This is a genomic window from Candidatus Pantoea soli (assembly GCF_007833795.1).
In the GTDB taxonomy this organism is placed as follows: Bacteria; Pseudomonadota; Gammaproteobacteria; order Enterobacterales; family Enterobacteriaceae; genus Pantoea; species Pantoea soli.
Genome location: NZ_CP032704.1, coordinates 115,343 through 230,685 on the forward strand (window position 1 = coordinate 115,343; position 115,343 = coordinate 230,685).

The following is a 115,343-nucleotide window of genomic DNA, read 5'->3' on the forward strand; positions in this document are numbered from 1 at the left end:
CCACATTGGTGCGAACCGGATAGTTATAGAGCACCAGGTTGATATCGCTGAAGGCGTCCAGAATCGCCTGGTAATGGCCAATCAGCTCTTCCTGCGACGGCAAGGCATAATAGGGCGGCGCGATCAGCAGGTTGTGGTAACCGGCGTCAACCGTCTGCTTAACCTGTTCCAGCACTTCGCGGGTGCAGGATCCATTGGCGCCGGCAATCAGCGTGCCGCGATCCCCTACCACCGTTTTCACCGTCTTCAGCACCTGACGGCGCTCTTCATTTGTCAGGGCATAATATTCGCCGGTTGAGCCGAGCGGGACGAAGCCGCTCACGCCCGCTTTCAGCTGATACTCCAGAATATTGGCCAGCTGATCGTGGTCGACATCGCCTTGCGCGTTAAACGGCGTTACCAGCGCCGGTAGAATGCCTTTCATCTTCATTGTTACCTCTCCTGCAGGTCAGTTATTAAAGGGCGTAACGCCGTAACAAACGCGACTCGACGACGCCGACCAGGCGCGTTAAGGGGAATGCTACAACGAAATAGATCACTGCAACCGCAGTCAGAAATTCGACCGGGCGCGCCGTACTGTTGGAAATGTTCTGGCCGACAAACATCAGGTCGGCGACGCCGACGGACGAGATCAGCGCGCTCTCTTTAAACAGGCTGACCACGTTCGACAGCAGCGTGGGGATGGCACGCAGCAGCGCCTGCGGAAAAATAACATAGAGCACCCTGGCGGCCGGCGTAAGGCTGAGCGCCACGCAGGCGTCGTGCTGTTCGCCGGCAATCGATTTCAGCGCGCCGCGAAAGGTTTCGCTGGTCATCGCCGCCATGTACATCACCAGCGAGAGGGTGACGCATACCCAGGGCGAAATATTGAGCTGAAAGACCACCGGGAAGCAGAAAAACACCCAGAACAGCTGGATCAGCAGCGGCGTGCCGCGAAAGAACTCCACGTAGAGCGTCAGCAGCCAGCGTAGCGGCGCCAGAGGCGACAGCCGCAGCAGGCTGATAACAAAGCCCGCCAGACTGCCCAGCAGCGCGCAGCTCAGGGTAAAGGCGAGCGTGATGCCCAGTCCCTGCAACAGCACCTGCCAGTAGGAGAAAACTTGCGTAAAGTCGAGTGTCATCAAAGCCCCCTTAGCGCGCTGTTGCCGCGTCCTGGCGACGCTCGATGTAGGAAATCAGCTGGGAAATCGGCAACGACAGCGCGAAATAGATCAGCGCAATCAGCGAATAGGTCTCCAGTGGACGGTAGCTCTCGGTGGCGATGTTCTTTCCAACGTACATCAGGTCGGAGATCGCCACGATCGCCACCAGCGCCGTCTGTTGCAGAATAGAGATGCCGTTGGTCATCAGTACCGGCAGCGCGCTGCGGATCGCCTGCGGCAACACTACATAGCGCGTTTGCTGCAGGCCATTGAGTCCCAGCGCGATGCTGGCGTCATAGTGTTCGCGCGGCACCGCCTGCACGCCGGCGCGGTACGCCTCGGCGTTGAAGGCCGCCAGATTCAACCCGAGCGCCAGAAAGCCCATATAGATCGGATCGATAAACAGGTTGAACATCATGGGCACGCAGTAATAGAACCAGACGATTTGCAGCAGTACCGGCGTGCAACGAAAAAACTCAATAAATAATTTCGTTGGCCAGCGAATAATGGCGAAGGGACTCATTGCCATCATGCATAAAATAAAGCCCAGCGTCAGGCCAAGCACATTCGCCATCAGCGACAGTTCCAGCGTGATTTTCAAGCCGTCCCACAGCGCATCGAAATTACCACTGAGAAAATGGAAGTTGAATTGATATTCCATTGCGCCCCCCTTTAATTGAGATGCAATACTTTTTCCAGAAATTCGCGCGTGCGCGTCTCTTTCGGGCAGGTAAATAACAGTTCAGGGTACCCCTGCTCGACAATTTTACCATTGGCGCAAAAAATCACGCGCGAAGCGATATTGCGGGCGAAATGCATATCGTGCGTGACGATGATCATCGCCATTTTTTGGTCAGCCAGCTGCAGCATGACATTCTGCACTTCCGTGACCATTTCCGGATCCAGCGCCGAGGTCACCTCGTCAAACAGCATCAGTTCCGGCTCCAGCATCAGCGCGCGCGCAATCGCGACGCGCTGCTTTTGCCCGCCAGAGAGCTGGCTTGGATAGGCGTGAAGCTTGCTCTCCAGACCGAAGCGGGCCAGCAGCGCGCGCGCCTTGTCGATGGCGGTTTTTTTGGCAATGTTATGCACCTTGACCGGAGACAGAATCAGATTCTGTAAAACGGAAAGATGAGGGAACAGGGTGTAATGTTGAAATACCATGCCAATCTTTTTCTGAATAGCAGGATCGAGAATTTTCGCCTGCTTATTTTTATCGCCCACGATGTAGTGTTGTTTCTGAAAATTAATCGTGCCGCGCTGAATGCCTTCCAGCCCCATTAATACGCGCAGCAGCGAACTTTTACCGCTTCCGCTTGGCCCGATAATCACCAAGCGATCGTCATTTTTCATACTGAGATGAAAATCATCCATCACCACTAAATCGCCATAGGCCTTGCAGACGTTGTCCAGCTGAATAAATTCGCCTTTGTTAAATTCATTAATAAATAAAGGACGAATATCCTGCGGTCGTGCGGGTGCCACCGCTAAATGAGATGAGGCATTCATAGAGTTTCCTCCGCTGTGTGCGGAATGCACATGCGTAAATAAGTAGAGTGCGTTATTTCGCCGCGTTGGCCTGAGCAGAAGCCTGATTGACCAGCCTGTCGATATCGCCTGTGGCGCGACGCTGCGTTAAATAGATGTTCAGCACCTCGACATCCGCCTCAGAGACGGCGCGCGGCAGGCCGAAGGAGACGCCCTGCTTCGCCAGCGCCGGGGCCGGCATAATTTCCTGTGCCCAGTCAGGGTTGGCCAGCGCGAAAAGGTGGTTGGTATCGCTGGCGTCCACCAGTACGTCCGCGCGGCGCGCCATCAGGGCAAGGCGGCTTTCATCGTTACCCGGTAAGCGCATAATTTTGCCCTTTTTAATGGAGGCGCTCAGCGCTTTGTCCTGCGCAGTGCCCGACATCACGGCAAAGGTCACCTCTGGCTTATCGTAGTCGGCGAGTTTCGTGCCGAGGCCCTTCACTTTCGGGTTCTGTTTATTGATCAGGAAAGAAATCTGGTAATCCTGTGCTGGCGTAGAGAAGCCGATGGCCAGCGCGCGTTCCGGCGTCTGATTAAGCGCCATCGCCAGATCCCACTTGTCGCTTTGCAGCCCCGCGACCAGCGTATCCCAGCTGGCATCGACAAACTGCACCTTCACCTTCAATACGTTCTCGCCAAAATCGCGGCAAAGTTCAGCGAAATAACCGCTGTACTGCTGCGTTTTCGGATCGCGCATCACATAGGGTGCTGCTGGCGCCGCGCCGCAGCGCAATACCCCTTTTTGCTGGATAGCCTGCCAAAAGTTGTCAGCAGCCTGAGCGGATGTCGCCGCAGCGAACAGCGCGCTGCCCAGCGCCAGCGCGCAGCTGATTTTTTTTACAGCGGATAAACGAACACTGACCATAACGACCTCGTCCAAACGTTGATGTTGCGAACAGGAACAGTTGGGTGTGTCACCGAGCTTGTGTGCAGCTTTGTATGCATTAACAGCGAGGAGAATAGAAGCACGAAATTAACAAAGTCAACCAATATGGTTTACTTATGATCAAACTTTGAGGTCGATCGCCCGCTGCATGTGATCGACATCATAAAGAGGCGGCGGGGATATCAGAGGTCGAGCGACTGGATGAATTTCTCAAGGATGGCATTGGCCCGACGGCTGCTCCGGATAGCGATGCCGATCTTACTGTTGAAGTAAAGACGCGCCGGCGCCACCGGACGCATCAGCTTTTTTTCCACCCACTGGGCGGCGTAGTGATCGGGCAAAAAACCGATAAAGCGCCCGGTCAGGATGAGAAACGCGATGCCCTCGCGGTCGGATGCGGTAGCGGTGCAGTGCAGCATCTGATGCATGCCAATCGCCTCCGCCGTCATGCGGAAGCTGGGCGCTATGGCGTCATACTGCAGCAGCTGCTCATCGTCCGGCTCCGCGTCTGACGCAAAAAGCGGGTGCTGACTGCTACAGTAAAGGTTTGATTTTTCGTCATAAAGCTGCATGTAATCGAGTCCGGACACCGGCGACGTCAGCGGTAGCGCGCCGACATGCAGCCGGCCATCCATCAGCCCTCGCTCAATTTCCGCCGCCGTCATCATGCTGATATTGATGCGGATCTCCGTGCCGCTGGCGCGCAATGCATCAAGCGCGTGCGTGATCTTCATGCGCGGCTGCGTCACCAGATTATTGATGATGCCGATAGTAAATTCGCCGCGCAGCTGCTTGTGCATCTGGTTGACCTGCTGACGGAAGTTCTCAATCGCCGCCATCATGCTGTCGCTGTGCCGCAGTATCTCGCGCCCCTCGTCAGTCAGGGCAAACCCCGCTCGCCCACGCTGACACAGCCGCATGCCCAGCCGTTTTTCCAGATCGCTCATATTCAGGCTGATGGCCGAGCGGGTGATGCCGAGCAAACTCTCCGCGGCGGTAAAGCTGCCGCACTCGCTGACCGTTTTAAAAATGCGCAACAGCTTGAGGTCGAAATCTGTTACCTGCGCCAGAGATTTGCTTTTCATTTAGGTGAGTTTTTCCATAAGTGAAGTTGAGTTTATATGCATTTAACTTAATCAAGAGTTAATTGCAAACTCTTCCTACACCTGTCTGGAGGAAACGATATGTCTGCGTCTGACCACACTGCATCACTAAATTTACAGGCGCACTGGATGCCGTTCAGTGCCAATCGCAATTTTCAGCGCGACCCGCGCTTTATCGTTGCTGCAGAAGGCCGCTGGCTCACCGACGATAAGGGACGCCAGATTTTTGACAGCCTGTCGGGCCTGTGGACCTGCGGCGCGGGCCATACGCGCCGCGAAATCCAGCAGGCGGTAGCGCAACAGCTCCGCACGCTCGACTATTCGCCCGGCTTTCAGTTCGGCCATGCGCTCTCTTTTCAGCTGGCGGACAAGATCGCCAGCCATATGCCCGGCGACCTCAATCACGTTTTCTTTACCGGATCGGGTTCGGAATCGGCGGATACGGCCGTGAAAATGGCGCGCGCCTACTGGCGGCTGAAAGGCCAGCCTGCGAAAAACAAACTGATTGGCCGGGCGCGCGGCTATCACGGCGTGAATATCGCCGGCACCAGCCTTGGCGGCATCGGCGGCAACCGCAAGATGTTTGGCCAGTTTATGGACGTCGATCATCTGCCACACACCCTGCAAAGCCACTTGCCCTTCACTAAAGGCCAGGCGGAAACCGGCGGCGTGGCGCTGGCCGACGAGATGCTCAAGCTGATTGAGCTGCATGACGCCTCAAACATCGCGGCGCTGATTGTAGAGCCGCTTTCCGGCTCCGCAGGCGCCATTATTCCGCCGCAGGGCTATCTGCAGCGCCTGCGTGAGATCTGCACGCAACACAATATCCTGCTGATATTTGACGAGGTCATCTCCGGCTTCGGCAGAATGGGACGCTGGAGCGGCGCGGACTATTTTGGCGTAACGCCAGATATTCTGAACTTTGCCAAGCAGGTGACCAACGGCGCTATTCCGCTGGGCGGCGTGGTCGCCAGCCGCGAGATCTACCACACCTTTATGTCGCAGCCGTTGCCGGAGCACAGCGTCGAGTTTGCGCACGGCTACACCTACTCCGCGCATCCAGTGGCCTGTGCGGCGGGCCTCGCCACCCTCAATCTGCTGGAGAGCGAATCGCTGATCGCGCAGTCCGCCGAGCTGGCTCCCCACTTTGAGCGCACCCTGCACGCGCTGAGCCACTGTCCGAACGTGGTGGATATTCGCAACTGCGGTCTGGTGGGCGCCATTCAGCTGGCGCCGCGCGACGGCGACGCCACCGTCCGACCTTTCGACGCAGGCATGGCGCTGTGGAAGGCGGGTTTCTATGTCCGCTTCGGCGGCGACACGCTGCAGTTCGGTCCGATTTTTAACACGCAGCCGGCGGAGCTGGACCGCCTGTTCGACGCAGTGGGCGAAGCCCTGCACCATATTCGCTAAGGGAGGCGACATTATGACGATCATTACTCACTTAATTAACGGTGAAATGCGCCAGCCCGACGGCCGTACCGCCAGCGTCTTTAATCCCTCTACCGGCGAAGCGATCCGTCAGGTTGAACTGGCCAGCACCGCCACGGTGCAGGCGGCCATCGCCGTCGCTCAGGCCGCGCTGCCCGCCTGGCGCGATCTGCCGCCAGCAAAACGGGCGCAGATCCTGTTTCGCTTCAAGCAGCTGCTGGAGGCGCACGAAGAGGAGATTGTGCAGCTGATCAGCGAAGAGCATGGCAAAACGCGGGAAGACGCGGCGGGCGAGCTGAAGCGCGGCATCGAGAATGTGGAGTACGCCAGCGCCGCGCCCGAGCTGTTAAAAGGAGAGTACAGCCGCAATGCCGGACCCGGCATCGATTCCTGGAGCGACTTCCACGCGGTGGGCGTTGTGGCCGGCATCACGCCGTTTAACTTTCCGGCGATGGTGCCGCTGTGGATGTATCCGCTGGCGATCGCCTGCGGCAATACGTTTGTGCTTAAGCCTTCTGAGCGTGACCCGAGCTCGACGCTGCTGATCGCATCGTTGTTTCAGCAGGCGGGGTTACCGCCTGGCGTGCTGAATGTGGTCAACGGGGATAAAGAAGCGGTCGACGCGCTGATTGAAAGCGACGAGGTGAAGGCGATCAGTTTTGTCGGCTCAACGCCGGTGGCTGAACATATCTATCGCGAAGGCACCCGACGCGGTAAACGGGTGCAGGCGCTGGGCGGCGCGAAAAATCACGCGGTCGTGATGCCGGAGGCCGATCTCGATAATGCCGTCAATGCGCTGATGGGCGCCGCTTACGGCTCTTGCGGCGAGCGCTGCATGGCGATTTCAGTCGCGGTGTGCGTTGGTGACGCCGTGGCGGATGCGCTGATTGCCAGGCTCACCCCTAAAATCACCGCGCTGAAAGTGGGCGCCGGAACCGCCTGCGGACTGGATATGGGTCCGCTGGTTACCGCCGCCCATAAGGAAAAGGTCACCGGCTACATTGAGGATGGCGTCGCGTCGGGTGCCAGGCTGGTGGTCGACGGGCGCACGCTGCGCGTCGCTGGGCATGAAAACGGCTATTTTCTGGGCGGCTGCCTGTTCGATCGCGTCACCCCGGAGATGCGCATCTATCAGGAAGAGATCTTCGGCCCGGTGCTGTGCGTGGTGCGCGTCAGCACGCTCAGCGACGCCATCGCGCTGATCAACAGGCATGAATATGGCAACGGCAGCTGCATTTTCACGCGCGACGGCGAAGCGGCACGCCGCTTTGGCAACGAGATCGAAGCGGGCATGGTCGGGGTCAACGTGCCGCTGCCCGTGCCCGTCGCCTTTCACAGCTTTGGCGGCTGGAAGCGCTCGCTGTTCGGCGATCTGCACGCCTACGGTTCCGATGGCGTCCGCTTCTACACGCGGCGCAAAACCATTACCCAGCGCTGGCCAAAACAGCAATCTCAGGAAAGCGCGCAGTTCGCCTTCCCCAGCAACGGCTGATGTTCCGGCGGCTGTTCTACAGCCGCTACGCTTATGGAGTGTGCCAGGTGAAAGTATTGATTTTGGGAAGCGGCGTCGTGGGCGTAACCAGCGCCTGGTATCTCGCCAAAGCGGGACATGAGGTCACCGTGGTGGATCGCTGTGCCGCCGCCGCCGAGGAAACCAGCGCGGGCAATGCCGGTCAGATTTCGCCGGGCTACGCCACCCCGTGGGCGGCGCCGGGCGTTCCCCTCAAAGCGATCAAGTGGATGTTCCAGAAACATGCGCCGCTGGCGCTACGCCCCGACGGCACGTTGTTTCAGCTGCAGTGGATGTGGCAGATGCTGAAGAACTGCAACGAAGCGCAGTATGCCATCAACAAAGCGCGGATGGTGCGCATCGCCGAGTACAGCCGCGACTGTCTGCGCGCCCTGCGGCGCGAGACGGGCATCCATTATCATGAACGTCAGGGCGGCACCCTGCAGCTGTTTCGCAGCGAAGCGCAGTTCGCCCATGCGGCGCAGGACATTGCGGTTTTACAGGAGGCGGGCGTGCCCTATGAACTGCTGGAACCCCATCAGCTGATGCAGGCGGAGCCGGCGCTGGCCGCCGCCGCGCACAAGCTGACCGGCGGGCTGCGTCTGCCAAACGATGAAACCGGCGATTGTCAGATATTCACGAAAAAACTGGCGCAGCTGGCGGCGGATGCTGGCGTCACCTTTCTCTATGACCTGCAGGTTGAACGGTTGATTGAGGATAACGATCGCATTCTCGGCGTAAAGTGCGGCGAACGCATACTGACGGCCGATCGCTATATCGTGGCGTTTGGCGCCTACTCGACCCGCTTATTAGCCGGTCTGGTTTCCCTGCCAGTTTATCCTTTGAAAGGCTATTCGCTGACGATTCCCATCACCGATGCGGCTAAGGCGCCCGCTTCCACCATCCTGGATGAAACCTACAAGGTGGCGGTGACGCGCTTCGACGATCGCATTCGCGTCGGTGGCATGGCGGAAATTGTCGGTTTCAACACCCGCCTGAACAACAGGCGGCGGGAGACGCTGGAGAAGGTGGTCGAGGATCTCTATCCCGGCGCAGGCGACCTTGCCCGCGCCACCTTCTGGACAGGGCTGCGGCCGATGACGCCGGACGGCACCCCTGTGGTCGGGGCGACGCGCTTCAAAAACCTCTATCTCAATACCGGCCACGGCACGCTGGGCTGGACGATGGCGTGCGGTTCGGGGCAGCTGATTGCCGATTTGATCTCCGGCACCACACCGGCGATTCCGTTCAGTGACCTCTCCGTGATGCGCTATCACGGCAGCGTCAATTCACCTTTCAACGATCGGGTTGCCGCAGCCCGTTAACCGCAAACCCAGGGAGCGCCTGTGCCACGTCCTGTTCGCGCCGACATCTCGCTTGCCGCTCTGCGGCATAACCTGACGCTTATCCGTCAGCAAGCAGGGCAGGCAAAAATCTGGTCTGTCGTGAAAGCCAACGCTTACGGGCACGGCATCGATAACGTCCTGCCCGGGCTGCAGCAGAGCGACGGCTTCGCCCTACTCGACTTCAGTGAGGCGATCCGGCTGCGGGAACGGGGCTGGAACGGCCCCATTCTGCTGCTGGAAGGTTTTTTTGAGCAGGCGGATCTCCGGCTTATCGATCGCTATCAGCTGACGACGGCGGTGCACAGCTTCTGGCAGCTGGCTGCTATTGCCGACGCCCGCCTGCGACAACCGGTTAACATTTACCTGAAGGTCAACAGCGGCATGAACCGTCTCGGCTTCGCGCCCGATCGGCTGCATGCCGCCTGGCTTGAGGCGAGCGCCTGTCCGCATATTGGCGACATCACCCTGATGAGTCATTTCGCCAGCGCGGACAGCGACACCGGCGTGGCCGCGCCCATGGCGCTAATCCGCTCGCTGCCGCCGGAGATGGGCCTCCCGCACTGTCTGGCCAACTCGGCTGCCACGCTGTGGCATCCCGCCACTCACGCTGACTGGGTGCGGCCCGGCATCGTGCTCTACGGCGCCTCGCCCAGCGGCCGCTGGCAGGATATCGCCGCGACCGGCCTGAGGCCGGTCATGCGTCTGTCGAGCCAGATTATTGCGGTACAGTCGTTGCAGGCTGGCGATCGGGTCGGCTATGGCGGTCGCTTTCGTGCAGCCGGTGCGCAGCGTATTGGCATCGTCGCCTGCGGCTATGCGGATGGCTATCCCCGCCATGCGCCCGGCGGCACGCCGGTGCTGGTTGATGGCGTCAGAACGGGTATCGTCGGCACAGTTTCAATGGATATGCTCGCCGTCGATCTTTCTCCCTGTCCCGCCGCGGGTATCGGCAGCATGGTTGAACTCTGGGGGCCGGCGCTGCCGGTTGACGATGTGGCTCAGGCCGCTGGCACGCTGGGCTATGAGTTACTCAGCGCGCTCGCGCCGCGGGTGCCCGTAGTAACCGGTTAAGCAACGGAGAACCGTTATGCGTCAGACTGAGCTGGACGGTAAAGTGCATTTTTACTGTTGCGCCCTGCTGGCGCTCAGGTTCGCAGGAAAATATCAGGCCGTGCGCTCGCCTATGGCACAGACAATCTTCCTGACGCGCTGGCTCAGCAACGCCAGCAGCAAGCGGCTGTTTCCGCGCGACGTGGAGCAGGAGATCGTCTGGCTAAGGCAACGGTTGCGCCATGGCGGGCCGTTGATGAATAGCGAACAGCTGTTGCTCACCGTTTATGAGCAGGCGCGTCGCCTGCGCGTGACGCCTGCTCAGGCGTAGCGCTAGCCGATGGCGTCGGCGCACCGTTGCGGCAGTGCGCCGGGTCGTTACCAGACGCGATAGACCTTCCCATTATCGATACCTTCCAGGCTGCGGCGATAGGCCAGCGCCACGCGGTCGGCGGCGGCGCTCTCAAAGCCGGAGAAAAAGGAGCCGTATTTGTCGAGCGCTTCAGTCACGACCGTCGGGCTGACGGCGTTGATGCGCTGACCCTGCAGCTCATTGGCCGCGGCCAGCACAAAGCCCTCCAGTGCCGCGTTGACCGCAGTAGCGTTGACGCCGGTGCGGATGGGATGCTGCGTCAGAATACCGGTCGTCAGGGTAAACGAGCCACCGGGTTTCAGGTAATGCTGTCCGATCAGCACCAGCCGTACCTGCCCCATCAGCTTATCCTGCAATCCTTTATCAAACTGCGCGCTGCTCATCTCTGCGAGCGGGCCAAAATGCACGCTGCCCGTGGTCGCTATAATGGCGTCCACCTTGCCGCTCTGCGCAAAGAGCCGGGTCACGCTAGCCTCGTTGGTAAGATCCACCTGCAGATCGCCCTGCGTTTTGCCCACCCGGAGAATGTCGTGATCGCGTGACAGATTTTCTACCACCGCGCGCCCAATCGTACCGCTGGCGCCTACCACCATAACTTTCATGCTTCACTCCCGTTATCTGAAACCTGCTTGTAGAGTGACAGGTTGCAATCTGCAGAAAAATGGGCCAAGAATTTAATCATCTGAAACTAAAAGTTTGCAATCATGAATAAGCTGCGTGGAATGGAAGTGTTCGTTGCGGTGGTAGAAAGCGGCAGTTTTAGCGAGGCCGCCAGGCGACTGGATATCTCGTCGGTCAGGGTGGGAAAAACCATCGCACAGCTGGAAACGCACCTGCAGGCGCGTTTGCTGCAGCGCAATACCCGCCGTCAGACGCTGACGGAAGCCGGTAAAGCCTGGTATAACGAATCGCTGCAAGTGCTCGCGGCACTGCAGTCAGCCGAGAGCCGTATTGAGGGCCTGCGCCGTTTTCCCGCCGGTAGTTTGCGTATTAGCGCGGCCATCACGTTGGGTAGTACAGTTATAGCTGGCCTGTGTAGTGAATTTCAGCAGCAGTTCCCTGAGGTTCATATCGAACTGGAACTCAGCGACCGCTTTGTGGATGTTATTGCGGAAGGGTTTGACTTTGCTTTTCGCATCGGTGAGCTTCCAGCGGATATGCCACTTGTCGCTCATCGCATTGGCGAATATCGTATGGTCATTGCCGGAGCGCCGGGCTATCTTGCTCAGCATGGCACGCCACAAACGATGGAGGAACTTACCGCGCATCGTTGTCTTCGTTATAGTAACTGGAACCGGCTCAATGTCTGGCGAAATGGCGACAGCTTACTGTGGCCGAAAAATTCGACGTTCAGTTGTAATGACGGGCATGCATTACGAAATGCTGCGCTGGCCGGCGCAGGACTAATTTTGCAACCGCGGCTATTATTAGCAGAAGATATCGCAGCAGGAAGATTGATAGCGTTGCTTGAACATACGTTGCCAGCTCCCAGGCCTGTTAATTTACTTTGGTCGCAGGATATACATTCTGTAGCTAAACATTGTCGTTTTATTGAATGGATAATATCTAAGGCACCTGAAAAGCTCTGCTAATCCATGATTAATGCTTTTAGATCTGGTAGGTTCTGGGAGAAACCGTTCCGCCTTATCAAAACAACATGCTGAATAGTATTGTTTTAATTATCAGTGGATTTTTCTTTTTTGTTGGTTGTATTTAAAAAATCATTGAATTTAAACTATTTTTCGATAACTTACTCATCTCAATTATGATTATCAATTAAATATAATGAAGTTAAGAAGATGAATCGCCACGGGTTTAACAGACACCTCAGAGTCATTTAAGATGGCTTAAAGAGAGGTGCCCATGAGCGGTAAACGTTATCCCTAAGAGTTTAAAACTGAAGCAGTCAAACAGGTTGTTGATCGCGGTCATTCTGTTTCCAGCGTTGCAGCACGTCTCGATATCACCACCCACAGCCTTTACGCCTGGATAAAAAAGCACGGTCCGGACTCATCCACTCATAAAGAACAGTCAGATGCTCAGGCCGAGATCCGCCGACTCCAGAAGGAGCTGAAGCGGGTTACTGACGAACGGGACATATTAAAAAAAGCCGCGGCGTACTTCGCAAAGCTGTCCGATTGAGGTACGCCTTTATCCGTGACAACACCGGTTGCTGGCCTGTTCGTCTGCTCTGTCGGGTGCTTAATGTTCATCCCAGTGGCTTTTACGCCTGGCTTCAGCAGCCGCATTCTCAGCGCCACCAGACAGACCTGAGACTGACGGGACAGATCAAACAGTTCTGGCTGGAGTCCGGTTGCGTTTATGGTTATCGCAAGATCCATCTGGATCTGCGGGACAGCGGGCAACAGTGCGGAGTGAACAGAGTCTGGCGACTGATGAAGCATGTCGGGATAAAGGCTCAGGTCGGGTACCGGAGCCCGCGAGCACGTAAAGGCGAAGCCAGTATCGTGTCACCCAACAGGCTCCAGCGACAGTTCAATCCGGATGCTCCGGATGAGCGTTGGGTAACGGATATAACCTATATCAGGACCCACGAAGGGTGGCTATATCTGGCCGTGGTTGTTGACCTGTTCTCACGTAAGGTTATCGGCTGGTCCATGCAATCCCGGATGACAAAGGATATTGTCCTGAACGCACTGCTGATGGCTGTATGGCGGCGTAATCCCCAAAAACAGGTGCTGGTTCACTCGGACCAGGGCAGTCAGTACACAAGCCATGAGTGGCAGTCTTTCCTGAAATCACACGGCCTGGAGGGCAGCATGAGCCGCCGCGGTAACTGTCACGATAACGCGGTTGCAGAAAGCTTTTTCCAGTTGCTGAAACGCGAGCGGATAAAGAGAAAGATCTACGGAACGCGGGAAGAAGCCCGCAGCGATATTTTTGATTACATCGAAATGTTTTATAACAGTAAGCGTCGGCATGGTTCGAGCGATCAGATGTCACCGACAGAATATGAAAACCAGTATTATCAACGACTCGAAAGTGTCTAGATTATCCGTGGCGATTCAGCCTGAGAAATGACAAGAGCTTCAGCAACATCGCTAATCACATTGCTGAACCGAGGCTGTAAATATTTTCCGTCAGGGACAGAGATAAAACCGGTTTCATCAACAGCCATTTTTCTCAGCTTCATCAAGGAATATGCTTACATTATGAAGGACAGGCCAAGACAGTTCACTCGATCTGTAAACCCTGTGCAGGTAAAGAGTGCCAGATAGCACAACTTTCCCTGCGATGCTGGCACATATTCTGCCAGAGGATCCTTCCTGCAGCGTTAAGCTACATGTCACATCATAATGCGGTTGCATAAAACGCCATCATTTGCGAAAATTTCGAATAATAGATACAGGAGATGTTCATGACACAGCTTCAGAATAAGCTTCCTTCCCTCCAGGAAGCGGAACTTGCGCGCCTGTGCAGCCGGGAACTCTCCGCCGTGCTCGAAACACGCGCAGAGTCACAACAGGTTTCACTCACTGACAAACGTGGGCAGATCCATAATGTCAGCATTCCGGTTAGCGCGCTGCGTATGCTGGTAGATGTACTCACCGAGTTGGGTGAGGGAAATGCCGTGCGCCTTGTTCCGGTCGGTGCAGAGATGACAACGCAGGAAGTGGCCGATCTGCTTAACATTTCGCGTCCGACACTGATTCGTTTTCTGGATAATGGTGAACTGCCTTACCATCGTACAGGTAACCGTCGTAAAATCCGCTACGTGGACGCACTTGCATACCGCAACAAACTGGTAAATCAGCGGCATGATGCGCTTGATGAGCTCGGCGCGCTCGATCAGGAACTTGGGCTGGGTTACGAATGAGTTCAGGTTACACCGTAGTATTTGACGCTTGCGTTGTTTACCCTGCACCTCTGCGCAGTTTCCTGATGTACCTTGCTGCCGGCGGGCAATTTTGCGCGCGATGGAGTGAAGACATCCATGAAGAGTGGATCCGTAATGTATTGCTCAATCGCCCCGAGCTTAGCCGGACACAGCTGGAACGTGTTCGCGCATTAATGGATCGCCACGTACCGGATGCGCTGGTAACCGGATATCAGTCTCTGGTTGAATCCATCAGGGGACTGCCTGATGAAGACGACCGTCACGTCGTTGCCGCTGCGATTGTTACCCAGGCTGAAGGTATTGTGACCTTTAACCTCAGAGATTTTCCTGATGAGGTATTGTCGGTCTGGAACCTGCGTGCCATTCACCCTGACAGCTTTATCGCTGATCTAACTGATCTGGACATCACTACTGTGATTGACGCGGCCCGGCGCCAGCGCGCCAGTCTTTTGTCTCCGCCTTTCACGCCCGATGAGTTTCTCGATTGCCTGCTGCGACAGCAGCTTCCGGAAACCGTCTCCCGGTTACGACCTCTTGCCGCATTAATCTGAATACTCGCACGTTAATGGCGTTCGGAGCGGGCCTAATGGGTTGCCCCCTTTAATCAGGCCAGCTGTCCGCTTCCATCAGTGCGACCATGGCGCCTTTGTGAGCTTCCACCATACGTATGTACCTCATGACCGTCTGAGTCTGTGTCCAGGTGCCTTCCTGCATGATCTGTGCAATGGATATGCCCTTTCTGGCCATATCCTGCGCAGCGCCAACGCGAGCACTGTGGCCGCTCCAGCTGGAGTAGCGTCCCTTATTCGTTTTAAGGAGAGTTTTCGCTCCAGCGTGATGCCTTGCGCGGCGCCAGATATCTTCAAGGCAGGGGGCGCTCATGGGCACGGTCGAGACCTTGGTGATTTTATTTGATCGGTGCACCGGGCAGAATAGTACCGCGTCAGGTTCGCCAGCCAGACCAGCTGCGTTAATCCATTCCATCAGCCGTTCAGAAGAACGCGGGCTGAGCGCTTTAATAATCCCACCCGAATGCAGGATGGTCTTTGTCCAGCCCACATCGAGGATGATGCGGCCGTCGGCCGCCCGTGAAATATCCCGCACCCGCAGGCGGGACAACTCGCTCATACGTAGCAGGGTACCGTAAGCCACGTGCATAAAGGCAAGATCCCGCAGGTGCTGAAGCCGGGGTGAATGCTGCCAGGCAGCATCAAGACGATTAAGATCCTGCCGACAGAAGGGCACCGCCTGCCCGGTACGCTCGCCGGAAACGATGGCCGTACGATTAATTTTCTTCTTGGCACGCACCACGTCGGGCGATACCGTCGGAGGCACCAGTCCCGCGTTACGGTGTAACATTGAGATGAGTGCTGCATGCACCGATATGGTAGAAGTCGAACGACCAATGGCCTGCAGGTGAAATAGGTAGTCCTGCATGTCATCCGACGACATTGGCAGGAACGATCGCCGGTTCTCCTGCGCCCAGCGCCAGCTGATTCGCATCACACTGAGCAATTGGCGCCACGTGTTAGGCGAAAGCGCCTCGCGGTGCCGGACGAATTCTGCAAGCTTTGCGGTGAGATTGTCATCGGCGCTGCCGCTGAGGGCCACACCGGTAAAACCGGAAAGTTCGTTCATGTATGCTCAGTATTTACCCATTGTCTGACAGCAGCGCTACGTGAATTCTGAAGAAAATGCAGGGCAGATGCCCGCCAGATTTCACACAGCACTGCCGGAGTTTTAACCACCTGCGCCCATCCTTTATCAGCTCGGCGGCATTCAGGTCCCGCCTTATCGTGTAAATGGCCATAACGCGCAGGATCCGGCCCGGATCCGCATGATACAGGGGTTTTGCTCATTTGTCTGGTCTTATATAAACATAATTATATAAGGTTAAAAGAGTACGAACTCAAATGAACATTTTGTGAAGCTAGGACAGACGTATTATCAATGATAATAATCGCATGGCATTAGAATATGATTTATGTTCTAAAGTAATTTTTGAGGAAGGGAACAGACCGATAGAATTCTTCATTTATAAGACTAACCAAATAAGCTTTCCTAAACTCTTCCGTACAGAATGCGTAATAGAGCGAGCTTCGCGATTGACCTAAAAATTCTCGCGGAAATTCTGAAAGCCCCTTTAGTAATAGAGGCCACGAAGAAATATACAAATTTATATAGCTGAATTTTGATTTAACAAGCATAATTTTCCGGTGAAAATCGCACTTGAGTTATCGAACAAAATTCTTATACAGCATCATGATAACCAATGAACAATCAAAATACCGTTCTTCCTGGAGGCAAAATCGCACACCACTGCTGCTTATAACTCCAGACCTCATTATAAGCGCCTAATGAGAAGACAAATACAACATTGTATTGATGAATATCGCCACTAATCCATCCAGATAATTTGAGCTTAATATTAACCACGCAAATCCCAGAAAAATAAAACTCCTTCTTTAAGCAATCCATCAAAGAAGTAATGAAAAGCAAAAATTTTATATATTATCACCATATTAAAAAACATAGACAGAATGAAAATTATAGTGACTTATTAACTTTTACCCTCCACTCCACACATTCTACACTATTCATCAACACAACCTCCACATTAGACATGCAATTTAATAAGTAAATTATAAAACACGATTATTTCTTAAAAAAATTTAAAATGAGTTGATTTCAATATTTCAAGTAGATTAGGATACTTAACAAAATCAACTCATCGCAATGGTATAAAAATGACATCAAAACCAAAAGACAATAAAATTATAATTCAGGAAATTATCACCTTATTAATAAGCATCACAATAGCCGTAATATTTTTAATTACCTGGTTTAAGTAAGTATTATTCAAGTAACTCCAGCTTAAAATCTTCGGTATCGATCTCATAAATTATTTTATTGAATGAAGATATCGCTAAGCCAAACTGTATTTACTTATAAATGCAAAAACTATAGAACAGGTTAAATTATTTAACATCTCCTCTTACAAAAAAGGTTATTTTTTGTAAGGAGCTGAAAAAATTGCTAAAGCTGCCATTATAATCGCTACAACAGCTAAACCACTGGCAAGCCATAAGGTATCTTTTAGCGCGAATATATCTATGACCTGCTACCTCACCATCAAATCGTTATGTTTGCAATGTCCGCTCTGGCACAGAGCGGACTGTCTCATGAATGCTGATAAGCTATATCAGCATCGCTCCGGTGCTCACCTGATGAAACGGAGACCAGAGGACGGGGAGTTTCATAAAATGAATTTTATGCTGTTATTTTTCGTCAGCATGTGTCGCCCGCAGTATCAGCCCGGCCACAGCTTCGGGCTGAGAAATCAGAGACAGATGACTGGCTTTAAGTTCAATCGTATAGGCCTTCATGCGCTTAGCCATAAACCGTTCCAGGTCCGGACTGATGGTGCGGTCCTGTGTCGATACGGCATAGTAAACGGGTTTGTGCTGCCACGCGGCTTCCGTTGTCCGGCCAAGTGTCACTGCTCTGCCCATCGGTTGCTGTACTGCGTACAGTACCTGAGCCTGTTTTAATGGTAAATCTCCGGCAAAGTCGTGAACAAAGGCGTCTTCTGTCAGTTGTCCGTAATCGCCGGTCCATTTTATCCCGGCCGAAGCCGGTGCTGGCGTGAACTTTCTGGTCAGCGCTGTGTAATCCTCACCTGCAGCCGGTGCCCGCGCCGCAACGTAGACCAGGCCTCTGACTTTTGGATCATTTCCGGCCTCACTTATTACCATCCCCCCGTACGAGTGAGCGACCAGAATAACCGGTCCCTTCTGAAGGGCAATAGCACGCCTGACGGCAGCCACGTCATCCTGCAGTGATGTGGTGGGGTTCTGTACGGCCGTCACCTTCAGCCCTCTGGCCTGCAGAACCGGGATAACCCCTGACCAGCTTGAAGCATCCGCAAATAATCCGTGCACTAGTATGATGTTCTTTACTGGTGCTGCGGGTGCGGTGTCATTACCGGGTGATGACGCTGAAGCGTAACCACCGACACTGATACCGGCCAGCGCCAGAAAAATTAAGGAATGCAGCTTGCATGATTTCATTAAGACCTTCTCACAGTTAACAGGATGAACGGACCGGAATATCCGGGGACCAGCAGACAGTTTATAAATCTGACGGACAGTGAATTGTCTTTCCGGGCTGGCCCGGCTCACGCAGGCGGACAGCGTTAAAGCCTGACTCAGGACTTCTGTACATGAATACAGGATTGCGTCCGCATATCTGCGCACCAGGCTCAGGGCTGCTTACCCGCATGGCCATAAATGTCATTCAGAAACGCAAGCGTCAATGCTGCCACCTTTCCCGTCGCCTCATCGAGTGCAAAATGCCCTGCATCAAGAATGTGAATCTGAGCGTCGGGTAAATCCCGCCTGTAGGCTTCCGCGCCGGGCACGATGAACGACGGATCATACCGGCCCCAGAGAACCAGTGCCTTTGGTCTGTGCTCACGCATCCATTTCTGCCACAGTGGATAAGATTTCACGTTATTACGGTAGTCATAAAGCAGGCTGGCCTGAATGGCCTGCTGGCCCGGTCGTGACAGCATGTCATATTCCTGCAGCCACTCTTCCGGATTGTAATGTTCTGGTGAGGGACTGTTACCCAGATGGCGCTGGCGTGCGCCTTCGAGAGAAGTAAAAGCCCGGAGTTGCTCAGGATGAGAACTGCGGTCCTGCCAGTAACGGGCAATATCCGTCCACTTTTTACCGAGCCCCTCCTGGTAGGCGTTCGCATTCTGAATGATAATGGCCTGCACGTTTTCCGGCCTGCTCATGGCCATGCGGAAGCCGACCGGACCACCGTAATCCTGCATAAATAAAACGTATTTTTTCACGCCAATTTCCTTCAGAAACTGACTCATGGTGCCGGCGAGACTGTCAAACGTGTACGTATATTTCCCTGGTGGAGGCGCGTCGCTAAGGCCAAAACCCGGATAGTCGGGTGCGATAAAGTGATAGTGGACCGCCAGCAGCGGTATTAGCGGAGCATACATCCTGGAGGTGGAGGGATAGCCGTGCAGGAGGACCAGCGTGGGCGCCTCCGCCGGACCGGCTTCCCGGTAAAAGATGTTCACACCCTGTGTTTCATGGCGGTGGTAGGTCAGACTGGTATTTTCTGAAGGTAAAGCTTCGGTGGTAATCATACTGACTCCTGTCAGTGCCCGGTACAGGTCAGCCGTCCTGGGGGACGGCCGGTTTTGCCAGGCTGTTAGTAATAAAAGGTACTTTCTTAAACGGGCAGAGAGGCGTTAAAAAAAAGCGCAATTTCTCTCCAGACCTGCCGGCGGTTCTTTTCCAGAACCATCATGTGCGTGGCCTCACCAATCTCTGTCCAGCGTTTCCAGGGCGCCCGCGTTGCGCTGATGAACCAGTTCATGGCCAGTTCAACAGGCACGTCAGCATCCCATTCGCCGTGCAGCAGCAGCAGCGGTACACGGATATCAGCAGGCTGATAAACGGGAACGCCCGCCGTCCAGTATTTTCGGGTATCCTGCACCGGCCCATTATTTGCCCGGATCAGTCCTTTACGGCGCAGCACTTCATCCGGTTCTTCGGAAAGTGTCTTTTCGGCCCAAAGTGAAAATCCGCCTTCGGGAATAAGGTCGTGCTTTTTATGTTCAGGTACGCTACGCAGCCATCGGTTTTTAATGTCATCAATAATAATCTCCCGGCAAGTACCGAGTCGGCCACCGGGATCAAGGGCAGCCTGGCCCTGCAATAACCACTGAGGCGCAATCAGTGCCAGCCGGCGTACTTTTTCGTAGTTCTGAGTGGTATAGAGGCCGGATACGGTACCACCCCACGACATGCCAATGAGGTTGAGGCTTTTCAGCTGCTGACGTGCGAGTACATAATTCACGGCAGCAGACAGATCCCGGACAGCCACCTCTGCCTGCACCAGCTGCGGATTATCTTCGGTATAATCTGGCCGGGTTGAACCACCAAACCCCCTGACATCAACCGCCCAGACGTCAAAGCCTGCGGCAGCAAGGAAGTCCATGAAAGACTCACCCTCAAGCGGAATATCGAAAAGACTGCCTGAAGAGTAGGTTGCGCCATGCATCATAATCACTGTATGAGCGGCATCAAACGTTACCTGCTCTTCCTGACGGCGATGGTGCAGCCGGAGGATAATCCCATCAGTATCTGACGCGACAGAAAGCGCTTCCCGATAGAGTGCATGCCCGGAAATCATAATGGCTGCTCCTGTTCAGAATGCCAGGACAGACCGGTACTGCCGGCAACAACCCGCCCGGCGGAGGTGCCGGGAAAGTGTGAAGTAAATACCAGGGCGTTGGTTTCAAGCGCGAACCGAAGCATACTTTTTCTTGAGCGGGCGGCTTCGGCAGGAAACTCGCAGAATGACGTGTTCCACTCAGGATGCGCAACCTGAATCGGGCTGTGCAGTACGTCGCCCCAGAACAGTGCCGTCTCGCCGCCATGGCTGAAGCTAAAAGACAGATGATCGACGCTGTGGCCGGGAGTACGGTGGATTTTAAAACCTGACAGTATCTCATCTGTCAGGTTATCAATAAGTGATCCCAGGCCTGCTTTCACAACAGGAATGATACTGTCTTCAATCGCCCCCTTACTGGGGGGGCAGACATTTGCGGGTTCACTGTAAAATCTGAGTTCGCGCGCGGAAAAGTAGTAACAGGCACGGGGAAAAGCCGGAACCCAGCTGTTATCACGCATGACAGTACTCCATCCGACATGATCGACGTGGAGATGCGTCAGCACGACGGCGTCCACATCATCCGGTCGGACGCCTGTACTGCGCAGAGCCGACATCCACCCGCTCTGCATCAGGTGAAATTTAGGGTTATCCGGCCGGTTCTTGTCATTGCCTGAAGCCGCATCTATCAGTATGATTTTCCCGCCGGATTCAACCAGCCAGCTGTGTGTACTCAGGGCAAGACTGCCTTCACGGCAATTCAGGGCGGCAGCCTGGCATACTGCCTTGTCAGAGCGAAGCTTATCAACATCCCATGACGGGAACAGTCGCCGTGCAGAAACATTGGAGCTTTCCTGTTCCGGAATTTTAGTCACACGCAGACCCGCTACGCTCCAGCTTTTTAATGTATTCACAGTATCCTCCTTACAGGACTGGAATATATGATGTGCTCCTCTGCCGGGCTGAACAACCGCGCATTCTGGAAATTTAAGTTGCATTATTTGCAACGTTAACGGAGACGGAATGGATAAGCTGGCTGCTATGCGCGTGTTTGTTCAGGTTGTAGAATCAGGTTCTTTCACTGGCGCGGCAGAATCGCTTGCCCTTCCTAAATCTGCCGTGACCAGACAGATACAGGCGCTTGAAGCCTCTCTCAGAGTGAAGCTGCTGCACCGTACTTCGCGGAGCCTGAGCCTTACGGCGGCGGGCAATAAGTATTTTCAGGGGGCCCGTACCCTGCTGGACCAGGTAAAAATACTTGATGACGGGCTGACTCAGGGCGAATCAGAAAGCGGTCAGCTCAGGATAGAGCTTCCCACTGCATTAGCCTGTCATCTGGTGATCCCATGGTTACCGGAGTTTGTCGCCCTTCATCCTGATATTCAGACAGTGCTCAGCACTCAAAACCTGACTTCAGATTTGATTGAGAAACAGATTGACTGTGTGGTACGCATTGGTCCCCTGCGGAACGATGCGCTGGTAGCCCGGTCACTGGGAGAGATCACAATGTCAGCATATGCTTCTCCTGACTATCTGCGCGACAGAGGGACGCCCCTGCACCCCAGACAACTGCAGGGTCACTTTATGATCCGCGTGTGTTCGCCACAGACCGGAAGGGCTTTCGAACGCGCACTCATACGCGGAAGGGAATCTCTGTCGCTGGATGCAGCATGGCAGCTTTCAGTCAATGATTCCGCTGCAGCCCTGTCGGCTGCTGAGGCCGGCATGGGGATTGTCATGACATATGATTTCCTGACCGCACAGGCCGTAAGAGAGGGCCGTCTGCTGAAGATTTTCGATGGCTGGCAGTCAGAGCCCGTTCCGGTACACGCTGCATGGCCTGATAACCGGCATCTGGCCTCACGCGTCAGAGCATTCGTGGAATGGATACGCAGACGGTTTGCAGAGGGCATTTGACTGGCACTGAATTACAACGGACACCGCAGATTCTGGCCAAAGTTATCCGGCATCTTTTCCGGCTGATATGGTCGTCATTACTGCTCAAAGTTTACTCAGCTAATGTTGCATTCCACTTAACTTACTAAAGTGCGTAGTTAGAGCTGAAGACAATGACCCCACGCTCACGAAAATAGCGCTCATTTTTGAACAGAGGATCGCCCATTTTGATGCCCAGCGCTTTCGACTCTGCGCTGCGGGCGATCACACAGCCATCATTGTTCGAAACGACGACGATAGGCTTTCCGCGCAAATCAGGACGGAATACGGTTTCGCAAGATGCGTAAAAGTTGTTAGCGTCTGCCAGCGCGAACATAAAAAATTCTCTGATTAATTACTGTTTATGCATACAGTATACCTAAGAATATAAATGCGTCTTTACTCTTGATGTCCCATTATGGGGTTGTTATGCTAATCCCATATTGGGACTACAAGGAAAGCCAGTGCGGATTGTATCAATCGCCTCTCTCAAACAATTCTGGGAGACGCATAATCAGGCGGAGCAGCCCCTGAAGGCGTGGGTAGATGAAGTCAAAAAGGCACAGTGGAAAACGCCACAGGACATCAAGGACAAATACAGATCCGCAGATTTTCTGAGTAACAATCGGGTGGTATTCAATATCAAAGGCAATGATTACCGACTGATTGTTGCAGTGGCTTACAGGTTTCAGGCGGTCTACATCAAGTTTGTTGGAACGCACGCTGAATACGATAAAATTGAAGCAGATACGGTGGATATGTGATGACTTACAAAATCAAACCAATTCACAACGAAGCAGATTACGAGGCAGCTCTGGCCGCTGTCTACCCGCTCTTCGACAATGAACCGGAGCCGGGAACCGCAGCCGGAGATTTTCTGGAAGTAATGATCCTGCTTATTGAAAAATACGAGCAGGAACACTACCCGATAGAGGCGCCCGATCCAGTAGAAGCGATTAAATTCCGCATGGAGCAGATGGGGCTGACGGCGAAAGACCTGGTGCCTGCGATTGGACGCCCGAACCGGGTTTATGAAGTGCTGAATAATAAGCGTGCGCTGACGCTTCCTATGATCCGTAACCTGCATGAAATGTTCAATATACCGCTGTCATCGCTGGTAGGGGCAGCGGAACCCAAACGGATGCAAATGCAGTAACCGAAGCCCGCCGCATGCGGGCTTTTTTATTCCTGCGGCGTATGGTTGAAACCCAGCCTGGCCAAATCGGTAAGGGCATAGGACACTACGCCCCAGACAGAAAGGTCGAAATCTGCCATCAAGGGTACAAGCTCGCCGTTGCCAGACAGCTCCTGCAGCGCTGGAGAAGGGATCAAAAGCAGCCGGCGCAGGACAAGCTCGTCATTAACAGAAGTAATGATGATATTGCCGTGCTGAGGCGGGAGGCTGCGATCTACAGTCAGTAATGAACCTTTCACGATTCCGATATCCGGATAATCGCTGGCGCTGAGCATCAGCTAGGTTGAATGCGTGGAAAGGCTAACCAGGGGTTTGAGGGCCAACCGTACGAAAACGTACGGCAAGAGAAAATAATCGTCTGAAAAATCGATTAAAAAGACGCCATTTTCAGGGCATTTTCATATGTCCATTATGTTTTGATATATCAGACAGTTACTCCACTAACGTACGGCCTCGTTCCATTGGCCTTCAAACCCCGCAGACGCTTTCTTATCTTTCCGCCTACGCCCCATACCTCACTGATATTAATCAGAGCCATCAGCTTTCGCTGACGAACCGGGCTTGAAAGATCAACCTCGCCGTTAGTTTTTGACCACTTTTTGGCAGCATGGTTGGCCAGCGTCTTGGTAGGGCCGAACCCGACCCCGATCGTCAGCCCCGTTTCCTGCCTGACGCGATTCCTCATCTGATGGCCAAACTCTTCCAGAGGCATATAACTGGCAATACCTGAACCGCCACGGGTTTAACAGACACCTCGGAGTCATTTAAGATGACTTAAAGAGAGGTGCCCATGAGCGGTAAACGTTATCCCGAAGAGTTTAAAACTGAAGCAGTCAAACAGGTTATTGATCGCGGTCATTCTGTTTCCAGCGTTGCAACACGTCTCGATATCACCACCCACAGCCTTTACGCCTGGATAAAGAAGTACGGTCCGGACTCATCCACTCATAAAGAACAGTCAGATGCTCAGGCCGAGATCCGCCGACCCCACAAGGAGCTGAAGCGGGTTACTGACGAACGGGACATATTAAAAAAAAGCCGCGGCGTACTTCGCAAAGCTGTCCGACTGAGGTACGCCTTTATTCGTGACAACTCCCGTTGCTGGCCTGTTCGTCTGCTCTGCAGGGTGCTGGATGTTCATCCCAGTGGCTTTTACGCCTGGTTTAAGCAACCGTATTCTCAGCGCCATCAGGTAGATCTGAGACTGACGGGACAGATCAAACAGTTCTGGCTGGAGTCCGGTTGCGTTTATGGTTATCGCAAGATCCATCTGGACTTGCGGGACAGCGGGCAACAGTGCGGAGTGAACAGAGTCTGGCGACTGATGAATCGTGCCGGGATAAAGGCTCAGGTCGGTTACCGTAGCCCGCGGGCACGCAAAGGCGAGGCCAGTATCGTATCGCCCAACAGGCTCCAGCGACAGTTCAATCCGGATGCTCCGGATAAGCGTTGGGTAACGGACATAACATACGTCAGGACCCACGAAGGCTGGCTGTATCTTGCTGTGGTTGTTGATCTGTTCTCACGCAAAATTATCGGCTGGTCAATGCAATCACGGATGACAAAGGACATTGTCCTGAACGCACTGCTGATGGCTGTATGGCGGCGTAATCCCCAAAAACAGGTGCTGGTTCACTCGGACCAGGGCAGTCAGTACACAAGCCATGAGTGGCAGTCTTTCCTGAAAGCACACGGCCTGGAGGGGAGCATGAGCCGTCGCGGTAACTGTCACGATAATGCGGTTGCAGAAAGCTTTTTCCAGTTGCTGAAACGCGAACGGATAAAGAAAAAGATCTACGGAACGCGGGAAGAAGCCCGCAGCGATATTTTTGATTACATCGAAATGTTCTATAACAGTAAGCGTCGGCATGGTTCGAGCAATCAGATGTCACCGACAGAATATGAAAAGCAGTATTATCAACGGCTCGGAAGTGTCTAGATTATCCGTGGCGATTCATGGCGCTTACAGCGGCAGCGTTTTCATGTTTAACAGCGCCGGAGAAATGGATGCGGCATTAATCTTACGCTCTCTGTTTAAGCATACTGCAGGCGTGACCCTACAGGCTGGAGCTGGCATTATTGACCAGTCGAATCCGGAGCGAGAGCTTGAAGAAACTATCGAGAAGTTGCAATCGGTGAGCCGTTTTCTGGTAAGAAAACCACACTGATCATATGTAAAGGTAAAGCCGGTTATCCTCTTCCCCACTTTGCAGTCAGCAGAAGTGGGGAAAGGCACAGGTCTGGAGTTGATAAAACGGGCCTCACTATCAGGTGCTGCTTATGCCTGACTATTAACTAGCCAAATTGACGGAGATGTATGAGGTTTCCTAAAAAATCACATTTAAACACGTAACATAGTGCAGAACGGACAATTGCATCCCGTAACTGGTATCAGCTTTGTTACGCCATTAGCTACTGTCTCAGACGGGATGGCGTGGGCATTGCCGCTGCTATCTATGTTAACTTGCTGAGTTAGTGGTGCTGCAGAAGAAGATACAAAAGCCGCCGCGTGGAAAGATGTTGCCAGTAAAGAGACACCCACAATTGCTGTTATTTTCATTTCACCCTCTCATACTGTTCAAAAAAATCCACTCTATGCCTTATTGGTTAAAGATGCTACTAAGGCCCGTGTAGAAATCTTTATTCAGATGTTCCGACTTGCTCCTGAGCAGGAAAGGATCCCTGTGCCTGAATAGAATTTACCGCTGCGCTATAAAACTGCCACCTGATTACAATGCACCATATTAATCAGAAAAACGACAAGCCTTGACTGATTATTGCATTGTATTAATGGCTTATACATGCTTCCTGCCATCAGGCTGAACGAGCCTGCCGTTGGGTTTTCGGCATTGCAACAAGCCATTTTTTGGCGCGAAAAGAAACGCCAGCAGGAACAGAGCTGCCTGAACAAGCACAACGGTTGCCCCCGTCTCACCATTGAACCAGAAGCTGGCGAATGTCCCCACAACCGAGGCGATAATGGCTGACAATACGGAAACCAGTAACATAGGGTAAAAGCGTCGGGTGAGAAGAAACCCGATGCATCCTGGCGCAATCAGCATGGCGACAACGAGTACAATACCAGTAACCTGTAATGCCGTCACAGCCGTGCCTGCAACCAGCATAAGCAAAAGCAACTCAAGCCTCACCGGCGAAAGTCCAATGACACTGGCCTGACAGGGATCGAAACAAAAAAGGATAAGATCTTTGCGCATAACCAGAACCGTCAGGAGCGTCAGCGTTCCAATAATTAACGTCTGGATAAGAACGTTTGTTTCGATTCCCAGGAGATTCCCGAACAGGATGTGCATGAAATGGACATTTCCCGGCGTTGCCACCAGCAAAATCATCCCTACGCCAAGAAACCCCGTAAAGGAAATCCCCAAAAGGGCGTCCGGTTTTACCGTGGTCAGATTGCGTACCGCGCCGGCAATCATGACGCATGCTACACCGCTGACAATCGCGCCAACTGCCATCGGTACCCCGATGATATAGGCGAAAATAACGCCAGGTAGAATGGCGTGAGACATTGCATCGCCAATTAATGCCCACCCTTTTAGCACAATAAAACAGGAGAGAACCGCACAGACAGAACAGACAAAGGCACCTGTTGCCATCGCCTTTAACATAAAGCCGTACTGTAATGGCTGAAGCAGTGATGTCAGAATTACATCGAAACTCATTGAGTAGTTTCCCTTTTGAGCGCCCCACGGCGACGGCGGGTTGCCAGAATGCCTTTACCGGGCGCGAAGAATAACGCCAGAATAAAAATAGCGGTCTGAAGGACGACTATCGCTCCCCCCGTTGAGCCATCAAGGAAATAGCTGGCATAGGCTCCTCCCATGCAGGCCAACGCAGCCAGAGCAGGCGCAATGAACAGCATCCGTGAGAACTTTTGCGTCCAAAGCTGCGCTGTTGCCCCTGGCGTTATCAGCATAGCGACAACCAGTAAGGCCCCTACTGCCTGCAGAGCCGCTACCGCAGCCAGCGACAAAAGAATAAGTAACATCAGATGCAGAGCAGTGACGTTGAGACCGATTGCCCGCGCGTGACTCGGGTCAAAGCAGTAAATCAGCAGATCTTTCCATTTGGCAGCAAATGCGATGATACAGATGACGCCGATAACAGCCACCTGAAGGAGGTCAGCACTGGAAATACCCAGCAGGTTACCAAAGAGAATCGTCTGAATTCGAATATTGGCAGGAAAAACCGAAATGATGAAAAGCCCTGCCGCAAAAAAAGCGGTGAACACAACGCCAATCACAGCATCATTTTTCAGGGCTGAATTCCGCTCGATCACTCCTATCCCCAACACCGCCAGTAGTCCAGCAACAAAAGCGCCGAGAGCTAAAGGTCCGCCGAACAGCGCGGCAACGGCAACGCCCGGTACAACGGAATGCGAAAGCGCATCGCCCAGCAGCGACCATCCTTTGAGCGTCACAAAGCATGACAAAAGACCACATAATGCGCCAACTGCAGCGCCGCCAAACATGGCTTTTATCATAAAGGTATAGCTGAGAGGTTCAGCAAGCAGGGAGAGAAGGGAATGTCCTGTCATCCTGATGCTCCTTCCCCGCCAGACGCCCTGCCGCCGTCTTGCGACGCAGCAGCAGATACGCCGACTGGTAACTGATTAATCGCACCACCAAAGGTTTTACCCAAATTATCCGGAGTGTAAGCCTCACTCACCGAGCCGGAAGCAATCAGGGTAACGTTGATCATCATAATCTCGTCACAAAATCCTGGCACGCCTGCAAGGTTGTGCGTGGAAACAATGATGATACGCCCCTCTTCCCTTAACTCCCGTAAAATATCAATAATGGCGTGTTCAGTCTTTACATCGACACCGGTAAAAGGCTCATCAAGCAGCATAATAAGACTCTGCTGTGCGAGCGCACGCGCCAGGAAAACACGTTTTCGCTGGCCGCCGGACAGTTCACCAATCTGACGGTCAGCAAAGGCACCCATGCCAACACGATCCAGACTTTCCGCGACAATTTCCGCATCTTTTTTTGAAGGAATCCGCAAAAAGCCCATACGGCCCTGACGGCCCATCATCACTACGTCGCGTACCGATACGGGAAAAGTCCAGTCTACTTCTTCGGTCTGGGGGACGTAAGCAATCACGTTCTGCTTCTGCGCCCATTTGACGGGTTGATGGCAGATATTCACTTTACCTCGCGTGGGAGTAACGAATCCCATGATCGCCTTGAATAACGTCGATTTCCCTGCCCCGTTCATGCCGATGAGTCCACAAATAGTGGGCTTTCGGATTTCAAAGCTGACATCTGACAACCCGATATTGCCGCCACGGTAAGAGACGGTTAGTTCCTCTACGCTGACAGTCGGAGAGAGACTATTCATGCTGCTATCATCAATTGTTGACATTGAAAGCCTTCAGTATGGTTTTCGCGTTGTAGTCGAGAAGCTTAATGTAGGTTGGCGCTGGGCCTTCATCGCTGGTCAGGCTGTCAACAAAGAGCGTACCGCCAAATTTCGCTCCCGTTTCTGAAGCAACCTGCTTCATCGGTTTATCGTTAACCGTACTTTCGCAGAACACGGCCGGAACATGATTTTTTCGAACTTGATCGATGACGCGACGAATTTGTTGCGGCGTTCCCTCTTCGTCAGCATTTACACCCCATAAATACAGTTCATTGAGATTGTAGTTACGTGTCAGGTAGGAAAACGCACCTTCACAGGAAACCAGCGTACGCTCGTTTGCCGGAATTTTCGCAAGCATGCTGGAGATAGGGGCGTTCAGAGCCTCAAGCTTTTTTGTATAGTCTGCCGCGTTGCGATCATAGGTAGCAGAGTTAGCAGGGTCGATCTTATTAAGTGCTTTACGGATGTTCTCAACATAAACCACGGCATTGGCGGGAGACATCCAGGAGTGTGGATTGGGCTTACCTGAATACTCGCCGTCCTTAATCATCATGGGCTCAATGCCATCCGACACCACGACATTAGGCACGTCATGTACGCCCTGAAAAAACTTATCGAACCAGCGTTCCAGGCCAAAACCATTGCGCAAAACCAGGTCAGCTGACTGAGCTTTCACGATATCCAGCGGCGTAGGCTGATAGTCATGAATTTCCGCACCGGGTTTTGTAATGGATTCCACAATGGCTTTATCACCAGCCACATTTTGCGCGATATCCTGCAGGATCGTAAATGTGGTCAGGATTCTTTTGGGTTTTGTATCTTGTGCCGTTGCCGGGCTGACAATCAGTAAGGATGTCACTGCCATCACAGAGGCAACGAAAAGACGTCTGGCTTTTTTCAGCATTTGCATACCCTCAATTGATGAAAAAGAGAACAAACATAGCAATTGCTATAATACATAGCAATTGCTATCTAAATAAGAGAAGTAATGTCTTTCCCGATTGGTGTTTAACTGACTATTTATATTGAAAAAAATGCCATGGCAGACAATGATTTTGCTGGTTCTGGGTGGATGCAAAGTCAGTTTTGTTTGAAAACAATAAATTACTACATCAGACTATGCTCTTTTAAGGAGCCAGCATCATGTTTCAAAGATACCACTGAAAATTAAATAATAGTTAAATTCATATAGTTACCCCGAAACCTCTTCTTGGTGCATTTTTAACACATCAAAGAAAAATAGTTTTAAAAATATGCGTCAGGTGCGTTCAACATAACGAACCCGATAGTTCTTTACCGACGCGAGAGCCTGTGTTCCCAAACCCGTCGATAACCGCTTTAACATTGCCGATGGCCATGGAATCTCTTCCTTAGTCAAGACAGGCATCGCGACGTTAGTCCCTGTCAGGAGGCAATAATCCGACTTGCCACTGAATGCCTCCCTGGGCGACTGGATCAGATCAAGGGCGACGAAAAAGCAGGGAATGGTTTCAAAGCGCCCAGTATGCTGACATCCATTGTTACATTATAACATAACAAAGTATTCCAACTTTATGAACTACTGGTTTTTAATAGCATCTCAGTGGCGCGGGAGATTAAAAGCATTCATTTTTTGATACCTAAAGAGGCGGTTAATGTTTAGCTTAAACAATTACAGGCAATTTTTTTTGCCAATTTTTACAGGGTTGTATATTGGGGTTTTATTAAATGCCCCCATTTTTATTCGAAGGTTTCATCAGCTTCGCTTTGAAAATTTCCAATCTGTATTAGTTGAAATTATCTCTTCGTTTTTCTTTGTAACATTCTTGGCACTACTGTGCTCACTAACAGGGAAATATATTTCTCGATTTCTCCTGACGCTAATCTTTATTTTCTCTTCAGCTGCAAGCTACTATATGATATTTTTTAATGTTGACATAGGCTATGGTATTATTGCAGCTGCGTTAACAACAGATATAGGCCTTTCTAAAGAGTCAGTTGGCTGGCATTTTTTCTTATGGCTATTATTGATTAATATAATCCCTCTTTGGGTAATCTGGCGAAGAAAAAGCACCACTATCGGACTTGTTCAAAACAAAAAACGCCTTTGGTCTTTTAAAGCAATTGCAATAACTTTAACCGCGTTTGGTTGCTGGTTACCTTTAAATTTAATGGGCAAAGTGCAAGACGAGCAGGATAAAAAGGTAAATCGTATGATGGCCAGTTATGGTGGTATCGTAGCAGGTACTTATTCACCCTCAAACTGGTTGTTGAGCATAGGATTGCTTGCTTATAGTTCATATAGTCAGGCTGAAGATAACCGTAACCTTTACGATCCTGCTGAGCATTTTAAATACGCTCTACCCAAAAGTGCAGATAGCCTTTACATCGTGTTCATTATTGGAGAAAGTGCGCGACGGGATCATATGGGATTATATGGGTATCATCGCAACAATACTCCATATCTTGATCAGGAAAAAAATCTGGTTCATCTTCAGGGTTATTCATGTGATACATCAACAAAACTGTCCCTGCGCTGTATGTTTGTGAGAGAAGGTGGCGCATCTGAAGCCCCTCAAAGAACACTCAAAGAAATGAATGTTTTTTCAGTTATGAAAAAGCAGGGCTTTTCTTCAGAGCTATTTTCAATGCAGAGTGAGGCGTGGTTTTATAATAAAGTTATGGCTGACAGCTATGCCATTCGTGAAACCATTCAGTCGGAAAAAAGGCATGCTGGCGAACCAGTAGATGATATGTCGCTGGTTACTGAACTACAGGATTCTTTGATAAGGCATCCGAACGGAAAACATATTATTATCCTTCATACCAAAGGATCGCACTATATGTACACCGAACGCTACCCAAGAGCTTTTGCACTTTATAAGCCCGAATGCCAGGGTATTGATGACAGCTGCGGCACCCAAGAAATGATTAACTCTTATGATAACAGCCTTCTTTATACAGATTACTTTCTGAAGAAAACTTTCGACAGTTTAAGAAACAAAAATGCCATTGTTTTTTATGCCTCAGATCATGGTGAATCTATTTCTAATAACATGCATTTTCATGGCACTCCAAGAGATTATGCTCCTGTAGAACAACGCACTATTCCCATCATGGTTTGGGCTTCTGATAAGTTTCTTTCTAATGAAGAAAACCAAAAATCATTTGATAAGTTAAAAGGTCTCGAAGTTAACAAGACGCCAGTGTTTCATGAAAAGCTGTTTGACAGCATTTTGGGATGCTCTGGATTTACTTCTCCTGATGGTGGCATTAACCAGTACCGTAACTGGTGCGCTCACTAAAACATAGCGGTTGAAAAAGCCAGGCTGATATAAATAATTTATTAGCCTGGCTGGCTTCCGGATACATCAAGCGAAAACAGAAGAAAAACACATTCTACCCACGCTGATTTTATTAGGTATCATTCATAAGTGCCCTATTGTGCGGCTGGAAAATGCAACGTGGAAAAGGCCGGAAAATCTTGAGCAGATTTTCCCAGCAGCCGATCTGGCGAAAATTCACTCAATAATTCAGCACGTTGGCCTGTTAACATCTCATTCGCAACTAATCTTCCCAATAAGGGTCCCAGCGTCATGCCGCTATGCGTTACCATCAGGTAAGTCCGCTTATGTGGCGTTACATAGCCAATCCCCGGCAACCCATCTGCCGGACGGGAGCGCTGCCCCACCGCGATACGCTCAATTTTCGCAAATTCACAGTTATCGAACAGTCGGCGCAGTCTGTTAAGCATTTCTTGCCCTACATAGCCCTGTACGGCAGCTGGCGCAGCAGGATTAGCGCAATAATCGAGATCGGGTGCCTGAAGCAGTAATCTGCCGCCGCCGTCTGGCCTGACGTTAAGCTGTGGCGATATCAGATTAGCACTCAGCTGAGTAAATAATGGCGTTGTCACCGCGAGGAAGCCACAGGCTATTTTATTGGCCTGACTGGCATCGATTAATGCCAGTTTTAAGTCGAGGCACGCCATTAACTCCTGTGACCAGCGGCCGGTTGCTATGACGAGTTGATCGCCTTGCCAGCAAGAACTATCGGACAGCGCCAGGCTGACCTCTCTTTCATTTTCCTGAATATCGACTACGTCAGCAAAATTATTCAGCTTTGCACCACAGCGTCGTGCTTCAGACCAGAGCCAGGCCAGCAAAATGGCAGGATGAAGCAGGCATTCTTCAGGGAAATGCCAGAATGCATCAGCGCGGGGATCGAGACGAATTTCAGGCACGCGCTGCGTTATCTGTGCGCGCGTCAGCAGTAGCGTTCGGTAATTCAACGCCTGCAGCGAAGTGACGCGTTTTTCCAGACGTGTCTTTGCTTGCTCATCAGTAGCCCATTCGTAAGTACCAGAGCGAATCAGCCATTGCCCTTCCGTTTGTGCCTGTTCCTGCAAAGCAACATGTTCCTGCATTGCGGCCACATTCAATTGGTAATAGCTCTCTGGCTGCTTACCGTTAGCATTAACCCATGCAAAGGTCGTGCTGCTGGTCCCTGCTCCGATATGCTGACGCTCGAAAATGGTTACGTCAGCACCAGCGATTGCCAGCGCGCGTGCGACAGAAAGTCCCAGCACGCCCGCGCCAATCACGGCAATACGTTTTTTCTGCATTATTAAGCTCACCTTTTTAGTCATTAAACATGTAGGATAGCTTCAGGCGCTGATAGCACAGGTCAAGCTACCGCATGGGCAAAATAGCGCATAATGCCACCTGCAATCGCGTGTGCGATCTTCATACGGAATACCTGTGTGCCTAACAAAACCTCTTCGTTGGGGTTGGTAATAAATGATGTTTCAACTAATACAGACGGGACTGAGGGCGATTTTAGCACAACAAACGCGGCCTGTTCTGTGTGCTGGCTGTGCATCGGATGAACTGCTTTCACCTGCCGGATAATATGCTGCCCCAGCTTCAGACTGTCCTGAATGGTCCGGTGTTGAACAAGATCAAACAAAACTCTTTGCAGAGCAGTATCTCTGGTCTGTACATCAATGTCCGTAAAGTCATCTGCTGCATTTTCTTTACTGGCCATATAGCGAGCAAGCGTACTGCTGGCACCACGCGTCGAAAGAGCAAATACAGATGCCCCATGCGCTTCGGGACGCGTAAAACCATCAGCGTGAATGGAAAGGAAAATATCAGCATTGTGCTGGTGCGCAATTTCGATCCTTTTATAGAGCGGGATAAATTCATCCACTTCACGCGTCAGTTTTACGTCGTATCCTTTATGCTGTTTCAGCAACGTGCGAATATTTTGCGCGATCTCCAGCACCACATGTTTCTCCTCGGAGCCCCGGTGTCCAATGGCACCGGGATCCTTTCCTCCGTGGCCAGGATCAATCATGACGCGTTTGACAGACTCTCGCGAACCGCTCCGGGATGACTGATGATGTGATGGGGAGCGTTGCGCTACACGCGACGACTCAGCGGGAATAAAGTGGAGCGTGGCAAACTCCTCTTTTGCCAGGGCTGGCAGGCAGAGTGAAAGACCCGAAAAAAGGAGCCGTCGGCGCAGCAGTGATATTTTTTTGTCAGAATTGCTTGTACTCATTGATGACGTTCCGTTAACAACTATCGTCATCTGCAAGCCAGGCTGCCGCCTGTTTAGCAAAATAGGTCAATATTCCATCGGCGCCTGCCCGCCGGAAACAGAGCAGTGATTCCATTACAGTCTGCCTTTCATCCAGCCATCCCTGCTGAAAGGCAGCCATGTGCATCGCATATTCACCCGATACCTGATAGGCAAAAACCGGTACGCCAAACTGGTTTTTTACCTCTCTGATAATGTCGAGGTAGGGCATGCCGGGCTTGACCATTACCATGTCCGCGCCCTCCTGCAGATCCTGAGCAACCTCATGCAGTGCCTCCAGTCGGTTAGCCGGATCCATTTGATAGCTGCGCTTGTCACCTCCGCGCAGAGCTGACGCCGAACCGACCGCATCACGGAATGGGCCGTAATAGCCAGAAGCATATTTAGCTGAGTAAGCCATAATCTGTACGTTGTGACAGAGGCTGGCCTCCAGCTGCTGCCGGATGATGCCGATACGGCCGTCCATCATGTCGCTGGGAGCAAGAATATCGGCACCGGCGTCAGCATGCGTCATCGCCTGGCGCACCAGCAGATCAACAGTAGCATCGTTCAGGACATACCCCTTTTCATCCACAATGCCATCCTGTCCGTGAGACGAATAGGGATCGAGCGCGACATCGGTGATAATGCCCAGCTGGGGAAAATGTCTTTTAAGCGCTCGAATGGCTCGAGGAATAAGCCCGTGTTCATTAAACGCCTCTTCTGCGCAAGGCGTTTTTACCCCACTGTCAATACAAGGGAAGAGCGCAATTGCCGGGATGCCTGATGCAACCAGCTCTTCTGCCTCCTTCAACAACGCGTCGACAGAGAAACGATAAATGCCCGGCATAGAAGTAACGGGCTGTCGTTGATTTTGTCCTTCCACCACAAACAGGGGACAGATCAAATCCTCTACGCCCAGCCGACTTTCAGCAGTCATGCGGCGGCTAAAGGGTTGTGCCCGATTGCGGCGCAGGCGGCGAGCCGGATAGCTTCCGGTTAAAACGAACTCCATATTGGTTACCTCTTAAAACAGGCTTGATTATCCCCGGTTAAATTCAAGCGGCATTCCGGCTGGCGAAGGTATAATTGCGCCTTCACGCCAGACGATATGACCATTAACAAAGGTCATGACAACGGTGCCCTGCAGCGGTTTGCCTTCAAACGGCGACCAGCCGCATTTATACAGCAGCTGCTCTCGCTGTACTTTGAGCTCAGCCTGCGGGTTGATCAGCACCAGATCGGCCCAGTAGCCTTCACGGATATAGCCACGATCTTTAATTTCAAAACGCTCCGCCACGGCATGGCTGGTTTTGGCAACAATTTGTTCGGGGGAAAAAATACCGCACTGGCAGAGATCGAACAGGGCGGGAAGCGCATGCTGCACCAGGGGTAATCCAGATGGTGCCTCAAAATAAAGCCTGCTTTTCTCCTCGATAAGATGCGGCGCGTGATCGGTGGCGATGACATCTATGACGCCCTCTTTTACGGCTTGCCACAGTGCCTGCTGGTGGTAGTGCGATTTTACCGAGGGGTTGGCTTTTAGCTTATGACCCAGCCAGGCGTAATCATTCTGATTAAAATATAAATGATGTATGCAGGCCTCAGCCGTTATACGTTTTTTCCTGAGCGCCGCGATTGTCGGCGCGGCCTCAAATAAAGACAGTTCCGCCGCTGTGGTGATATGCAGTACATGCAAACGCGTGCCATACTTTTTAGCCAGTGATACGGCAAGGGCAGAAGACTGATAGCAGGCCGCAACAGGTCGAATTCTGGCATGCTCTGCCGCCGGAATATCGTCGCCATACTTTTCCCGCCATAGCGCTTCGTTGTGTCTGATTAGCGGCGTATCTTCACAGTGGGTGGCCACAATGCAGGGCGCATGACTAAAGATGTTTTCCAGCACCTGTTCATTATCCACCAGCATGTTGCCGGTCGACGATCCCATAAATACTTTGATGCCACAGGCCTCATCTGCCTGCAGCGCACGGAGTTCACTGGCGTTATCGTTAGTGGCACCAAACCAGAAGCTGTAGTTCGCTGCTGAGTGTTGTGAAGCGCGCTGAAACTTATTCTGCAGCGCCTGCCGCGTTGTCGTCGGCGGCATGACATTGGGCATCTCCATATAACTGGTAATGCCGCCGGCAACAGCAGCCCGAGATTCCGTTGCAATAGTGGCTTTATGGGTCAGTCCGGGCTCACGAAAATGAACCTGATCGTCAATCATACCAGGGATTAACCACAGCCCTTCTGCATTGATAATCTCCCAGCCAGCCAGGGGCGTAATATCTGCTGCAATTTTTTCTAGGCGACCGTTGACTATCAGCACATCAGCCTCTGAACGGCAATTGTCATTGATAAGCGTGGCGAATTTTATCAGCGTATGTTTCAAGCCTGCTCCTTATGACCGGTATTCCTGACAACGGCTATGATGTAGGCGGAAAACTGCAGCCGACGCCTGGTCGGCTGCGTTGAAATTAACGGGCTTTTGCCGGTTGAGAAGGGATTTGGCAGCGTGATGCCAGTAAATCCAGTGCCTCGCCGATAAGTAGCGTGCCGATGCTCTCACCGTTACGATCGCGAACAGTCACGCGCCCCTGCACTGCTTCTTTTCCGCCCACGATGAGCATATAAGGCACACGAGCCAGCGTCATTTCACGGATTTTGAGACCCATTTTTTCATTACGCAGATCGCAGTCGCAGCGTATTCCTCGTTTACGAAGTTCAGCCACAATTTGCTGTGCATAGAACGTCTGCGGCTCTGAAATGGTCATCACGACGGCCTGAACGGGGGACAGCCAGGCGGGAAGTTTGCCGGCATAGTGCTCAAGCAGAATGCCGGTGAAACGCTCAAGGGATCCAAATAACGCTCGATGCAGCATAACCGGGCGTTGCATTGTGCCGTCTTCTGCTACGTATCGCATATCGAAGCGCGCCGGGAGGTTCATGTCGACCTGGAGCGTACCGCACTGCCAGTCTCGTCCGATGGCGTCACGCAGCACAAATTCCAGCTTCGGTCCGTAAAACGCACCTTCGCCGGGGTTGATGCTCCACGTAAGCGCTTCAGCAGTCAGAGAAGATTCAAGGGCTTGCTCGAGGCGATCCCATTCTTCATCGCTGCCGATACGTTTTTCTGGCCGGGTGGAGAGCTTGATGGCTACGTCAGTGAAGCCAAACTGACGGTAAATATCCAGCACCAGCTTCAGGATATCGCGGCACTCCGCCTCCACCTGTTGCCCGGTACAAAAAATATGCGCATCGTCTTGAGTAAAATGGCGGACGCGCAGCAGACCATGTAGCGAGCCAGATGGCTCATAGCGGTGCACCTTGCCAAATTCCGACATTCTTATGGGCAGATCGCGATAGCTTTTTATGCCATGGTTAAACAGTGCCACAGCGCCGGGACAGTTCATCGGCTTCAACGCAAGCGTGCGGCCATCCTCCGTTTGCGTAGTAAACATATTGTCGCGGTAGTTTTCCCAGTGGCCGGAAATCTCCCACAGCGAACGATCCATCACGTCGGGAGTATTCACCTCAACATAGCCGGCATCGTCATGACGCTGGCGCATATAGCGAATCAGCCGCTGGAACAGCGTCCAGCCATGCGGGTGCCAGAACACAGCGCCAGGCGCATCATCCTGGAAGTGAAACAAATCAAGATCGCGGCCTAATTTGCGGTGATCGCGCTGCTCCGCCACAGCGCGGCTTTCAAGCCAGCCAGTGAGTTGCCTCGGGGTTGCCCAAGCCGTCACGTGGATACGCTGCAGCTGTTCTTTGCTGGCATCGCCTTGCCAGTAAGCACCTGCAACACTCAGTAGCTTAAAGTTACGCAGGAAGCGGGTATTCGGCACAGGCGGGCCTGGGAAAATATCGACACCGTCCTGATGGTGCCATAGCGTCACCTGCCCATGGCTGCCAGTCTGCTCCAAGAAATGAACTTTATAAGGTTCGTTTTGCGCCTCAAACCATGAAACAGCTTCATCATATTCAACCCGCTCCGTCAGCAGTGGCGTTTCATGAGCAACAAGCTGAGTCATACGTTGCTCAATGCGAACCAGGTCAGCCGTAGTAAAGGGGACTGAGCTAAAAAAGTCGTAGTAAAAGCCGTAATCATTGATACCAGCCTCGACCCGTTGCGCATTGGGGAACAGCTCTTTAACTGCCTGACCCAGGATTAGCGCACAGCTACGCCGGATAATGCCAAACGCCTCTTTATCATGCAGCGTGATGATATTCAGCCGGGCATCTGTGGACAGTTCGGCGCTGAGATCGACCGCCTCGCCGTTAAGTTCAGCCGCGATAGCGCTGTCAAATACGGCTTTGCCCATGCTTTTGGTAACTTCAACCAGCGTATTGCCTTTTGGAAAGATTTTTTGAGAACCATCAGGCAGCGTCAGTGACACACTGTTATTGGGATTGGAAACGACTTCCGACATCATATTTGCGGCGTCCAGATTGTTTAAATGCAACTTAACTGCAATAGAAAAGCCGCAAGATATCGCAACTAAGTTGCATTATCAATATTCTTTTTAGGGTCTTCACTGTTTTGACGACCGTGTATTCTCAGTACGCAGCCGCTGCTGGCAAAAGGGGATATGGCCTGCCGACAAGACAGGCCATGCAGGCATCAGAATTCGTTGCGCAGATGCTGATAACCTTCTACCAGCTGGACATTAGTAGTTGCCACCTCTTCGGAGAACTGCAGGGAGGCGGGATCGACGCGGTCAAAAGCGGCTAAATCGCTGTCTGGCCCGACGCGCTCGGTTGAGGGAATATAGGTATTTTCCGGCAGCGTAACGCCATCAACCACGGCGTTATAGCGGATCACGCAGCCAGACTGAATGTGACAGTTGAACAGCACACTGTTGAAACCAATGAACACGCGATCATCAACCTTACAGGGTCCATGTACAATGGCGCGGTGAGCGATTGAACTGCCGCTGCCAATAGTGACGGCGGCGCCGCTTTTCGAATGGATGACCACACCATCCTGAATATTGGAATGCGAGCCGATAATAATCGGCTCCATTTCACCTTGCTCATTGATTTCGTCAGCTCGAATAACGGCATAGGGCCCCACGTAGACATAATCTTCAATGATTACCCGGCCGCAGATTACCGCAGTGGGATCGATAAATGCTTTGGTTGATACCTGAGGGGAATGCCCGGTGGGGTTTTTACGCAACATAGCTTTATTTATTCCTTACGACTGACCTTAGCAACAGCGTTGTGCGCATGCAGACTTTCCTGATGCTCAACGCGAATATCGAATGAACTGAATTCTGTTTCTTTTTGCAGCGCCTGATACAGACGGCGGGCCGCATCCTCACAAAACATCAGGTTCTGGCCACAGGCGAGCGCAAAAGCTTGCTCATCACTGCGCTTTACAGCCGTCTGCACGGCAGTTCCGAGGGCCAGCTCACAGCGATCAATAAGATGGCGAAAGGGAAAGGCAGAACATTCAGGTTTGAGTTTGACCTCGATCCAGGCCCAGCTGCGTTGGCTGTGCGGCGTAGCGGGCAACCCCTGCTCGCCTAACCAGGAGACGACTTCTTCCAGCGGCAGACGATCCAGACGTTGACCAAACGCATTACGGAACGCGAGCTGAGCGACCTGCCGGCTGAGTGCTGCCGAAGCAGGACAGGTAGAGGCATAAGGAATGCCTACCTTCATATTGATCTCATCCGTTTTGCCTGCTCGGGCCGTGAGCGAAACAGGATAGGCTTTCCAGCCTGACTGACTGGAATTAAGGGATTTTCGTGACAGCAGCAGATCGCCGCGGATAGCCAGACTCGCGTCATTGCTTTGTCCCGGATGGGATGAGAGGAAAGCGCTCAACACATCATGAACGCGTTGCGGTGTGACTTCGCCTTCCGTTAAGCTATCCAGCAGCATATACAACCGCGACATATGAATGCCTTTTGCTGCCATCTCATTGTTAAGCAAGTTGATGCCCGCATCGACTCTGGCATTGACGGGGCGGCCTTCAAACTCAAGCGGCAGGTCAATCTGTTCCATGCCGACCCAGTCCAGTGCAATATCTTGCAATTCACTGGAAGAAGACTGCACATCCGCCAGTGACCGCGGGCAAAGCGCATGAGAGGTTGTCATAAATTCATCCTCTGTTGTTTATAATGCCGTGAATGGATGCGGAAATTAGCTCTGACCGCGGGGCTATTTACGATACTGCGCCTCTACCATTTCCTGTTTTATCTTGGCGTCGATTGAAAGCTCAGCCGTAGGCCGCAGCAGCAGGCGCGCCAGCCCGATGGGCTCACCGGTTTCGCGACAGTAGCCGTACTCACCGTTTTTGACGCGCTGCAAGGCCGCATCAAACTTCGGAACCAGGCGACTTTCGCGATCGATTTGCCGGAAAAGCAGCCGTAGCTCCTCCTCACGCAGCGCCTTGTCAGCCTCATCGCCATGTTGCTCGCTGCGCTCAAGCTGTGTTTTCAAATAGTCGATATGCGCAATCAGCTCGCTACGTTCATGGCTCAACAGACGTAAAAAGAAATCGAGCTGTTGCGAATTCATATACGCTTCCGGAGGCATCGCCAGAATGGCTTGCTGCTCAGAAGACAAAATGCCGGTCATGATCACCCCCTAATTTTTTTGAAACGTTATATCATAACAATACAGAAATAAAAAAATGGCCTGGGTTTCGCTCAATCAGACGCGCAAAAAGTAAGCCGCACCACCTGACAAAGCGACATACCTCAGACTGACACGCGTGCGATGCGTTGCGGCCAGGGGTCGCTAAAGATGCCACCGCTACGCCACCATAAAATTTCATCTTCCGTCAGGAAACAGCGTTTCAACGCCATGGCAAAAGCGTTCGCAGCGTCCTCTTCGCCGATGACTGTCAGGCTGCAACGGCGATCGCCAAAACGTCCTGGCGCGCTGTCAACTTCCTGCTGGAGTATCTGCCGCTCTTCGGCTGTAAGGTGGTTATTGGTATGGCGCAGGATCCCCGCCTTCCAGTAGCTGATAAATTCCAGGTTGATACTCCCGGTAGCCTGATTCCACAGCAATGCCAGATCATCGCGACCCGGTAGCCAGAAAAAGCCTTTGCTGCGATAAACGCCAGTGCTCATAAACTGATGGCAGGTATCCCATAAACGCTGCGGGTGAAAAGGCCGGTCATCTTCAATCACTGCCGCTTTCATCGCCCAGGCCGAACGCTCTCCCGAGAGTGAATTGTCCACCTCCTCAGCCAGTTCATCAATCAGCTGACTGACGCGATGGAAATCGTAATCAGGGAGGTTTTGTAACTTGCCCAGTGCCAGATTGCCTCTGGGAACAGCCATGACGGCAACATAAGGATTCAGCGGATGGATCGCCTGAGCGATACTTTTCACCAAGTCAGCAGGCAGCCGGTCGTTTTTGGTCAGGATGAGATGACTACAGAACATAATCTGCTCTGCCAGCAAATTTTCTATATGGCGCTTGCCCGCCTGCAAATTAGCCTGCAGGCGTGGAATAAGCGCGGAGCCTGCAGCAAAATCATCGTTTAACATTACGCTATCTACCAGCGAAAGAAACCCCTTCAGCTGCACGTGGGGATGGCGGCGAAAATAGCGCACCAGCGGCAGCGGATGACTGCTGCCGGATGTTTCCAGCAGGATCATATCAGGATGATGATGGGCGAGGATTTGCTGCAGAGCATCATCAAGCTTTGTGATGCCACTCGCGCTACTGATGCTGTCAGCAGAGACGGTAAAGAAGTTATGCTTGCTGGCATTAACCAGTTCGGTATTAGCAATCAGCACCCCATCAACATCCAGTTCGCTCATGTCATTGACGATGACACAGGCGGTCAGACCTTGCCGATGCGCCTGAATGAGCAGGCTTTTCAGCAAGGTGGTCTTACCCGCACCAAGAAAGCCGTTCAGGATGGTCAGTGGAACTTTTGCCATATCGTCTCCTTTCCCACAGGCATAAACTCGCCTGGACTTAACGCAATCAGATTGCAATAATATAGACTCAAGTTCAAAACACAACTGAATTGCATTGACGGGGTATCTGAGTGGATAAAAAGGCTGCACCGGCCAGCAAGTGGCATCAGATAGTGCGATCGCATGGATTTCGTGTCACCTCCGCAATACTGGCAACGCTTGGTTGCCTGGAGCAGAGTGATGAGGCATTGAGTCATGAAGCGCTGACCCTGAAGCTGGGTGAGCAGGCCCCGGACCGCGTTACGCTCTATCGCATACTGGAACGTCTGATACAGGCAGGAATAGTGCAGAAATACACTGATTCTTCCCGAACCCAGCATTTCTCGCTCAAGCAGGATGTGGCCATGGGCAGCTTTGAGTGCGATCGGTGTCATCACGTTATACCTATTGAGAACGATCCTGTTCTGGCCGCCGCGATGCAGTTAGTTAAAGCGCGCCTGACCGAACAGGGAATGGCTGAACGTGAGGTGACGCTTGCCAGCTACGGTATCTGCTCCGACTGTAACCAACCTCCCCAGTCCTGATTTACTTCCTCTCTGATTCTTCACGTGTCTTTGCACGTGATTTTTTTCACGGCTAATAGGATTAGTGCTTGATTAAACTAACTAACACCTGGGGCGGGCAGAAACAACTGCTCGTTCCGATTCGTCCGGGCCATATCGGGATGTACGTTTGCGGCGTAACTGTCTACGACCTGTGTCATCTGGGCCATGGGCGTACCTTCGTGGCGTTCGATACGATTGTGCGTTATCTGCGCTTTTCCGGCTACAACGTAAAATATGTGCGCAACATTACCGATATTGATGACAAAATCATCTCACGCGCCCGCGAGACTGGAGAAATATGGCAAATGCTGGTGGCGCGAATGACGCATGAAATGCATCAGGATTTTGCAGCGCTGAATATCCTGCCGCCAGACGTTGAACCCAAACCAACCGAGCATATCCAGCAAATCATTGCGATGATCGAGCGGCTGATTCAGCGCGGTCACGCCTACATAACCCGCGAACATGACGTGATGTTCTCGACGGAAACTGCCAGAGATTACGGCAAGCTGTCTGGGCAGAATATTGTCAACCTGAGGTCTGGCGCGCGCGTATCAGTTAACACAGAGAAAAATAATCCGCTTGATTTTGTGCTCTGGAAGGCGGCCAAAGCGGGCGAGCCATGCTGGGATTCCCCCTGGGGTGCAGGCAGACCAGGCTGGCATATTGAGTGCTCAGCGATGAACAGCTATCACCTTGGTACGCACTTCGATATTCATGGCGGCGGGTCTGATCTTATCTTTCCTCATCATGAAAATGAGATAGCCCAGTCCACCAGCGCACATGATGGTCCCTATGTGAATTACTGGATGCATACGGGCATGGTTACCGTCGAACAGGAGAAAATGTCTAAGTCGCTGAACAACTTTCTGACGTTGCGCGACATGCTGCAGCAGTACGATGGTGAAGTGTTACGCCTGTTCTATATGACAGGCCACTATCGCAAGCCACTTAATTTCAGCCGGGATAATGTAGACGCGGCGCGCTCTTCGCTGACCCGGCTCTATTCAGTCTGCAGACTGGCCTGCGGATCGCCTTCTGCACAGCATGAGCAGTGGCAGGCGCGCTTCCAGCAAGCGATGAATGACGATTTCAATACGCCGAAGGCGCTGGCCGTGCTGTTTGATCTCGCGCGTCTCATTAATCAAACGCTCGTCAGCGATCCTGATGGAGCTGCCGCGCTCGCCGCTACGCTAAAACAGCTTGGCAATGTGCTGGGTCTGTTATGCCGGGAACCTGAAGAGTGGCTACAAAGCAATCCTTTATGGGATCAGTCGCAGCTCAATACTATCGCCGCCCGCGTAAAGGAGCGCGAAGAGGCGCGACAAAATCACGAGTGGGCGCGCGCAGATGCGCTTCGTCTCTGGCTTGAAGAACAGGGTGTGGAACTTGAGGATAAAGGTGGCAAAACGCACTGGAAAGTCAGATAAACCCTCGCCGCAAAGAAGAATTCTCGATTGATTTATGTTATGTTATAACATATCTATTTAGGCAGGATAGCGTTATGACCGAACATAAAGATGTCATTATTGTCGGTGCCGGCCCCGCTGGGGTCGGCATGGCATCACTCTTACGCCGCATTGGCGTTGAAAATATGCTGGTGATTGATCGCTATGAAGTGGGCGCTTCTTTTGTACGCTGGCCGCAGGAAACCCGGTTTATCACCCCCTCGTTTTATTCCAATCCCTTTGGTCAAATCGATCTGAATGCGGTAAATCCCGCGTCGTCACCTGCCCTCTCCGCCGGAGTGGAGCACCTTGACGGCACCGCCTATGCAAAATATCTCCAGGAGGTTTTACGCGACAGCGGCGCAGAGGCGCTGACCAGCACGCATATCGTTGAAGTCTCTCTGACGCAGAAAGGCAGCTTCCGTCTCTTTTCTTCATCCGGTCAAAAATGGGTAACCCCTGTGCTCATCTGGGCAACCGGAGAATACCAGTTCCCTGATAAAAACGTGTTTGAGGGTGCCGAACATTGCCTTCACTACAGTCGGGTGAACAGCTGGAGAGATTTTAAACAGGACGACTACGTCATTATCGGCGGCTATGAAAGTGCAGTGGATGCGGCTATCAATCTGCTTGAGCAAGGTTGTCGCGTCAAGCTCCTGACTCGCTCCGCGCCATGGGCAAACAACCATATTGCGGACCCCAGCATAAGTCTTTCTCCGTGGACGCGTCAGCGCCTGCAACAGGTCATGGATAATCGCTATTTTGAAATCTATGAAGATGCTGACGTCACTTCCGTTCTGAAAACGTCGAGTCCAGATGGTGGCTATCGCATCCACACGGCTAACGGGCGCGCATGGTGCTCGCATCAGCGACCGATTCTGGGAACGGGATTTCTTTGCGGAGGCGGCGCGCGCCAGCTGGCACCCTTCTTTGACTGGAACGCGGCCGGCTTTCCTTTACTGACGCCAGAAGACGCTTCGACACGCTTCCCAGGTTTGTATTTGGTCGGTCCTCAGGTCCGCCACGAACAGCACATTTACTGTTTTATCTATAAATTCCGAGAACGCTTCGCTGTAGTAGCGAAAGCCGTAGCGCAACAGTTGAATCTGCCTTTAAGGGATGATGACCTGAAATTGCTGACCGAAGACATCTGCTGTCAGGATGACAGGTGCCATTGTTGAAGGGAGCGCGCGATGAAAAATGTGGCCTTGATTGGTTTCGAAAGTACTGGCAAGTCGAGTTTGTTTAACCTGCTGACGCGCAGTTCAGTCAGTGATGAACGTAATTTCCGAGGCTCCAGTATCATCTGTCGCGAAAAGTCTCTGGAAAATGGGCAGGTAAAGCTGATCGATACGCCGGGCATACGCTATAAAAGCGACAACACCACCACCGAGCTGGCGCTTTCGGCACTGCAGCGCAGCGACACGGTGGTTGTCGTTATGCGCGCGACCGATGCCTTTTCCGAATGGGAGAAGCTCACCCCGTTACTGCAGCGCAGCCATCAGCAGGTGGCCATCGTATTAACTTTTGCGGATAAAGTGATAGCGGGTCTGGAACAGATTATACGCGTTCTGCGTGAGTCAGCGCAGGTGCCAGTTATGGCGCTGGACGTACGGCGTGCCAGTGAAGAGGGCCTTCAGCTACTGCTCCGCCTGATTGAACAAGCTGGCCAGCCGGGTTCGCTGGCTTATGTCAGCAATAACTCTGTTCCGGTTCTCAATATTTCCACCCATTCCCCACAGCAAACCTGGTTTGAACATCCTCAGGCGGGCCCACTGCTTGCACTCATCGCCGTTGGGTTATTATTTGCTGTGCCAGTCTGGGCTGCCTGGTATTTTTCCAGTTTGCTTCAGCCGCTGGTTGAAGTAACTGCCATTCACCCAATCGAAAGTGTTTTATCCCAGTCACCTACACTGCTACAGGCTCTGCTTACTGGTAGTTACGGGCTGATTTCGCTCGGTATCTATTCATTCATCTGGGCCTTTCCCGCCGTTTTGTTTATGGCGTTTTCAGTGGCAATAGCAGAAGACAGCGGAATAAAAGAGCGCATTATTTTCGCTCTCGATCCGTGGCTATGCAGGATAGGCCTGAACGGTACAGACATGATCCCGCTTTTAAGCGGTTTCGGTTGTAACGTAGTCGCCGTCTTTCAGACCCGAAGCTGTTCGCGCTGTTCGCGGCAGAATTGTATCTCCACAATTGCCTTCGGAGCGGCATGCAGCTACCAGACAGGTGCCACGCTCTCTCTGTTCAGCGCCGCAGGACATCCCGCACTGTTTGCGCCTTATCTGTTATTGCTTTTTATTACCGGGTGCGTGCATACCCGCCTCTGGAAAAACCGCTCCGTGGAAAATACAGAACGGCTGGAAATGGCGCCAGGCTGGTTGCAGTGGCCGCGCTGGCGTGCGCTACGCTGGTCCGTGAAAAACAGTTTTTCTCAGTTTCTCCTTCAGGCTATGCCCCTTTTTTTGATTATTTGCGTTATAGGGAGCTTGCTGGATTATCTGGCCATTATTGACGCAATAAGCCATGCGCTTGCGCCTGTCGCTGCGTTTTTTCATCTGCCGGCAGAAGTGTTACCTGGCATTATTTTTTCGCTGATACGCAAAGATGGGCTGATGGTACTTAACCAAGATTCTGGCGCGCTTATTCAAACATTAACGCTGTCGCAGCTTATTTTGCTTGTCTGGATCGCATCAACGCTAATGGCTTGTCTGGTCACCGTTCTCATCATTGCGCGTGAGGTATCCTGGCGCTTTGCTGCCAGACTGGCAGCAAAACAGGCTGTTAGTTCGTTAGTTATTGCAATGGCGATTACCCTGATTTTCACTTAATAATGGAGTAAATATGATCCCGCAGAATTACCAGCAATGGCGTCACTGCATCGTTAATGAATGCCGTATTGAGCTGACGCCATTATATATTCAACAACGGCTTCAGGTTTTGAATGATAAGAGCCATCAGGAAACGAAACGACTCACCTTTCTTTATGGAAAAACCCATCTTGAAAAGTTGATTACATGGTTTAATGCCGCGGCATGTGAGGCTTTGACAGCGGCGCCAGGTAAAGCTGCCCCGGGTTTCCATTGATTTCTGTTACCCAGCGGATATAGCCGCTGGGTAACATTATATCCGTGCGCCTTTGCCTACTCCTTCAAAAGCATGGACAGTGACATGGCCCAGCTGCGGATTGAGGCGGCCGATTTCCTGCTTAATAAAGCAACCAATACGTTCAACCGTGGTATCGTCAGGCAGAATCTCGACCTGCTCATGAGAAAGCAATATCTCAAAATAGCCCTGGCTGCTGGTATACGCTGAGGCTAACAGCTTGTCATGATAGACCGCCTGCGCCTTGGCTGATAACTGTGAGGCTGCCACAACATCATTCTCAGACATCAGATAGCTGTTTTTCCACCTCTCAGCCCAGTACTTTTCCCAGTAAGCATCTCGCTTATCATTGATAAAAATCTGGATAGTTGAGCGATGGCCATGCGCTATACGCTGGCAATTACCGGCATGTTTTTTTAACCCATGGGCATAATGATAATAATAGCCTGCATGTTCTTCATGGCGTAAGGTGATGGCCGCATCGTCAATATTAGCGGGTAAGATCTCTTTAATTTTTTTATTTAGCCATTTTTCCAGTTCGGTTGTTTCAATACTAGCCGCGTCGATCGGTAAAAAACTGGCAGCAGGTCCTGAAACGAAACAGTCTACCTTTCCCGCATCTGAAAAAAGCATCACGTCTACACGCTCGGCACAGCAAGTACAGGTTACACGTGGATTGCGAAGGGGGAGGACCAGAGCATGGTCTACACTCGCATCGAGATATTTTTTTATCTCTTTTTTTACCAGGGAAAAGTCCATTACCATGGACTGCTCGTCGAGTTCACCGGTTAGCGAAACATCAACAATCAGACTCTCCCCCACCAGCCCACGTAACGGATCAAGCCAGGAAAAATCAATTGTGGTCAAATTGCAGACGAACAAAACCATAAACTTATATTACCTGAATGCAGCAACAAAAAAGAAAAGCTGGCTATTTGCCAGCTTCATTAATATCAATTGAACCAGGGCTGGAAAGGATCGTGAAGCTTTTTCCAGCTGTCAGGTCCGGCCTGCATCTCTTCGTCGGTTAACAACGCGCTGTTAAGTTTGAGTCGAAGCTGTGGTGCATCCATGCCAATACCAATAAAGACCAGCTCCTGTCGTGCATCACCGGTGCCGTCCACCCAGTTTTGCATGATGAAATCGCGTGACTCTTGATCTTCCGGCCAGTGCTGCTGCGGGACGCTTGCCCACCACATACCCGCCAGCCCCTGACGACTAACGCCCCCCGCCTGTGACCAGGAACCTGCGTGTTCAGGTCGGCTGGCAAGCCAGAAAAAACCCTTCGAGCGCACAATGCCTTTCATGTCATTTTCAATAACGTTCAGGAAACGGTCAGGATGAAACGGACGACGGGCGCGAAAGACAAAGCTGTGAATGCCGTACTCTTCTGTTTCAGGCGTATGTTCGCCGCGCAGCTCTTTCAGCCAGCCCGGCGCCTGCGCGGCCGCGTTAAAATCGAACAGGCCGGTATTCAAAACATCTCCAAGTTTAACCTTACCGAACTCTGCGCTGATGATTTTTGCGCGAGAGTTAAGAGAGCGCAGAATAGCCATCAGGCGTGCGCTATCGGCTTCGCTGATAAGGTCCATTTTGTTGAGGATCAAGACATCGCAAAATTCAATCTGATCGATAAGCAGATCCACAACCGTACGTTCGTCTTCATCACTCAGTGATTCACCACGCGCCTGAATGCTGTCGTCCGATTCGTAGTCACGCAGAAAATTGTAGCCATCGACCACGGTCACCATGGTATCAAGCAGCGCCACTTCCGACAGGCTCTGTCCGCTGTCGTCAGCAAAGGTAAAGGTTTCCGCTACCGGCAGCGGCTCAGAAATGCCGGTTGACTCAATAACCAGATTATCGAAGCGCCCTTCTTTCGCCAGGCGGTTGACTTCAAGCAGCAGATCTTCACGCAGAGTGCAGCAGATGCAGCCGTTACTCATCTCAACCAGTTTCTCATCCGTTCTCGATAGCTCTGCACCGCCCTCTCTGACCAGCGCCGCGTCAATATTGACCTCTGACATATCATTGACGATGACAGCGACGCGGCGACCTTCCCGGTTGTTCAGAATGTGATTCAGTAGTGTTGTTTTTCCTGCGCCCAAAAACCCGGACAGGACGGTAACAGGCAGTTTTTTAAACTGACCGGTGTGTGGCGTCATATCAGACATTGCATGCTCTCCCAAATGGACTGCTGAGTTCGTTTTCGTCATTGCTTAGGCAGACAAGACGGATTTAGATTTCACTTTAGATATGTTATAACATAACAACCAAGCTTGTCATCGACTGAAATGCACATTAGGTTGGTTCTATGAATATTGAAGAATTTATTACAAGCTGTACTCGTCGGGAGAAACAGATTCTGCAGCAGGCTACAGGAATATGTGAGAAAAAAGGGGTACGGCTTACCACTCTCCGGCAGGTGGTGTTAATACTTATTTATCGTGCAGCGGATGGTGTTAAAGCCTATGATATTTTGAGAGAAATTCGTCAAATGCTGCCAAATGCAGCTCCAGCGATAGTTTATCGTCCCCTCCATTTTTTATTGCATACCAGCCTGATTTATAAAGTAAACAGTTGTCAGATCTTCAAAATCAACCAGTTAAATACGCGTATTGTCCCTGGGGCATTATTTGTCTGTCCCCTTTGTAACAAGCAGACGCTGGTCGAGGATCAGGGCCTCATGCAAGATTTATACAGGCTGCTCAAGTTAAACCATTACGCAGGGGAAGAAAATATTCTTGAAATCGTGGCGCAATGTGAAAATTGCGCCACGTCATGAGCTACCGCTTAAAGCATAATGCACGCGCATAACAATGCTAAGAGAAGACGGAGCCAGTAGAGAGTGATCAGGCTTTAACAGCCGGCAGTAATAAAATCGCCATTGGCACTAACGGGAATAACCGTATTGAAAAGCACCAGGGCAAACAACATCAGCATAATTCCTCCGGCCAGTAGTGAAAGCCGTGCTGCTGAAGCAGCCGAATGCGTCATCCAGCGACTGTTAGCCGCTATTATCCTCTCCCGGGCATGATGCACTATCGTCGCCAGGATGATAATCGACAGCGCGGTTCCGAGAGACATGGCCATGACTGCCGCTATACCCCATCTGAACATCCCAATCGCGTTAGAAAATATCAGGATCATCAGTGCACCACTACATGGCCGTATCCCGATGGTCAACGTAAGCCAGAGCGCATTACGCCAGCCGGGAGAAAGCGCATTTTCAGCGGGATAATGCTGATGCCCGCATCCGCACTCTACCTGCCGGGCCTGTTTGAAAAGCCTTGTTCTCCCCCCTACAGCACGACAGATTAGCACCGCGCCGAAGGCGGCAATCAGCAATGCGTTAATTTTTTCTATCCAGTATCGGCTCTGGCTAAGATCGCCGGTTGAAAGATTTAGCATGATCGCCAGCAACACAACAAACACAACCGCGACCACACCCTGCATCAGGCTGCCGGATAAGGTAATCAGCCTGCTTGCTTTGAGTTTTTCCCGGTGGGTGGCAAGAAAGGTGGTGATGACGAACTTACCGTGACCCGGCCCAACGGCATGCAGGACACCATAGATAAAGCTCCCTGCGATCAGCATCAGGCCGCCGTTTAGCTGGTGGCTGTTTTGCTGTAACAGATAGAGCACCAGATACCGGTGCAGGGTGACCTGGAGGCTAAAACAAAATTGAACAAAATCTTGCCAGTGATAAGCCAGCACACAGATAATGACGGTAAGGAAAGCGCCCGTCACGCCGGTGGCGATTCTTCTCTGGGCTTTCTGATGCAGCACATTGCTCATCTTTCCCCTCCACACGAAGCGTCATGCAGACACATAACACTCAGGAAATAATATTTTGCCCATATCCAAAATGATGAGGCGGGCGGTGATATTTGCTTATCTCCGCCCTGCTTTTACCCTTTAACGGGTGTTCGATTCGTCAGGTTTAAAACACCTGCCGTTACACAGACAGAGAAGTCTACATGGCTATCTTTAACAAATGTACTCCCCCATCAACTGTGCCTGCGGCTATCATGGGATCAACGGGATGCCACGCAATACTGCTTATCGCAGCGTCACCTTGCACGGCTGCCAGCGCGTTCTGCCGGGAAGAGTCATAGATAAACAGGCTCCCATCCTCTGCCCCGGAGGCTACCACCGGCTGTTGTGGATGCGCGGCAAGCGCCGTAATGTTTCCGTCATGGCAAAGCTGGTAATCAGGCCGGGTTCCCTCAGGGCCTTTTCCCTTACAGTCCCAGATAACGAGCGCTGCGCCACCCGCTGTATAGAAATAGCGCCCATTACGGCTCCAGTCTATCAGACGGACTTTACCGTCGTAACCTCCCATCTGAAACTCATTGCTTTTTTGAGCCGCCAGAGATGAATGGCGCCCTCCTGACTACCTGCAGCAATGATGGAGCCATCGGGGCGAACAGCAAGACTTAAGAGCGAACCTTTCCACTCATAGGTTTTTACCGGCTTGCTTTTGGTGGGATACCACCTCGCTACCTGTCCATAGGCGCTTGTAAGCAGACAGCCATCATCCTGCCATTCAACCCCGGTCAGCGTGCTTTCAGCGGGTGTAAAATCACTTAGGAGATTCCTTTCTCTATCCCGGAGTTTGAGCTCTTTGCCCGTGATGCCTGCAAGAACATGCTGGGGGTACCAGACAAGCTTTTCTACCCATCCTTTTCCACCCGTCAGCGTATGTTTTTTGTCGCCGTTGACCCCAGACCAGCTAGTGATGCGGCTGTCCTGACCCCCGCTGGCCAACGTGCATTCTCATGAGCCCAGGCAAGTGCGCTTGCACCCAGTCCGTGCACCTCTTCTCGCCACAGAAATTCGCCATCAGAACAGCGGTAGACCGCTACGCTACCAGCTGCACAGGCGGTCGCAAGGTGCTTGCCATCAGATGAGAAGGCCAGCTGATTGACATATTCACTTTCCGTAGCGGACCAAACCGGCTCATAGCCTGAGCCAGCTGGCGTTAAATAAGGCATGCATTCACACCTTCAGTAAGCGCCTGCCGATTGAGCCCGCGGACAATAAAAACTATTTCGCTCTTAAGCGGCTTGTTCCCTTGCCACGCACGGTCCATATGAAAATCCATCAGCATATGAATGCCTTGGAACACAATACGATTTTGCTGACCGGCAATATTAATAATGCCCTTGGAGCGGAATATATTTTCACCTTCCGTCGATAACAACATACGTAGCCACTGGCTTAATTTTCCCTGAGACAGCTCTCCATCGAGCGTAATGCCTACAGAAATAATCTCGTCATCATGGCTGTGTGCAGCGCTATAAGCGCCAGATACTAGGCAATACTATAGTCGCGTTGCGTCGGAGAGAAAGAGAAAACTCGTCAGGAATGTGCTTGGTTGCCAGCGCATAAAATCTGCTTTTTTGAATCTCCATAGCAAACGAGACACCACCCTGCTCCGGAACGGGTAAATCCAGAAGCTGACCGGAAGAAATTATGGGACCCGTCTTCAGGGCAGCGCGCGTGTCCGCATGAAACGTTGAATCTGCCTCTGCAGTAAGTTCCGTCAGTGTTGCAGCGCTGTAATTAGCAATGTGCATAAACAAGACGCCTATATAAGGATTTGGACCTTCAGGATAATGCCGCTAATGCACACCGGCATCTAGGGAGTAGATTCCCGCCCATCCAAAAGGATACTCAGGTTCCAAGAACTACGGTCACTCCTTGAGGATATGATTCAAATCAAAGCCTCCTACATCCAGAACTGCAGGATATCAATTTCTGCATTAATGGTACGATCTATTCTGGCGAGCGCATTCATGCTACGCAGTTTGCTATCGCGCTTTTTCACTGCTATCGGTATGTTGATCAATGGGGAGCAGGTCAGTTGGCGAAGGCAGAACCGAAGTAGAACTTGTTTGGGGGGTTGGATCATTATTGGTTATCCCAGAACTGGCCAGGCTTCCAGGACCGAGATATCTACACCATTAATGGTGATGGAGGGGAAAAATATTTCAGACGTGCTTCAGTTTTTGCGCATCCTGGTTATAACACGGCGTTGCTTAAAGACTTCGATATATCCGGTGACGCTCACCAGCAGACACACAGGCTTGCCGGCAGAATGGTGTCAGGGTTTGAATGGGGTAATGGCCAGTCAACCTAAGAGGCGCTGTTTACTCACTGTCCGCTTGCTGTCATACCCGCAATACTAAATCTGGCTGTGGAAAATTTTGGCGAACAGCAGATTAATCAGCACATCCAAAACCATTCAGTGCAGTTGCATACTCTGCAAGGGTGTATTTCAAATCCAGCAGAGAATATGCGTCAGTCACTCGCTGCCGCTGCGGGAAATTATAAATGGTTTAAGTCCATCACCTCTGCAGAGTTGCTGGGAAAAAATATTGTAGGGCCTTACCTGAATAGCTTTGCTGAAGAGTTCAAAAATGTCATCGGTACCTTGTACTAATGGGGTCAAGTTAGTGGAGACAGGCGATGACGGTAGAAGCCGTACTGGATGCACACAGGGGGATGATTGTTGCCCCTGCGAGATGTGGAAAAACACATCTGATTGCAGACCCACTGCGCGTAAAGCCCAAACGGCCCTATCTTGTTCTTACGCATACCACCGCAGGCGTGACCGCACTGAAAAGCCGCCTGACACGCTTGGCGTTCCGGCCAGCCACTATGTGCTTACTACGCTTGATGGATGGGCTGTCAGGGTCGCCACCAGCTTCCCGGGACTCAGCCCTGATATTGAGCACCCAGGCCTGGGAGCACCTGACTACAATGCTCTTCGACTTGGGATACGGGAGCTGCTGCGATCCGGCAATCTAAAAGAGATTATTCAGGCGTCATATTCCCGCCTGCTGGTAGATGAATACCAGGACTGTAACGCAGTGCAGCATGAAATCGTTCAAGTACTTGCTGAAATCCTCCCTTCCGAGGTGTTCGGCGATCCCATGCATTGTATTTTCAGTTTCAGTGGCCCTATGCCGGATTGGAAGCGTGAGGTGAAGGTCAACTTTCCACTGTTAAATACGCTCCAGACGCTTTGGCGATGGATCAATGCAGGTACGCTCGCATTGGGGCACTGGTTGCTTGAAAGCCGGGAAATACTACTGACTGGCAAGCGACTTCAGCTTGATTCATGTCCTACGCATGTGACTTACCACCAGCTTACCGGCATAGGGGCAAGAGACATGCAGATGCAGCAGCAGGAATACTACCGCGTCGCAGGGCGCAGTGAGGGGGAGACGATTCTTGTACTGGTTGACTCACGTCGGACGAATATAAGACACAACTTTGCGCAGCGCATGAATGGTCTTGATGTGGTTGAACCAGTCGATCTTAAAGACGTACTGCGCATGGTCGGAGCCCTAGAGGCCACCGTCGGCGGTAACAGGGTCAGCGCGCTGCTTGGCGCCGCCGCTGAGATAATGTTAAATGTTGAGATTGCAGCGACGGAGAAGCGGCTCGCCACAATCGGGGCCGGGCTTAACAAAACGCCACCGACCCCCACTGAATCAGCATTGCTGCTCCTTAATGGAGATCTTTCCCGCGTAACTTTGCTGGATGCGCTATGTGCTATTAGAGAAAAACCGGGCGTCGGGGGGCTTTCAATGTCCTTAAAGATACTCTTACTCTCAGCCTTAATACGCTTGGCAGAAGTTTGTCCGACTGTGCTGCAGTAATCCGGGAGCAGCGCAGATATCAAGGCGATCAGCGAATTCCTGCACGGGCCATTGGATCGACCCTGTTACTTAAGGGGCTGCAATGTCCTTGATGCTCAGGTTATGAGCCCAAAGGATCTTTACGTCGCGCTTTGCCGTGGAGCAAAATCCGTGACGGTGTTTTCCCGGACTCCTCATTATCAGTCCACCTAGCCTGCATCCGCCGAATATCGCCATTTCCGTATTATCAATCTGCATTATCCCTAAAACATGGCCGCCCCGCAGCCCTGTCCTAATCAACATAATCCAGCTTTTTCAGGCAGATTTTCATAACAGAGAATTGGTTTGACCCGCTTTTCTGTCCGGGCCGAATAGAATGTCATCGTTTGCTCTAAATCCGCCAATAGCTGCCCATCAGCCCAAGGTAAGCAGTTATCCTCAATTTCATTTGTCCGCGTCATCCGTGAGGTTTGAATACAGTTTCGCGCAGCGTATCCGCTTCATGCTCTTCAGATTGCGCTCTAACCTCATCCTTGCCTTTCATCGTGCCGTATCGATTGGCGACAAACATCGTCAGTGGTGGCACCAGCAGCGTCGTGACTATCACCGAGGCGGCAACAAGAATGGTCGCACTCGCGGCGGCATCGGCATAAACCGGATTCGCCGCCGCAACGATCGCTGGCACGCCCGCCGCATTACCGGCCGTGGATGCCGCGGCCACACCTGCTACGCCAGTTCCACCCGTGGCGCGATCTATAAGGAATAACGCACCACCTGACACCACCACGACCATCACGCCAATACCTAATCCCAGCAATCCGGCGCTCCAGACTTTGGTCAGATCCAGACTGGCACCAATGCCAAATGCAAAAAAGGGGATCAGTCCGTCAGTAACCTTGCCAAGAAATGCACGCATTTCCGCATCAAAATTGCCGAGGACAATGCCGATCAGCAACGGCAAAATCGCCCCCAGCATAGTCTGCCAAGGGAAACCCGCTAACCCAGCCAGACCAAGCGTGACCATGGTCAGAAACGGTCCCGATTCCAGCGTCATAATGCTGAATGCGCCTATATCCCGCGCGCTACCGTATTGTCCCATCAGCGCACAATAGAGCCCGCCGTTGGTGTCATTCAATGACGCCACCAGCGCAAGGGTCGATAAGCCAGCGAATATACCGCCCGCTATCGGTTGTTCACCGAGAAAATAGCCGGCGATTACGCCGACCAGCGCGGCAATGCCAATTTTGGTCAGGAAAAGACTGCCACCTTTTTTCAGAATATAGGTCGTGGCTTTGATATTGATGCTGGCACCCACACAGACAAAAAATACTGCCATGATCGGCATGCTGCCGGTGAATAATGCCCCGGTGAAAGAGCCAAAAAAGGACGGCGTTTGCGGTAAAAAGGTGTGCAGCAATGCACCGATCAACAACGGCACCACCATCATGCCGCCCGGTACACGTTCAATCATTCTTTTAATCGGAATATTCATGACCATCGCTCCCAGTAAAATTAACGCGCCACTACCCGCTGACGCAGTTCGCCAATACCTGTGATCGAACTGACCACCGTGCTGCCCGGTTGCAGATATTCTGCCGGCTGGCGCGCGAAGCCCACCCCGGAAGGCGTACCGGTGAAGATCAGATCCCCGGGCATGAGCGTAACGGCGTCGCTCAAGATGGCGATGATGTCTGCCACCGAAAAAATCATCTCATCCAGCGTGCCGCTTTGCTTAACCACGCCGTCAACGGTACAGGTTAAGGCAGCTCTGCTTGGCAGCTCATCCGGCGTCACCAGCCACGGGCCAACAGGTGAGAATCCGTTGAAGGATTTTGCTAATCCCCACTGCGCGCTCTGCCCGGCAAACTGGACTTTTCGGTCCGAGAAGTCTTGACCGACCGAGTAACCGGCAACGTAATCAAGCGCGGCCTCACGTGAGACCTGCCGTGCTTCACGCCCGATCGCTACCACCAGCTCAACTTCCCAATCGATATGGCTGCGCTGCGCTGGTACCGCCAGCTTACCGACCGGATTTGCCAGACTGCTGGCCCATTTTGGAAACACCGGCGGAAAGCTTTTCTCACTCTGCAAGCCAGTTTCGCGCGCGTGTTCGTAGTAGTTGAGGCCGACAGCGAAGATTTGTGCGGGCTGCGGTGAAATCAGTCCCAGCTCCTCATCGCTAAAGCTGAAGGTTTCCGTTGGCTGATGGTGACTCGCCCAGTGACAAAACGCCGCCCAGTGCGGGAAAAGATCCGCCATGCGGGGTCCAAACTGCCCGCCGCTCTCGGCAGCAATGCGCCAGGCGCAACCTGCGCTGACAACAACACAGGCGTGATCATTGATAGTGGCAACTTTCATAAAGTCCTCTTGATGGTAGGTCGCTGATGTGGTGCAGCTTGGTTAAGTCAGAGCGAAACGCCGTAACGCCCGCGCGAGATTTGGAATCCAACATTCGCTGCCGGGCGCTGCTGCGGAAGCCAGCTGCCGGCCAGACAGCCCGCGATATGGTCGAGCAGCTGCGGCAGCGCCAGTTCACTCAGAACACAATCAAAGTGGGGAGCCGCACCCGCAATCAGCTGTTCACTGGCGCAGAGTTGCAGGGTGGGAATAAAACGATGAGGTTGCAGCGGCGTTCTGGCCGAGAGTGCGATTAACGCGCGGCAGCCGGTGGCGCCGAGGCCAGTGGCAATTTCCAGCCAGTCGCTGCTGCTGGTGTCCATAACATGCAGCCCGGCCTGATTAATAGCACCGGAATAGGCTACGGTGGGGGAAAAGGTTAACGTGCCCTCCTCGGCTAAAAACGCGGGATGCTGTAATAGCGCATCGCCCGCGGCGATCACCACGCCGACACCGATGGCTAACAGCTGAGTAACCAGCTTCGACAGCACCTGAGCCTGGTTGTCATTGAGTTTAGTGAGCTGAGAAGCAAAGCCGATCAGCAGCGGGGAAGCCTGGCTGGCGTGCTGCTGTGGCGCCTGCTCAACCGCCTGCATAACGTGCTGAGTGACGCGCTGTATGCCCCCTTCCTGCTGAATGCTGGCCCAGGCAAACCGGCTGCTATCGACTCCGCGCTCAACAAGTTTCTGCCTGAAGAAATCGTTATGGGTTTTCTCGCAACCATGCTCTAGGAAAACACACGAATGAACCAGCGGATGGGTGGCATAACCAATCAAGGTATTGCAGAAGATCACCTCAGCATCGCCACCCGAAACGGCACAGCCTTCGGTGTGCGGCAACGCGACAACCTCGCTGGCGACACGACGTTGATGGTTAAGTTGATAAGCAATCTGTTCAGCGACCTGGCCCGAGCAGAGGCTGGTGGGCAAAATCATCGCTACCGACGCCACACTGCGGCCCGTGACTTGCTGCGCCAGAGCATTCTGATTGGCGGGAACCAGTGGCGCACCGCTGCCAAACCCGACTTGTCCGTTAGCCTGCGCGGCATTAAAACTGGCAGGGAAGTAGGCATCGCGCCAAATCTGCGTCTGATATTGGCCGGTATATTCTCCTTTCGAACGCTGGCCGGATGCCGTCTGACGCAGCAGCGAAAACAGGCGATCGGCGGAGTGGTCGAAGGATTCCCCACTCAGCACCTGCCCGGCGTCAAAATCCATGTCGCTTTCCAGCAGTTGGAAACGCTCGTGCGTGGTGACGATTTTCAGCGTCGGGACAAACGGAAAGTTGGTGATTGAGCCGTTGCCGGTGGTAAACAGAATCAGATTAGCGCCCGCCGCGACCTGGCCGGCAATACTTTCGAGATCGTTGCCAGGGCTATCCATAAAGTAATAGCCAGGCTTATGCATCGGTTCGCCGTACTCAATAATGTGATCGATATAGGTGGCGGGATCTTTTTTACGCGCAGCACCAATCGATTTCAGCGTGATGTTGTACAAACCACGATAGAGATTACCGCCGGACACATTGCCCTCAGCGGTATGACCATGCGCCGCCGCGTAATCTTTAAAGCGCTGCTGCACCGCCAGCCAACGGTCAAACAGCTGCTGGCTGGCAACCCGTTGCAACACATACTGCTCCGCGCCAATCAGCTCATCCGTTTCGGCCAGATTGGCGCTGCCGCCACAGCGAATCAGCTGCTGCACGCAGCGGCCCAGCACCTGATTGGCCGTCACGCCGGAAAAAGCATCAGACCCGCCGCATTGTAATCCAATACGCAGTCCGCTTAACGGCGCTCGACGGCGCTGGCATGCCTGCACCCCGGGGATCAGCGCTTCTGCCTGCGCCACCAGTTCGGTTATCGCTTCACCCGGCAGCAGCTGATGAAAGTCCACGCGATATTCAGCAGCGGGCAAGTCACGCGATACCAGAGCATGTTCGATCTCTGCAAAATCAATGCGGGAATCCGCCGCGTTAACCAAAATGGCCGCGCCAACGTTCGGGTTGGTGGCGAATCCCGCCAGGGTGCGCAACAGCAACGCCTGATTGTTCAGTTGATGCAGCCCGCCACCTTCCGTGTGCACAATGGCGACCACACCGTCGAACGCGCCGCTGGCAGGCCAACGTGGCTGCAACTGTTTGCACGCCGCTAACACTGCGGCGCGCGCTTGTGAAGTGACGCCAATCAGCACCAGATAATTGCGCGTTCCCCAGCCACGTTGGTCGCCACGGAATACGCCGTCAAAACCGGCCTCATCCACAACATCGACCTGATTGCGGCCAAACTGCGGGCGATCCGGCAGGATTTGCTCGCTCACCGTGTCGCGGTCGCTAAAGTTGACGACCAGGCTGCTGTCATAATCCTCCGGATGGCGAATACGCAGCACATCTTTAGCGACCTGATTACAGATATAGTCGCCAGGCTGGATGTCATGCATCGCCGTGCCAAAAGGCAAGTCCCAGCTAATTAACGCTTCTCCCCGGGCAATAGGTTTCACACACAGACGATGCCCCGGCAGAATACGCTGCCGGTTAAGCAGCGCCTGCCCATCCAGCGCGATTAATTCCCCTTTAGCAAGGTTGCGGGTAACGATAGCGACATTGTCATTGGCTGAGGCCAGTAAATATTGAGAAGTCATGGCAGCACCTTAGGTTGTTCCTGAAGGCTTTCCACAGAACCACTAAATCTGAGAAGCACGTTGGTATAGTTATCTTTTACCGCTGCGGCAGCGCAGAATTAGTCGAGGAAAATTAATCCACGCACCATCATGCACGAGCCGTTGATTAAGGCTGGAACATAGTGCGGGTCAATCTGATGCAACACCCCCAGCGCCGTGCTGGCGTAATGTTCCATCAGCCTGCGCACCGCTGCCGCGCGGTCGCCCGCTTCGCAGGCTTGCTGCAGCGCAAGATGGTCTTCTGCGCCTTTGTTCCAGTGTTCGTTTGAATCCCCTAGATAGAAGCGACGGTAGCGTTCGGCGTGATCGAACAGATGGGTTATCTGTAAATCAATCCGGCGGCTGGTACCCAGCACCAGCCCGAGATGAAAGATGCGATGCAGACGTGACCAGGTTTCAACGTCGTGGGCGTCTTCCGCTATGCGCATCTCCAACAGGGTGGTTCGCGAGTTACTGAGAAATTCTTCATCCATCGCCGTGATGCGGGTATGCAGTGCCAGCGCTTCCAGCATGATGCGTTGTGCATACAGAGAGTCCAGATCTTCAGCCGTTAATCCCGCTACCGTTACCCGACGGTTGAACTGAACCGTGGTCAGCCCCTCATATTCCAGCAATCGTACCGCTTCGCGTAATGGCGTGCGACTGATTCCCAGCTCGCGCGCCAACTGCACCTGGCTGAAACTGTCTAAGGCTTTCAGCTGGTTAGTCAGAATCGCTTCGCGAAGCCGGTCGCGAGCGTACTCCACTAACTCATTAGGCTTTTCATCTGAATCGATCATCGTCATCTCCCGTTCAATACTTAAACTGAATACAGTTAAGTCAAAAATTCGTCAATAATGAGGTCTTGAACTGTGATAACCGACAACAAAACCGATATCTGTATGCAGAATTATGTGATCGGCCACAAATTCAGACTTCATTATGAGTTCAGAATAGCGTGAGACTGAAAACTGTATACAGTGTATGAATCTAAAGGATTGCAACGATGTGAATTTTAATGAGGGCTAAACGTCAGCAGGAGTCAGAAAGGAGAACTGTAAAATATGTGCCATTGAGCTCACACCCTTCAGGCGTCTAAAAAAGGACATAAAAGGCTTGAGTGAACATTGGAGGTGGTTGCTCTGGTACGGTATCGGCACTTCTTAGCTGGAATTTAATAATTTATGAAATGAGTGAAATGGAGCTGTTTGTGTATACAGTGAACGTACTGAGTGCCCTGCCACTTCAAGCAGACAGTATAAATATTATAAACGTAAAGGCATGTGCAGGAATAACAGTCTGAGCATGGGCATTACCTACACGCAATCTACACATAAAATACAACCTGACATAAAATACCTGATTTCTAAGTTAATTCAATTTAAAAAGAAAATTTTCAATCCTTCTCTGTTCATTACATATTTTATTATTTTAGTTTCAAATATATCCTACCTGTGTTTTTAAGGCCTGAAGATAACCTTAAAAATTATGTGTGCATTCACAAATATGAAAATGCGTTAAATCACTGAATTCTGGGAATTATATGGTTGATAAACAACACTTTAAAATATCCACTTTAACTCTGTGGCTTCTGGGCTCGGTTTTAACATTAATGGGATGTTTTTTAACTTATTATGGCTGGGTGCTCGTAAACCTTGACGGAAGCTTTTACTTTCTGATTGTAGGTATTGGACTGATCATCTCGGGCGTGCAACTCACTCGCAAGCGCATAAGTGGCGCTATTATCTACGGTATATTGCTTGTATCAACTTTCATCTGGGCCATTGCCGATAGTGGATTCGATTTCTGGCCTCTTGTCTCTCGACTCCTGACGTTTATTGGATTTGGAATACTTGTTGCCCTTTCCATACCTGCACTGCTCACTAAAACCGGTAGGAGGCCAAACTGGAAACTGGCTGGTTCCATTTCAGCGCTTCTGTCCATCATCTTCATCGCCTTTATAGGTGGCATGTTTGTGCCTCACGACCCTGTAAGTGCTTCTGAAGATACCTCCCTTCCCTTAACGAAAGTAAAGCCCGGTGAAGAACAGGTCAACTGGGACCATTATGGCAACACGTCGGGCGGTACGCGCTTTGTCGCACTGGATCAAATCACCCGCGACAATGTGAAGGACCTGCAGGTTGCATGGACCTACCGCACCGGGGATATCCCGGTCAGCCCGAACGGTGGCGGAGCGGAAGATCAGCAGACGCCTTTGCAAATCGGTAATCGCCTCTATCTATGTACCCCGCACAACAACGTGATTGCTGTTGATGCCACCACGGGCAAAGAGTTGTGGAAAACGGAAATCAACGCGAAGCAGAAAAAATGGATGCGTTGTCGCGGATTAGCCTACTTCGATGCCCAGGCAGCGTTGCAGCAGCCTGATTTGCCGGATTCCACACCGGTGAAAACCGTGTCCGTTGCAGCAAATGCACAGTGCCAGCGTCGTATTCTGATGAACAGCGTGACGCCAGAACTGATTGCGCTGGATGCGGATACCGGTGAGTTCTGCCATGACTTCGGCAATAACGGCCGTGTCAGCCTGAGCGACCATATGGGCAAGGGCACGGACAAAGGCGAATACTATCCTACCTCTGCGCCAACGCTGGCGGGGACGACCGTGGTCATTGGCGGTCGCGTCGCGGATAACGTGGCGACCGATATGCCAGGCGGAGTGGTGCGCGGATTTGATGTGATCACCGGCCAACTGCGCTGGGCGTTTGATCCAGGTAACCCTGAACAGAAACAGGCGCCCGCCGAGGGTCAGACTTACGCACGCTCGACACCCAACGTGTGGGCACCGATGTCCTACGACAGCCATTCAAACACCGTTTATATGCCAACCGGCAGCGCGGCGGTCGATTTATGGGGCGTGAAACACAACCCGCTGGATCGCAAGTTTGGCGCATCGATGGTGGCCGTCGATGCCAGCACCGGCCGGGTGAAATGGGTCTATCAGACAGTTCATAACGATCTGTGGGACTTCGATGTGCCGATGCAGCCCTCTTTCTCTGACTTCCCGGGGCCTGATGGCAAAACCACTCCGGCACTCATTTTCGGCACCAAATCTGGCCAGCTTTTTGTACTGGACCGCGCCACTGGCAAACCGTTGACCAAAGTGGAAGAGCGCCCGGTAACTCAGGGTCAGATCCCGGATGAGAATTACTCCCCGACGCAACCCTTCTCTGTCGGCATGCCAACCATTGGCGCTGATGTATTAAAAGAGTCGGATATGTGGGGCGCCACGCCGTTCGATCAGCTGATGTGTCGTATCCAGTTTAAATCGAAACGATACAACGGACTCTTCACCCCGCCAGGTACCGACGCTTCACTTAATCTGCCGGGCTCGCTGGGTGGCATGAACTGGGGCGGGCTGTCGATTGATCCGGTCAATCAATATCTGTTTATTAACGATATGCGTGTGGGTCTGGAAGTGCAGCTAATCCCGGCATCACCGGAGATCCAGGGCGCGAAAAATGATGGCAACGAAGCCGCAGCAATCAGCCGTCCTCTGCCGTTAGCAGGGACGCCGTATGCCATTAATGCCAAAGTGCGCTTTATGTCTCCGCTGGAGATCCCTTGCCAGAAGCCACCGTTCGGCACATTGACTGCAGTTGATTTAAAAACGCAGAAAATCGCCTGGCAAGTGCCCGTTGGTACCGTTCAAGATACCGGCCCCTTCGGCGTAAAAATGGGCCTGCCAATGCCGATTGGTATGCCAACAATTGGCGGTACGCTTGCAACACAAGGCGGCCTGGTGTTTATTGCCTCCACGCAGGACTACTATCTGCGCGGCTTCGATACTTCGACCGGTAAAGAAGTGTGGAAAGCACGCCTGCCGGTGGGCAGCCAAAGCACGCCGGTAAGTTACAAATCACCAGTGGATGGTAAGCAGTACATCCTTATAACTGCAGGCGGTGCGAGAAATTCCCCAGACCGGGGAGATTATGTCATTGCCTATAAACTACCCTGATATTAGATAAGTTTCGCAACCGTCATTCATTATGATTGACGGTTGCATTCTGAGTAACCACGATCTGTCATTATTGATTATTACTGCTCCTCCACCTTCCCGGCATACAAATAGTATTTTTCAAAATTATCCGGGTCATTTCCTCCCCAGTCGAATACGCCTGAAAATACGCACTTTAGACCTTTTCTTTCATAAAATGAGATATCAGAAGCACTGTCTGAAAATAAATAAAATGAATGTACGCCGTTTTGTCTGAAATTAGAAATTATTATATTGTACAGTTTGGAACCAATGCCAGAACCTTTATTGCCAGCTTTAACCACCAGTAAATTCACTACAGCTTCAAATGTCACATCTGCGGCCAGTAGCATGTTCTCACTAAGAACTCTTGTTTTCATAAACTGCCTGAATATAAGAGAATGTGCGTTATCGTCAGAAATGAATGACATTAGCGATAAAACTCGCTTTTTACGTAAAAAGGATTTTGAGCTGGCATCATTGACGAGACTATGCCCTGAAATGCCAACAACCTCATCACCCTTTAACGCAAGAGTTACATTTGAAGACTCAGATAAAATATCAGCAAGGAAATACTCAGCCAGCAAATGGGCATATCCCTCAGGTACCCATGACTCAAAACCCCAAGTATCAATAATAATGGATAAAATTTGATTATAATATCTCGTATCGAACGGCTGAAAAGACAATTGCATTAGCACACCTAATAATAATTCGTAATAATATGGAGGTAAATGATGATCAATTATTAGTTAACTGCACACGGTTAATTGTACCGTTCCTGTACACCCTTTGGACGCGTTTTAAATCTTCTGTGCAACCACATATACTGCTCTGGGGAAAGCAATACTGCGCCCTCAATACTTTTGTTTATATAAGCAGCTGTCTCCTGCTTACTGTGAATGGGGATGTTAGCGGAAATGTCTGGCATGATGATTAACTCATAACCTCCGCCATCATGACGACGTCTTGGTACAAAGGGTATCACGGCAGGTTGTGTACTGCGAATCAACATATAGCTTCCGGTTGTTGTTGCAGCTTGCTTTACAGCAAAGAAGGGTGCAAACACGCTATTTTTCGGGCCATAATCATGATCAGGTGCGTACCAAAGTATTTCACCTCTGTTTAGGCTTTTTAGCATCCCTTTCAGATCATTACGATCAAGCATAGTTTTATTAGACCGCATTCGACCCCATGTCTGCAACCAGTCCAGAAGAGCATTATTGTTAGGTCGATATACTCCGATTCCGGGATTCAAAATTCCGAAAATTCTGGCTCCAAGTTCCAGTGTCAAAAAGTGCATCCCTATTAGCAAAACACCTTTCTTTGAATCCAAAGCGTTTTGCATGTGTTCATATCCGGTAATTGAAAACCACTTACGCACACGCCAGTCTGGCCAAAACCATGCCATACCCGTCTCCATGATCCCCATTCCTACTGATTCAAAATTACTGATCAATAGCTCCTTTCTTTCAAAAGACGTCAGGTGAGGAAAACATAACTTAAGGTTTTTCTCAGCAATTCTTTTTCGTTTTCTTAAAAACATCATCGATGCTCGCCCAAATGATTTTCCAATCATTTCAATCATTGGATAGGGTAGCAATACGAAAAACCATAAAATAATAATTGCAAACCATCCCAACCAGTAACGTGGTGTGATTAGCTTAAATGAGAATGAAGGGATCTTTTCCATGTTTTTATCCGTGCATGAGGATTAATAAATTCAGCGCTAAAAGTTATTTTTTAAGCTCCAGGCTTTGGGGGATTTTACGCTTACTATTAAGAGTTGATAGATCATTATGGTTTCATCGTCAGATGCATTTTTTCTTAACGCCTCAAGAATACTGAGCGTATTCTTTTTATTAGACGTTATGCCACTAGTGATCATTGTGACAAAAGCAGAGCCCACAGCCTCATTTACAGATGAAAGCGACGCATTTTGCGTATTGAAATGATTTTTAATCAGATCTTCAGTTGAACTTGCTGATGAAAATAAAGTCATATCCTACCTCCCGTTTTACAACCTATTATATCTCTGGACGCACGCAGAACTAGCTTAAACCCACGCAAATCCATCAAATCGCAACACTAATTTCAGAATGTTTCAATACTTTTCCCGCGTGACATTTAAATGTAAAAAGGCCATGTTTTAATTTTTTTTACTACCCAAAATCAAAGAATTAGCATGTCATGCTGCCAGGCGAAAAATAAACAATCATATGAACTATCAAGGCGCACTAGGGCAAGGAATTCTACTCGATTAAGCTATTGTTTGCGAGATTATGATTTGTTAATAGTTAAGCCAGCATTCATTTGAACTTATTTGAATCTGGGAATTTAAGTTCCTTTGAGTGAAGCAGAGGAAAATTTTAATTTTAGAGAAGAATCATGAAAATAAAACTCATAGCTGCGCTGGTAGCACTGACTTCCTTTAACTCAGTTCACGCCGCAGAAATTTATAATAAAGATGGCAACAAACTCGATGTATACGGTAAAGCTGTCGCTCGCCATTACTTCAGCCAGAACGAAAGTGTAGATGGAGACAACACTTACGTTCGTTTTGGTTTTAAAGGCGAAACACAGATTTCCAATGAACTGACCGGGTATGGTCAGTGGGAGTACAACGTTCAGGCAAATAATTCAGAAGGCGGTAGCGATGCTCAAAAGGGCAACAAAACCCGTCTGGGATTTGCAGGACTTAAGTGGGGTAACTACGGCTCTTTAGATTATGGTCGTAATTTCGGCGTCGTATTTGATGTCGCCTCAGTTACAGATACACCTGTAATTTTCGATGATCAGACTTTTAGTAATACTGATAATTTCCTGACCGGCCGTGGCAATGGTTTCCTCACCTACCGTAACCGCAACTTCTTTGGCGCAGTGGATGGCCTCAACTTTGCACTCCAGTACCAGGGAGAAAACAGCGCTAACACTAACAATGGTGCTGACCGCGACATCATGCGTTCAAACGGTGACGGATATGGTGCCTCTGTTTCATATGACATTGGCTATGACATCACGGTGCTGGGAGCATATGCGAGTTCCAAACGTACCGATGCTCAGAACAGCCTCTTCTTTGGTGAAGGAAAGCGCGCAGATATATGGGCTGGCGGTCTGAAATACGATGATGGCAGCCTGTATCTTGCAGCAACTTATGCTCAGGCACACAACCTCACGCCAATTCGGTCTTTGGGATACGCAAATAAATCTGAGAACCTTGAACTGGTAGCACGTTACACGTTTGAAAACGGGATCGTCCCAGGGGTTGGCTATTTCCGTTCAAAAGGAAAAGATATCGAAGTTGTAGGCGATCAGGATCTTCTGAATTACTGGGATTTCTCTCTGAGCTACTATTTCAACAAAAATATGTCTGTATATGTGGATTATAAGCTGAATCGAGTTAATAAAGATAACGTATTGGGTATCGCTCACGATGACCAGACTGGTCTAGGCCTGACTTACCAGTTCTAAAGTACAAAAAGGCCTGTTTCAGGCCTTTTTCCTTTGCCCAAACATTTATCGTCCTACCGTATCAGATAGAGCTTGCATCATGATGACACCGACAAGGATGAAAGCCATGCCACCTACCGCAAAGACATCAAGCTTCTGTCCATAGACAAAATACGAAGCGATAGCTACTAACACAATCCCTAAACCTGCCCAGGTAGCGTAGGCAACGCCCACTGGGATAGTTTGAACGACTATCGAAAGTAACCAGATGGCAGTACCATACCCCAGTATTACGAGAGCGACAGGGATAGGCTTTGTAAGGCCTGAGACGGCTTTAAGGGACGTTGTCGCTACAACTTCAGCAATGATGGCAAGACATAAGAAAATGTAGCCGTACATAAAAAATCTCCTTATTAATTAATGTGTTTAAATACTGAAAACCTTTCTCTCAGATATGCCTGAGGTCATCTTCTCTTTATCATTGCATGAAAAAATCTGATATAAATCCAAACGCTCCTCTTGTATCTCACCTTCATAATGGGAGATAAAGAAATCTTTAAACTTCTCTTTGTCAAAAAGACAGCTATTTGTCAAAACGTCGAAGGTGATCTCGCTGTACCTTAATTCCAGGCCAGACGACCTGAAACCAGACACCTTATAAATTTCTTTAGTTAAAATCCTTGAAGCATTGTTATCAAATCGCTCACCTTCACGAGGAAGGGCTGCAATTATAGGTTTATCCTTTAGCAATTTACTGACATTACGAAGCGCTATCGTCATTCCAGCTTTATTTACAAAGCCAGGTATAAAACCTATATTGTAAAGGTAGTGAAAAGCATTGTGCTCATATACTAAGCAAAGGCCTTTATTTCTGTCACTATCATGAATTAAAAATGATAATAATTCCCCAGATACAATTTGTTCAATTATTTCATTTAAATCGGGCATATGGCTTTTTTCATACACCTTTTTATAAACTTCTTTAAACACCTCAATTTGGCTGAAGTTCATATTTGACACAATATTCATATAAAATTATTTTCCTTCCAACCCAGTCAAAATCTTTTGGTTCTAGATAAAAAATGCCATTCAATTATTTGAATGGTGAACTTCATAAGTAGAAAGGCAATGACAATCACACCGACTACTGAAACAGGCTTACTGCCAAATTTAATCATTGCTATGCTGAGCAGAAAAATTGCAGCATCCATAACTATGCTCAAACCCTTTTCAGATAAAAAAGATAAAATCAATTTGTCAATCATATTATCCTCTTTAGTAAAATTGTCAGCCAGGGCAAAAATTACTCATCTTCAACCTAACTGCAGATTATAATCAATTTGATAAACCAGCGTTCCAAATAAGTTTGGGAATCCACACAACCTCAACATAAGTGCCAAAACATTACACATCAGTCGTAATAAGAGCACTCACAGAGACAATCGAAATCAAATCCAGAAAAATCGATAGTCGAAGAAACCCCCTTACGCCATCAGTTTCTGCGCGTCATTATTTATTTTTGGGACTTTATACTCTTTTAACAATCTATATCGGTCAGATGAATTCATGTTTCTGAACCAACCAGGTGAGATACCAAAGTAACGTTTGAAGGCTCTGGTATAGGTTTGCTGCGACTCATAACCATACAGTAAGGCTACAAACAAAATCGTGTTGTCTTTATCTAACAGGTCGTGCGCACTGGCATGCATTTTCCTGTGCTTGATATACTCTCCAAGACTTATACCTGTATGTTCCTTGAATATTCTCTGTAAATGCCACTTCGAATAACCTGAAAATTCCGCTATGTCGTCAAGCCTGTAGCCGTCTAGTGAAAAAGTATCAACAGCTTCAATTATCTTTTTAAGTACAGACTTTCTTAGACTCATATCAATACCTTTTAAAAAAAACAGGTGGCTATTTAGCCACCTGCATTCATTACTTTTTGAATCTTTTCACGAGATTCATAACCGAGAAATAGAAAACAGGAACAAAAAATATTGCGAAAAACGTACCTGTTAACATGCCACCAAACACACCGGTTCCAATTGAGCGTTGTGTTTCTGAACTGGCGCCAGAAGCAATCACAAGCGGCACTACACCTAATGTAAATGCAAACGAAGTCATTAATATGGGCCTTAAACGCATCTTAGCGGCTTCAACGATCGCTTGAGTAATTGACTTACCTTGTTCATGCAGTTGTTTTGCGAATTCAACAATCAGAATTGCATTCTTAGCTGACAATCCCATGATGGTTATCATTCCGACTTTAAAGAAAACGTCATTAGGCATTTCACGAAGAATAACAGCGCCTACCGCTCCGATAAGTCCCAGCGGGACAACCATCATAACTGCAAAAGGCACTGACCAACTGTTGTACAAGGCAGCCAGAACAAGGAAGATAACCACCACTGACAACATCATGAGCATTGATGCTTCCGAAGCTGACTGTTTTTCCTGTAAAGACAATTGCGTCCATTCCACTGCAAATCCTTTCGGCAGTTCTGCGGCGATCGACTCCATTGCTACCATAGCATCGCCTGTAGAATATCCTTCAGCGGGATATCCGCTGATCTTCAACGCAGGGTATCCCTGATAGCGGACCATCTGAACGGGAGACGTTACCCAGGAGAATGATACAAACTCTGATAGCGGCACCATGCCCCCTTCACTGTTACGAACATAGAGCTTAGAAATGTCCTGCAACTGCATCCTGAAATCTGCATCGGCCTGGATGATAACCTGCTGCAAACGGCCCTTATTCGGATAATCATTAACGTAGGATGAACCCAGTAGGCCGGAGATAATCTCAGTTATGTTTGAGTAAGGAACGCCCATAATAAGCGCTTTTTTTCTGTCTATCCGGACATCAACCATTTGCCCGTCAGGCAAACCATCAACGTAGACTCCCTGAAGGGCTTTGTTTTCTGCAGCGAGTTGTAAAAGCTTATCGCGAGCTTTTGAAAGAGCTTCATAACCCTGATTTGATCTGTCCTGCAATCGAAGAGTGAACCCTGAGGAGTTACCGAGTTCATCTATAGCCGGAGGCAGCAGACTCATGGTGGTACCATCAGGATGCTTTGACATTTGTTCCTGTAAAGCCTCAGCCTCGGATGAGGAGGTTGCGTCTCCACGATTGTCCCAGTCTTTCAGCATGGTAAATGCCATGGCAGAGTTCGGGCCAGACCCTGCAAAACTGAACCCGAGGATCGATATATTTCCCTTAGTGGCCGGTCTGTGCATCACCTCTTGCTCAAAGGTTTTTACTGTCGACAAGGTTCTCTCTGCAGTGGCCGCAGAGGGAAGCTCAAATGAGGTTATGAAGTAACCCTGATCTTCTTCGGGCAAGAAAGATGTCGGCAGTTGGTTAAGACCTAAAACCAGCGCGACACAAAGCGCTGCGTAAACGATAAAGCTGCGGGCTGTTCTTTTAAGAAGCTTCGTTACGCCATTTTCATAACGTCCGATCAGCTTATCGAAAGATCTGTTAAACCACCCAAAGAAGCCACGTTTATGCGAACCATGCTGCGACACTGGTTTTAGCAAAGTTGCGCACAGCGCAGGAGTCAGGCTAAGGGCAAGGAAGGCTGAAATAAGGATTGAAACAGCCATCGAAAGGGTAAATTGCCTGTAAATCTCCCCCACGGATCCGCTGGCCAGTCCCATTGGTATAAACACGGCACAAAGCACCAGGGTAATGCCTATGACAGCTCCGGTTATTTCCTTCATGGCTTTTTCTGTCGCGTCTTTCGGAGACAAACCTTCCTCCGCCATTATTCTTTCAACGTTCTCTACGACAACAATGGCGTCATCAACGATGATCCCAATTGCCAAAACCATGCCGAACATAGTCAGGACATTGATTGAATAACCTGCAATGAGCATAACGGTAAAAGTGCCCAAAAGCGCTATAGGGGCCACTATCGCCGGAATGAAGGTGTACCTGACATTCTGCAGAAAAAGATACATCACGATGAACACAAGAATCATTGCTTCGATAAACGTGTGCAGAACTTTCTCTACCGAGATTTTTACAAAGGGCGACGTATCGAAAGGAACGGAATATTGCATTCCTTCAGGCATTGTTGATTTGAGTTCGGCAAGCCTAGCCTTAACTGCCTCCGCGGTTTTAAGAGCATTAGCACCCGGGGCAAGTTGAATGCCTGCCGCCGTTGAAGATTCTCCATTTTCGCGCGTGCTGAAACTATAGCTTTCAGACCCTATCTCTACTTTTGCCACGTCAGACAGCAGTACACGTGATCCATCGGTGTTAGTTTTGAGGATGATATCTCTGAACTCATCAACGGACTGCAACTGCCCGCGGATCGTTAATTGATAGCTGACCTGCTGTCCTTTTTTAGCAGGTTCATCTCCCAATCGCCCTGGAGTGACAAGGCTATTCTGCGCGGTAATGGCCTGCTGAACATCGTCCATACTCAGGCCATATTTGATAAGTCTGACTGGATTAATCCAGACCCGCATCGCTTTTTCAGCACCAAATACCTGAATTTTACCCACGCCCGGGATTCGCTTTAGCTCTTCCCTGAGATTACGCGTGAAGTAATCGCTTAGATCTGCCGAGTTGTATTTATCCCCCTCAGACGTCAGACCCACCACCATCAAAAAGCTTGATGACGTGGCTTCTACGTTGAGACCGTTTTGCCGCACCGTTTCAGGCAATCTGGATTCAATCACTTTTATTTTGTTTTGAAGGTCAACCTGCGCGAGCTCAGGATCAGTGCCATTTTCGAATGTTGCGGTTATTGTTCCCGTTCCGCTGGTGTCACTTGATGACTCGAAATAAAGTAAATTTTTAACGCCTGAAAGTTCACGTTCAATCAGAGAAATGACGCTCTCATTCATAGCCTGCGGTGTAGAACCCGGGTAATTGACTGAGATAGTGACAGAGGGTGGTGCTATTGATGGATAGCGGGCAATCGGGAGCTTGGGAATAGCAATGGCGCCTGCCAGTACAATAAAAATAGCAACGACCCAGGCAAAGACCGGACGTTGTATGAAAAAATTAGGCATCGCTGACTCTACTTATTGAGGTAACAGATGAACAGTGGCGCCATCAGACAGTTTGTCCTGGCCCTGGATGATGAGTTTATCTCCGGCATTCAGTCCCGTAAGGGCAACAAAATTGCCGTCCGCAGCCGGCCTGACGCTGATTTTTTTCCGGCTTGCAGTATTATCCCGATCCACAATCCACACCTCTGCACCCTGACCAGTAATGGTGACTGCTTGCCCGGAGACTAGAATTGCATCCTGCCTGGTGAAAACCGGTATGAGCGCTTCAACAAAGCTTCCTGGTAAAAGCACTTTGTTCTTATTATCTGCTTCCGCGCGAATAATCGTGTCCCCCGTAGCTTTATCCACGGTAATTCCTGAAAAAAGCACCTTTCCTTTGATTAGGTTTTTTCCAGATTCGTCAGAATCAATGTCAATTTCTGCTCCTCGGGTCATGGTATCGCCTGACTCTGCCTTATCGGCATGAGGCAGCCTGATGTCGACATAAACTTTATCGATTTGCTGAACAGTCGCCATTGGTGACGTGTCACCGGTATTGACCAGTGCTCCTACTGTCACCCTGTTCTCATCAATACGCCCTTTAATAGGGGATCTAACGGTTGCATATCCTAAGTCGAGTTTTTTACGCTCAAGCGCCGCTTCAGCCACACTTATCTGAGCCTTCGCTTCATCTGCAGCTGAGCGGCTATCATCATAATCCTGCATGCTGACAGCGCCGGTCTGGATGAGTTTTCTCATACGCTCAGATTTATTTCTTAACGCGCGCTCGGAAGCACGTGCTCGTTCAAGATCAGCTAAAGCGCTTTTTACATCAGCTTCAAAAGGCTGACTGTCTATCTGGAAGAGTGCTTGACCGGGAAGGACCTCACTACCCTGAGTGAAATACATTTTCTTTATGATACCGCCCACCTGAGGTCTGATTTCAGCATTTTCGACAGATAAAACCCGCCCTGGCAGAGATCGGGTGATGGTGACTGGCTGTGGGCGCAACTCCTCGAATCTGATATTCACAGGTTCAGGCTGCTGTGCCGCTGTTTGATCAGATTCGTCATGGCATCCGTTTAGCACAGGCAATAAAGCAACAATCATCATCAAGGAGATATTTTTTTTATACATATGAATTACCGCGGCACATAATTAGGATTCGACAAGATACAGTCTTTTTTTGTACAGCATATGGAGAATATATGGAGGGTGTGTGGAGAGGCCTGATTTTTTTAAGCTACAAGCATCCCAGAGATCCTTAATTAAAAACAAAAGCCCTTAGCGGGGAAATTAATTGTGTAAAAATGTAAGTACTTAGTTGTGATATTTGACGATTTAATAGCCAAACTCAGTCATTGATGCTAAAATCATTTCAAAATATTACAAAAGTGGAGACGCACTTCGATTTAGCCTCTTTATCCGCGAGCCTCAGGATGATAACGAACAGAGTTATAAATAGAATCGCTGGTTAGATTGATACCAGACTGATGGAATATTATGCTTTTTGCCAGAAAGAAATATTTAGCGCTGTTGATGCTTTGCGCACCAGGGGCACATGCTTCATTTGATGTCAAAATCAATGATATTAAAGTCTTAGGATTACATCGTGTAAGCCTCGGCTCTGTACTCCTTTCAACTCCGGTCAAGCCTGGAGATACCGTCACTTCATCAGATATCCAGGAAACTGTTAGGGCCTTGTTCGCAACCGGAAACTTTGAAGACATCCAGATTCTTGAAGATAACTCAGATCTGATTATCAAGGTAAAAGAACGGCCAACCGTGGCATCATTGAGTTTTAGCGGTAATAAAGCCATTAAAAATGACATGCTGGAGAAAAATCTCGACGCGCAGGGTATCAGAGTCGGTGAGTCGCTGGATAATACTAACATCGTAAAAATTGAAAAAGAGCTTGAGGACTTTTACTACAGCGTTGGTAAATACTCAGCAAGTGTAAAAGCAGTTGTTACTCCCCTTCCCCGGAATAGGGTTGATTTAAGATTTGAGTTTCAGGAAGGCACTTCTGCCCTGATTAAACAGATCAACATAATAGGCAATAAAAGCTTCAAGAGTGATGAACTCATCTCACTTTTATCCCTACGTGATTCTTTACCATGGTGGAACGTTGCTGGTGATAAAAAATACCAGAAACAAAAGTTAGCCGGAGATTTGGAGACACTAAGAAGCTTTTATCTTGATCAGGGATATGCAAAATTTGCCATAACTTCTACCCAGGTATCCCTGACGCCGGATAAAAAGAATATTTATATCACTGTAAATATCAATGAGGGTGGAAGATATAAGTTTTCTCAGGTTAGCCTTGATGGCGATTTTGCAGGATACGAAAGTAATATTCGCAGGCTTAACACAATTAAATCTGGCGAGTATTATAGCCAGAAAAAAATTACAGACATGGAAAAGCAGATTCGGGATGAACTCAGCAAGCATGGTTATGCCTATCCTCAGGTCGTAACCGAGCCTCGATTCGATAAAAGCGGAGACACGGTGGCATTGGCCGTTCACGTCTCCGCCGGTAAACGTTTCTATGTCCGTGGCGTCCGTTTTACTGGTAATGATATAACCAGCGATAGGGTGCTTAGACGTGAAATGCGTCAGACCGAAGGGGGATGGCTTGAAAGTGATAAAGTTGAGCAGGGTCGCCAGCGTCTGAGCCGAACCGGTTATTTCGAGAACGTAGAAGTCGATACGCAGCGCGTACCAGGTAGCAGCGATCAGGTTGATTTGGTCTACAAAGTAAAAGAACGCAACACGGGTTCGTTTAACTTTGGTCTGGGCTATGGCACTGACAGTGGTATCAGTTATCAGGTCAGTGTCAGTCAGGATAACTGGCTTGGCACAGGTAATACCGTCAGCTTCTCAGGCGTAAAAAACAGCTATCAATCTTATATAGAAATTGCTGGCACAGACCCTTATTTCACCGTTGATGGTGTTAGCCTCGGTGGCCGCCTGTTTTATAACAACTATAAAGCAGACAAAAATTACCTTTCTGAGTATAAGCAGACTTCTTACGGAACAGGTCTGACCCTTGGATTCCCTGTCAGCGAAAACAGCAGGCTAAACTCTGGTCTGGATTTTGTTCATAACTCCCTTTCTGATATGCGACCTCAGGTGGCCACGTGGAACTATCTGAAAGGCCAGGGGGTACTGCCGTCCGTTTCACCTGGTGACGAGCACAATAAGGCCGAAACTCAGGCCAATGATTTCCTGTTCACCTTGGGATGGAATTACAACACCCTTGATCGCGGATTTTTCCCTACTGCCGGTACTCTTTTTAATACCAGCGCAAAGATTACGGTACCGGGGTCAGATAATGAATATTACAAGTTAAGTGCAGATTACAGCCGTTACAGTCCATTAACTGACGATCTTGACTGGGTTCTTATGACCCGAGCGCGCGTAGGCTACTCTGCTGGTCTTGGCGGTAAGCAAGTACCTTTCTATGATACTTTCCGTGCCGGTGGATCCAGTTCAGTCAGGGGATTTTCTTCAAACAGCATTGGTCCGAAGGCTGCATATTACGACTGCTCAGGAACAGAAACGGACTACAGTCAGTGTAGCGTTAAGAACTCTGACGATGCAGTTGGCGGAAATGTCATGACTACTGCGAGTGTGGAGCTTATTTTCCCGACACCATTTGTCGGAAATCGCTACGCAGACGCTTTAAGAACATCCGTTTTCATGGATGCAGGTACCGTATGGGATACTTCATGGAAAAACACTCCGGCTACCGAAATGGCAGGCATTCCTGATTACAGTAAACCCGGCGATTTCCGTTTGTCTGCAGGCATATCGCTTCAGTGGCAGTCTCCACTTGGCCCACTGGTATTTTCTTACGCCTTGCCTCTTAAAAAGTTCAGCGGAGACCGCACCGAACAGTTCCAGTTCAACATTGGTAAGACGTTCTAATCTCGTTTGAGCCGCAGAGTATCTGGCATCAGCCTGTACTCTGCGGTTTGCACTGTTTAATGCCCAAGCACGGGCCCGAACTGGCATAATACGGCATACATAAAGCAGGCCTGCTGCAAAGAGGACACACGCCTCATTTTGCAGGCAAGATCCTTTTCAAAGATAATTTCATAAACTCATGGGAGTTTTACATGACTCATCAACAGCTCACTGTGCTGGTTGCCGAAGATGACCCGGCCATAACTAAGATTGTCACTGCCTATCTTGAAAAAGACGGCTTCAGTGTTCTGACGGCGGAGAATGGAGAACAGGCATTGACAATGTTCAGTCAGCATCTGCCTGGGTTTGTGATTCTAGATATCAACATGCCTAAAAAAAATGGCTGGGAAGTCCTTTCCGCAATTAAAAAAGTCAGTGACGTGCCAGTATTGATGTTAACGGCTCTGGATACAGACATCGATAAGGTTTTTGCCTTACGTACGGGGGCTGACGATTATGTGGTCAAACCCTTTAACCCTTCAGAGCTTCTGGCGCGAGTACACGTTATTCTCAGGAGAATGAATCATTACCACCTAAATGACAGCCTGATGGTTTATAAAACAAAAAATATTGAAGTGAATGTCAGTGAGCACCAGGTATTTATTGGTGAGTCCATGCATGACATCTCGGGTTATCTGACAACAACTGAATTCCGGGTTCTTTTGCATCTTATTCGTTTTCCAAAGCGGGTATTCACTCGCAGGGAACTTATGGAAGCTTGCCTTCCCGAGGGGGAGGTAAATGATAGAACAGTGGATAGTCATATCAGCAAGCTAAGGAAAAAACTCGATGCGGCGGGTCTTAAGTTTGTTCCTGAGAGCATACGGGGCTTCGGCTACAGGCTTGGAGATTAATATGAGAAAAATTCCCAGGAAGAGCCTGACGCGAAGGCTGTCAGATATGACGGCATTTATTGCATTTATGGCCCTCATCCTTTCCACGTTAGTGTATTACGTTGCCGTATTACTCTTTCCTTCTACGCGCGACGGTGAATCGTTGATTCCCAGCCTGAACGACACATTGCAGTTGATTTTCTCCACACTTTTGGCCGTTGCATTTTCGATGTATTGCTCATGGCGATTTGCACAAAACCTTATCAGGCCATTAAAAACTATTGCCTCCAGCGCACGAGAAATCGCCGAGGGAAATCTCGCTTCTCGCGCAGATCACTCAGGCATTTATTTTACTGAACTTAATGATTTAATAGATGATTTTAATGTGATGGCTTCCAGACTGGAAGTTATGTCGAAGGATATGAAGCAGTGGAATGCGGCTATAGCGCATGAACTCAGGACTCCGGTCACGGTACTAAAAGGCGGTGTACAGGCTATCTCTGAAGGAGTAATGCCTGCAGACGCTGTGAATTTAGATGCATTGATGAAACAGATAGACGGACTTTCGCTGCTTATTAACGATCTACGTGTAGTAAGCCTCGCCGACTCTGGTCAGTTAATCTTGTACCGGGAAGAAGTTGATTTATACGAAGAAATAAAATCTGTAACCGCAACGCTGATTCCAGCGTTCAATCAAAGGAATAAGATCCTAGTAGTCAACGGATACCCTTTAACATGTTTCATTGATGCAGCGAGAATCAGGCAAGCCGTCCTTGCCTTGCTGAACAACTGCCTTGTTTATTCAAATCCGGGAACTGTATCCATCAGATGTGAACCAACATCTGATAAGCAACTCGAAATTTCTATTGAAGATGAAGGGCCTGGAATACCAGTCAGTGAGCAGGAAAAAATCTTTGATATGTTTACGCGTGGCACCAATGCCGCTGACGTAATCTCATCTTCAGGTCTCGGGCTATCGGTTGTCAGGGCCATAGTGCAGGCTCACGGGGGTAAGGTGACATGCCAGAATAATCGATTAGGCGGTGCGAAGTTTACAATAACCCTCATCAACGCCTGAGGGTACACATTTCCTTCTATATGAACAGCGGTGGCATAATGCTATGCCACCGTGAAATCATTAGATTTGCGCGGCAGGATTGCTCAACTTTATTTTAACTTCTTTATACTGATTTTTTTGGTGACATCACGATCAGATAGATGCCTGCAATGATCATCATTACACCAGGTATGCTGCCAGAATGAAAACGTTCATGGTTTAATGGCAGAATCAGAGCACATCCCCAAACGAGTATGTAGCTCAGGCTCAGAACGGGATAAGCACGGCTCAGAGGGAGGTGTCTCAGAGCTGATACCCAGCAAATCATTGAAAGTAAGTACCCTGCCAAGCCGGCTAATAAAAGCAGCAATAACGGGAACGACATTTCTAACAGAGCTGACAGGGTTAATGCAGGCAACTGTGACGCGGCCCCCCGCAGTGCCAGCTGCGCAGCGGTAACCAGAAATACGCTGCAAATAGCCCAGCAGTACCCTCTCATGCGTAACTCCCCATAACGGCCACGCCTGAAACAATCAGGAGTGTACCAATAATTTGCGTACCGTTAAGTCGTTCGCGCCATAAAAAGCGCGCTCCAAGCCCAACAAAGACAAAATTCAGGCTAAGCATTGGGTAAGCAACGCTAACAGGCATTTGTTGTAAAACGACCAGCCATAACAGCATGCCTATGCCAAGAATGATGACGCTGACAATCATCCAGAGGAGATAACCTCGCCTGTGAAGCTGAAGGGCAGCCTGTTTCTGACACAGCTGTCCCACCGATGTGATTATGCATATCAGAATAACCAAACCCGTCACGGCAGTGCCCCATAGAATAAGTAGAGCATGCGTCCTTCGTGATAAGTCGTTTCTGCCGGCGGCAAGCTTGTTGGTATTGACTCATCCCTGCCAAGCATTAACACCACGGAAATATTACCTTTCTTACGATGCTGCTTAACCCAATCAGCCATCAGCACTTCGCTGATAAAGCGTCTACTGTCATCGGGATAGCTGAGACCATACTTCAATTCGCCCTCCTGATGATAAAAATAGATATCGCTTCGCTCCATTCTCCAGGCGATAGCCGACCCCACGCCAGTGCTGTTGGTGGCGATGTAACGACTTTCTCCCAGATTACTTGCTATATGATCAATAAACCTTCCAGGCTGTTTGGTGTTACTGATGCCGTCTGGTATCGCATAACCTAACCCCAAGGCAAGAACCAGTGGACACAAGGCTGCTCTGAGCCAGTTTCCGTTTAAGGAAAATAAACCTGCTAACGCCCATCCCATAAATATCACTGCTGCCATTACCACCTTATTTATCTCTTGAGGGGCATATACAGGCTTATGGGCTATACCCCATGGGGCAAGAAAAAAAAATACAGCCAAAACAGCTACTGAGCCAAATCCGATATTTATCCAGGCATTGATTTGCAGCGTGCGGCTTTTGGTCCGGGCAAGCTCAACACCGTACTGAGCCATCAGCATGGCCAGTGGAGCAAAACAGGGAAGGATGTACGTGGGCAACTTTCCTTTAGCAATGCTGAAAAATATCAAGGGAATTACTGCCCAGCTCAGTAAATAGGTATTTGCAGAAGACTGACAACCTTTCTTAATGGCGCCAGGAAGTAATGCCAGCCATGGAAGCGATCCTGCCAACAGTACCGGCAGGTAATACCAGAATGGCGCTTTGTGCTGGGCATTATCTTCTGCGAAGCGTTGGATGTGTTCAACCCAGAAAAAGTAATTCCAGAAATCAGGTTGCTCATGATGAATTGCGATAGCCCAGGGAGCACACGTTAGTCCGGCACTTATTACTGCAACAGGTCCGTATATCAGTACCTGTGTGAACCGTTTCTGCTTAACCATCCAGGGGAAGATAACCAGAGCCGGAACGGCCAGCGCCAGAAATCCTTTGGTCATGAATCCGAGACCACAGAAAAAACCAAATAAAGCATATCGGCAGATGGACTGGCGACGCCCCTGAGCTTCGGTTGCGAACCAATAGCTGCTCATTGCAGCTGTCATCCACAATGTCAGCATCGGATCCAGCACAGCGTAAGTTCCTATGCCGTATACAAGCAGAGAGGTCAAATAGATGATAACTGCAGCAATTGCAGCATTCCGGGTCATGCCGATGCGGGCAGAAAGCCAGTAGAGCATTAATGCACTGAGCATAGTGGAGAATACTGAGCCAAACCGCACCGCAAAGTTGCTGTGACCAAAGAGCAACTGACCTATATTATTGATCCAATATCCGCCAACAGGTTTCTCAAAATACCTCAGGTCAAAAAAATGAGGCGAAATCCAGCTGCCATGCTCTATCATCTCTCTGCTGATCTCGGCATAACGTGTTTCATCTGGCTGCCACAAGCCACGAAATTCAAGCGGCAGTAGATAGTAAAGAGCTAACAACCCAATCAGTAAGCAGGAGTTTTTCATCGCACTCATCCCTGCGCCTCCTGACCTAACAGCTGCTGACATCCAAGCCAGCCTTCACGGCCTTCAATCTTTCCACGAACTATTTTACCTTTTGGCAGGGTATCCAGATTTTGAGGTAAAAGCTGGCTTAACGGTACAAACTGGATGCCATGCTGCTTAGCGCGCTGTAACAGTTGCCGAAACTGCTCCAGGCCTGAGATTCCCTCCACTTCAGCGTGAATCGTGTAAACAGGAACGCCCGGGTCATTGAGCATTCTTTCAAGAATGAAGCCGTTGTAGTCAGCAGCGCGAACCTTGCTGCCTACGACTTCATCCCATGTTGGAAGCGTAACGGGTATCTGCACAGTTCCTGTCTGACCGTCTGGTAAAACGGGCAGAAAAGGCATCGTGCCGCGACAGTCACTGTTATAGTGAAAGCCAAAGGATTGTTTGGCCTTAACGACACGGCCATCAGCACGCCAGCCTGCTACAGCTGAACAAGTCACCACTCTTTCAAGGATTTGGCTTAACGCATCAAATCCCTGCCATATCTGGTTATTAAGCTTGTCTGCCGACCATACCCCCGCCCAGGTTTGCCAGGCAAAGTGATCCCAGGCGTGCAGACCAACTTCGTGATGATCAGCCGTAGCACTGATGATCTCCTCCAGGCCGCGACCAATCTCGCGCCCAGGCCAGGCTGTACCTGCCAGTAAAATATCCCAGCCGTAGAGTGATGCTGCGCGTGAGCGCAGCATTTTCCATAAGAAGTGGGGTTTCATCAGGCGCCACAAGTGGCGCCCCATATTGTCCGGACCTACGCTAAAAAAATAACTGGCATGGATATCATATTCTTTCATGAGCTCAACCAGTGCAGGTACACCCCTAGAGGTTCCTCGCCAGGTATCGACATCAACCCGAAGCCCTACGACTCTCATTGTTCGGTATCCTGAAATTCAACCGAACGCAGGAAGAAATCCAGCGTGTTGTCGATCGTGGTATCCATCTCAATGGTCGGCGTCCAGTCCAGCAGGCGACGTGCATTTTTGATTGACGGTTTACGATGCTCAACGTCCTGGTATCCCTTACCGTAATAGCTGCTGCTCTCGACTTCGCGGAAGCCTGCAAACGGCGGGAATTGGTCGCGCAGCGGGTGACGTTCAAAGCTTGCCAGCAGGCGTTCAGCCAGCTCTTTGATGCTCGCCTCGTTTTCCGGGTTGCCGATGTTGACGATCTGGCCATCACAGTTGCTGTTTTTGTTCTCAATGATGCGGAACAACGCTTCGATACCATCGCGAATGTCAGTGAAGCAACGCTTCTGTGCGCCTCCGTCGATCAACTTGATCGGCGAACCTTCAACCAGGTTGAGGATCAGTTGGGTGATTGCACGGGAGCTACCAATACGCGCAGCGTTCAGGTTATCGAGACGCGGGCCCATCCAGTTGAAGGGACGGAACAGCGTGAAGCGCAGACCTTCTTTTTCGCCGTACGCCCAGATCACGCGGTCCAGCAGTTGTTTGGAAACCGAATAGATCCAGCGCTGTTTGTTGATCGGCCCCACCACCAGATTAGAGTGATCTTCATCGAAGTGTGTATCAGTGCACATGCCGTACACTTCTGACGTGGATGGGAAGATGATGCGCTTTTTGTATTTTACGCAATCGCGGATGATCTTGAGGTTCTCTTCAAAATCGAGTTCGAACACGCGCAGCGGGTTGCGGGTGTATTCAATTGGCGTAGCAATCGCCACCAGTGGCAACACCACGTCACATTTTTTGATGTGATACTCGATCCACTCTGAGTGAATGCTGATATCACCTTCAACAAAGTGGAAGCGCGGCTGATCGAGGAAACGGCTAATGGCATCGGTGCCAATATCCAGGCCGTAAACTTCAAAGTTGTCATCCTGCAGCAAACGTTCGGTCAAGTGGTTACCGATAAATCCGTTTACACCCAGAATCAACACGCGTGTACGACGTTTAACGGCTGCAACCGGCTGAGAGTACAACAGTGCGCCCGGCACCATTCCCAGACTCTGCGCCAGCTGGCTGCCGTTCATATAGACGCCATTTTCACTTTGTCCGGTCACCACTTCCAGTGCACCTTCCCCGCAGACAATCAGGAAAGGCTCAACGGAAATCACAGTGCCTGGCTTCGCTTTTGGCGCATCAGCATGTACGCGCCCTTTCCACACCATAAACTTCACGGTGCCGGCGAAAGCAAATGCACCCGGCCATGGATCGGTGACCGCACGCACCAGGTTGTTGATTGACTGTGCGGACTGTTCCCACTTAATGCGACCATCTTCTGGAGTACGGCGGCCGACCACGGTAGCCTGGCTGTGATCCTGAGGAACTGCCGCCGCAATTTCACCACGTTTCATCGCTGGCAGTGCCTGCTCCAGCAGTTGCGTAGCACAAGCTGTCAGTTTGCGATGCAGAGTTAAGGCGTTGTCTTGTTCATCAATGGCGACACGTTGCTGTGCCACGATATCGCCCGCATCTGCGCGTTTCACCATGCGGTGCAGTGTCACACCGGTTTCAGTTTCACCATTCACTAACGCCCAATTGAGTGGCGCGCGACCGCGGTATTTAGGCAGCAGTGAGCCATGCAGGTTGAAAGCGCCCAGACGCGCGCTGCTCAGGATGCTGTCGTTGAGCAGGTTGCGATAGTAGAAGGCGAAAATGTAATCCGGCGCCATGGTTTTGATGCGACCGACCCACAGCGGATGGTTGGCATCTTCCGGCGCATACACCGGGATACCCTGTTCAGCCGCCAGACGAGCGACTGAACCAAAGAAGTGATTTTCGTTAGCAGAATCAGCGTGAGTAAAGATCGCACTGATTTCAAAACCCGCATTTAACAGCGCAGTAATACCTGCACAGCCCATATCGTGATAGGCGAAGACGATAGTTTTCATTGCTCAATTTCCTGTACAGAGGAGGTATCTTTCTGCGAGTTAATAACACGTTGAATGAAGTAGCGCGGACGAGCGCGTACGTCGTTGTAAATTCGGCCGATGTATTCGCCGAGTAAGCCCATACCGATAAACTGCGCGCCGATAAAAATAAACAGCACCGCAAACAGCATGAACACCCCGTCCCCGGCCCAGTCGGCACCGAGGAACAGACGCAACACAATCAGCACCAGTGAGAAGGCAAAACCAGCCAGCGCGATCAGGCTGCCGACGATACTCAGCAGGCGCAGTGGCGTGGTGGTCAGGCATGTCACCAGGTCGTACATCAGGTTAATCAGCTTCATAAAGCTGTACTTCGAGTCACCAAATTCGCGCTCGGCATGGGCGACAGGCAGCTCAATCGTGCGGCGCGCAAAGGTGTTCGCGAGGATAGGAATAAAGGTGCTGCGCTCGTGACAGTTGAGCATGGCATCGACAATGTGACGGCGATAAGCACGTAACATGCAGCCATAGTCACCCATCGCTTTACCGGTGACGCGTTGAATAAGCTGGTTGATGGTGCGTGAAGCGCGGCGGCGGAACCAACTGTCCTGACGATTTTGACGCACGGTACCGACCACGTCATAACCCTGCTGCGCCGCTTTTACCAGATTGGGGATCTCTTCTGGCGGGTTCTGCAAATCCGCATCCAGCGTGATGATCAGGTCGCCTGACACATGGCTAAAACCGGCCATGATTGCCGAGTGCTGCCCATAGTTGCGGTTCAGCAATACGCCAACCACGTGGCTGCCTGGCATATCAGCGGCTTCAGCGATCATCTCACCGGAGCGGTCGCTGCTGCCGTCATCCACCAGCAAAATTTCGTAATCCAGATTTAGCACAGCACAAGCCGCATCGGTGCGACGCACCAACTCTGACAGGCTCTCCTGTTCGTTATAAACCGGGATCACCACGGAGACTTTACGAATGTTTTTTTCTTCAAGCATGTGAATCAAACTCCAGCGATATGACGTAATGCGCCGATCACGCGGCTGACGTCGTCATTGCTCATATCTGGGAAAAGCGGTATTGAGCAGATGCGATCGCTATTCCATTCCGTGTTGGGCAGGGAAAGTCGCGGATAACGTTCGCGGTAATATTTGTGGGTATGTGCCGCGCGGAAATGCAAACCGGTGCCGATGTCTTCTGCTTTCAGCGTTTCCATCAGCGCGTCGCGGCTTAAACCGCAGGAGGCTTCATCGACTCGGATGATAAACAGATGCCAGGCATGTTGATGAGACCATTCAGGCTGAGCGAGCGGTAAGAAGGGTGTATCCGCCAGTTCGGCCAGATAACGCTGTGCAATCTCAGCACGACGCGTATTAATGGCAGCCAGCTTGTTTAACTGCACCAGCGCAATCGCTGCGCTGATATCTGGCAAGTTGTATTTGAAGCCCGGCATTACCACTTCAGCCTGCGGTTTGCGCCCGTAGGTATGGCGGTCATAGGCGTCCACACCCAAACCATGGAATTTCAGGCTGCGCATACGATAGGCAAGTTCAGCGTCGTCGGTGACGATCAAACCGCCCTCTGCACAGGTCATATTCTTGATGGCATGGAAGGAGAAAATGGCCGTACCTTGCTGGCCAACGTGCTGACCTTTGTAGTAACAACCTGCGGCATGTGCAGCATCTTCTATGACTGCAATGCCGCGACGCTCACCGATAGCGCGAATCGCATCAATATCCGCAGGAGCGCCCGCATAATGCACCGGAATAATGGCGCGGGTGCGAGGAGTAATCGCTGCTTCAATTTGCTCAGGTGTGACCATCAGCGTATCGCGATCAATATCAATCATCACCGGAGTAGCACCGAGCAAAGTGATCATATTTATGGTCGAGACCCAGGTCAGCGAAGGTGTGATCACTTCATCACCCGGCTGAATATTCAGTGCCATAAGTGCAACGTGCATACCCGCTGTGGCAGAGCTGACGGCAATCGCGTGCTGATTACCGGTGAGTTTACAGAACGCGGTTTCAAGTTCTGCATTTTGAGCCCCAGTCGTTATCCATCCTGAAGCAAATACTCGCTCAACGGCAACAAGCTCCTCTTCACCCAACGATGGGCGTGAAAAAGGCAAAAAAGTCATGAAAATCCTTACCTAAAATAAACTGTTAAATTCTTTATCCGAAGCAATTCTGTTTCGATAAATTCGATGGTTTTAATTTAATGATCCTGACATTGTCGCCATAAAACATAAACGATTCCTAAACGTCTTTTCCTGACCAACAGGAATCCATATAAATCTGCGACTAATTTTCATTTTGAAACAATTATTGTTTTTTGTTGTTAACAACACCTTCACACTGTAAAATCACTCAAAATGAATAAATTTTTAATTTCAATGCGTCTTAAAGACTTCATAAAACTCATCTTCCTCACCTGGCCTGCTCCCACTCCAGATTAGGTCATGAAAACTCTTTTTCTCTGTAGTTGTCTTACCTTGTCTTAGTAGGTAGTGACAGCTTTCATTTAAAGAACCATTTTCGACCCTGCTTGTCTTTATGCCAGTGTAATAATGAAGCATTGCCCTTTGCGGCTCGCCAAGCCCCTGACTAATTACGCACTCGCCTTTAGGCACAATCATTTGAATCTGACTAAAAACATCAGAATAACGTTTAGAATAATCAATTAAAGGAAGGCCAAGAGTCATAATGATTGACCATATAATTGTCATTAAACACGAAAAATAGAACACAGTAGGTGTTTTTGATGAGTCGGTTTTCATTATTACAATCAACACAGCAAGGGGAGCCGCAAGTGAAATAATTACAAGAAGTGGGTTAATATCTGGATTGTAGCCTGGTACAAAAGAGTTTACAAACTCCCTTAAAGGCGAAAATGCGAATGGAAGGTTAACCAACAAGCCAATAAAGATAAGGAGTAATATTAATGAAAAAGAAAGCCCCTTCAGGAAAGAGGAGAACGAAGGAATTACAGAAATTGGCACGGCTGCTGCCGCAATAACTGACAGTGGAAGTAATAATGGAAGCGCATACAGTTCACGCGCATCGCTTGAAAGGGAGAGTGTAAAAAAAGTTACCATAAAGAAGATCAGGCTTACACTGATACCATCCCGGAGAACTTTTCGGTTTTTGGTTAAAAAGTAAAGTAAGCACATCGGCAGCGCCGGGAAAGCATACCAGGATAGTGTATAAAGATAGAATAAATGCCCCTTTTTGGGACCCAGATTATTCGTACCCAGGAAGCGCCCCAAGTTGTTGTCCCAGAACCAGAGGTGCAGAAGTTCTGTGGAACGATGCCATAGCGCTAAAATCCAGGGGAAAGAAAGCAGCATTGTTACAGCCAAAGCGATCAGAATCGAATTTATAAAGCTTTTTTTCTGTAACTGCCCAATATAAAGAAACAAAGCGCAGCGCTGAGATACAACAGGCCGGGCCCCAGAAGCCCTTTTGACATCATGCCAAGTGCTGCCCCGATCCCCATCACAACTCCACCAGCTATGAAACGCCTGCGCGATAAAATGAGCCCGTATAAACCGAACGAGCATCCTGCTACTAAAGCAGTGTCGGTAATCATCTGGTGCATTCGGACAGCCACACCCAAGCAGGAAATAAAAATAAGTATTCCCCAACGGCCGTAACCCTTGCCCAGAGTATCTCTGACTGAAAGGGCAATCATTGAACTAGTTATAACTATAAAAAAACCCGACGTTAAGCGAGCCGCATCTGGAAGAGATAATAAAGGATGTAGCAGGACCATAAATACGGCAGCAACAATGTAATAGATCGGAGGCTTTTCCATGAACGGTTCACCCGCAAGCATAGGTACAACCCAGTCGCCGGTTTCATAAATGTTCAATATTAACCCAAATGAATAAGCTTCATCTGGCTTCCATGGCTCATGACCTATAAGTCCAGGAATGGTCCAAAAAAACAAAAGTAGTGCCATGTAACTGAAATGTATATTTTCAAAAGAAAACGTCTTATTTTTTTGTTTTTCTTCTAAGTCAGAAGTAGATCTATTCTTAAACTGCATTTTAAGCGTTTTACAGCCCAAGCATGCAACATAATAACTGACTCTTAAACTATCGTTGTAAAATGCTCGAATTTTTCGATACTGCAACTTTCTTCTCCTGCTTACGAAGATAAACAAAAGCTCAATAGTATATCGAACTCCGTTATGAGTTTAGAAAGGAGTGTAGCTACTGGTATCAAGTGTTGCGATTGGATGGAAGCGCGGTCTAGGGATACGATTTTATATTGACATGTTCTTGCCGACCAATAGTATCAAAAGACTTTTATAATCTTTTACGACATGAAGGTTTTAATGAAAGCATCTCAAAAAGTCAAACCCACTGTTATATTATTCGGATACCATGATATGGGTTATGCTGGACTATCCGCATTAATTAAAAGCGGCTATAATGTTGTTTCGGTTTTCACTCATAAGGATAGTAACAATGAAAATGTATTTTTTAAATCCGTCACAGATCTCGCTGACAAACATAAAATCCCGGTCTTTCGGCCCGAGGATGTTAATGAACCCTCCTGGGTCATTAAAATAAATGATCTTTCTCCTGATTATATAATAACCATTTCTTACAGGCATTATCTTTCGAATGAGATAGTTAAGGCTGCTAAATTCGGTGCGTATAACGTCCATGCATCTTTGCTTCCTGCACACAGAGGGCGCTCTCATCTTAACTGGTCAATAATTAAAGGTGATGAAGAAAGTGGAATTACTTTGCATGAAATAAATAATATTCCCGATGCTGGGCCGATTTATGCACAGACGAAAGTGTCCATTAGCAATGATGATACGGCGCATACTCTTCACAGGAAAATTACGGAACTTGCCAGTACACTCCTTCCGGTGTGGTTTACCGATCTCTATGAAGGGAATCTTACCGGACTTGATCAGGATGAGAGTCAGGCGAGCAGTTATGGTTTGCGAAGACCCGAGGATGGACATATCGACTGGCGTTCAAGCGCAAACGACATACGCAATCTGGTACGTGCCCTGTCCTTCCCATGGCCAGGGGCATTCACTGATTCTGAGGGGAAAAAACTCATCATCTGGAAATGCAACGTACTACCCAGTGAACAGTCATTTATACCCGGAACTGTAATTTCCATTGCACCACTAAGGATTGCATGTGGTAAGGACATACTTGAGATAGACGATTTCTCACTGACAAAATGTCCTGAACCCGGTTATTCAAGAAAAATCACCGGGTCAGGCATAATCGTGGGCATGATATTACGTTGAGAAACATGAAACGCTTACCGTCAATTTTACAGTGAATCGCCACGGGTTTAACAGACACCTCAGAGTCATTTAAGATGACTTAAAGAGAGGTGCCCATGAGCGGTAAGCGTTATCCAGAAGAGTTTAAAATTGAAGCAGTCAAACAGGTTGTTGATCGTGATCATTCTGTTTCCAGCGTTGCAACACGTCTCGATATCACCACCCACAGCCTTTACGCCTGGATAAAGAAGTACGGTCCGGATTCTTCCACTAATAATGCACAGTCGGATGCTCAGGCCGAGATCCGCCGTCTCCAGAAAGAGCTGAAGCGGGTTACCGACGAACGGGACATATTAAAAAAAGCCGCGGCGTACTTCGCAAAGCTGTCCGAGTGAGGTACGCCTTTATCCGCGACAACAGCCGTAGTTGGCCTGTTCGCCTGCTTTGTCGGGTTCTGGATGTACATCCAAGTGGATTTTATTTCTGGCTTCAGCAGCCACATTCACAGCGTCACCATGCAGACCAGATGCTGACCGGGCAGATCAAACAGTTCTGGCTTGAGTCTGGCTGCGTCTATGGTTATCGCAAGATCCATCTCGATCTGCGTGATACCGGGCAGCAGTGCGGAGTGAACCGGGTCTTGCGGCTGATGAAGCGTGCCGGAATAAAAGCTCAGGTTGGGTACCGTAGCCCACGGGCACGTAAAGGAGAAGCCAGTATCGTGTCGCCTAACAGGCTCCAGCGGCAGTTCAATCCGGATGCTCCGGATAAGCGTTGGGTGACGGACATAACCTACATCCGAACCCACGAAGGCTGGCTATTTCTGGCCGTGGTGGTTGACCTGTTCTCCCGAAAAGTTATTGGCTGGTCAATGCAGCCCCGCATGACAAAAGAGATTGTCCTGAACGCATTACTTATGGCGGTGTGGAGGCGTAATCCTCAAAAACAGGTATTGGTTCACTCTGATCAGGGCAGTCAGTACACGAGCCATGAGTGGCAGTCGTTCCTGAAATCACACAGCCTGGAGAGCAGCATGAGCCGTCGCGGTAACTGCCACGATAATGCGGTTGCAGAAAGCTTTTTCCAGTTGCTGAAACGCGAACGGATAAAGAAAAAGATCTACGGAACGCGGGAAGAAGCCCGCAGTGATATTTTTGATTACATCGAGATGTTCTATAACAGTAAGCGTCGGCATGGTTCGAGCGATCAGATGTCACCGACAGAATATGAAAACCAGTATTATCAACGGCTCAGAAGTGTCTAGATTATCCGTAGCGATTCACACATCCTCAACCTTCAATGCAACAGTAATATTTTGATCAATCCATACTTTAATTTCTTCAATTATGGCTTGCTTCATATCAATCTCAATTTTTTATAAATTTACACAAGTACTAACTCAAACCACTCTACCCGGCCATTAACCGACATTCTTCTTATTTATAGCTTGTTGATTGTGACGAAATCAATTACTGAAACATTACAATACAGTCATTTACACCACTAATATGACTTGATTTTATTTTTAACAAATAACACTATGTAATCATTCAAATGGTCACTTCGAAACCATTAACCCATAATATATTATTACTAGTAACTCACTCCTGGACTTCATAAAAAATTTCCGCTTTATAAAATAACCGAACCAAGAATCAGTAATCCATCAGAGCTTTATCCCCCAGGAATCGAAGAGTCTCTTAACTGTTTATACACTCAAACCCCTTAAGGTTAAATTAACATTCATTCGCAATAATATTTAAATATCTTACTAGGATATTCTATATGAAGTCAATTTTCTCACGTCCAACCAACGAATATTTTTCTGTTGCACTGAGCCTGTTCGCCGTTGTGAGTTTCCTGATGCTCTGGTTCACGCGCTAATACGCCACGCTGTGGCGTTTTTTTACCGCTTGATGCAACGGTATTCCAGTAAATGACAAATTTGTCATCTGCCGCTTCCCCTTCTGTTCGGTGGCCTTCGATAAACTTGTGAAAAATAAAACCGTTAATTGAGGCACCATGACTCTTCAATCCAAACCCACGCTGCTGCTGATGGTCGGCTTGATCATCGGCGGCATCGGCTGGTATTTCTGGCCTAAACAGCAGGCCGATGCTGCCGTTAAATCCCCCGCTGCCCCCGTGCTGGTAAGTATGATCAGTGCCGCAGTCAAACTGCTGCCGATCACGCTCACCACTCAGGGCCACGTCGTTCCGTTGAACCAGGTTGATATTCAGGCACAGCTTACCGGCACGGTAAAAAGCGTGGATTTCCATGAAGGGGATTTCGTGAAAGCCGGGCAACTGCTCTTCACCCTGGATGATGCCAGTCAGCATGCGGCCTACGATCGTGCCGTGGCGGCGGCAGGTGAATCCAGAGCCTTGCTGGTGAAGGCGCAAAACGATCTGCAACGTGGTCGTCAGTTAAAGGCCAATAACTACATTTCATTGTCTGACTGGGATACCTTGCAAAGCAACCTGAAGCAGTATCAGGCCCAATACCAGGCAGCGCAGCAGGATGTGCAGACCGCACAGGTCAACCTTGGATACACCCGCATTACCGCACCAGTCAGCGGCAAAACGGGCGCGCTGAATGTGCACCCTGGCAGTCTGGTTCAACCGGGTAGCACCCTGCCGCTGGTGTCATTGATCCAGTTTGATCCGATTGGCGTGGCCTTTACACTGCCGGAGAACGACCTCAAACCGGTGCTGGCTGCTCAAGCGAAGGGGACGATAACGGTTTGGGTGGAGGATGCCAGCGGTAAACCGACCTCCGGCACGCTGGATTTTATTGATAACAGTGTCAGCACCACCAGCGGTACCATCACGCTTAAAGCGCATTTCAGTAATCAGCAGCATCTACTGTGGCCCGGCCTGTTCCAGAACGTCAAAGTGGATGCTGGTGTCACGCCAGACGCCGTGGTCCTGCCGCCACAGGCCGTACAAAATGGCCCAGACGGACACTTTGTTTACATCATCGACCCGCACCACCAGGCGCAAGCACAGGCCGTTACGTTGTTACGCGTGCAGCAATCCATGGCCGTGATCAGTGGACTTTCTCATGGTACCAAAGTGGTCAATGAAGGGGCCAATAATCTGCGCCCTGGCATGACGGTACAGATTGCCAGTAACATCGATAAGGCGGTAATGCAGCCATGACCTTCACTGAACGTTGTTTAGAACGGCCGATTGCCGTACTGCTGTTATGGGTCGCCGTGATGGTGGCGGGCGCGGTGTGCTGGCAGCATTTGCCGGTTGCGGCGCTGCCCACTTTTGATACGCCCACTATCAAAGTCAATGCGTCGCTTTCCGGTGCCAGCCCGGAAACCATGGCCTCCTCAGTGGCCACGCCGCTGGAAAAAAACCTCGCGACCATACCGGGGGTGGCGACCATGACATCGACCAACCTCGAAGGGGCGACCACCATCGTGCTGGAGTTCGATCCCTCGGTGAACATCGATTCGGCATCGGTCGATGTGCAGGCTGCACTCTATCAGTCACTTAAAAAACTGCCGTCGCAGATGACCACGCCACCCACCTTTCGCAAGGTCAATCCGGCGGATGCGCCGATAGCGCAGATCAGTCTGGATTCACCGTCCATGACGCTCTCCGATCTCAACCGCTATTCGGATGATCTGATCTCTCCATCGCTGTCGATGATCAAAGGGGTGGCGGAAGTCACGGTCATCGGGCAGAAACGTTATGCAGTGCGGGTGGAGGTGGATCCGGTAAAACTCGCCGCCACCAACATGACGCTGGAAGAGCTGCATACGGCGCTGAAGGCCGCCAACGACAACTCACCGGTGGGTGAACTGGATGGCAAACGCCAGATGATGATGCTGCAAAACCGTGGCGATCTGCGCAATGCCAGCGACTTCAGTCAGGTGGTGGTCGCCACGCGCAATGGTCAGCCGGTCAGGCTGGCCGATATCGCCAGCGTGCAGGACAGCATTGAAAACACCCTGAGCCACAGTGCGGTCAATAACCACACCGCGATTGTGCTGAGCATTACCCGCCAGCCTGGCGCAAATCTGGTGGCGACACTGGATACCATCAAACAGCTGTTGCCAAAGTTACAGCAGCAAATGCCAGCTTCCGTGCACATGCAGTTGCTCAATGATCGGTCAATTTCGGTCCGCAACGCCATTCACGATGTCAATCTCACCCTGTTGCTGACCATTGCGTTGGTGATCATGGTGATTCTGCTGTTCTTGCGCCACGTGCGTGCCACCGTGATCCCCGCCTTGAGCGTACCGATTTCACTGCTGGGATCTTTTGGCCTGATGTACGCCTTTGGCCTGAGCCTCGACAACATTTCCCTGATGGGCCTGACCATCGCCGTTGGGCTGGTGGTGGATGACGCGATCGTGGTGCTGGAAAATATCATGCGCTACATCGAGCAGGGAGAGGATCCTAAGCACGCCGCATTAAAAGGCGTGCGTGAAGTTGGATTCACGGTGATCTCCATCTCGCTCTCGCTGGTCGCCGTGTTTATCCCGATCTTCTTTATGCCCGGCACCATGGGGCTGCTGTTCCACGAATTCGCCTGGGTGGTGTCGTTAGCCATTCTGGTCTCCGCCGCGGCATCATTGACCATTATTCCGCTGTTAGTGCCGATGCTGATGCGTCACGATCCCCATCACGATAAACCTGAACCGGCGTGGAGCCGCGTGTTCGAGCAGGCTTTTGAACGCCTTCGCCAGTGCTATGCACGCGGTCTGGAGTGGGCGGTTGATCACCGTGCCGTCACGCTGTCGGTGGCCGCCCTGACGGTTGCACTGACCGCCTGGCTGTATATCAGCGCGCCCAAAGGGTTCTTCCCGCAAGAGGATATTGGCCAGGTCACGGCGAATATCGATACGCCACAGGATATGTCTTACGACGCCCGTAAAGACGTGGCGTTCCAACTCGGCAACACGCTGTTGAAAGACGGGGCCGTCGCGACACTCGTCACTAAAGTCGATCACGATACCACGCAGTTGAATATCACCCTTAAAGATGCCAGCCAGCGTCCAGCAATGACGCAGGTGTTGCAGCAGATGCGCGCAGAAACACACTATTTGCCGGGTATTCAGGTGTTCTTTAGTCCAGTGCAGAACTTTAAGGTGGGGGGCCGTGCGGCAAAAAGTAGCTACCAGTACACGCTGCAATCGGTGAGCAGCAGCAGTGGGTTGAGCCTGAACGACTACGCTAATCAACTGATGGCAGAGATGAACAAAAGCGGTGTGTTTGTTGGCGTGAACAGCGATGCCCAGCTCAACGGATTGCAGGCGCAGCTCACTATTGACCGCAATAAAGCTTCGTTGCTGGGTGTCGATCTCGACCAGATCCGCAGCAATCTGTACGCCGCCTTTGGCACCTTGCAGGCCTCTACCATCTATGCGCCAGAGGACAGCTATGAAGTGATCCTCGAAGTCCAACAGCCATTCCGGCAGAACGAAAGCGATCTGTCGCAAATCTACGTGCGCTCATCTGCGGGCGATCTGCTGCCATTGTCCACCTTCACGCATATCAGCCGCGTGCAGGGCGTCACGGCCGTCAATCACCAGGGGCAATTACCCGCCATCACCCTCTCTTTTGACCTTGCACCCGGTAAATCACTGTCTGATGCCACGCAGGCGATCAGCCAAGCGGAGAGCGCCATCCATCTCCCTGCCACGGTCTTTGGCCAATATGCCGGACAAGCTGCACTTTACCAGCAGTCGCAGAGCAGTCAGGTCTGGTTGATCGTGCTGGCACTGGCGGTGATCTATGTGATTCTCGGCATGCTGTATGAGAGCTGGATTCACCCCGTTACCATTCTGCTCGGTTTACCCTCCGCTGCGGTGGGTGCCTTGCTGGCGTTAAGGCTAATGGGATTGGATCTGACCTTCATCGCCATGATTGGCATCCTGCTACTAATCGGCATCGTGAAAAAGAACGCCATCATGATGATTGATTTCGCCTTATCAGCACAGCGCGAACAGGGGCTGAGTGCGCATGACGCGATTACCCAAGCCTGCCTCCAGCGTTTCCGTCCGATCATGATGACCACCCTGTGCGCCGTTATGGGTGCGCTTCCCATTGCCTGTGGCTGGGGCGCGGGTGCTGAACTACGCCAGCCGATGGGCGTGGCAGTCGTCGGTGGGCTGGTGTTCTCGCAATTCATTACCTTGTTTATTACGCCGGTGCTTTACCTGTTGTTTGACCGTACTGGCGCACGTCTGGACACCCTCACCCATGCGACGGAGGAATCATGAGACTGTTATTGGTAGAAGATCAGCAAATGGCGGCAGATTACATTGCCAAAGGGCTGCGCGAGAATGACTTTGTCGTGGATGTCGCCGCTAACGGTATCGATGGTTTGCACCTGCTGCTGACGCACGATTACGACCTGGCGATCCTGGATGTGATGTTGCCGGGGATTAATGGCTGGAAGCTGCTGGAGATGGCGCGACAGGCCGACCGCGCCACACCGGTGATGTTTCTGACTGCCCGTGACGATGTGGAAGACCGGGTCAAAGGGCTGGAATTGGGTGCAGAAGATTATCTGATTAAACCTTTTTCATTTAGCGAGCTGCTGGCACGCGCACGGGTGATTCTGCGTCGCCAGACGCCCAGCGCTGTCATGAGCAGTGACGAATCGCAGTTGCAGATTGGCGGCTTGGTGTTGGATGTGGTGAAACACAAAGTCTCCCGTGAAGGGAATCGCATCGAGCTGACACAAAAGGAGTTTTTATTGCTCAGCCTGTTGATGCGACGCAGCGGCGAAGTGCTGTCTCGTACCGTGATAGCGGAACAAGTGTGGGACATGAATTTCGATCCCGAAACCAACGTCATTGACGTGGCGATCCGCCGTTTACGCGGCAAAATTGACGATAATTACCCCGTCAAGCTGCTGCATACCATTCGCGGTGCCGGCTATGTATTAGAAGAGAAAGAGCATGCTGATACCCCGTAACGTCCCAATAACCGTTCGTCTCACGCTGTTCTTTTCACTGGCGATGGCCATTGTGCTGTATAGCGTGTCGGGTTTGCTGTATCAGGCGCTGCGCGACCAGTTGAACAGTAAAGATGTCAATGAGTTGCGGAGCACATTGCAGTTCCAGAAAGAGATTGCCAGTACCATCAGTGAGCGACAAGGACCGCAGGAACAGTGGCAAAAGGAGTTATTCGAGTTTATTGCCGAGCAGGATCGGCTCTCGCTGCGCATCATCAGTCCTGACGGGAAAGTCTGGTCACAGTCGCAAAACATGCGCGTGCCACAAGACGTTTACCCTGCCCCAACCGCTGATTTTAACTACCTTGGCTGGAAGCATCATGATGGCGAGTCACATGAAAAGTATTTGATTACTGCCACTACGTTTACCCTGAAAGATCAGGAGTTGTGGACGGTGCAAGCGGCACTGAATGTTTCGCGTAACAATGAGATCATCGAGAATTATTGGGCACGTATGCAAATTGCCGCTGCACTGGCAATTCTGTTGTTTGCCGCTTGTGGATATGGATTAGCGCGCAGAGGATTGCGTCCGTTAAGGGTGATCAGTCGTCAAATCGAAACGATTAACGTTGAAGAGTTACACACGCGCCTGGCAACAGAACGCTGGCCATCAGAGTTAGTGGTGTTAGCCTCCTCTTTCGACAGTATGCTGACGCGGCTGGAAGCGTCTTTTGCCCAACTGACCCGCTTTTCTTCCGACCTCGCGCATGAGTTGCGCGCACCGATTAATAATCTGATTTCCGCAGCCAGCGTGACCTTAAACCAGCCGCGCAGCTCAGCAGACTATCAGGAGACGCTGGAAGCGATTGTTGAGGAGGGTGAGCGCCTGTCGCGTACGGTCTCCTCAATGCTGTTTCTGGCGCGCGCTGATAACAGCCGCGAGCCTCTGAAAAAAGAGCGACTGAATAGCGCCAGTGAATTCTGCCGCCTGATTGGTTTTTACGACATCCTGGCTGAAGAGAAAAATATTACGTTAACGCATCAGGGTGAGGCGTTATTTCTGGCCGATCCCCTGCATTTTCAGCGCGCCATGGCTAATCTGCTCTCTAACGCGCTGCATTATACCCCTGCTGGCGGGAAAATTAGTCTGCGTGTCATAAGAGAAAATAGCTGGCTTCATTTTAGCGTCGAAGATAATGGTGAAGGTATTTCGCCTGAGCATATTCCCTTTTTATTCGATCGTTTTTATCGTGTTGATGCTTCACGTACCAGCACGGAAAATACCGGCTTAGGTTTAGCGATTGTGAAAACCATCGCAGAGTTACACGGTGGAAAAGTCGCTGTAATCAGCACGCCAGGTAAAGGCAGTACGTTTACCCTTTCCCTTCCACAATAATATTTCCCTGTCAAAATTGTCATCTTCGGGTTTGTGTCTGGTCACCGTCACAGTGAGAAAATAGGACTGTCAACACAACAGTCCTTTTACCCACGAGGTGAAATATATGAAACAGAAATTAGTGATGATGCTGGTAGCCGCCGTTTCTCTGCTGGCCGTCACGCAGGTAGAAGCCAATATCGGTGTGGAACGTACGGCGAATACGTGGCTATTAACGCCTGCCAGTTGGCATCCTGGCACACCCAATAAGCTGTACGAGAATTATCCCTTCGATTTAGGAGAGAAAAAAATCAATATGGGTGACGAGGATCAACCTCGCCACTTTGATAATGATAACAACCTGCATCCGCTGACCGATAAATCGGTACATTCACCGGTCTATCAGCAGCAATAATAGGATGCGATAACGGCCACCCCAGCATGCATTAGCTGGGGTGGCTTTCATACCGCCCGCGGACGCAGCCACCACCACAACGCGGGCAAACTCAAATAGAGCGCAATCATAATTGAGGTAAAAAGGTCGCCGGGCCAGTGCATACCCAGCGCCAAACGGCTGACGATCACACCACACGCCCACAGCACAATGACACTCGCCAGTAACCATCTCTTCCGAGCCATCAACAGCGCCGCAGCCAGCAATCCCCAGGTCGCGGCGAACACGGTATGCCCGGAAGGGAATGCTGAATCAACCTGCTGAAGCCAGTATTGTTTTTGCCAGTCAGGGATCTGCCGGTTATTCGCCAGATGCTGGGTAATGAGCTGCTGCCGCTGGGCAGCATCAACCTGAAAAAAATGACGATCTATTTCACTGTCCGTTTGGCTGAGCCACACGACAAAAGGGCGCGGCTCCTGGTTGGTTTTCTTGATTTCACTCACCGCCAGTTGGCCGACGATTACCGGCAACAGCACGACTAACGTAAATTTAAGCCACTCTCCCTTGCGAATGTTTAACGCGTACATCAGCACGAAGAGCAATATCCCGGACGTGATGATGCCAAAGGGTCTACTCACCGTCTGCGTCAGCAAATAGAACCAGATTAATAACGATGATTGATCGTTGGCATTCCAACGCCAGTGTACTCCCCATGCAAACAGTGGAATAGTAAAAAATAACGCACAGCAGATCGCCAGCACAATATAGGGATTGCGTAAAAATCGCATGAGTATTATCACCAGTAAATTAATGCTTCACGAGGATCAGCTTTAAACGACCTAATACAAAAACATTCAGATCGCAGAGTCTGTTAAACAGCGGCGTCAGCAAGTATTCAGATTGCTTCACTGCCCATGCGCAGAACAAGGCCACCAGCGCAGAGCCCAACATATCCGCAGGGAAATGCACGCCCATATAAATTCGGCCCCAGGCAATAAAAAGACTGACACATAACAACACCACGCCAGAAATTAGCCGTTGACTCAGCAATAAACTAAACGTAATCGCACATGCCAACGTCATATGGTCACTCGGGAACGAAGCATCTGCAACGTGAGCAATAAAAGTGTGGCCGATGGGCACCATAAAAGGGCGCGGATGCGGGAAAAAATCCCCTATCAGCACATTAATACTCAATGCGATGAATGACGTCACCAACGCTAATAACGCGACCTGCTGTTTTTTCCGGTTAAAACTAAACCAATAGATCAACAACGCCAGCGGATAAATCAATATGAGCCAGGTCGCACAGACATTGCCGAAATGAAGCATTGCTGACGAAGTCTGTGCTGGCGCATTAAGCAGTAGAAAAACCCTATCATTAATATTTTCCGCGCTCTCGGACGTCAGAAACATACCTATCTCCTTGTAGATAATTAAACCGTTGGCAGGCAAACCCGCACCTGTAATCCTGAGGAAAAACGTGTCGCTGCAGATAACGTCACCTCGCCCTGCATCCGCATCAACATCGCACTGACAATCGATAACCCTAAACCTGAGCCATTAGCGTCACTGCCCTCTATGCGATAAAAAGCATCAAACACGCGTTGGTGTTTATCCGTGGGAATACCCGGGCCGGAATCTTCAACGGTGATCAGCACCCGACTGGCGTGCCGTTCAATGGCAACATCAATGCCTCCGCCGCTCGGCGTGTACTGAATGGCGTTGTGCAGCAGATTACGCAGCACGGTATAAAGATCGGCGGGACGCGCCATTACCTCTGCGTCACTGGCGTTCAGCACCCCCAAGTCCAGCTTTTTCTCTTCAGCTAAGGGGTGCAGATCCGAAATCACCTGCTTGACCACCGTAAACACCGAGGTGCGCTCAATGGCTGGCAGCGCTACCGCTTCCCCACTTTGCGCCCGGCTCAGTGTCAGCAACTGTTCAACCAACCAGGTTGCGCGTTCCATTCCGGCGCGTAGCGCGCGTAAACGCTGTTGACTCTCCTGCGGCAGTTCGCTGCCGCCCAGTCGCTCTGCCTGCAACATCAAGGCCGTCAATGGGGATCGCAGTTCGTGGGCCGCGTCAGCAACAAAACGTCGCTGTAGCGCAAGCGAATCTGAAGATCGTTGTAACAGGCGGTTGATGGCTTTTATAAAAGGTCGGATTTCACGCGGAATGCTGGCGCTATCCAGTGACACCAGCGCGCTGTCACGCTGTTGGTCAACCTCTGCCGCCAGTTGGCGGATCGGCCGGAATATCTTCTTCACCAAATCGGCCACCAGATACAACAGCACCGGAAAGAGGATGCCAAACGGCACCAGGGTGCGCAGCGCAGATGACAGCGCCACACTTTCACGCACCGAGGCAAGCTGCGCCACGGCCACCTGTACACCACCGGGCATGTCCTCAATCAGCACGCGATAGCTTCGCTGATGAATATTCAGGGTGTGAAAACCCGGTTCTGGACGGGCTGGCAGCGGAAAGTCAGCTGAGGGTGCCGCAGCAGGAAGAGTAAAGTGCACCAGAATGCGTGAAGCGGCTTCATCCTGAAGGGGTGGGCTGATGAAGTTGCTGCTGCGTGGCGTCAACATCCCCTCTTTCGCGAGGCTGGCGATCTGCTGCAGCGACGAATCCTGCAACTCATGCGCTTCATCCCAGGCCGAAAGAAAACCCAGCACGCCGCTCAGGAGCGCAATACTGCCCACCGCTACACACAACACCAGTGAAAGCCGCAACTGCACTGACTCACTCAAGCGCCTTTTGAGACTTTCCATCCCACGCCTCGCACATTTTGGATCGCATCACTGCCGAGTTTCTTACGTAGCGAGTGGATGAAATACTCAATCGCGTTGCTCTCAATTTCCTCGCCCCAGCCGTAGATTTTGCTTTCCAACTCGCCGCGGGAAAATATCTGGCCTGGCTGCGCCAACAGCGCCTGTAGTAGCGCGTATTCACGGCCTGACAAGGTATGGGCTTCATCACGGGCAAGATGGCAGACCTGCCGGGTTGCGGGATCGAGCGACAGCATGCCGTTGCTCATCAGCGGCGAGGCATTCCCCGCTTTACGGCGCATCACCGCCCGGGCACGCGCCAACAGCTCACTCATGGCGAAGGGTTTAAGGACGTAATCATCCGCACCCGCATCGAGCCCCTTCAAGCGATCCTCCAGTGCATCGCGGGCGGTGACGATCAGCAGAGGTACCTGATTTCCTTGCTGGCGCAGTTGCCTGAGCACTTCCACCCCGTCTCGACGCGGTAAGCCCAGATCGAGCAACACCAAATCGTAGCTATGAGTTGCAAGGCTCTGCAGCGCCTGCTCACCGTCACGCACCCAATCAGCTGCATAGGCCGCATCTTTCAACGCGGCGTACACCGCGTCTCCGATCATGCGGTCATCCTCCACCAGCAGCACTCTCATCACTCTTCCTGCTGTGCGGGGCGGAACACCGCTGTCAGCACCGGCAACAGCGAAACGCCGATGATGCCCAACGCCAGCCACTCACGGTGATCGCGCACCCAAGCCAGATCACCGAGCAAATAACCCAGTGCAATAAAACTGCCGCACCAGGTCAACGCGCCGGTGAAGTTCCACAGTAAAAATGTCTTGCGAGGCATGGCAGAAAGGCCAGCAATGAAAGGGGCGAGAGTACGAACAATGGGTACGAAGCGACCAATAAATACGGTGGCTGCGCCGTACTTGCGAAAGAAGGTCTCAGTTTTTTCACGATGCTGCGTTTTCAGCCACTGTCGTCGGAGAATAAAGCGCCCAACGGCACCTTTACCCACATGGTAATTAAGCGTGTCCCCAACAAAAGCCGCAGCGGTAAGCAGCGCAACGATCAAGATGGGAGAAAGTGTTGTTGTCGGTAAAAAGGCGCCCAGAGTAAAGAGCAGCGAATCTCCCGGTAAAAACGGGACGATCACCAACCCGGTTTCACACAAAATAACCAACGCGACTATTGCCACTACCCATAAAGGATCGGCATTCACCAATGCAATCAGGTGGCTGCCAGAGAGATAATCCATCAGATGTTGAAGCATGCTTTCATTCCAGGTTTTTAAAGTTTGGACATCTGGCGCGATGAGTGGCCATAGACCGTAGATGCGCCGATTAATATCGCCATCGCCAGCAGGAAAATAATATTGACGGGCGTGGTGCCATAGCCCAACCCGCCCTCTTTAATCGGTTGGGAAAACAGATCGGCGAGGGAAGCGCCAAGCGGGCGCGTCAGGACATACACGGTCCAGAAGCAGGTGACGCTGCTGAGTTTGCCAACGCGCCAGAGCACGGAGCTCGCAGCAATTAACACGGCGAACAGCAGGGTTGTGGTGACATAGCCCAGAGACAATCTCTCTGCCAACGCATCACCCAGTGCCGTACCGAATGCGAAGGTAATCATAATGGCAAGCCAGTAATAGAGTTCCCGGCCTTTGGTATTGATTGAAGAGAAGGCCAGCGTGCCTTCGGTGCGATGCCAAAACATCAGCACCATCACCAGGCCCGAACCAAACATTGCCACCGAATAGAGCAACGGCACCTGAAGCTGATCGGTTAAAAAATCGGTCAGTAACGTTCCGCTAATGCTCACCATTAACACCGTCAGCCAGTACAACCATGGGATATAGCGTGTCGCTCGCACCTGAAATAGCAGCACCAGCAAAAACAGCAATGCAGAAATAAGGCAGGTGCCCGTCAGGCCAAATCCCAGTCCAAAATTAATCCAGTCAGCCCCAGTTTCACCTACCGTGGTTGACATCATTTTTAGCACCCAAAACAACAAGGTGGCCTGTGGCACTTTGGTTTTTAATTTGGTAAAGGTGTCAGTCATGGTCGGTTTCCCGGTCAACCTATTTCACGCATGATGACCGCGAAAACTTAAATCATCCTTAAAAGTGAAAAACAGTTTCTGTACCAGTACAGTCTTGTCATCTGAAAGGCGCTTCGCTTCTGATAATTATTCAATCGCAGTGTAAGTATAATTATCTGTTCCGGGAACGTCTTAAGCTGCATCAACTGACCTGCCCCCAGGATTAAATACAAAACTCAGTTAGTAATGTCGGATCCTTCACTCTCAGAATTACCCTTTCTCCAGCTCGCTGCAAATTCAGACGGCGTCTGATAATTCAGCGTGGAGTGCGGACGACATTCGTTATAATCCTGACGCCATTCGCTGATGGTTTTCCTGGCATGACTGACGTCGCTGAACCAGTGTTCATTCAGGCATTCATCGCGAAAGCGTCCGTTAAAACTCTCAATAAATCCGTTCTGTGTCGGCTTGCCGGGCTGGATAAGTCGCAGCTCCACTCCATGCTCAAAGGCCCACTGATCGAGCGCGCGGCAGGTAAACTCCGGGCCCTGATCGGTTCTTATCGTAGCCGGATAGCCGCGAAACAGCGCAATGCTGTCCAGAATACGCGTGACCTGCACGCCTGAAATCCCGAAGGCAACAGTGACCGTCAGGCATTCCTTTGTGAAGTCATCGACGCAGGTAAGACACTTGATCCTGCGACCAGTAGCCAGCGCATCCATGACGAAATCCATCGACCAGGTCATGTTGGGCGCCGCCGGGCGGAGCAGCGGCAGACGTTCTGTTACAAGCCCTTTACGACGACGTCTGCGTTTAACGCCCAGTCCGTTCAGATGATAAAGGCGGTACACGCGCTTGTGATTAACCAGAAGCCCTTCACGGCGCAGTAACTGCCATATGCGGCGGTAGCCAAAACGCCTGCGCTCCAGTGCCAGTTCAGTAATGCGCCCTGATAAACGGGCATCAGCCGCCGGACGCTGAGCGTCATAGCGGCAGGTCGACAGGGACAAACCTGTGAGTCTGCAGGCACGACGTTGCGACAGACCGGTCGCATCACACATCAACACCACGACTTCGCGCTTCTGGTCTGTCGTCAGTACTTTCGCCCGAGAGCCACCTGAAGCGCCTCCTTATCCAGCATGGCCTCGGCGAGCAGCTTCTTGAGTCTGGCGTTCTCTTCCTCGAGTGACTTCAGGCGCTTAACCTCAGGCACCTCCATGCCGCCATACTTCTTACGCCAGGTATAAAACGTGGCGTCGGAAATAGCGTGCTTACGGCAGAGTTCCCGGGCAGAAACGCCGGATTCAGCCTCGCGGAGAATACTGATGAACTGTTCGTCGGAAAAACGCTTCTTCATGGGGATGTCCTCATGTGGCTTATGAAGACATAACTAACATCGCGGTGTATTAATCAACGGGGAGCAGGTCATATCCTCTCATTACCGTCAGCTTCCTGAGCACTGCTAACAAGGTGAACTGTCGAGCTGAACGGTTGTTCTGGCTTTTGATACTGTTTCAGTCAATAAGCCTGGCGGGAGCGCAGCAGCAATGTTCATGACGTTAGCCGGAAAAAAACCTTGGCTTCAGGAATGATCCTGCATGAATAGTTCCTCATGACGAGGTCTCTTTTAAAGTGCCGACTCATTAAGCAAGATACCAACTCCTGTTTTTATCGCTTCACACCAGAAATTCCTTCCTGCTGAAAACCATAAAAAGCCTCGCAAAAGACCTTACGTCCGTGTGCTGCTATGGGGTGTTTAACGTGTGCTTTTACTCTCTATAGCTTATATAAGCTGCAGAGAGTGACTATTCTGGCAGGATCATAAGCTATAGTGAGTAAACATAAGCTATAGGGAGTGATGTGAGTTCTGCTATTTCATAGCGGTGAAGCCGGAAAGGCATATAAACCATTAAAAATCAGCAGGATAAGATCAGATAAGAAAGACTCTGACTTGTTAGTCATAAGCTGTAGTGAGTAATCAGCTACTCGCCATTACTGCATAAGCTGTAGTGAGTGGAATAAGCGGTAATTTGCGTTCTTTATAAACTGTAGTGAGTAAGAATCTTCAGAGGGAGAGGTTATATAAACTATAGTGAGCGACCTCGGCTCCTCAGCGCATAGATATAAGCTATAAGGAGTAAAACGCGCCCTTTGTGCCACAGACCTAAGCTGTAGTGAGTGGTTTTTTCTAAAACCAATAAAATTCAGAGAGTTACTATAAGACTGTACTTACAGCCTCATTAATTCTTTGCTCTCCTGATAAGAGAACCACTCATCACAGCTTATGTGTCACTGAGACTTAAAAATCTTCTCCAGATCCTGAAGTGAAATACCGAGCTTATCCAGAAGTTCAATCTTTTCCTGCAGTTGCGGATCGAGTGGCTCTTTTGTTTTCGTTGTTGCCTTCGGTGCTTCCAGCTGCTCCGTCTTGGGCGCTCTGAGCTTTGGATAACGATTATGCACCTGGAAGTAGACGCTGCGTCCCTTCTGAACTTCGCTATAGTCCAGATAACCAATCTCTTTGAGCTGCTCCATCGCACGGCGCACTGTCTGGTTCTGCGAAAACACAGGAGAACGCAGATTCAGCCTTTCGCGAAGGCGCGCCAGGGAGATAGGGGCCGGGTTCTTGGGAAGGCTTTCGATGTAGGTATAGAGCGCCTGAGCGGACTCACGGCGTTTAAGCGCGTTGATCGCCTTAAGCTGCAGTAACACCTTGTGATCAAACTCGTAGAGCTCGAAAAGCTTCGGGTCAGCCTGCAGGATAACAATGTCCTTTTTGGTATCGTAAAAAGCAGACTGGACCAGATGCGTGATGTATTCTTTTGCGTCGTCGCCGCTTTTTGAAGAGAAAGAGATGGTAGTGCTGGCAATACGCTTCAAAGACGGGCTGATACGCTCTCTGAGCTGCTTTGAGGAGCGACTTGAGGGAATGCCGCAGAGCTTGGCAAACTCTACAAATGAGAGCTGTACCTTGTCGCCAATGACCTTGTCTTTGTGCTTTGCAAAGGAATGGATGATCCCGACCCAGGTCTTGAAATCATTATCCATATCCAGGCGCGGGCCGACTATCTCAACCTTTTCATAACCTTCCGCTTTCGCAAGTGACAGACGCGTCAACTCCTCGGTCGCATCGGTTGTTGAAGAGGTGTTTTTCTTGCTGTTTTTTAACGACTTAAGCGTAGGGACAAATACGCCCAGGCGCATCAGTGCCACCGGCTGCACGGTATTATTGGCATTCGGCGTCAGGGTTACGATTTCCCCGGATTTCGTGTCTTTTTCTTCAAAAAGCTTTGTTAAGTCAAGATTGTCGCTGGCCACAAGCGTTCCTGCACACGTTTCAGAGGATCGTTGAGCATGATCAACCGATCCGGATTGTGAATTGTTAGATAACAACTCGCCAATGATCGAAGTAACCCTCTGACAGGCAATCAGATTAGTTATCCACAATCAAAACGGGAAATGAGCGATAAACTCACTATAGCTTATGTGTTTTCCTAATTACAGCTTATATTTTACTTTCTATAGCTTATTGTGATCTCTGTATAGCTTATATTTTACTTGTTATAGCTTATGCGGACCCCTCTTCAGGCCAGAGCTGGTGCGGCCTGCGGCGATCGGGGATCTCTTTGGGATCTATAAAGGATCTCATTAGGATCAATTTATTGGGATCTATCGCGTGGATAAGTGGATAACTCTAAGGGCTTTTTGCTTAACAGGTATACCCGCGCCATCATCAACGGGTCATTTACAGCCGATCTCTGCTGCAGATAAACCGTCGCTGTAGACCACTCTTTATCAGCCTGCATTTATGTACTGGTAAAAGCCTTGAGGTGCTATGGGGTATCACCCTCACTCTATGAAAAGAAATGTGATGAGAGACCTCTCTGAAATTGTCTGAGGTGTTGTGTGCTCACTACCAGTTCGTCATACATTCCCTCTTAAACGATTACTCAGCAGTAATGTCACAGGAAGAGGAGCCAAAATTATGCTCGCATATAAAACCTTAGTCGTATAGGACTGCTAAAAAGTATGCCAAAAATGCTCCCACTTATATTTTAAGCAACTGTTATTAAATAACATTTCTATTTTATCAGGCTTGTCAGTATGTTTTTTGCACAGGCCTGTAAGATATAGAAAGTAACGTTACCTGCACGGCCATCACAACGATCGGACAAGATCTTTCCATTAAGTTGTACATTGAGACGCGACAGATATCCCTTCTCCTATCATTCAAGCTGTGGACAACGAACAGCGGTTCCAGTTAACAGACCATATGGCGTCTTGAATGGTGTAACGCCATTAAAATGGTCATTGTGAGTTTCCCTATCACTCCTGCATGTTTGATCGATGATTCTCTCTAAGCTGAACGTTGAGGATTCAGGGCCAGGCAGATTGTGCTGTTGAGTCAACGGTGAATGCTATGCTGTGCAGAAACAGGATATTCAGGGATGGGAATTTCAGGTTGAAATCTTCCCAGATTGGCGAGATATAACAGCAGGTTAGAGAGGTTTTTTGGTGGGTATCCAATAAAAAGGGGAGATACTCACTGGAGTAACTCCCCTTCTCTTTCACGCTGGATTGAAAATTATTTTGCGAGCATCTTTTCAATTACGGCTTTCACCGCATCATCCAGCTCTGCCTGCCAGGCCGCAGGAAGACGCGAAAACTCATACGTCACAAGGCGCTTTTCGGCGTCCGTTTTTTTCCGCGCAAACTGCTTTTTATCGCTGAATTCCGCTATTTTTTCGGTCACAACTTTCTTCACATCACGCGCTGACTTAGGTTCAGCACTGGCTGCACGAAAGTAACCAATAATCTTTGCCTTAACAGCCGGATCATCGTGCTCAGTGAGCGCATCATGCGCAATACGTTCACGCACGCCCTCAGCCAGTTCCTGGACACTGATTTGCCTGCTCGCCGCTTTCTCTGCAATATCCAGTAAGGTCTTATAGTCGTTAATAGAGAGCTCGCCGACGGAGGGAAAGACCGCAATCATTTCATCGGGTACCGACGCCGCCTGAAAAGCACGCGTGACTTTTGCCGGCGACAGCCCTTCCGCAGCAGCAATGTCAGACTGATTCATATGCTCCGGGTACATCAGCTTAAGGCGATTACCCAGTTCACGCAGTGTGTGCTCTTTTGCCGTCTGAATGTCGATGGCCAGCTGCCGGGCGTCTGAAAGCGACAGCTCATCTTTCGTCACTAACACTTCAAATGGCATACCGCTGTAAAGGCACGCGGCCCTGCGGCGTGAACCGTCCAGGACTTCAATACGCCCGTCTACCTCACGGCCAATAGCCGGAAAGAACTGCTGCAGTTTAATGGTGCGTGAAATATCGCTGACGGATTCTTCAGTTAAAAAGGCCTGATCGCGGCCGTTAATCGTGGCATCCACGTAAGTCTGCGTTTCGATGTCATCATGCAGAATCTTGGTAAGCGTAAACCGCGCGGTGGCACCGGATTTAAGGGTAAACGTACGGGCACTTTCCGTTTCGCTCAGCATTTTGCTGAAGCTGGAGTTACCCAGGGTGCGTCCCATTTTCTTCAGTTCTTTCATTATTGCATCCCTCTGACAAACTCAATCCGTTTAAACACGGCCTGAGTAAAGCGTTCGGCTTCACGTTTGGCATTTTTAAGCGCTTCTGAACTGCCCGGATATGACTGTGGATCAGCACTGACGATGGTGTCGAACGTTTCCCCGCAGCGCTCAAACCCATCCAGTCGGGGCAGCGTGGCGTCCAGGATGTAAGACGTAAACACGTCCCGGGCCAGCCCGTGCGTCATCTCATGATCACGTTTGGACGTCATCTTGGACATGAAGCCGATATTTCCTTTTATACGCGGTGTAATCCCCTCCTCTTCCAGCTGCTCCAGCATATCGGGTAAGCGGGTGAGATATTTCAGGGTTGAGTGGAAGTCCACCTGCGCGGGCGGTGTTGGCGTGAGAAGCAGATCGCTTGCCGCAATGGCATTAAGCATGAATGCATCAAGATGAGGCCCGGTGTCGACAAAGATGAAATCATAGTCGCTTCCCACCCTGTCGATAATGTTTCGGCGCAGGACTTCAGAAGGCAACACGCCGGGCAGGTGTTCCTGAACCAGGCGATCCCACTGACTGGCCACAAACCCATCATCAATGGAAGCCGGAATAATATCCACACCCGGAATGATGGTTGGCTTGATGATTTGTTCTCTGAGCTGTTGCGCATCAAGATCATTCAGCATGGCCTGAGCGGCGGTTTCCACAATTGACCCGATGCTGTTTGCCTGATTCAGGAACATGGTGCTGGATGCCTGCGGATCCAGATCGATAACCAGATTGCGCAAATCATACTGCAGTAAGTCAGGGTGAACGCGTAATCCATGCGCAAGCGTCACGGTACTGACCGTTTTGGAAACCCCACCCTTGAGATTGACGACGAAAATCACAAACGGGCCTTCGCCCTTATGGATGTCGCGGTATTTTGGCACCTTCCGGTGAGCGTAGATATCAACAACGTCCTGAACAGTCAGCGCGTAATGTTTCGCATTACCGGCATCCTTTTTGCCAAATACATGCCCTTTGGATTCCATTTCTTCAATGGCCTGCTCAACAGCACGGCGGCTGAGCTTAGGCAGGTTGGCCACGGCATTACGTGTGAACGTCTGATAGAACTGATCGAGACCGAATTCCTGGCGCTTATCGATAATGTCATCACTCATACTGCGCAACATAGCATTCGCTCTGCGCGCTGTTTCATCCACTCCACCGTAGTTACTTTTCATCATCCGCTCCACTGACAATTAATTTCGCCAGTGTACATTTATGAATGCTTTGTGCAACATTTTTCTGTTTTCAATAAAAAGTTGTACAGGCCGGGTGGTATGATCTTATTGCCTCTTGTTCTGCTTTTACAGGGGATCAGCTAAAAGGCAGCGGGTGAAATGCCGCAAGCCCCTGCCCTTTCCCTGTTTTGCATCTCACATATCTGGGTCTGAAAGCAGAATGAAATTCCCATGCGAATTTCAATGTTAACTACTTGATTTAAAATATTTTTATGGATTTATTTCAATGTGAAATTCCCATGTGGTTTACTGCTCACTCATGGTTTGAACAGAATTTTAACCTGTTTGTCAGGTGGATGGACACACGCAGTTATAAGGCCACGATGAGTAAGCATTACGGGCAGTGAAAAGTAGCCGGGCGTTGATTCACTGCCAACAGATACTACATTCAGCCCCAGACTTGTTGAATCCATAGAAGAAGTGGAAAGCTGATCAGGTCATGGCTCAGCACGCTGGCCTGTTTAACCGCTGCGACGATAACGTGCAGGTGTGTCCTACTCATGAACATAGCAACGGATACTGACCAGACACGAAGTTTCGCAAAGGCGACCGCCCCGGCATAGGGGGGCGCTGACTGTATTGCAGCACCTGTAATTGGATTGGCTGTCAGATAGTCACGCAGCCAGGGAGAGAATGCCTGCTGTCAGGCTGCAGATGAACGCATGTGCACACCACCTTTTGTTTTCACCTGTTCACATGCCAAATTCATCGCTGAAAGCTGGGCTTTGCCCTGCCCTCTTTTATAAAGATTAAAGGAAAGAAATATCGAACGTAAAATACCGACTCAGCATTCCCCGCAAAGATGCTGGTCAGTCTCCTGGACGTTCAGGCACCGTGAAAGCTTTGCCGCGGAGAGTTGAAAAAAGCGGCGGGGAATGGTTTAGTAAACGTTAATAATCATTCACTATTACTGCATAAGGCCCGTTATTTTGTCGCTACAGTCTGCAGAGTGGTTTAGCCGTAACGGCGTGGAATGCTCCCGCGTCAGTGCCTGTAATGCTGGCTTCCCAAAACATCTTCATGATGAGTACGTCATTAGCGCCAACCTGACAGGTGTGGAGGAAATCTGGCTGGCAGGTAAAACCGCGTACGTTAAGAGTGGGCAGGTGACTTTATATAATCCGGGGACCATTCAGGCGTCGCGTTTTGACAGTCAGTCCGTTGATTTTATCAGCGTGCACATGCCTCAGAGCGTTATGAAACTGCTGGCTGATGAGGATAATATACGCAGCGACAGCCATGCGCCCGTTCTGCGCGAAGGCATTATTGAAAACAGACGACTGTTTAATGCGCTGTACCGGTTTGCGGCTTCCGCGCGCGAAGGTGAAGGGGCAAATGAAGAGCAGGAGCTGATGTTGCTGTGCGGCGAACTGCTGGAGACCCCGGCATTTCTGCAGAGCAATGACGAACAGAGGCTCAACGTTGTGATTGAATACCTGAAAGAAAATCTCAGCGTAAAACCCCAGCTGGATAGGCTTGCGCAGATGGCGGGGCTGAGTAAATATCATCTTGTGCGCTTCTTTACCCGACATACGGGTATGCCGCCCCTGCAGTACCATATGCAGCTTCGCCTGCATCACGCTCGCGACTTACTTCGCAGAAACGTTCATCCGCTTGATGCGGCAATAATGCTGGGTTTTTACGATCAGAGTCATTTCATTAATGCCTTTCGAAAAGTAATGGGGACGACGCCCCATCACTATGCTTCGCAGGTCTGCTCAGGCCACCATAAATTCCCGGTATCCTGACACAATCACATAGAGCGCAAAATAGCTGAAGATAAGGGCCGAGGCGATGTAGGAATATTTAAGCAGCCGCTGACCCAGCATCCTGCCGCCGAAGCTCCCGACAAGGCAAAGCACGCATGTCCAGAACATACCCGCTATAAAGAACCCGCTCAGAAACCACGATGTACCAGTCAGGCTATGATGACCCATCCGCGAAATCAGCGCACCGCCCACGGTGGCAAACCACAAGATGGCTGTGGGCGAGGACATGGCTAGTACAACACCCCGTCCGAACTCCCGCAGGAGCGGGCGAGCCTGGTGAGATTCGCTGACATTAAGTTCTGCTGCCTTTCGGTATGCGGCCACCAGCATTTTACCGGCAAACCATAACAGAAGGGCGCCACCGCCTATCCACAGCACCCAGCGGACCACTTCATACTGAAGCAGCACTGCCATGCCTGCCAGCGCCAGTAATGCATAGGCCAGGTCACCGACGCAGGTGCCCATACCCAGCCAGAACCCATGGAAATACCCGCGCTGCATGGCAAGAGTAATCATGGCGATATTGGCAATGCCGATATCGAGACACAGCGATAAACTCAGTAAAAAGCCGTTTGAGAATTCGATCATAATAGAAAACCTTTTATCTTCTGGTCGTATTCAATCATGTCGACCGTTTTGCCAAGCCGGTTGAGCAGCATTGCAGCTTCTTCACGCTGATGATGCGGTGAATAACGTTGCAGGAACTCCCCGGCTTTTCCGGTATCACCCTGAAGAACGGAGCAAGTCATCGCACTGGCCAGCGCGGTTAAAGCCGGTTTAACCGCGGCGAGATCCACTTCATAGTGGGTTCCATTCCAGTACAGGCACTGATGTTCCGTCAGCCATTTAAGCTGAATATACGCCGCCCCGGCATCGGGATAGTCGCAGGGACCACGACGCAGATACCGAAGCATCTCCAGAAGAAACACCCTCAGCTGATGCGTTTCATCCAGCTGCAGTGCCTGTCGGGTATCCTCTGTGAGGCACATCAGCAGGCCAAACACGTCAGCCAGCGCCTCCTGGATGACCATGGATCCCCACCGGTCCTGCTTGCTCAGGCTGCCGAACCTCATTTTTTCAATGACAATGGAATGCCCCAAATCGTGACCTCTGAACCACGCAATCAGGTGACGGGCACAGATGCTGCTTTCCGGAATAACGTTTTGTTGCCAGCCGAGCAGAGAGGCCTGGGTTCGGGCGAAGCGTTCGAACAGGTTAAGATACGTATTTGCAAATACGATGGTGCGTTTTTGAGGTGCGTACTTGACGCCTTCGTCTTCAGGGAAGAAATAAGCAAAGTGTTTGGGATAGCTGTTGGCTTCACCGGCAATCGCAAACAGATCAACGATTTTGTAACGGCAGCCGGGCAGAGCAATCAGCCGCGCATCAATATGGCGCTGCAGCCAGGCCAGGTTATCTGAAAAAAGGTCGTCCACCACATCGGAAACCTCCTGCAGGCCGCGATTAGGTAATCCAAACCATGCGGAATAATGCTGTGCCCTGGATTTACCCACCCATGTCGACATATAACCAATACCCTGCACCAGTTCCTGTTCATCAAGACCGGCTATCTGCGGGAGCAGTTCGCCGGCGGTACGGGGATCGGAAAGCACATCAGCGCGTAGTTGCAATGCTTTTCGGGTGTCCGGGTCAGTAAATTCCCGGGCGAGCTTAAAACAGATAATGCTGAGCTTTTCTTCAACGGACTGAAGCAGAGTGGTACCGGTTCGCGTGGCAACCGGATGAATATGATTTGCTGCATCGGCAAGCCGGGTAGCCTGATGGATAAGGTCCAGCACAGCCGGAGAAAGTGAGTCTGGCAGCGGAATATCCATCATATGAATGTGATATGAATCAGCAGCAGGCCAGAATGGTGTCGTAAACATGAAATTCCCTTCCATAATGATTAACGAGACATTCACTTAACCAGTCCGCATGTTTTCGGTATTGGAAAGAATTGCGCTGTGTCTACAGATCACGTTAACGGACAGGCATACAGCTATTGACAGCGTCTTGTTACTGTCTGAAACCGGCTTTAGCAAACCTCACAGTAAAGTCAAATGCCGCTTGCCTGTCGGCAAACGCTTTTTCTAAGCGGAGGAGGGGAGGAAATATGGCAGACCTGATATTACATCAACAGAACGGTATCCTAGTCATCACGGTTCCGGATGATGTGGCTGTCCGTGCCGGCTGGACGCCTGGTATCCGGCTTAACGTCACCGTTGAGGGTGAGACAGTGTCACTGACACCGGCTTCACGCCTGCCCCGCGGCCGTAAAACGCTGGCGCATCTGCTGTCCGGTATCGATCAGAGTGAGATCAGCTACCTCAACGAAGAAAGTCATGACGGACTTAATGACGCGCCGCAGGGTAAAGAATCAATCTGAGGGTTCTGTGTTCATGGCAGGCACCGTGTTTAGCAGGCCGGGGCCTGACGCTTACCCTGAGCGTATTCAGTCTGGCTGATGTCCGGCATATTGCATTTATACAGCCTGCCACCTGCGCGGATATGAAAACCTGGCGATAAAGGATTTTGGTATAGCAGACAGAGCGCAGTATTGAAAAAATAGACTGTGATATATATGCTGTATAGACTGTAATATATAAAGGTGGGCGTGTGTGGATCGTTGAAACCACGGATTTATTCGCGGAATGGCTCAGAGAGCAGGACAGGGCGATGCAGCTGGATGTGCTTGCCGCACTGAACCTTCTGAAGCAGGAAGGTCCGCATCTTGGCCGGCCGCATGTGGATACGCTTTACGGCTCAAAAATCCCGAACATGAAAGAACTGAGGGTACAGAGCAACGGGCGGCCCGTAAGAGGGTTCTTTGTGTTTGACCCCATGCGTAAAGCGATTGTCCTGTGTGCGGGTAATAAAGAAGGCGCAGATGAAAAGCGCTTCTACAAGACCATGATTAAAACAGCGGAAAATGAGTACCACCGACATCTGGACCAACTGAAACGGAGCGGGAAATGAAAACGCTTGATGACCTGATGGCTGATCTGACACCTGATGAACTCACTCAGGTTCATGAAAAAGTCGCGGCAATGCGACTTGATTCTCAGCTGTATAAACTGCGCGAGGCGCTGTCGAAAACCCAAAAGCAGCAGGCTGAAGCCATGGGTATTGCACAGCCTTCTGTTGCGGCTATTGAAGGGCGCGGTGAAGATCTCAAAATTGCCACGCTCAAACGTTATGTTGAGGCGCTTGGCGGTCAGCTGACAATTGGCGTCAATATGCCTGGCGGTGAGCACGTTGATTTTACCCTCTGAGTGATGCTGATTTCCCGGTGCGTCAGCGTACTGCGCCTGACGCATTTTTCGGCGAGTAACGGCGAGCGATGCCCCTGTGAGTCACGCAAAACAGGGACGTTATGGCTGGCATCAGGGCCTGTCTGAGAAAGCGTTTCCGATACAGGTTCCTGAGAAAAAAACAGGCGAACTCCCGTTTGCCTGCCCGGCTATAATACGCGTGCAACAGGAATGTCAGACCAGCGTGTGGTCCAGGCTGGACTGAGCATCTCCCGCTTCATGTTCCATTCGGTATTCACGCCCTGTCCTGCAAACCACACGTTTCCCAGCCCGGACTGATTAATGCCGTCCAGCACTTTCATGAGCTGCACACTGTTCTTTCGTGGCTGCCTGTCATCAAAGAGATTGAGCTGACTCACTCCGTCCGGAGTAAAGTCATCGAGCATGATGCCCGCTTTCATGTACCGGCGACCTTCGAGCCAGATGCGATCGAGCGATCGCATGGCCACGTCAATAATGTCCCGCGTATCCTGGGTGGGCAGGCTGAGCTTTTCTCCGGCGCTGTTTCCGTAAAACACCTCGTTGACCGCATGCGGCGAGGTGCGAATAAACACGCTGACACGCCGGCAGAACTGCCGCTCGCCCCGGAGCTTTTCGGCCGCTCTTGTCGCGTACAGGCACAGCGCCTGCTGCATGGCGACCTTTGAGGTGATGCGCTCACCAAAAGAGCGGGAGCAGCAAATTTGTTGTTTGGCAGGGGGCAGTTCCTCAAGCGGAATACAGGATTCGCCGTTCAGTTCGCGTACGGTTCTCTCCAGAACCACGTTAAAGTTTTTCC

General features: G+C 50.6%; 104 protein-coding genes and 4 pseudogenes (2 of these 108 running past the window's edge). 39 read left to right on the forward strand and 69 right to left on the reverse strand.

All coding sequences use genetic code 11. From position 1 onward, the window contains the following. The 6 genes from dapA to D8B20_RS20565 all read right to left on the reverse strand — a co-directional run. A protein-coding gene (dapA, locus tag D8B20_RS20540; RefSeq protein WP_145891807.1) for a 4-hydroxy-tetrahydrodipicolinate synthase crosses the window boundary here: on the reverse strand, positions 1-430 show its start. It extends 449 nt beyond the left edge of the window; only the first 430 of its 879 coding nucleotides appear in the window; it begins with the start codon at positions 428-430; its stop codon lies off the left edge, out of view. Positions 431-455: 25 nt separating this feature from the next. After that, the gene (locus D8B20_RS20545) at positions 456-1,121 is read right to left on the reverse strand and encodes an amino acid ABC transporter permease (protein WP_145891809.1); all 666 of its coding nucleotides are present in this window, start codon (positions 1,119-1,121) and stop codon (positions 456-458) included. Positions 1,122-1,131: 10 nt separating this feature from the next. Then, positions 1,132-1,803: an amino acid ABC transporter permease gene (locus D8B20_RS20550; RefSeq protein ID WP_145891810.1), complete on the reverse strand. Its 672-nt coding sequence runs from the start codon at positions 1,801-1,803 to the stop codon at positions 1,132-1,134. Between the two features lie 11 nt (positions 1,804-1,814). Beyond that, positions 1,815-2,651 carry an amino acid ABC transporter ATP-binding protein gene (locus D8B20_RS20555; protein ID WP_145891812.1) on the reverse strand — a complete coding sequence of 279 codons (837 nt, stop codon included), beginning with the start codon at positions 2,649-2,651 and terminating at the stop codon, positions 1,815-1,817. Between the two features lie 52 nt (positions 2,652-2,703). Continuing rightward, positions 2,704-3,537 (reverse strand): transporter substrate-binding domain-containing protein, encoded by an 834-nt coding sequence (locus tag D8B20_RS20560; RefSeq protein ID WP_145891814.1) that lies wholly within the window; start codon positions 3,535-3,537, stop codon positions 2,704-2,706. 203 nt (positions 3,538-3,740) lie between these two features. Beyond that, positions 3,741-4,643: a LysR family transcriptional regulator gene (locus D8B20_RS20565; RefSeq protein ID WP_145891816.1), complete on the reverse strand. Its 903-nt coding sequence runs from the start codon at positions 4,641-4,643 to the stop codon at positions 3,741-3,743. Between the two features lie 99 nt (positions 4,644-4,742). Here D8B20_RS20565 and aptA point away from each other — a divergent pair, with 99 nt between their 5' ends. From aptA to D8B20_RS20590, 5 genes are read left to right on the forward strand one after another with little or no spacing between them, the layout of a single operon-like run. Continuing rightward, on the forward strand, positions 4,743-6,074 hold the full coding sequence (gene aptA, locus D8B20_RS20570) for an omega-aminotransferase AptA (RefSeq protein ID WP_145891818.1): 1,332 nt from the start codon (positions 4,743-4,745) through the stop codon (positions 6,072-6,074). A 13-nt stretch (positions 6,075-6,087) separates the two neighbouring features. Next, positions 6,088-7,584 carry a CoA-acylating methylmalonate-semialdehyde dehydrogenase gene (locus D8B20_RS20575; protein WP_145891820.1) on the forward strand — a complete coding sequence of 499 codons (1,497 nt, stop codon included), beginning with the start codon at positions 6,088-6,090 and terminating at the stop codon, positions 7,582-7,584. 47 nt (positions 7,585-7,631) lie between these two features. After that, positions 7,632-8,927, forward strand: coding sequence for a D-amino acid dehydrogenase (locus D8B20_RS20580; RefSeq protein WP_145891822.1), 1,296 nt, complete (start codon positions 7,632-7,634; stop codon positions 8,925-8,927). Between the two features lie 21 nt (positions 8,928-8,948). Further along, positions 8,949-10,019, forward strand: coding sequence for a catabolic alanine racemase DadX (gene dadX, locus D8B20_RS20585; RefSeq protein WP_145891824.1), 1,071 nt, complete (start codon positions 8,949-8,951; stop codon positions 10,017-10,019). Between the two features lie 16 nt (positions 10,020-10,035). Next, positions 10,036-10,329 carry a hypothetical protein gene (locus D8B20_RS20590; RefSeq protein ID WP_145891826.1) on the forward strand — a complete coding sequence of 98 codons (294 nt, stop codon included), beginning with the start codon at positions 10,036-10,038 and terminating at the stop codon, positions 10,327-10,329. Positions 10,330-10,376: 47 nt separating this feature from the next. On the opposite strand, the gene D8B20_RS20595 is transcribed toward D8B20_RS20590, so the two are convergent. Continuing rightward, positions 10,377-10,973, reverse strand: coding sequence for a short chain dehydrogenase (locus tag D8B20_RS20595; protein WP_145891828.1), 597 nt, complete (start codon positions 10,971-10,973; stop codon positions 10,377-10,379). A 102-nt stretch (positions 10,974-11,075) separates the two neighbouring features. On the opposite strand from D8B20_RS20595, the gene D8B20_RS20600 reads away from it, so the two are divergent. The 4 genes and pseudogenes from D8B20_RS20600 (at position 11,076) to D8B20_RS20615 (ending at position 14,781) form a co-directional block, all read left to right on the forward strand. Further along, positions 11,076-11,963: a LysR substrate-binding domain-containing protein gene (locus D8B20_RS20600; RefSeq protein WP_222433876.1), complete on the forward strand. Its 888-nt coding sequence runs from the start codon at positions 11,076-11,078 to the stop codon at positions 11,961-11,963. Between the two features lie 271 nt (positions 11,964-12,234). Then, positions 12,235-13,382: pseudogene (locus D8B20_RS20605) on the forward strand (IS3 family transposase). A 368-nt stretch (positions 13,383-13,750) separates the two neighbouring features. After that, positions 13,751-14,209, forward strand: coding sequence for an excisionase family DNA-binding protein (locus tag D8B20_RS20610; protein ID WP_145891830.1), 459 nt, complete (start codon positions 13,751-13,753; stop codon positions 14,207-14,209). Next, positions 14,206-14,781 carry a PIN domain-containing protein gene (locus tag D8B20_RS20615; RefSeq protein ID WP_145891832.1) on the forward strand — a complete coding sequence of 192 codons (576 nt, stop codon included), beginning with the start codon at positions 14,206-14,208 and terminating at the stop codon, positions 14,779-14,781. Before D8B20_RS20610 ends, D8B20_RS20615 begins: the two co-directional genes overlap by 4 nt. 49 nt (positions 14,782-14,830) lie before the next feature. Here D8B20_RS20615 and D8B20_RS20620 read toward each other — a convergent pair whose 3' ends face one another. From D8B20_RS20620 to D8B20_RS20640, 5 genes are all read right to left on the reverse strand, one after another. Continuing rightward, entirely contained in the window at positions 14,831-15,868 is a 1,038-nt protein-coding gene (locus tag D8B20_RS20620) for a tyrosine-type recombinase/integrase (protein WP_145891834.1), read from the reverse strand. A 1,640-nt stretch (positions 15,869-17,508) separates the two neighbouring features. Next, positions 17,509-18,300, reverse strand: a complete 792-nt coding sequence (locus D8B20_RS20625) for an alpha/beta hydrolase (RefSeq protein ID WP_145891836.1) — start codon at positions 18,298-18,300, stop codon at positions 17,509-17,511. Positions 18,301-18,491: 191 nt separating this feature from the next. Further along, complete coding sequence (locus D8B20_RS20630) at positions 18,492-19,400, reverse strand: alpha/beta fold hydrolase (protein WP_145891838.1); 909 nt, start codon at positions 19,398-19,400, stop codon at positions 18,492-18,494. Between the two features lie 86 nt (positions 19,401-19,486). Further along, positions 19,487-20,452 (reverse strand): alpha/beta hydrolase, encoded by a 966-nt coding sequence (locus D8B20_RS20635; RefSeq protein ID WP_145891840.1) that lies wholly within the window; start codon positions 20,450-20,452, stop codon positions 19,487-19,489. Next, complete coding sequence (locus D8B20_RS20640; RefSeq protein ID WP_145891842.1) at positions 20,449-21,345, reverse strand: MBL fold metallo-hydrolase; 897 nt, start codon at positions 21,343-21,345, stop codon at positions 20,449-20,451. The genes D8B20_RS20635 and D8B20_RS20640 overlap by 4 nt, the downstream gene beginning before the upstream one ends. Positions 21,346-21,454: 109 nt before the next feature. Here D8B20_RS20640 and D8B20_RS20645 point away from each other — a divergent pair, with 109 nt between their 5' ends. Next, positions 21,455-22,348: a LysR family transcriptional regulator gene (locus tag D8B20_RS20645; RefSeq protein ID WP_145891844.1), complete on the forward strand. Its 894-nt coding sequence runs from the start codon at positions 21,455-21,457 to the stop codon at positions 22,346-22,348. A gap of 127 nt (positions 22,349-22,475) precedes the next feature. Here the strand turns inward: D8B20_RS20645 and D8B20_RS20650 are convergent. Beyond that, positions 22,476-22,703 (reverse strand): annotated as a pseudogene (locus tag D8B20_RS20650) (Y-family DNA polymerase); the annotation flags it as partial. Positions 22,704-22,830: 127 nt separating this feature from the next. Between D8B20_RS20650 and D8B20_RS20655 the strand changes: the two are divergent. Continuing rightward, complete coding sequence (locus D8B20_RS20655) at positions 22,831-23,130, forward strand: type II toxin-antitoxin system HigB family toxin (RefSeq protein WP_145891846.1); 300 nt, start codon at positions 22,831-22,833, stop codon at positions 23,128-23,130. Then, positions 23,130-23,522: a helix-turn-helix domain-containing protein gene (locus tag D8B20_RS20660; protein WP_145891848.1), complete on the forward strand. Its 393-nt coding sequence runs from the start codon at positions 23,130-23,132 to the stop codon at positions 23,520-23,522. The genes D8B20_RS20655 and D8B20_RS20660 overlap by 1 nt, the downstream gene beginning before the upstream one ends. A 26-nt stretch (positions 23,523-23,548) precedes the next feature. Here the strand turns inward: D8B20_RS20660 and D8B20_RS20665 are convergent. Continuing rightward, positions 23,549-23,905: pseudogene (locus D8B20_RS20665) on the reverse strand (S24/S26 family peptidase). Between the two features lie 446 nt (positions 23,906-24,351). Here D8B20_RS20665 and D8B20_RS20670 point away from each other — a divergent pair. Together D8B20_RS20670 and D8B20_RS20675 are read left to right on the forward strand one after the other, a co-directional pair. After that, entirely contained in the window at positions 24,352-25,500 is a 1,149-nt protein-coding gene (locus tag D8B20_RS20670; RefSeq protein ID WP_145891850.1) for an IS3 family transposase, read from the forward strand. Continuing rightward, on the forward strand, positions 25,463-25,729 hold the full coding sequence (locus tag D8B20_RS20675) for a chorismate-binding protein (RefSeq protein ID WP_261388127.1): 267 nt from the start codon (positions 25,463-25,465) through the stop codon (positions 25,727-25,729). The genes D8B20_RS20670 and D8B20_RS20675 overlap by 38 nt, the downstream gene beginning before the upstream one ends. 627 nt (positions 25,730-26,356) lie before the next feature. Here the strand turns inward: D8B20_RS20675 and D8B20_RS20685 are convergent. The 4 genes from D8B20_RS20685 to D8B20_RS20700 are packed head-to-tail and all read right to left on the reverse strand — an operon-like array spanning position 26,357 to position 29,856. Further along, on the reverse strand, positions 26,357-27,244 hold the full coding sequence (locus D8B20_RS20685) for a metal ABC transporter permease (protein WP_145891857.1): 888 nt from the start codon (positions 27,242-27,244) through the stop codon (positions 26,357-26,359). Next, on the reverse strand, positions 27,241-28,119 hold the full coding sequence (locus D8B20_RS20690) for a metal ABC transporter permease (RefSeq protein ID WP_145891859.1): 879 nt from the start codon (positions 28,117-28,119) through the stop codon (positions 27,241-27,243). Before D8B20_RS20690 ends, D8B20_RS20685 begins: the two co-directional genes overlap by 4 nt. Then, the gene (locus D8B20_RS20695; RefSeq protein WP_261388128.1) at positions 28,116-28,949 is read right to left on the reverse strand and encodes a metal ABC transporter ATP-binding protein; all 834 of its coding nucleotides are present in this window, start codon (positions 28,947-28,949) and stop codon (positions 28,116-28,118) included. The genes D8B20_RS20690 and D8B20_RS20695 overlap by 4 nt, the downstream gene beginning before the upstream one ends. After that, the gene (locus tag D8B20_RS20700) at positions 28,936-29,856 is read right to left on the reverse strand and encodes a metal ABC transporter substrate-binding protein (protein WP_145891860.1); all 921 of its coding nucleotides are present in this window, start codon (positions 29,854-29,856) and stop codon (positions 28,936-28,938) included. The genes D8B20_RS20695 and D8B20_RS20700 overlap by 14 nt, the downstream gene beginning before the upstream one ends. 724 nt (positions 29,857-30,580) lie before the next feature. Here D8B20_RS20700 and eptB point away from each other — a divergent pair. Continuing rightward, positions 30,581-32,230 (forward strand): kdo(2)-lipid A phosphoethanolamine 7''-transferase, encoded by a 1,650-nt coding sequence (eptB, locus tag D8B20_RS20705; RefSeq protein WP_145891862.1) that lies wholly within the window; start codon positions 30,581-30,583, stop codon positions 32,228-32,230. Positions 32,231-32,364: 134 nt separating this feature from the next. Here the strand turns inward: eptB and D8B20_RS20710 are convergent, their stop codons facing one another. The 9 genes from D8B20_RS20710 to D8B20_RS20750 form a co-directional block, all read right to left on the reverse strand. Continuing rightward, positions 32,365-33,549 (reverse strand): NAD(P)/FAD-dependent oxidoreductase, encoded by a 1,185-nt coding sequence (locus tag D8B20_RS20710; RefSeq protein ID WP_145891864.1) that lies wholly within the window; start codon positions 33,547-33,549, stop codon positions 32,365-32,367. A gap of 62 nt (positions 33,550-33,611) precedes the next feature. Then, entirely contained in the window at positions 33,612-34,490 is an 879-nt protein-coding gene (locus tag D8B20_RS20715; protein ID WP_145891866.1) for an N-acetylmuramoyl-L-alanine amidase, read from the reverse strand. Between the two features lie 13 nt (positions 34,491-34,503). Continuing rightward, positions 34,504-35,523 (reverse strand): porphobilinogen synthase, encoded by a 1,020-nt coding sequence (hemB, locus tag D8B20_RS20720; protein ID WP_145891868.1) that lies wholly within the window; start codon positions 35,521-35,523, stop codon positions 34,504-34,506. 27 nt (positions 35,524-35,550) lie between these two features. Then, complete coding sequence (locus D8B20_RS20725) at positions 35,551-36,900, reverse strand: dihydroorotase (RefSeq protein WP_145891869.1); 1,350 nt, start codon at positions 36,898-36,900, stop codon at positions 35,551-35,553. A gap of 85 nt (positions 36,901-36,985) precedes the next feature. Then, on the reverse strand, positions 36,986-38,947 hold the full coding sequence (thrS, locus tag D8B20_RS20730) for a threonine--tRNA ligase (RefSeq protein WP_145891871.1): 1,962 nt from the start codon (positions 38,945-38,947) through the stop codon (positions 36,986-36,988). Positions 38,948-39,135: 188 nt separating this feature from the next. Next, a complete protein-coding gene (locus D8B20_RS20735; protein ID WP_145891873.1) occupies positions 39,136-39,696 on the reverse strand; it encodes an LbetaH domain-containing protein in 561 nt (186 codons plus the stop codon). A gap of 8 nt (positions 39,697-39,704) precedes the next feature. After that, the gene (gene folE2 / locus D8B20_RS20740) at positions 39,705-40,619 is read right to left on the reverse strand and encodes a GTP cyclohydrolase FolE2 (protein ID WP_145891874.1); all 915 of its coding nucleotides are present in this window, start codon (positions 40,617-40,619) and stop codon (positions 39,705-39,707) included. A 63-nt stretch (positions 40,620-40,682) separates the two neighbouring features. Further along, complete coding sequence (gene dksA / locus D8B20_RS20745; protein WP_145891876.1) at positions 40,683-41,102, reverse strand: RNA polymerase-binding protein DksA; 420 nt, start codon at positions 41,100-41,102, stop codon at positions 40,683-40,685. Between the two features lie 122 nt (positions 41,103-41,224). Then, complete coding sequence (locus tag D8B20_RS20750; protein ID WP_145892064.1) at positions 41,225-42,424, reverse strand: CobW family GTP-binding protein; 1,200 nt, start codon at positions 42,422-42,424, stop codon at positions 41,225-41,227. Positions 42,425-42,534: 110 nt separating this feature from the next. Between D8B20_RS20750 and D8B20_RS20755 the strand changes: the two genes are divergently transcribed. The 5 genes from D8B20_RS20755 to D8B20_RS20775 all read left to right on the forward strand — a co-directional run bounded on the left by D8B20_RS20755 (position 42,535) and on the right by D8B20_RS20775 (position 47,546). Further along, complete coding sequence (locus tag D8B20_RS20755) at positions 42,535-42,987, forward strand: Fur family transcriptional regulator (RefSeq protein WP_186454469.1); 453 nt, start codon at positions 42,535-42,537, stop codon at positions 42,985-42,987. 68 nt (positions 42,988-43,055) lie between these two features. Then, positions 43,056-44,438, forward strand: coding sequence for a cysteine--tRNA ligase (gene cysS, locus D8B20_RS20760; RefSeq protein ID WP_145891878.1), 1,383 nt, complete (start codon positions 43,056-43,058; stop codon positions 44,436-44,438). A 74-nt stretch (positions 44,439-44,512) separates the two neighbouring features. Next, positions 44,513-45,637, forward strand: a complete 1,125-nt coding sequence (locus tag D8B20_RS20765) for an NAD(P)/FAD-dependent oxidoreductase (protein ID WP_145891881.1) — start codon at positions 44,513-44,515, stop codon at positions 45,635-45,637. A 12-nt stretch (positions 45,638-45,649) separates the two neighbouring features. Further along, positions 45,650-47,290 (forward strand): nucleoside recognition domain-containing protein, encoded by a 1,641-nt coding sequence (locus D8B20_RS20770; RefSeq protein ID WP_145891883.1) that lies wholly within the window; start codon positions 45,650-45,652, stop codon positions 47,288-47,290. 13 nt (positions 47,291-47,303) lie between these two features. After that, a complete protein-coding gene (locus tag D8B20_RS20775) occupies positions 47,304-47,546 on the forward strand; it encodes a hypothetical protein (RefSeq protein ID WP_186454470.1) in 243 nt (80 codons plus the stop codon). Between the two features lie 36 nt (positions 47,547-47,582). Here D8B20_RS20775 and D8B20_RS20780 read toward each other — a convergent pair whose 3' ends face one another. Further along, positions 47,583-48,452, reverse strand: a complete 870-nt coding sequence (locus D8B20_RS20780) for a 6-carboxytetrahydropterin synthase (RefSeq protein WP_145891885.1) — start codon at positions 48,450-48,452, stop codon at positions 47,583-47,585. A 65-nt stretch (positions 48,453-48,517) separates the two neighbouring features. Further along, a complete protein-coding gene (gene zigA, locus D8B20_RS20785) occupies positions 48,518-49,738 on the reverse strand; it encodes a zinc metallochaperone GTPase ZigA (RefSeq protein WP_145891887.1) in 1,221 nt (406 codons plus the stop codon). Between the two features lie 140 nt (positions 49,739-49,878). On the opposite strand from zigA, the gene D8B20_RS20790 reads away from it, so the two are divergent. Continuing rightward, on the forward strand, positions 49,879-50,349 hold the full coding sequence (locus D8B20_RS20790; RefSeq protein ID WP_145891889.1) for a transcriptional repressor: 471 nt from the start codon (positions 49,879-49,881) through the stop codon (positions 50,347-50,349). Positions 50,350-50,423: 74 nt separating this feature from the next. On the opposite strand, the gene D8B20_RS20795 is transcribed toward D8B20_RS20790, so the two are convergent. The 5 genes from D8B20_RS20795 to D8B20_RS20810 form a co-directional block, all read right to left on the reverse strand. Then, positions 50,424-51,362, reverse strand: coding sequence for a nickel/cobalt transporter (locus D8B20_RS20795; protein WP_145891891.1), 939 nt, complete (start codon positions 51,360-51,362; stop codon positions 50,424-50,426). Positions 51,363-51,540: 178 nt separating this feature from the next. Then, positions 51,541-51,909: a WD40 domain-containing protein gene (locus D8B20_RS22090; protein ID WP_145891892.1), complete on the reverse strand. Its 369-nt coding sequence runs from the start codon at positions 51,907-51,909 to the stop codon at positions 51,541-51,543. Continuing rightward, a complete protein-coding gene (locus tag D8B20_RS21695; RefSeq protein WP_186454484.1) occupies positions 51,879-52,334 on the reverse strand; it encodes a WD40 repeat domain-containing protein in 456 nt (151 codons plus the stop codon). Before D8B20_RS21695 ends, D8B20_RS22090 begins: the two co-directional genes overlap by 31 nt. After that, on the reverse strand, positions 52,262-52,561 hold the full coding sequence (locus D8B20_RS22095) for a WD40 domain-containing protein (protein WP_145891894.1): 300 nt from the start codon (positions 52,559-52,561) through the stop codon (positions 52,262-52,264). The genes D8B20_RS21695 and D8B20_RS22095 overlap by 73 nt, the downstream gene beginning before the upstream one ends. After that, positions 52,549-52,839: a CobW C-terminal domain-containing protein gene (locus tag D8B20_RS20810; protein WP_145891896.1), complete on the reverse strand. Its 291-nt coding sequence runs from the start codon at positions 52,837-52,839 to the stop codon at positions 52,549-52,551. The genes D8B20_RS22095 and D8B20_RS20810 overlap by 13 nt, the downstream gene beginning before the upstream one ends. Positions 52,840-53,766: 927 nt before the next feature. On the opposite strand from D8B20_RS20810, the gene D8B20_RS20815 reads away from it, so the two are divergent. Next, the gene (locus D8B20_RS20815; protein WP_145891898.1) at positions 53,767-54,012 is read left to right on the forward strand and encodes a hypothetical protein; all 246 of its coding nucleotides are present in this window, start codon (positions 53,767-53,769) and stop codon (positions 54,010-54,012) included. Between the two features lie 82 nt (positions 54,013-54,094). Beyond that, positions 54,095-55,237, forward strand: a complete 1,143-nt coding sequence (locus D8B20_RS20820) for a UvrD-helicase domain-containing protein (RefSeq protein ID WP_261388129.1) — start codon at positions 54,095-54,097, stop codon at positions 55,235-55,237. A gap of 436 nt (positions 55,238-55,673) precedes the next feature. Here D8B20_RS20820 and D8B20_RS20825 read toward each other — a convergent pair whose 3' ends face one another. The 4 genes from D8B20_RS20825 to D8B20_RS20840 form a co-directional block, all read right to left on the reverse strand. After that, positions 55,674-56,708 (reverse strand): 2-keto-3-deoxygluconate permease, encoded by a 1,035-nt coding sequence (locus D8B20_RS20825; protein WP_145891900.1) that lies wholly within the window; start codon positions 56,706-56,708, stop codon positions 55,674-55,676. Positions 56,709-56,728: 20 nt separating this feature from the next. Then, a complete protein-coding gene (locus D8B20_RS20830; RefSeq protein ID WP_145891902.1) occupies positions 56,729-57,574 on the reverse strand; it encodes a fumarylacetoacetate hydrolase family protein in 846 nt (281 codons plus the stop codon). Between the two features lie 47 nt (positions 57,575-57,621). Then, positions 57,622-60,249: a UxaA family hydrolase gene (locus D8B20_RS20835; RefSeq protein ID WP_145891904.1), complete on the reverse strand. Its 2,628-nt coding sequence runs from the start codon at positions 60,247-60,249 to the stop codon at positions 57,622-57,624. A gap of 98 nt (positions 60,250-60,347) precedes the next feature. Beyond that, complete coding sequence (locus D8B20_RS20840; RefSeq protein WP_186454471.1) at positions 60,348-61,067, reverse strand: GntR family transcriptional regulator; 720 nt, start codon at positions 61,065-61,067, stop codon at positions 60,348-60,350. A 743-nt stretch (positions 61,068-61,810) separates the two neighbouring features. Between D8B20_RS20840 and D8B20_RS20845 the strand changes: the two genes are divergently transcribed. Next, a complete protein-coding gene (locus tag D8B20_RS20845; protein WP_145891908.1) occupies positions 61,811-64,243 on the forward strand; it encodes a membrane-bound PQQ-dependent dehydrogenase, glucose/quinate/shikimate family in 2,433 nt (810 codons plus the stop codon). Between the two features lie 80 nt (positions 64,244-64,323). Here the strand turns inward: D8B20_RS20845 and D8B20_RS20850 are convergent, their stop codons facing one another. From D8B20_RS20850 to D8B20_RS20860, 3 genes are all read right to left on the reverse strand, one after another. Next, positions 64,324-64,956, reverse strand: coding sequence for a GNAT family N-acetyltransferase (locus tag D8B20_RS20850; protein ID WP_145891910.1), 633 nt, complete (start codon positions 64,954-64,956; stop codon positions 64,324-64,326). Between the two features lie 71 nt (positions 64,957-65,027). Next, positions 65,028-65,954 (reverse strand): Kdo(2)-lipid IV(A) acyltransferase, encoded by a 927-nt coding sequence (locus D8B20_RS20855; protein WP_145891912.1) that lies wholly within the window; start codon positions 65,952-65,954, stop codon positions 65,028-65,030. A gap of 36 nt (positions 65,955-65,990) precedes the next feature. Continuing rightward, a complete protein-coding gene (locus D8B20_RS20860) occupies positions 65,991-66,263 on the reverse strand; it encodes a hypothetical protein (protein WP_145891914.1) in 273 nt (90 codons plus the stop codon). A gap of 386 nt (positions 66,264-66,649) precedes the next feature. Between D8B20_RS20860 and D8B20_RS20865 the strand changes: the two genes are divergently transcribed. Further along, a complete protein-coding gene (locus tag D8B20_RS20865; protein WP_145891916.1) occupies positions 66,650-67,732 on the forward strand; it encodes a porin in 1,083 nt (360 codons plus the stop codon). Positions 67,733-67,777: 45 nt separating this feature from the next. Here the strand turns inward: D8B20_RS20865 and D8B20_RS20870 are convergent, their stop codons facing one another. The 6 genes from D8B20_RS20870 to D8B20_RS20895 all read right to left on the reverse strand — a co-directional run bounded on the left by D8B20_RS20870 (position 67,778) and on the right by D8B20_RS20895 (position 73,855). After that, a complete protein-coding gene (locus D8B20_RS20870; protein ID WP_145891918.1) occupies positions 67,778-68,110 on the reverse strand; it encodes a DMT family transporter in 333 nt (110 codons plus the stop codon). A 27-nt stretch (positions 68,111-68,137) separates the two neighbouring features. After that, positions 68,138-68,740 (reverse strand): hypothetical protein, encoded by a 603-nt coding sequence (locus tag D8B20_RS20875; protein WP_145891920.1) that lies wholly within the window; start codon positions 68,738-68,740, stop codon positions 68,138-68,140. A gap of 26 nt (positions 68,741-68,766) precedes the next feature. Beyond that, the gene (locus tag D8B20_RS20880) at positions 68,767-68,976 is read right to left on the reverse strand and encodes a hypothetical protein (protein ID WP_145891922.1); all 210 of its coding nucleotides are present in this window, start codon (positions 68,974-68,976) and stop codon (positions 68,767-68,769) included. A gap of 219 nt (positions 68,977-69,195) precedes the next feature. Next, complete coding sequence (locus tag D8B20_RS20885) at positions 69,196-69,597, reverse strand: helix-turn-helix transcriptional regulator (protein ID WP_145891924.1); 402 nt, start codon at positions 69,595-69,597, stop codon at positions 69,196-69,198. A gap of 49 nt (positions 69,598-69,646) precedes the next feature. After that, on the reverse strand, positions 69,647-72,739 hold the full coding sequence (locus D8B20_RS20890; protein ID WP_145891926.1) for a multidrug efflux RND transporter permease subunit: 3,093 nt from the start codon (positions 72,737-72,739) through the stop codon (positions 69,647-69,649). A gap of 12 nt (positions 72,740-72,751) precedes the next feature. Further along, a complete protein-coding gene (locus D8B20_RS20895; RefSeq protein WP_145891928.1) occupies positions 72,752-73,855 on the reverse strand; it encodes an efflux RND transporter periplasmic adaptor subunit in 1,104 nt (367 codons plus the stop codon). Between the two features lie 366 nt (positions 73,856-74,221). Between D8B20_RS20895 and bamA the strand changes: the two genes are divergently transcribed. The 3 genes from bamA to D8B20_RS20910 all read left to right on the forward strand — a co-directional run bounded on the left by bamA (position 74,222) and on the right by D8B20_RS20910 (position 78,598). After that, positions 74,222-76,648 (forward strand): outer membrane protein assembly factor BamA, encoded by a 2,427-nt coding sequence (gene bamA, locus D8B20_RS20900; RefSeq protein ID WP_145891930.1) that lies wholly within the window; start codon positions 74,222-74,224, stop codon positions 76,646-76,648. A gap of 191 nt (positions 76,649-76,839) precedes the next feature. After that, complete coding sequence (locus tag D8B20_RS20905) at positions 76,840-77,541, forward strand: response regulator (protein WP_145891932.1); 702 nt, start codon at positions 76,840-76,842, stop codon at positions 77,539-77,541. A gap of 46 nt (positions 77,542-77,587) precedes the next feature. Further along, positions 77,588-78,598 (forward strand): ATP-binding protein, encoded by a 1,011-nt coding sequence (locus tag D8B20_RS20910; RefSeq protein ID WP_186454472.1) that lies wholly within the window; start codon positions 77,588-77,590, stop codon positions 78,596-78,598. A gap of 103 nt (positions 78,599-78,701) precedes the next feature. Here the strand turns inward: D8B20_RS20910 and arnF are convergent, their stop codons facing one another. The 9 genes from arnF to D8B20_RS20955 all read right to left on the reverse strand — a co-directional run bounded on the left by arnF (position 78,702) and on the right by D8B20_RS20955 (position 88,036). Then, entirely contained in the window at positions 78,702-79,076 is a 375-nt protein-coding gene (arnF, locus tag D8B20_RS21940; protein WP_145891935.1) for a 4-amino-4-deoxy-L-arabinose-phosphoundecaprenol flippase subunit ArnF, read from the reverse strand. Further along, positions 79,073-79,393: a 4-amino-4-deoxy-L-arabinose-phosphoundecaprenol flippase subunit ArnE gene (gene arnE / locus D8B20_RS20920; RefSeq protein ID WP_261388130.1), complete on the reverse strand. Its 321-nt coding sequence runs from the start codon at positions 79,391-79,393 to the stop codon at positions 79,073-79,075. The genes arnF and arnE overlap by 4 nt, the downstream gene beginning before the upstream one ends. Further along, the gene (gene arnT, locus D8B20_RS20925) at positions 79,390-81,027 is read right to left on the reverse strand and encodes a lipid IV(A) 4-amino-4-deoxy-L-arabinosyltransferase (protein ID WP_145891939.1); all 1,638 of its coding nucleotides are present in this window, start codon (positions 81,025-81,027) and stop codon (positions 79,390-79,392) included. The genes arnE and arnT overlap by 4 nt, the downstream gene beginning before the upstream one ends. Continuing rightward, positions 81,024-81,932: a 4-deoxy-4-formamido-L-arabinose-phosphoundecaprenol deformylase gene (gene arnD, locus D8B20_RS20930; protein ID WP_145891941.1), complete on the reverse strand. Its 909-nt coding sequence runs from the start codon at positions 81,930-81,932 to the stop codon at positions 81,024-81,026. The genes arnT and arnD overlap by 4 nt, the downstream gene beginning before the upstream one ends. Further along, the gene (gene arnA, locus D8B20_RS20935) at positions 81,929-83,914 is read right to left on the reverse strand and encodes a bifunctional UDP-4-amino-4-deoxy-L-arabinose formyltransferase/UDP-glucuronic acid oxidase ArnA (protein ID WP_145891943.1); all 1,986 of its coding nucleotides are present in this window, start codon (positions 83,912-83,914) and stop codon (positions 81,929-81,931) included. Before arnA ends, arnD begins: the two co-directional genes overlap by 4 nt. Then, the gene (gene arnC / locus D8B20_RS20940; RefSeq protein WP_145891945.1) at positions 83,911-84,897 is read right to left on the reverse strand and encodes an undecaprenyl-phosphate 4-deoxy-4-formamido-L-arabinose transferase; all 987 of its coding nucleotides are present in this window, start codon (positions 84,895-84,897) and stop codon (positions 83,911-83,913) included. The genes arnA and arnC overlap by 4 nt, the downstream gene beginning before the upstream one ends. Before the next feature lie 5 nt (positions 84,898-84,902). Further along, complete coding sequence (arnB, locus tag D8B20_RS20945; RefSeq protein ID WP_145891947.1) at positions 84,903-86,039, reverse strand: UDP-4-amino-4-deoxy-L-arabinose aminotransferase; 1,137 nt, start codon at positions 86,037-86,039, stop codon at positions 84,903-84,905. Positions 86,040-86,291: 252 nt separating this feature from the next. Continuing rightward, positions 86,292-87,320 carry a hypothetical protein gene (locus D8B20_RS20950; protein WP_145891949.1) on the reverse strand — a complete coding sequence of 343 codons (1,029 nt, stop codon included), beginning with the start codon at positions 87,318-87,320 and terminating at the stop codon, positions 86,292-86,294. Beyond that, positions 87,278-88,036 (reverse strand): ArnT family glycosyltransferase, encoded by a 759-nt coding sequence (locus D8B20_RS20955; protein WP_145891951.1) that lies wholly within the window; start codon positions 88,034-88,036, stop codon positions 87,278-87,280. The genes D8B20_RS20950 and D8B20_RS20955 overlap by 43 nt, the downstream gene beginning before the upstream one ends. A gap of 204 nt (positions 88,037-88,240) precedes the next feature. On the opposite strand from D8B20_RS20955, the gene D8B20_RS20960 reads away from it, so the two are divergent. The 7 genes from D8B20_RS20960 (at position 88,241) to D8B20_RS20990 (ending at position 97,870) form a co-directional block, all read left to right on the forward strand. Further along, complete coding sequence (locus D8B20_RS20960; RefSeq protein ID WP_186454473.1) at positions 88,241-89,182, forward strand: formyltransferase family protein; 942 nt, start codon at positions 88,241-88,243, stop codon at positions 89,180-89,182. Between the two features lie 95 nt (positions 89,183-89,277). After that, a protein-coding gene (locus tag D8B20_RS20965; protein ID WP_145891955.1) for an IS3 family transposase occupies positions 89,278-90,425 on the forward strand; the annotation gives its coding sequence in 2 pieces (ribosomal slippage) (positions 89,278-89,515 and positions 89,515-90,425; 1,149 coding nt in all). A gap of 758 nt (positions 90,426-91,183) precedes the next feature. Further along, positions 91,184-92,320 (forward strand): efflux RND transporter periplasmic adaptor subunit, encoded by a 1,137-nt coding sequence (locus tag D8B20_RS20970; protein WP_145891957.1) that lies wholly within the window; start codon positions 91,184-91,186, stop codon positions 92,318-92,320. Further along, complete coding sequence (locus D8B20_RS20975) at positions 92,317-95,400, forward strand: efflux RND transporter permease subunit (protein WP_145891958.1); 3,084 nt, start codon at positions 92,317-92,319, stop codon at positions 95,398-95,400. Before D8B20_RS20970 ends, D8B20_RS20975 begins: the two co-directional genes overlap by 4 nt. Next, complete coding sequence (locus D8B20_RS20980) at positions 95,397-96,101, forward strand: heavy metal response regulator transcription factor (protein ID WP_145891960.1); 705 nt, start codon at positions 95,397-95,399, stop codon at positions 96,099-96,101. Before D8B20_RS20975 ends, D8B20_RS20980 begins: the two co-directional genes overlap by 4 nt. After that, on the forward strand, positions 96,085-97,476 hold the full coding sequence (locus tag D8B20_RS20985) for a heavy metal sensor histidine kinase (RefSeq protein WP_145891962.1): 1,392 nt from the start codon (positions 96,085-96,087) through the stop codon (positions 97,474-97,476). The genes D8B20_RS20980 and D8B20_RS20985 overlap by 17 nt, the downstream gene beginning before the upstream one ends. Positions 97,477-97,582: 106 nt before the next feature. After that, positions 97,583-97,870 (forward strand): hypothetical protein, encoded by a 288-nt coding sequence (locus D8B20_RS20990; protein WP_145891964.1) that lies wholly within the window; start codon positions 97,583-97,585, stop codon positions 97,868-97,870. Between the two features lie 47 nt (positions 97,871-97,917). Here the strand turns inward: D8B20_RS20990 and D8B20_RS20995 are convergent, their stop codons facing one another. From D8B20_RS20995 to D8B20_RS21040, 10 genes are all read right to left on the reverse strand, one after another. Further along, complete coding sequence (locus tag D8B20_RS20995; protein ID WP_145891966.1) at positions 97,918-98,637, reverse strand: phosphatase PAP2 family protein; 720 nt, start codon at positions 98,635-98,637, stop codon at positions 97,918-97,920. Positions 98,638-98,656: 19 nt separating this feature from the next. Continuing rightward, on the reverse strand, positions 98,657-99,265 hold the full coding sequence (locus D8B20_RS21000; protein WP_145891968.1) for an undecaprenyl-diphosphatase: 609 nt from the start codon (positions 99,263-99,265) through the stop codon (positions 98,657-98,659). A 20-nt stretch (positions 99,266-99,285) separates the two neighbouring features. Beyond that, positions 99,286-100,605 carry an ATP-binding protein gene (locus D8B20_RS21005; RefSeq protein WP_186454475.1) on the reverse strand — a complete coding sequence of 440 codons (1,320 nt, stop codon included), beginning with the start codon at positions 100,603-100,605 and terminating at the stop codon, positions 99,286-99,288. Beyond that, positions 100,602-101,270 carry a response regulator gene (locus D8B20_RS21010; protein WP_145891972.1) on the reverse strand — a complete coding sequence of 223 codons (669 nt, stop codon included), beginning with the start codon at positions 101,268-101,270 and terminating at the stop codon, positions 100,602-100,604. The genes D8B20_RS21005 and D8B20_RS21010 overlap by 4 nt, the downstream gene beginning before the upstream one ends. Next, complete coding sequence (locus tag D8B20_RS21015) at positions 101,270-101,893, reverse strand: VTT domain-containing protein (protein WP_145891974.1); 624 nt, start codon at positions 101,891-101,893, stop codon at positions 101,270-101,272. Before D8B20_RS21015 ends, D8B20_RS21010 begins: the two co-directional genes overlap by 1 nt. 17 nt (positions 101,894-101,910) lie before the next feature. After that, positions 101,911-102,681 carry a COG4705 family protein gene (locus D8B20_RS21020; protein ID WP_145891976.1) on the reverse strand — a complete coding sequence of 257 codons (771 nt, stop codon included), beginning with the start codon at positions 102,679-102,681 and terminating at the stop codon, positions 101,911-101,913. Positions 102,682-102,896: 215 nt separating this feature from the next. Beyond that, positions 102,897-104,017 (reverse strand): IS3 family transposase gene (locus tag D8B20_RS21025; RefSeq protein ID WP_145891978.1). Its coding sequence is split into 2 segments (ribosomal slippage): positions 102,897-103,759 and positions 103,759-104,017, totalling 1,122 coding nucleotides; the frame shifts between segments, so codons are not numbered across the junction. 932 nt (positions 104,018-104,949) lie between these two features. After that, the gene (locus D8B20_RS21030) at positions 104,950-105,978 is read right to left on the reverse strand and encodes a RepB family plasmid replication initiator protein (RefSeq protein ID WP_145891980.1); all 1,029 of its coding nucleotides are present in this window, start codon (positions 105,976-105,978) and stop codon (positions 104,950-104,952) included. Positions 105,979-107,245: 1,267 nt separating this feature from the next. Then, on the reverse strand, positions 107,246-108,220 hold the full coding sequence (locus tag D8B20_RS21035) for a ParB family protein (protein WP_145891981.1): 975 nt from the start codon (positions 108,218-108,220) through the stop codon (positions 107,246-107,248). Further along, the gene (locus D8B20_RS21040; RefSeq protein ID WP_065647942.1) at positions 108,217-109,425 is read right to left on the reverse strand and encodes an AAA family ATPase; all 1,209 of its coding nucleotides are present in this window, start codon (positions 109,423-109,425) and stop codon (positions 108,217-108,219) included. The genes D8B20_RS21035 and D8B20_RS21040 overlap by 4 nt, the downstream gene beginning before the upstream one ends. A gap of 989 nt (positions 109,426-110,414) precedes the next feature. Between D8B20_RS21040 and D8B20_RS21045 the strand changes: the two genes are divergently transcribed. Beyond that, the gene (locus D8B20_RS21045) at positions 110,415-111,233 is read left to right on the forward strand and encodes a helix-turn-helix transcriptional regulator (RefSeq protein ID WP_145891983.1); all 819 of its coding nucleotides are present in this window, start codon (positions 110,415-110,417) and stop codon (positions 111,231-111,233) included. Here the strand turns inward: D8B20_RS21045 and D8B20_RS21050 are convergent. Next, positions 111,204-111,842, reverse strand: coding sequence for a LysE family translocator (locus tag D8B20_RS21050; RefSeq protein ID WP_065647944.1), 639 nt, complete (start codon positions 111,840-111,842; stop codon positions 111,204-111,206). The genes D8B20_RS21045 and D8B20_RS21050 overlap by 30 nt on opposite strands. Continuing rightward, positions 111,839-113,140, reverse strand: coding sequence for a DUF8614 domain-containing protein (locus D8B20_RS21055; protein ID WP_145891985.1), 1,302 nt, complete (start codon positions 113,138-113,140; stop codon positions 111,839-111,841). The genes D8B20_RS21050 and D8B20_RS21055 overlap by 4 nt, the downstream gene beginning before the upstream one ends. 227 nt (positions 113,141-113,367) lie before the next feature. Between D8B20_RS21055 and D8B20_RS21060 the strand changes: the two genes are divergently transcribed. The 3 genes from D8B20_RS21060 (at position 113,368) to D8B20_RS21070 (ending at position 114,526) form a co-directional block, all read left to right on the forward strand. Beyond that, a complete protein-coding gene (locus tag D8B20_RS21060) occupies positions 113,368-113,640 on the forward strand; it encodes an AbrB/MazE/SpoVT family DNA-binding domain-containing protein (RefSeq protein WP_104189439.1) in 273 nt (90 codons plus the stop codon). A 230-nt stretch (positions 113,641-113,870) separates the two neighbouring features. Continuing rightward, the gene (locus tag D8B20_RS21065; RefSeq protein ID WP_065647947.1) at positions 113,871-114,230 is read left to right on the forward strand and encodes a type II toxin-antitoxin system RelE/ParE family toxin; all 360 of its coding nucleotides are present in this window, start codon (positions 113,871-113,873) and stop codon (positions 114,228-114,230) included. After that, positions 114,227-114,526: an XRE family transcriptional regulator gene (locus D8B20_RS21070; protein WP_065647948.1), complete on the forward strand. Its 300-nt coding sequence runs from the start codon at positions 114,227-114,229 to the stop codon at positions 114,524-114,526. Before D8B20_RS21065 ends, D8B20_RS21070 begins: the two co-directional genes overlap by 4 nt. A gap of 188 nt (positions 114,527-114,714) precedes the next feature. Here the strand turns inward: D8B20_RS21070 and umuC are convergent. Further along, positions 114,715-115,343 (reverse strand): annotated as a pseudogene (umuC, locus tag D8B20_RS21075) (translesion error-prone DNA polymerase V subunit UmuC); its annotated part runs 409 nt beyond the window's last position; the annotation flags it as partial.

Excerpts from the sequence above, each read along its gene's own strand:
- D8B20_RS20545 (WP_145891809.1), bottom strand. The coding sequence starts at position 1,121 with ATGACACTCGACTTTACGCAAGTTTTCTCCTACTGGCAGGTGCTGTTG.
- D8B20_RS20550 (WP_145891810.1), bottom strand. The coding sequence starts at position 1,803 with ATGGAATATCAATTCAACTTCCATTTTCTCAGTGGTAATTTCGATGCG.
- D8B20_RS20555 (WP_145891812.1), bottom strand. The coding sequence starts at position 2,651 with ATGAATGCCTCATCTCATTTAGCGGTGGCACCCGCACGACCGCAGGAT.
- D8B20_RS20560 (WP_145891814.1), bottom strand. The coding sequence starts at position 3,537 with ATGGTCAGTGTTCGTTTATCCGCTGTAAAAAAAATCAGCTGCGCGCTG.
- D8B20_RS20565 (WP_145891816.1), bottom strand. The coding sequence starts at position 4,643 with ATGAAAAGCAAATCTCTGGCGCAGGTAACAGATTTCGACCTCAAGCTG.
- aptA (WP_145891818.1), top strand. The coding sequence starts at position 4,743 with ATGTCTGCGTCTGACCACACTGCATCACTAAATTTACAGGCGCACTGG.
- D8B20_RS20575 (WP_145891820.1), top strand. The coding sequence starts at position 6,088 with ATGACGATCATTACTCACTTAATTAACGGTGAAATGCGCCAGCCCGAC.
- D8B20_RS20590 (WP_145891826.1), top strand. The coding sequence starts at position 10,036 with ATGCGTCAGACTGAGCTGGACGGTAAAGTGCATTTTTACTGTTGCGCC.
- D8B20_RS20595 (WP_145891828.1), bottom strand. The coding sequence starts at position 10,973 with ATGAAAGTTATGGTGGTAGGCGCCAGCGGTACGATTGGGCGCGCGGTG.
- D8B20_RS20600 (WP_222433876.1), top strand. The coding sequence starts at position 11,076 with ATGAATAAGCTGCGTGGAATGGAAGTGTTCGTTGCGGTGGTAGAAAGC.
- D8B20_RS20610 (WP_145891830.1), top strand. The coding sequence starts at position 13,751 with ATGACACAGCTTCAGAATAAGCTTCCTTCCCTCCAGGAAGCGGAACTT.
- D8B20_RS20615 (WP_145891832.1), top strand. The coding sequence starts at position 14,206 with ATGAGTTCAGGTTACACCGTAGTATTTGACGCTTGCGTTGTTTACCCT.
- D8B20_RS20620 (WP_145891834.1), bottom strand. The coding sequence starts at position 15,868 with ATGAACGAACTTTCCGGTTTTACCGGTGTGGCCCTCAGCGGCAGCGCC.
- D8B20_RS20625 (WP_145891836.1), bottom strand. The coding sequence starts at position 18,300 with ATGAAATCATGCAAGCTGCATTCCTTAATTTTTCTGGCGCTGGCCGGT.
- D8B20_RS20630 (WP_145891838.1), bottom strand. The coding sequence starts at position 19,400 with ATGATTACCACCGAAGCTTTACCTTCAGAAAATACCAGTCTGACCTAC.
- D8B20_RS20635 (WP_145891840.1), bottom strand. The coding sequence starts at position 20,452 with ATGATTTCCGGGCATGCACTCTATCGGGAAGCGCTTTCTGTCGCGTCA.
- D8B20_RS20645 (WP_145891844.1), top strand. The coding sequence starts at position 21,455 with ATGGATAAGCTGGCTGCTATGCGCGTGTTTGTTCAGGTTGTAGAATCA.
- D8B20_RS20660 (WP_145891848.1), top strand. The coding sequence starts at position 23,130 with ATGACTTACAAAATCAAACCAATTCACAACGAAGCAGATTACGAGGCA.
- D8B20_RS20670 (WP_145891850.1), top strand. The coding sequence starts at position 24,352 with ATGAGCGGTAAACGTTATCCCGAAGAGTTTAAAACTGAAGCAGTCAAA.
- D8B20_RS20675 (WP_261388127.1), top strand. The coding sequence starts at position 25,463 with ATGAAAAGCAGTATTATCAACGGCTCGGAAGTGTCTAGATTATCCGTG.
- D8B20_RS20685 (WP_145891857.1), bottom strand. The coding sequence starts at position 27,244 with ATGAGTTTCGATGTAATTCTGACATCACTGCTTCAGCCATTACAGTAC.
- D8B20_RS20690 (WP_145891859.1), bottom strand. The coding sequence starts at position 28,119 with ATGACAGGACATTCCCTTCTCTCCCTGCTTGCTGAACCTCTCAGCTAT.
- D8B20_RS20695 (WP_261388128.1), bottom strand. The coding sequence starts at position 28,949 with ATGTCAACAATTGATGATAGCAGCATGAATAGTCTCTCTCCGACTGTC.
- D8B20_RS20700 (WP_145891860.1), bottom strand. The coding sequence starts at position 29,856 with ATGCAAATGCTGAAAAAAGCCAGACGTCTTTTCGTTGCCTCTGTGATG.
- eptB (WP_145891862.1), top strand. The coding sequence starts at position 30,581 with ATGTTTAGCTTAAACAATTACAGGCAATTTTTTTTGCCAATTTTTACA.
- D8B20_RS20710 (WP_145891864.1), bottom strand. The coding sequence starts at position 33,549 with ATGCAGAAAAAACGTATTGCCGTGATTGGCGCGGGCGTGCTGGGACTT.
- D8B20_RS20715 (WP_145891866.1), bottom strand. The coding sequence starts at position 34,490 with ATGAGTACAAGCAATTCTGACAAAAAAATATCACTGCTGCGCCGACGG.
- hemB (WP_145891868.1), bottom strand. The coding sequence starts at position 35,523 with ATGGAGTTCGTTTTAACCGGAAGCTATCCGGCTCGCCGCCTGCGCCGC.
- thrS (WP_145891871.1), bottom strand. The coding sequence starts at position 38,947 with ATGATGTCGGAAGTCGTTTCCAATCCCAATAACAGTGTGTCACTGACG.
- D8B20_RS20735 (WP_145891873.1), bottom strand. The coding sequence starts at position 39,696 with ATGTTGCGTAAAAACCCCACCGGGCATTCCCCTCAGGTATCAACCAAA.
- folE2 (WP_145891874.1), bottom strand. The coding sequence starts at position 40,619 with ATGACAACCTCTCATGCGCTTTGCCCGCGGTCACTGGCGGATGTGCAG.
- dksA (WP_145891876.1), bottom strand. The coding sequence starts at position 41,102 with ATGACCGGCATTTTGTCTTCTGAGCAGCAAGCCATTCTGGCGATGCCT.
- D8B20_RS20750 (WP_145892064.1), bottom strand. The coding sequence starts at position 42,424 with ATGGCAAAAGTTCCACTGACCATCCTGAACGGCTTTCTTGGTGCGGGT.
- D8B20_RS20765 (WP_145891881.1), top strand. The coding sequence starts at position 44,513 with ATGACCGAACATAAAGATGTCATTATTGTCGGTGCCGGCCCCGCTGGG.
- D8B20_RS20770 (WP_145891883.1), top strand. The coding sequence starts at position 45,650 with ATGAAAAATGTGGCCTTGATTGGTTTCGAAAGTACTGGCAAGTCGAGT.
- D8B20_RS20775 (WP_186454470.1), top strand. The coding sequence starts at position 47,304 with ATGATCCCGCAGAATTACCAGCAATGGCGTCACTGCATCGTTAATGAA.
- D8B20_RS20780 (WP_145891885.1), bottom strand. The coding sequence starts at position 48,452 with ATGGTTTTGTTCGTCTGCAATTTGACCACAATTGATTTTTCCTGGCTT.
- zigA (WP_145891887.1), bottom strand. The coding sequence starts at position 49,738 with ATGTCTGATATGACGCCACACACCGGTCAGTTTAAAAAACTGCCTGTT.
- D8B20_RS20790 (WP_145891889.1), top strand. The coding sequence starts at position 49,879 with ATGAATATTGAAGAATTTATTACAAGCTGTACTCGTCGGGAGAAACAG.
- D8B20_RS20795 (WP_145891891.1), bottom strand. The coding sequence starts at position 51,362 with ATGAGCAATGTGCTGCATCAGAAAGCCCAGAGAAGAATCGCCACCGGC.
- D8B20_RS22090 (WP_145891892.1), bottom strand. The coding sequence starts at position 51,909 with ATGGGAGGTTACGACGGTAAAGTCCGTCTGATAGACTGGAGCCGTAAT.
- D8B20_RS22095 (WP_145891894.1), bottom strand. The coding sequence starts at position 52,561 with ATGCCTTATTTAACGCCAGCTGGCTCAGGCTATGAGCCGGTTTGGTCC.
- D8B20_RS20820 (WP_261388129.1), top strand. The coding sequence starts at position 54,095 with ATGTGGAAAAACACATCTGATTGCAGACCCACTGCGCGTAAAGCCCAA.
- D8B20_RS20825 (WP_145891900.1), bottom strand. The coding sequence starts at position 56,708 with ATGAATATTCCGATTAAAAGAATGATTGAACGTGTACCGGGCGGCATG.
- D8B20_RS20830 (WP_145891902.1), bottom strand. The coding sequence starts at position 57,574 with ATGAAAGTTGCCACTATCAATGATCACGCCTGTGTTGTTGTCAGCGCA.
- D8B20_RS20835 (WP_145891904.1), bottom strand. The coding sequence starts at position 60,249 with ATGACTTCTCAATATTTACTGGCCTCAGCCAATGACAATGTCGCTATC.
- D8B20_RS20840 (WP_186454471.1), bottom strand. The coding sequence starts at position 61,067 with ATGATCGATTCAGATGAAAAGCCTAATGAGTTAGTGGAGTACGCTCGC.
- D8B20_RS20845 (WP_145891908.1), top strand. The coding sequence starts at position 61,811 with ATGGTTGATAAACAACACTTTAAAATATCCACTTTAACTCTGTGGCTT.
- D8B20_RS20850 (WP_145891910.1), bottom strand. The coding sequence starts at position 64,956 with ATGCAATTGTCTTTTCAGCCGTTCGATACGAGATATTATAATCAAATT.
- D8B20_RS20855 (WP_145891912.1), bottom strand. The coding sequence starts at position 65,954 with ATGGAAAAGATCCCTTCATTCTCATTTAAGCTAATCACACCACGTTAC.
- D8B20_RS20860 (WP_145891914.1), bottom strand. The coding sequence starts at position 66,263 with ATGACTTTATTTTCATCAGCAAGTTCAACTGAAGATCTGATTAAAAAT.
- D8B20_RS20865 (WP_145891916.1), top strand. The coding sequence starts at position 66,650 with ATGAAAATAAAACTCATAGCTGCGCTGGTAGCACTGACTTCCTTTAAC.
- D8B20_RS20870 (WP_145891918.1), bottom strand. The coding sequence starts at position 68,110 with ATGTACGGCTACATTTTCTTATGTCTTGCCATCATTGCTGAAGTTGTA.
- D8B20_RS20875 (WP_145891920.1), bottom strand. The coding sequence starts at position 68,740 with ATGAATATTGTGTCAAATATGAACTTCAGCCAAATTGAGGTGTTTAAA.
- D8B20_RS20880 (WP_145891922.1), bottom strand. The coding sequence starts at position 68,976 with ATGATTGACAAATTGATTTTATCTTTTTTATCTGAAAAGGGTTTGAGC.
- D8B20_RS20885 (WP_145891924.1), bottom strand. The coding sequence starts at position 69,597 with ATGAGTCTAAGAAAGTCTGTACTTAAAAAGATAATTGAAGCTGTTGAT.
- D8B20_RS20890 (WP_145891926.1), bottom strand. The coding sequence starts at position 72,739 with ATGCCTAATTTTTTCATACAACGTCCGGTCTTTGCCTGGGTCGTTGCT.
- D8B20_RS20895 (WP_145891928.1), bottom strand. The coding sequence starts at position 73,855 with ATGTATAAAAAAAATATCTCCTTGATGATGATTGTTGCTTTATTGCCT.
- bamA (WP_145891930.1), top strand. The coding sequence starts at position 74,222 with ATGCTTTTTGCCAGAAAGAAATATTTAGCGCTGTTGATGCTTTGCGCA.
- D8B20_RS20905 (WP_145891932.1), top strand. The coding sequence starts at position 76,840 with ATGACTCATCAACAGCTCACTGTGCTGGTTGCCGAAGATGACCCGGCC.
- D8B20_RS20910 (WP_186454472.1), top strand. The coding sequence starts at position 77,588 with ATGACGGCATTTATTGCATTTATGGCCCTCATCCTTTCCACGTTAGTG.
- arnF (WP_145891935.1), bottom strand. The coding sequence starts at position 79,076 with ATGAGAGGGTACTGCTGGGCTATTTGCAGCGTATTTCTGGTTACCGCT.
- arnT (WP_145891939.1), bottom strand. The coding sequence starts at position 81,027 with ATGAGTGCGATGAAAAACTCCTGCTTACTGATTGGGTTGTTAGCTCTT.
- arnD (WP_145891941.1), bottom strand. The coding sequence starts at position 81,932 with ATGAGAGTCGTAGGGCTTCGGGTTGATGTCGATACCTGGCGAGGAACC.
- arnA (WP_145891943.1), bottom strand. The coding sequence starts at position 83,914 with ATGAAAACTATCGTCTTCGCCTATCACGATATGGGCTGTGCAGGTATT.
- arnC (WP_145891945.1), bottom strand. The coding sequence starts at position 84,897 with ATGCTTGAAGAAAAAAACATTCGTAAAGTCTCCGTGGTGATCCCGGTT.
- arnB (WP_145891947.1), bottom strand. The coding sequence starts at position 86,039 with ATGACTTTTTTGCCTTTTTCACGCCCATCGTTGGGTGAAGAGGAGCTT.
- D8B20_RS20960 (WP_186454473.1), top strand. The coding sequence starts at position 88,241 with ATGAAAGCATCTCAAAAAGTCAAACCCACTGTTATATTATTCGGATAC.
- D8B20_RS20970 (WP_145891957.1), top strand. The coding sequence starts at position 91,184 with ATGACTCTTCAATCCAAACCCACGCTGCTGCTGATGGTCGGCTTGATC.
- D8B20_RS20975 (WP_145891958.1), top strand. The coding sequence starts at position 92,317 with ATGACCTTCACTGAACGTTGTTTAGAACGGCCGATTGCCGTACTGCTG.
- D8B20_RS20980 (WP_145891960.1), top strand. The coding sequence starts at position 95,397 with ATGAGACTGTTATTGGTAGAAGATCAGCAAATGGCGGCAGATTACATT.
- D8B20_RS20985 (WP_145891962.1), top strand. The coding sequence starts at position 96,085 with ATGCTGATACCCCGTAACGTCCCAATAACCGTTCGTCTCACGCTGTTC.
- D8B20_RS20990 (WP_145891964.1), top strand. The coding sequence starts at position 97,583 with ATGAAACAGAAATTAGTGATGATGCTGGTAGCCGCCGTTTCTCTGCTG.
- D8B20_RS20995 (WP_145891966.1), bottom strand. The coding sequence starts at position 98,637 with ATGCGATTTTTACGCAATCCCTATATTGTGCTGGCGATCTGCTGTGCG.
- D8B20_RS21000 (WP_145891968.1), bottom strand. The coding sequence starts at position 99,265 with ATGTTTCTGACGTCCGAGAGCGCGGAAAATATTAATGATAGGGTTTTT.
- D8B20_RS21010 (WP_145891972.1), bottom strand. The coding sequence starts at position 101,270 with ATGAGAGTGCTGCTGGTGGAGGATGACCGCATGATCGGAGACGCGGTG.
- D8B20_RS21015 (WP_145891974.1), bottom strand. The coding sequence starts at position 101,893 with ATGCTTCAACATCTGATGGATTATCTCTCTGGCAGCCACCTGATTGCA.
- D8B20_RS21020 (WP_145891976.1), bottom strand. The coding sequence starts at position 102,681 with ATGACTGACACCTTTACCAAATTAAAAACCAAAGTGCCACAGGCCACC.
- D8B20_RS21040 (WP_065647942.1), bottom strand. The coding sequence starts at position 109,425 with ATGAAAAGTAACTACGGTGGAGTGGATGAAACAGCGCGCAGAGCGAAT.
- D8B20_RS21050 (WP_065647944.1), bottom strand. The coding sequence starts at position 111,842 with ATGATCGAATTCTCAAACGGCTTTTTACTGAGTTTATCGCTGTGTCTC.
- D8B20_RS21055 (WP_145891985.1), bottom strand. The coding sequence starts at position 113,140 with ATGTTTACGACACCATTCTGGCCTGCTGCTGATTCATATCACATTCAT.
- D8B20_RS21060 (WP_104189439.1), top strand. The coding sequence starts at position 113,368 with ATGGCAGACCTGATATTACATCAACAGAACGGTATCCTAGTCATCACG.
- D8B20_RS21070 (WP_065647948.1), top strand. The coding sequence starts at position 114,227 with ATGAAAACGCTTGATGACCTGATGGCTGATCTGACACCTGATGAACTC.